Source organism: Bradyrhizobium sp. TM239 (genome assembly GCF_036247985.1).
In the GTDB taxonomy this organism is placed as follows: domain Bacteria; phylum Pseudomonadota; class Alphaproteobacteria; order Rhizobiales; family Xanthobacteraceae; genus Bradyrhizobium; species Bradyrhizobium ottawaense.
The window spans coordinates 1-111588 of sequence record NZ_BTIR01000008.1 but is presented as its reverse complement, the minus strand read 5'-3'; the positions used below and the strand labels follow the sequence as shown (position 1 = coordinate 111588).

Below are 111588 nucleotides of genomic sequence, written 5' to 3'. Positions count from 1 at the left end.
CTTGTGAGGATACCAATGCAACAAGCCCGCCCTCCACTTGTCAACTGTTTGGTTGGAAATGCCCGCAAAACGATCTGGCGACACCGTGCCGCAGCGCCGCGACCCCGTCGCCACCCGCAACAAGCTGCTGACCGCGGCGCGGCTGGAATTCGCCCGGCACGGCTTTGCGGGCGCCCGCGTCGACGAGATCGCGATGCGCGCCGGCGTCAACAAGCAGCTCGTCTACCATTATTTCGGCGACAAGGACGCGCTGTACCTCGCCGTGCTCGAATGGGTCTATGAGGATATCCGCGAGCAGGAGCGGAAGCTCAATCTCGAGGGCCTGCCGCCGGAGAAGGCGATCCGCAAGCTGATCGAGGCTTCGTTCGACCACCTGGCGGCACACCCTGATTTCATCGTGCTTTTGAACGACGAGAACCGCGGCGGCGCCCGCCATGTCCGCGGCTCGACGCGGCTGGAGGCGATGCACTCCCCGCTGGTGAAGAGCGTCTCCCACATTCTCAACGAGGGGGTGCGCGCGGGTGTGTTCCGCAAGGGCGTCGATCCGGTCCAGCTCTATATCTCCATTGCGGGCCTCAGCTATTTCTTCTTCTCCAACACGCCGACGCTGTCGGCGATCTTCGGCAAGGACCTGTCGAGCCGCACGGCGCGGCGCGCCCGCCGCCGCCATGTTGCAGATCTGGTGCTGCAGTCGCTCCGGCCCTAATCAACCAACTGGTTGAAACTTTCCCGGAAGGCGGCTAGGCTTGCGACCAGCGGCATCTTCGCCGTTCCAACAGGGAGCAACCGGTGACAGGAGACAGCGCACGCGCCTCGCGCAGCTTTGCGATCATCCTGATCGTGCACCTCGCCGTGCTCGTGCTCTGGCAGGTCGCCGTCGACGCGTTTCACGTGCCGAAATTCATCCTGCCCTCGCCGCTCGCGACGATCCAGACGCTGGGGACCGCGAACTACGCCTGGGGCGCCAACACGCTGGTGACGGCGATCGAGATCCTCGGCGGCTTCGCGCTCGGCGCCTTCGTCGGCGTCGCGCTGGCCGTGATCTTCAGTTGGGCGCCGCTGCTCAGCCTGGTGCTGCTGCCGCTGTTCGTGACGCTGAACATGATCCCGAAGGTCGCGCTCGGCCCGCTCTTCATCGTCTGGTTCTCCTACGGCATCATCCCGAACATCCTGATCGCCTTCAGCATCTGCTTCTTTCCGATCTTGCTCACCACCGCACGTGGCCTGCGCGAGGTCGAGCCGGACCTGCTCGATCTCGTCAAATCCCTGCGCGGCTCGCGCTGGACGCTGTTCCGCAAGATCCAGCTGCCGGGATCGCTGCCTTACGTGTTCTCCGGCATGAAGGTCGGCGCCATCCTCGCGGTCGCCGGCGCCATCGTCGGCGAGTTCATCGCCTCCGAGCGCGGGCTCGGCTACCTCATGATCCAGGTGCAGTCATCGCTCGACACGCCCGCGATGGTGATGGCCGTCGTGCTGCTGACGCTGCTCGGGGTCGCTCTCTACGGCCTCGTTCTGATCCTCGAACGCATGTTCGTGGTCGGCGACGCGAGACAAACCTGACAACGGCAGAACCAAGGGACAAATCCATGCTGCTCACCCGCCAGACGCTGCCGAAGACCATCCCTGATATCGCAGCGCTCGACGAGCTGCTGTGCCGGCCGACGCAGGCCCTGATCGACGACTTCGCCGAGGTCGAGGGCGACATCATGATCCTCGGCGTCGGGGGCAAGATGGGCCCGACGCTCGCCGGTCTCGCCAAGGCCGCCGCGCCCGATCGCCGGATCATCGGCGTGGCCCGCTTCAGCGACGCCGGCGTGAAGGACTGGCTGCACGCGCGCGGCGTTGAAACGATCAATTGCGACCTGATGGACGAGAATGCCATCCGGGCGCTGCCGAAGGCGCCCAACATCATCTTCATGGCCGGCCGCAAGTTCGGCGCCGAGGGCGATCTGTCGCTGACCTGGGCGATGAACGCGCATGTGCCGGCGCTGGTGGCGCAGGCTTTCCCGTCCTCGCGCATCGTGGCGTTCTCGACCGGCTGCATCTATCCCTTCGTGCCCGTCGACGGCAAAGGCTCGACCGAGGACATGGCGCCGAATCCGCCCGGCGAGTACGCCCAGTCCTGCGTCGGCCGCGAGCGCATGTTCGAGTATTTCTCGCACAAATACGGCACACCGGGCCGGCTGTTCCGTCTCAACTACGCGATCGACATGCGCTATGGCGTGCTGCACGACATAGCGACGAAGGTGCTTAGCGGTTCGCCGATCGACGTCAGCCTCGGCCATGTCAATTTCATCTGGCAGGGCGACGCCTCCGCGCAGGCGCTGCGCTGCCTCGCGCACTGCACCGCGCCGACCTCGCCGATCAATGTCAGCGGCCACGAGATCCTGGCCGTGCGCGATCTCGCTGCTAAATTCGGGGCAAGGTTCGGCCGCGCGCCGGTGCTGACAGGCAAGGAAGAGCCGACGGCGTGGCTGACCGACACGTCAAAGGCGGTCGAGCTGTTCGGCCTTCCCGTCGTCGACACCGAGCAGCTGATCGCCTGGACCGCCGATTGGGTCTCGCGCGCCATGCCGAGCCTCGGCAAGCCCACCAAATATGAGGTGCGCGATGGCCGTTACTGACGCCCCGCCCATCGTCCAGCTCGGCGTCGACGACGCGATCGCGGGGCTGGCGTTGTCGACGGAAGCGCACTGGAATCAGACCGACGAGGACTGGCGCATCTTCCTGCGCGACGGCGTCGTGTTCGGCATTCGCGACAGCATGCGGCTGGTCGCAACCGCAGCACTGCTGCCCTATTCCGGCAACAACGCCTGGATCAGCATGGTGCTGGTATCAGGCACGCATCGCCGCCGTGGCTTTGCCACCCGCCTCGTCGATGCCTGCCTGGAGACGGCGCGTCAGAACCGCCTGACCTGCTGGCTCGACGCCACGCCAGACGGCGCCGCCGTCTACGAACCACTGGGGTTCACGCCGACCCTGCAATTGCGTCGCCTGAAGCTGTTGAAGCCTGCGCGGACCGAAGCGCCGCCATCGTCATCTGCGACCATCAAAGCGCTTTGTGTGCGGGACCTGCGGGCCACCGGTTTCGACCGGACCGCCCTCCTCTCCGCCTTCGCCCAGCGTTCCGGCTCGCGCATCGTCGGCGCGAACGGCGCCATTGCGCTGGTGCGCGACGGCCGGACCGCCCGCCATATCGGCCCGTTGTTGGCCAACAATGCCGCGGCGGCGCTGACTTTGGTTGATGCGATCGTGCGCTCCGAGACCAACCCGCTCCTGCTCGACGCCGTCGCCTCGCAAGACGCGTTCCTGGAAGGATTGACCGCAGGGGGCTGGACCATCGAACGGCCGTTCCAGCGCATGCGGTTCGGCCCCGCCACCGTCACGGGCGAGGAAACGCCATTCGCCGTCGCCGGCCCTGAATTCGGATAGGACATCATGCATCACAGCCAGATCAACAGCGACATCCGCAACCTGATCACCGAGGGCACCGTGCTGCCGGCGCATCCGCTCGCGCTCACCGCGGAGCGCCAACTCGACAAGACGCATCAGCGTGCGCTCACGCGCTATTACATCGACGCCGGCTCCGGCGGCCTTGCCGTCGGCGTGCACACGACGCAGTTCGCGATCCGCGACGTCGGCCTCTACCGTCCGGTGCTCGAGCTCGCCGCCGAGACGGCTGCAAGCTGGACCAAGCGTCCGCTGGCGATGGTCGCGGGCCTTGCCGGCCCGACCGCGCAGGCGGTTGCCGAGGCGCGCACCGCGCGCGACATCGGCTATCACGCCGGCCTGCTCAGCCTAGCCGCGATGAAGAGCGCCTCCGAGGATGAGATCATCGCGCACTGCACGGCAATTGCCGCCGAGATCCCGCTGGTCGGCTTTTATCTTCAGCCGGCCGTCGGCGGTGTCATCCTCTCCGCCCGGTTCTGGCAGCGCTTCGCCTCGATCGACAATGTCATCGCGATCAAGATCGCGCCGTTCAACCGCTATCGGACGCTCGACGTGCTGCGCGGTGTCGCAGCGGCAGGCGCGCTCGACCGCGTCGCGCTTTACACCGGCAATGACGATCACATCCTGCTCGATCTCACCCTGCCCTTCGACCTCCGCGACAATGGGGTCACGACGCGCACCTATTTCAGGGGCGGCCTGCTCGGCCATTGGTCGGTCTGGACCGCGAGCGCCATCAAGCAGTTCGAACGCTGCAAGGCGGCGCGGCACAAGGACAGCGTGCCGGCCGACCTGCTGGCGCTCGATGCCCGCGTCACCGACTGCAACAGCGCCTTCTTCGACGTCGCCAACAATTTCCACGGCTGTATCGCCGGCTGCCATGAAGTGCTGCGGCGCCAGGGCCTGATGCAAGGCCTGTGGTGCCTCGATCCGAACGAGGGCCTCAGCCCCGGCCAGAACGAGGAGATTGACCGCGTCACTCGCGAGCATGCCGACCTCAGCGACGATGCCTTCGTCGCAGCCAACTTGAACAAATGGCTGGCATGAGCTCCGAGCCCTTCATCAGCCTGCAAGGCGTGCGAAAAGTCTATCGCAGCGGCGGCGCCGAATTCCTGGCGGTGTCGGACGTCACCATGGACGTGCAGGAAGGTGAGCTGGTCTCGCTGGTCGGCCCGTCCGGCTGCGGCAAGACCACGGTGATGAAGATCCTGGCTGGCCTGCATGGCGCCGACGGCGGCACGGCGAAGATCGGGAACGCCAGGAGCCCGTTCGATCCGAGCCGCGACATCGGCATGGTGTTCCAGCAGGCCTTGCTGCTGAAATGGCGGACCATCCTGGACAACGTGCTGCTGCCGGCCGAGATCGTCGGCCTGCCGATGAAGGCGGCGCGCGAGCGGGCGCGCGACCTGCTCAACCTGGTCGGGCTCGCCGGCTTTGAGCAGAAATATCCGCAGCAGCTGTCCGGCGGCATGCAGCAGCGCACCGCGATCGCGCGCGCCTTCATTCACGACCCAAAGCTGATCCTGATGGACGAGCCGTTCGGCGCGCTGGACGCGCTGACGCGCGAGCAGATGAACCTGGAGATGCTGCGGATCTGGCGGGAGAGCGGCAAGACCATCGTCTTCGTCACGCATTCGATCCAGGAAGCGGTGTTCCTGTCCTCGCATTGCGCCGTGCTGACGGCGGGCCCGGCGAAGATGGCCGACTATTTCCCGATCGACCTGCCCTTCCCGCGCGACCTGCCGCTCAAGACGACCGACGCGTTCGGCGCCTATGCAAGGCGGATCTATGCGAAGCTGGGTCTGGGCGCGGCGTAAGCACCGCGCCCCTCGCGATCAGCTCTTGTTGCGCATCTTGCTGAGCAGATAGTTGTCGTAGAAGTTCTCCGCGATCTGCGTATAGAACAGCAGCTCCTTCATATACGCGTCGTGGCTGTCCTTGGTCCGCTTGAACAGGTCGCTCTTGGCGGCGAGCTCGTTCAGATGGTCCTGGGTCGCGTTGTAGCAGGCCTCCAGCACCGGTTGCGGGAACGCCTTCAGCTCCGCGCCGTTGGCGATCAGCCGCTTCAGCGCCGCCGGATTCACGCTGTCGTATTTCTCGAGCATCCAGGCGCCGGCCGCCGAGGCGGCCTGGTTGACGATGGCCTGATACTGCTTGGGCAGCGATGCCCATTTCTCATCATTGACGATCATGTGCAGCATCGCGCCGCCCTCCCACCAGCCGGGGAAGTAGTAGTACTTGGCGACCTTCTGAAAGCCGAGCTTCTCGTCGTCATAGGGGCCGACGAATTCGGCGGCGTCGATCGAGCCCTTCTCCAGTGCCGAATAGACGTCGCCGCCCGCGAGCTGCTGCGGCACGATGCCGAGCCGTGCCAGCACATGGCCGCCCATGCCGGCGATGCGGAATTTGAGGCCCTTGAGATCGTCGACGGTCTTGATCTCCTTGCGGAACCAGCCGCCCATCTGGGTGCCGGAATTGCCGCAGAGGATGGCGTGCGCCTTGAACGGTTTCAGCGCCTCGTTGGTGAGGTCGGCGCCGCCACCGAAGTGCCACCACGATTCCTGATGGCGATGGTTCATGCCGAACGGCGCGCCGGTGGCATAAGCCAGCGCCGGCTCCTTGCCGATGTAGAAATAGAGCGGCGTCTGCGCCATCTCGACGGACGCGACGCTGACGGCATCGAGCGCCTGCAGACCCGGGACGAGCTCGCCGGCGGCAAAAGTCTGGATCTGGAATTTGTTGTCGGTGGCCTCGGCGACGTATTTCGCGAAGGTCTGCGCCGTGCCGTAGATGGTGTCGAGCGACTTCGGGAAGCTCGACGTCAGGCGCCATTTGATCTCGGGCGCGCTTTGCGCGATCGCAGGTGCGGCAACCAGCGTCGTCGCGCCGGCAACCGCGCCGCCCTTGAGGAATGTACGGCGTTTCATGATGGGTCTCTCCCTGAACTAAATTTCAAACATATGGGCTTGCGGCGACGATCTTCGCGGACCGTTTGCCCGTTCCCAAAGCAGAGTTCAAGATGCGCGAGGACAAGATGCGCGAGGACATGGGTCCCGGATGACGCTGCGCTCCCTCCGGGCTACGAGACTGTGAGCTGAAAGGCCTCAGAGCAGCTTGGCGCTGACGAACAGCGCGCGCACGGCGTTGGTTGCCTGCACCGCCAGCATCGCGTTACCGGCTGCGCCTTCCAGAGCCTCGACGGCGTCCTCGTGCAGGGAGCGGAATTCCATCCATTCGACCGACTTGAAGTTGGTGAGGAATTGATAGGCCTGACCGACGGTCGCGATCGCCAACGTGTCACCGTTCAGCTTGATCTTGAACGTCGTACGCAGCGGGGTCTCGGAACTTGATGGATCACTCATGGGCTGCTTCTGGACGATGACGGCTTAACGAAGGGGAAACGGCAGCCCCGCCGCAGCAGGCGAATATCAGGAGTCGGTGCTGGCGCGCTGCGAGGCAGTCGCAGATCCGCTCAGGCTCGGCACCACGACCAGGCGGTTGAACTCGCCATTGTCGTACGCCTTGAGGAAGCGATCATAGTCCTTGATCGAGACGCAGCCGTTGGAATCGCCGCGCGGCCCGAGCATGTAATTGTGGGTGAGAAGGCCGACGCGGCCGAGCGCGCTGGTGCCCTCGGTCGGCGTCAGGCGCAGCGCGCGGACGCCGTGGAACAGCTTTTCGCGCGGCTTCAGGTCGTAGGTTGCGGGCGGGGTCGCGCCGACCATGCGCTGGTCGACATGCTCGGGGTCGTCCATCAGTGCGCCCATGCCGGAATGGGCTTCCAGCGCGACGCCGCTCGGCAGGTAAAGCGCCTTGGCCTTGATGTCATAGACCGCCGTCCGCGAATCGTAGCCGAGGGCGGCCAGATCCGGCGCCTTGCCGAACAGGCCGTCGCCGGGCGTCAGCGAGGCCAGCCTGATCTTGTCGGTGAATTTTTCGAAGAAGTTGCGGTTGTCGACCCTGGGGTTGGTCTCGGCATAGGCCTGGCTGGAGGCGATCTGGGCGGAGATGTCCGCCTGGGTCGGGCGCGAGCGCGGCATCGGGATGGCGTCGGCACGCTGCGAGGGCCTCGTCTCTTCAATCACGTGCCGGTCGTCATCAGTCAGGGTCGAGCGCCAATCGTCGCCCTGGAGCTTCTGAGCGAGCATCGCCTTGGCGTCGCGAAGCTTGAGCTGGACCGCACTCAGGGCGGAACGCTCCAGCGTCCGCAGGCCGAGGTCGCGGGCCGGCGGATTGCCCGACGCCGACGCGAAGCGGTCCTCGAAAGAAGGGGCATTGGCCGGCGGCAACGCCGCGGAGACCAGCGGGGTCGAATTGCCAAGATTCGAATTCCCGATGTCCGTGACCCAGGCGGCGGCGCCAAGCGCCAGCGCGACGGCGGCCAGAGACAGCAAAACGCGCTCGGCTCGCCCGACACGGCGGCGCGACAACAGCCTCTCGGCATGTGCTGCGTCGGAAACCATCAGATCCCCAAATCGACCCCCGGGGGGCCCAACCCCCGCCCGGAGACTCTATACCAGCTACCACATTGGGAGCCAAAAGTTAGGCATAATCGCGGCCAGCAAGCCATCCTAAGGTATCCAATGACCGATCCTTTCGATCTAGAGCGCTTCGTAACGGCCCAGAACCCGGTTTTTAGCGCCGTTCAGGCGGAGCTGGCCCGGGGCCGGAAGCAGACTCACTGGATGTGGTTCGTCTTCCCCCAGATCGCCGGCCTCGGCTTCAGTGCCATGTCGCAGCGCTACGCCATCGGCTCGCGGGCGGAGGCGAAGGCCTATCTCGTGCATCCCGTCCTCGGTCCGCGCCTGGTCGAATGCACCCGCCTCGTGCTCGCCGTCGAGGGGCGAACCATCAACGCCATCCTCGGTGCACCTGACGATGCCAAATTCCGCTCGTCGATGACGCTGTTCGGCGCGGTGTCTGATGAGCCCGTGTTCGGCGAGGCGCTCGCCCGCTATTTCGCCGGCGAGCGGGATGACGCGACGCTGGAGATGCTGTCGAAGCTGGATCGGCAAGCTCAGCGTTGATCAACGTCCCTGGAAGACGGCGGCACGACGCTCGATGAAAGACTGAATGCCTTCCTTCGCGTCCGCGCTGCCGAGCACGCGGGCACGGATCTCCGGAATGTAGGCGATCGCCGCCGCCTCGCCGCCTTCGACGTACTTGGCCGCCGCTTCCTTGGTGACCTGGATGCCGAGCGGCGCATTGCGCGCGATGATGGCGGCAAGCGCCATCGCACGCTCGACCTGCTCGCCTGCCGGCACGACCTCCTGGACGAGACCGATCGCGTGGGCCCGCTCGGCCGAAAATTCGTCGCACAGGAACAGATGGTACATCGCATCGCCCCAGCCGGCGCGCGACAGGAAGCGGAAATGCGCTCCGCCAAGCGGCGCGATGCCGCGCTTGGATTCCATCTGGCAGAAGCGCGCATCCGCGGCGGTCACCACGATGTCGCCTGCGAGCATCAGCTCGATGCCGACGGTGAACACGATGCCCTGCACGGCGGTGATAACAGGCTTGCGGCAGCGCTTGGCAAGGCCAAACGGATCGACATTGCCTTCCCGGATGTTGCGCTTCTCCGCGGTGGGCCCGAAGAATTTCGGCATGTCGAGACCTGCGGTGAAGTCCCTGCCCTCGGCGCAGATCACGCCGACGCGGTAGGCGTCGTTATTGTGCAACTCGGTCAGCGCATCGGACAATTGCTCCATCATCACCGGCGTGAACGCGTTCTTCTTCGCGGCATTGTCGATGAGGATCTTGAGAGCATGGCCGTGCACCTCGGTGCGGATTTGTCCCTCGCTCATGTGTGTCTCTCCATGATTGTCGTTCGGTGTCGGGGGCGTCAGGCCGACGGCTGAATCGCCCCGCGGATCGCCTTGATCCGCTCCGGCGTGAACACGCCGGATTCGAGCAGTTGAAGGATCGAGAGCACGCCACCCCGCGATCCCCAGCTTCCCTCGTCGATGACCTCGAAATTGACCCACCAGGTGGGCGCCGGCGTCTGCATGCCGCAGGCCTCCGCGAGCCGCGCGAGCACGTTGCGGATCACCTCGGCGCGCACCTCCGCCGGCCATGCCGCGTTCATCACCGCAATCCTGACGGTGATGATGTCGCGCGGGCTGTGCTGATCGGACAGGAGCTGGCCGCCGATCGCCATGCAGTCAGCCGCCAAGTCGTGGAAATGGACCTGAAAGCCCATTCGCGCGGCCGCCACGTGCTGGCCGATCTCAGGCTCGAGCACGGCATCGGTCAGGCTTTCCGCGAGGCGGCGGCGCTGGATCAGGCTGAGCCGGCCCGCAGACGCGGTCACGGTAATGATGGTCAAACGGCGCCCTCCAAGAGAACTATGACAGTCGTCATATTTCAGCCCTGCTTGCATATGTCAAGCGTCATAGTCTAGATCAGAACGCCGACCAGGGGATTTCTCATGACCTCCACTACGCGCGACAAGATGATCGCCGGCGCCGCCGATTTGATGAGCCGCCGCGGCGTCAACGCCACCAGCATGCGCGACGTCGTCCGCCATACGGCGACGCCGCGCGGCTCTATCAGTCACCACTTTCCAGACGGCAAGCGGCAGTTGATCGCCGAGGCCGTGACCTTCGCCGGCAGGGAGGTCGCTACTCCTCTGGCGAAAGCCATGCGCGATCGCGGCGTGATCGACGGCCTGCGGGCCTTCGTCGCGTCCTGGCGCCGCCGGCTCGAGGCGACCGGCTTCAAGGCCGGATGTCCGGTGCTCGCGGTCGCCGTCGATGGCTATGTCGGGGAGGCCTCCGACAAGGACGATGAGGCGGCGCAGCAGCATCTGCTCGACCTCGCCGACGGGGTGTTCGCCGAGTGGCGGCAAATCATGCGCGCAGCCTTGCTGCGCGAAGGGCTGGCCGCAGAGCGCGCCGAGCGGCTAGCGACACTCGTCGTCGCCGCGATCGAAGGCACGGTCGCTATGTGCCGCGCCAACCGCAGTGCCGATGCGCTCGATCAGGTTCAAGAGGAACTGGAGACGGTGCTGCACGCCGCCCTCGCCCGCACCAACGGATAGATTGGAGACGCACCGTGGACCTTTCCCGACAGCGCGAACTCGCCCGTCATCTCGCCAAATTGCGCCGCGAGGGCCGGCAACAAAGCGGCCTCGAAGAACGGCTGGTCCCGCCGGATGCAGACACGGCGTACCACGTTGCGCGGATGGTGGAAGAGGAATTGGGCTGGGATGTCGTCGGCTGGAAAATCGCCGGCATGAAGCCCGGACTCCAGCGCCAGCTCCGCATCTCTTCGCCGATCTATGGGCGAGTGTTCGCGCCTCTGATCAAGAGCTCGCCCGCCAGCGTCGAGCACGCCAGGCAATGCAGCCCGATACCGGAAGTCGAGTATCAGGCACGTCTCGGCGCCGACCTGCCGCCGCGCGCGAAGCCCTATGCGGTGGGTGAGGTCGGCGACGCCGTCGCCTCGTTGCATCCCGGCATCGAGCTAGCGGAGTGCCGCTTCGTTCACGATGCGGCATTTCCAGCAATGCCGGCGATCGTGGCGGACGGCTCTGGATCGGGAACGATCGTGCTCGGCGAGCCCATCACCGACTGGCGCAACCGCGACATCGCCAATCAGGACGTCATCCTCAATTGCAATGGCGCCGAGAGGCGCCGAGGCTCCGCTGCAGAGGCGATTGACCATCCGCTGGTGCCGCTGACCTGGCTTGCCAACGAGCTGTCGCGGACAGGCATCGGTCTCAAGACCGGCCAGACGATCAGCACGGGCACGCTGACTGGCATGCTGCGGCCGAAGGCTGGCGAAACCTACATTGCCGATTTTGGTCCGCTGGGATCGGTAAGCGCGACCTACAGTTGAGAGGGCGCCATCGGCCTGAGCGTAAACCCGAGATTAACACGGGCATCCTAACTTCCGGAGAATATCTTTCTCCCCCCGCGCCAATTGCCGGACAGATCATGAAAATCGGTACACTCCTGACCACCGCCATCGTCTCGCTCTCGACCGTGGGCGGCGGCCTCGCCGTCTACGTCGCCGTGACGAAGTACCAGACCATGGACAGGATCGGTGAGGCCCAGGGCCGGCTCGCGATCGTCCGCGCCGCCAGCGACATTCCGCGCTATCTCAATCCCGAACGGGGCTTTTCGACCAACATCCTCTACGGGCCTGCGACGGTGGATCCGGCGCAGATGGCCGAGCAGGACAAGCTGCGCAAGCAGACCGATGGCGCGCGCGACAGGATGAACGCCCTGCGCAAGGAACTGCCCGGCTCGTTCGACGACGGCACCACCATCGGGAGCGAGATCGACGCCATCAATGCGAAATTCACCGCGCTCCGCGAAGCCATCGACAAGGCGATCGCAGGACCCGCGGAGGCGCGCAAGGACGCGGCCCGCAAGGTCGTCGCCGACAACGCCGTTCTCAACGCGGGCGTCACCGCACTGCTTAACGAGCAGGTTCGCCGCATGGCGATTCTGAACGGCGATGCCTACCGGCAGGCGAACTACGCGAACATCGCCATGACGCTCCGCGACATCGGCGGCCTCAATGCCAGCGTGCACAAGAACCTCGTCGGCGGCAAGAAGGTCGCGACTGACGCAGAGAAGGCCGACGTCGCCCGCATGCAGGGGCGCAACGACCAGATCGTGATGTCGCTGATGGAGTTGCGCGGCCATCCCGCAACTCCCGGCAATGTCAGCACTGCGCTGGAGACGATGAACTCGCGCTATGTCGAGGAGTTCGGCCGCGAGCTCAAGCTGGTCAAGGACGGTGCCGTCAGCGGCAAGTATGAGCACGATGTCGATACCTATTACGCGGCGTCACAAAAGGGCCTCGGCTCCATTATCGGAGTTCGCGACGCGCTCTACGACAATGCCGAGCAGATCCTCGCGGGCGCTTCCTCCGCCGCGCGCACCAGCTTCACCATCGCGCTTGCAGGCCTTGCCGCCGTGCTCGTCGCGAGTGCCGGCCTGATCGTGATGGTTCGCCGCCGCGTTTGCGCGCCGATCGTCAGCCTGACGAGCCGGATGTCGCGGCTTGCCGAGGGCGAGGTTGCGGAAAGCATCCCCGGCGCCGCGCGCTCCGACGAGATCGGGGCGATGGCTGCAGCCGTTCAGGTCTTCAAGGACAACATGATCCGGGCCGACCGGCTCGCGGCCGAGAAGCAGGCCGAGAACGACGGCAAGATGCGCCGTGCGCAGGCGCTCGACGAGCTCACCCGCGCGTTCGAGGCCAAGGTCACCGAGCTCGTCGGCGGCCTGTCCCGGGCCTCCTCGACCATGGAAAGCACCGCGCAGTCGATGACCTCGACGGCGGCCCAGACCAACAGCCAGGCCGCGGTCGTCGCCACAGCCTCGGAGCAGACCTCGACCAACGTGCAGACCGTCGCCAGCGCCACCGAAGAGCTGACCTCCTCGATCTCCGAGATCGGCCGTCAGGTCGCACAATCCACCGAGATCGCGGCCCGCGCCGTCGAGAACGCCCGCCGCACCGGCGACACCGCACGCACCCTCGCCGAGGGCGCGCAGAAGATCGGCGACGTCGTCACGCTGATCCAGAGCATTGCCGAGCAGACCAATCTTCTGGCGCTGAACGCGACCATCGAGGCCGCCCGCGCCGGCGAGGCCGGCCGCGGCTTTGCCGTGGTCGCCTCCGAAGTGAAATCGCTGGCGGGCCAGACTGCCAAGGCCACCACCGAAATCTCCGAGCAGATCACGGCGATCCAGAGCGCGAGCGACGAGACCGTGGCCGCGATCCGCAACGTCGCCGACGTCATCGGCGAGATCGACCAGATCGGCACCGCGATCGCCGCGGCGATCGAGGAACAGGGCTCGGCGACCAAGGAGATCGCCCGCAGCGTCCAGGAGGCCGCCCGCGGCACCCAGGAGGTCAACACCAATATCGCAGGCGTGCAGCGCGCCGCCGACGACACGGGCGCGGCCGCAAGGGAAGTGCTCGGCGCCGCCGAACAGCTTTCGACCCAGTCGCGCGATCTCGCCGGCCAGTTCGACCGCTTCCTCGGTGAGGTCAGAGCGGCGTAATCAAGCTCAATACGGCGGCGCTTTCCGCGCCCGCTGCGCTTTCGCTGCCTCGATCCACCACGAGAGATCATCCGCAAAGCGCGGGAACGAGCGCTCCAGGGCCTTGCCGCCCTCGCCGATCGGCTCGGCGTCCGCCGACAATGTCTGCGCGATCGGGCCGACGCCGATGGTGCTCGACACCACCACCATGCCCATCTCGGAGAGCGTGCCGTGCCAGGCCGTCGCGGCGCGCGCGCCGGACAGCCGGCCGGCCGAATAGCTCACGATCGCGGCCGGGCGCCAGAACCACTCTTCGAGGAAGTGATCGGTGAGATTCTTCAGGCCGGGCTGGATGCCCCAATTGTATTCGCCGGTGACGAAGACGAACCCGTCGGCGCCGCGGATCTGTCCGGCCAGAATCTCCAGCGCTTCAGGCGCCGATCCCGTCGGATACTCCTTGTACATGCGGTCGAGCATCGGCAGGCCGATCGCCTTGGCGTCGATGAAGGTGACATCGTCGCCGCGCGCGCGCAGCCGATTGATGACGAAATTCGCAAGGCGGATGCCCATGCGGTCGGAACGGTAGGAACCGTAGAGGACGAGAATGCGATTGCTCATGATGGCCGCATGTTACCACGAAACCGGGACATAGAACGGTTTCCTTCGTCGCGGCGCCTGGTATGTGGCGCGTCGGAGCGTGACGCGGGTTCAGTGCGTGGCGCGATGGCTGGCGCGGTGCGGGATGGACCGGCAGGCCAGCCCATCGGCCAGCAGCTTCATGTCCTCATGCCGGCCGCTGCGAATCAGCCGGCCGAACTCTTCGGGCGTGAAAGGAAGACTTGGATCAGCATCGATGGGGCGCCGCAGCCGCGGGCCGAAGAACCATCGAACCAAGCTAGCCAGCCGCCGCATGTCAATTCCCTCGCGCCAGCAACAAACCTCTCACGAGGCATATTGTTCCTGCTAGCGGGACGAGATTGCAAGAGCCAACTGAGTGGTCGTCACCGAATTTTGCGCCGAGGTAGATCCTGCGTCCTAGCCGATCCGCTTCAACGTCTCGATGTCGTTCATCGCGCTCGTCAATGCCCCGTTGCGGTCGCGCACGAAGCTTTCGAGGTCCGACAGCACCGTATTGATCATCTGAAGATTCTTGAACATGTCCTCGATCTGGGTCACGATGCTGTTGTAGCCTTCCTGGGTCTGGATCAGCTGGCCCCGGGTGTCGTTGATATTGGCTCCAAGCGACTCGAGCGAGGTTTCCATGCCTCCGATCGAGGCGTGGGTGCGCGTGAGGCTGCTCCTGGTGTCCTGCGCGAGCTTCTTCACTTCGGTCGCCACCACCGAGAAGCCTCGTCCCGCCTCGCCGGCACGGGCCGACTCGATCGTCGCGTTGAGCGCGAGCAGGTTGGTCTGGCCCGCGATCGTGTCGATGATCTTGAGGATGTCGCGCAGCCCGTTCATGGCCTGAGTGAGGCCGGCGAACTCCTGCGACAATGCCGTGGTGTCGGTCGCCTTCGCCGCCGATTGCGCGCTCGCCATGATGACCGAGCGTATCTCCTCCACGATCGCGTTGATCGACGCCGTCTGCTGCAGGGCGCCCTCGACCTTGCCGCTCAGCGTGGCGCTGGCGCTCAGATATTCCGTCAGGCGATGGACGATACCGTCCTTGATCCGGTTCAGCAGGACCATGCGGTTGAGATTGGTGCGCGTGAAATACTCGACGAAATGCGCGTAGTGGATCGGGAACAGCTCGATGAAGGGATCGTTCAGCGGCTTCTCCCTGACATCGAAGAACACGATCGCAGTCAGGGTCTGGTTGATGTTGATTCCGAACAGCTCGCCGAAGGTCGAAAATCCCGCGACCGGCATCGGCCACATTCCGCTCATGTTGCGGAGCTGGCCCTCGTTGTTGAGGCGGCGCAGGATGCAGTCGTTCAGGATCGCGCCGATCGCCGGCGGCTTGCCGCGCAGGAAGGATTCGAGGTCGCGCCGCGTCTGGTCGACGAAATCGGTGGCTTCCAGCAATTCGAGCCTGTCGCCCGAATTGACGTCGCAGAAGAAGGAGACGACGCCGCTGTCGGCATCGATGCCGGCGACCGAGCGCACGAACAGGTCGCCGCCGACCTCGATGCCGAAGGAGTGCTTCGTCATCATCGACATCAGGTTCGCCGGCGTCGTGTTCATGGCCTTCGCCACCGCAGAAGCGAAGGGCTTGATCTCGCTCCCCTCCAGGACGCCCGACGCGGTGCGCCGATCCGGATCGGCCCCCATGACGACGAAGGATTTTCCGGTCCTCTTGAAGTTCTGGGTCTTGAAGATGCTGTAGGCCCGGCCCGGCGCCAGCTTCATGAAGACGATGAGGGCATGGTTTTCGACGATCTGCCTGCCGTCGTAGAGATAGGTGTTCTTGAAGTCGAGCTTGCCGCCGGCGGAGCCTCCGACGAAGGCGCACGGAAACTTGCCGCTCCGGTACACGGCCTCCATGAAATAGTTCTCCGACGCGGAGACGCCGTCCACGAGCGCGAAGGCGATGGTGTCGCGTACGTCTATCACGAAGGGCGTCCGGATCGTTCCGAGCTCCCGGGCGATCGCCTCGATGCGCGCATCATGCGCCTTGGACGGCTCGCCCTTGCGGATGTCCTCGTTGTGGAGGCGAACGCTATGAATGCTGATCGATTGAAACAGATCCGCTGGGAAGACCTGCACGACGACCGACGACCAGCTCGCGCCCGTCGCCTTGTAAAGGGAGTTGCCCGCCGAGCACAATTCGCCGGCGGTCGACATCGCGATCACCGGCGTCGATCCCGCCAGCCTCTGCAGCGACGACACCACGCGCGCGAAGTCGCAATGCGGTGAGATGAACGCGAGAGCGAGCGGCGCGCGCGTGCCCGCGACGACGAAGTCGCCCTCGGAAATGTTCTGCAGGCGGTCGTCGCTCTCCAGCACCCGAATCGCGCAAGGCTCGCGGGACGCCGGCGTCTCATCATGAATGTCCGGAACGATCGATGGCGATGCTTTCTTATGACTTGCCTGGGAAAAGAACGAGAGCATGGCAATATCCTTGTTCGACGCGAGCAGCGTCTCAAAGGAGTGAACTACGGATTCGAAATTGCCATCCGGTTATGAAACGCGCCGCGCGACTGCGTTTGTGCAGCAGATTGGCACCGTAGGACTACGGCATCGCACGCGCGTGCGGGCTCATGATACCGATCGCATCGGCGCGTTTGATCTGGATCAAATCCTCGCGCGGCCTCAATCGGCGAAGCCGACGAAGCGCACGAAGTCGTCATTCGCCTCGCGATCCGAGCGCACCGCGTTCGCGGCAAAGTCGTCGTCGGGATAACCCATCGCGACGCAGGTCATGATCACCTCGTCCTCCGGAATCTTCGCGACCTCGCGCACGATGTCGGAGCGCATGATGCCTTGCCCGTTGATGACAGAGCCGAGACCGCGGTCCCACGCTGCGAGCACGATGCCGTAGCAGAGCGCACCGAGATCGAAATGGCAGACCGCGCCGGGATCCAGCACGCGGTCGTAGGTCAGGACCAGCGAGACCGGCGCATCGAATTGGCGGAAGCCGCGCAGCACCCAGTCCTGCCGCATCGGCCTGTCGTCGCGCGCAATTCCCATCGCGCCGAACAGCTTCTTGGCGATATCGACCTGCCGCGTCCGGTGCACGCCCTGGTACTCGCCGTGGCTGATGATGTCGCGCTTGACCGTGGCCCCGCCGATCATCTCGTCCATGTTGCGGCGGCGGACCTCCTCGAGCGGGCTGCCGGTGAGCACATGGACATGCCAGGGCTGGGTGTTCATCGACGACGGCGCACGCTTGGCGCTCTCGATGATCGCCTCGATCACCGTGCGCGGCACCGGCTCGTTCCTGAAGCCGCGCACGCTGCGGCGCGACTGGACCAGCGTTTCGAATTCCACCTCGTGAACCTCCCCTGCCCGTTCGTCCGGCCTTGACCACCGGTTGCCGATGCGGCGCGCAAAATCTATGCTGACCCGCAAGCAAGACTAAGAACCCTGTGAGGAACAATGCCCGCCCCGCTCGATCCCGTCATCGCCCAGATCATTCCGCTGCTGCCGCTGCGCGATCCCGCCGCGATGACGCCACAGAGCGCGCGCGATTCCTTGCGCGCACTGGCTGCCTCCCGCGCCGCCATTCCGCCGCCGCCGGTCGAGACCGTGCAGGATATCAAAGTGAAAGGCGGCGCCGGCCCGCTTCCTGCCCGCCTCTATCGGGTCGGCGCCACGCCCGCGCCGACCGTGGTGTTCTTCCACGGCGGCGGCTGGGTTGCCGGCGATATCGAGACCCACGACCGGCAGGCGCGCAACCTCGCGATCGAGACCGGCGCCGTCGTCATCTCGGTCGATTATCGCCGTCCGCCCGAGACGCGTTTTCCCGGCGCCTTCGAGGACGCCTTCGCGGCCGTAACTGACATCTTCAACCGCGTCGCGGAATTTGGCGGCGATGCCGGGCGTTTTGGCGTTGCCGGCGATAGCGCCGGCGGCAATCTCGCCGCCGCCACCGCGATTGCCTGCCGCGATGCCGGCATCAAGCTTGCCGGGCAATTGCTGGTCTATCCCGTGACCGACGTCCTTGGCGCCTACGCCGATGCGGGCGAGAACGCGCGCTATCCCTCACGCGCCGAGAATGCCGATGGCTACTTCCTGACGCGTGCCACCATGGAATGGTTTTGCAGCCATTATCTCGCCGATGCCAACCACGCCCTTGACTGGCGCGTCTCGCCGCTGCGGGCCGCTTCTCTGGCCGGCCTCGCGCCTGCGATCGTGACCACCGCCTGGTTCGATCCCTTGCGCGACGAAGGCGCTGCCTATGCGCGGGCGCTGGAGGCTGCCGGCGTGCGCGTCAAGCACCATGAGGGCCCCGGCCTGATCCATGGCTATTTTGGTCTCGGCGATGCCTCCGAGGTCGCGCGCGCCGAAGCGCAGCGCGCCCGCGCGGACTTCAAGGCCCTGCTCGCGCGGGGCGCGTGAGGAGGTGCTAAAGCATGATCCGGAAAAGTGCGCAGCGGTTTTCCGAAAAGATCATGCTTAAACAACAACCTAAAGCGCGATGACGATTCATCCTGGTCGCATCGCGCTTTAGGCGCGCGGCATCCGCTGCGCCGCGGTGTGCCCCCAGGTTTCGTCCCAGTCCTGACCGGCGGCGTCGACCACGCGGCCGTCGGCTTCGAAGAACTTGTTCGGCACCTGGAAGATCGCCAGGATCAGGGCGCCGTCCGGACACCAGGCGGCATGCCGGCTGCCCGCCTCGCGCCAGATGAATTCGCCGGCCTTGCAGGCGATGCCCCTGGCCGGCCCTTCCTTGTCGACGAGCGCGCCTTCGATCACCCAGCTCTGCTCGATGCCGACATGCTCGTGATCGGGCAACACCGATCCCGGCGCAAATCGCATCAAGGCGGTCATCAGGCCGGTGCGGCGATCGAACAGCAGCGTCTTGGCCTCGCAGCCGGGAAAGCGCGTCGTCTGCCAATCCATGTCGTGAGGCCGAACCAGATGCGAATGCTGATCGGCGGCTTCCTGGCGTTTCGGGATCACGGCGTCCATCACGATGCTCCGTCCGGCTAAGCTGGCCAAGCCTAGCAGCATTGGCCGGCGCGGTCAGCGAGCAGTGCAACAGAAAGCGAGCCCGGCCAACGTCCCGCTCGAAAAAATCGCCAGCCGGGCCGGACGGCAGGCCTTCAATCAGCTTGATTGCGCCACGATTCCCGGCTCCAATCTCTCTGCCATTTCTGGTTTACGGAGACACCCATGATGAAGCGGATCTTCCTGGCTGCGATCGTTGCCACCTTTGCGGCAGGCTCGGCGTTCGCGGACGACACCTGTGAGAGCAAGGCGGTCGGCAAGGACGGCAAGGCGCTCGCCGGCGCCGCCAAGACCTCGTTCCTGAAGAAGTGCAAGGCCGACGCCTGCACGCCCAAGGCCGTCAGCGCCGACGGCAAGCCGCTCGCTGGCGCCGCCAAGAACAGCTTTATGAAGAAGTGCGAAGTCGGCGCGTAAGGCGCCTGCCGCTCCGCAAACTCTCGTGCCCCGGACGCAGCGCAGCGCTCTTCAGCGATGCGCTGCAGAGCCGGGGCCCACGCCTCCACGCATCGTCGGAAAGATGGATCCCGGCTCAGCAGCGCGTCACTGCGTGCCGCACTGCGTCCGGGACACGAGCCTCGGTACTAGTTCGCCGCCCTTAGTCCCGCTTGAACTTATAGTCAAACGCCCCGTCCAGCGGCTTGATCAACCCCACCGTCGGCGCCGGAAAGTGGATCGGCAGGATCAGCGTGTCCGTGTCTGCCACAGACGCAAAGAATTTTCGCCGCGAGAGCGCCGACTGCTTCGGGTCCCAATCCGGCTTGGCCGACCAGTCAGGCTCGCGGCACTGGATCTGGTGATGCATGAGGTCGCCCGCGACCACCGCGCGCTGGCCCTTCGAAAGAATGTTCACGCAGCAATGGCAGGGCGAATGCCCCGGCGTCGGCGTCAAGGTGACGGTGTCGTCGAGCGCGTAGTCGTCGTCGACCAATAGCGCCTGCCCGGCCTCGACGATCGGCAGGCAATTGTCGCGAAACACCGTGCCGGGCGGATTGCTGCCCTTGGCGTGCTCGGCCTCCCAGGCCGCATACTCACCCTTGTGAAAGACGTATTTCGCATTCGGGAACGTCGGAACCCAGCGGCCGTCGCGCAAGGTCGTGTTCCAGCCGGTATGGTCGATATGCAGATGCGTGCAGAACACGTAGTCGATCTGCTCAAAACCGATGCCGAGCGCGAACAGCTCGTTGCGCCAGCGCTCCTTGCCGGGAAAATCGAACGGCGGCGGATGACCCTTGTCCTCGCCGGTGCAGGTGTCCACGAGGATCGTATAACGCGGCGTGCGCACCACAAAAGTCTGGTAGGTGATCACCATCATGCCGCGTGGGGCGTCAAAGACCTCCGGCTCCATCGTCGGCAGATGACGGGCGAACACGCCCTCGTCATAGCCCGGGAAGAAATCCTGCGGCCGCCGCCACGGCCCTTCCCGCTCGATCACGGCGTCGATGGTGATGTCTCCGATCCGGAGTTGCTGCATCGCCGTTTCACTCCCTTTTTTGCAGGAGCGTAATGAGAGCGGCCATCGCGCGCAAGCAAGCGAGCTTCTTGCCAGTCTCGCGATTTGGTTGTAGCCCGGATGGAGCGAAGCGTAATCCGGGACAGGCCTCGCATGGTTCGCTATCGTCGCAATCTTATTCCTGGCGGCACTTTCTTTTTCACGGCGACGCTGAACGATCGGAGATCATCCGCGCTGGCCGATCACGTAGACAAACTTCGTGCGGCATTTTGGGCAGCTCGCAACGAAAGGCCATTCACGATCGATGCGATCGTGGTCCTCCCCGATCATCTGCACGTCATCATGACGCTACCGGATAATGACGCTGATTTTTCCGGTCGATGGCGGCGGATCAAGAGCTCGTTCACGCATCAGCTGGCTGTTTCAGGTGCCGCCATCACCCGCAACCGTCGCGGCGAATTCGCATTGTGGCAAAGACGATTTTGGGAGCACACCATCCGCGACGACGCGGATTTCGAACGCTGCGCCAATTATATCCATTTCAATCCCGTCAAGCACGGCCTTGTCGCATCGCCGATTGACTGGCCGCATTCGTCGCTCCATCGCTACGTCCGCGCCGGTCTGCTACCCGCCGATTGGGGCGGCGTCGGCGAGATCAACGGCAACTTCGGAGAACGCGGAGATTGAATCCCGAATTACGATTGCGCTCCATCCCGGCTACGAATTCCGCTGACGAGCCTTGTAGCCCGGATGGAGCGGAGCGCAATCCGGGACGGACCGATCGCATCGCGCGACTGCCCCGTGCGGAGCAAAACCCGGATTACGCTCCGCTCCATCCGGGCTACCAACCCAAACTACGACCGCAACCCCGGCGCCTCCTGACCAGTGCGCGCGACATATTCGGTGTAGCCGCCGCCGAACTGATGGATGCCTTCCGGCGTCAGCTCCAGCACCCGGTTCGACAGCGTCGCCAGAAAATGCCGGTCATGCGAGACGAACAGCATGGTGCCCTCGAAATCCGCCAGCGCCGTGATCAGCATTTCCTTGGTGGCGAGGTCGAGATGGTTGGTCGGCTCGTCCAGCACGAGGAAGTTCGGCGGGTCGAACAGCATCTTGGCCATCACCAGCCGCGCCTTCTCGCCGCCTGACAGCACGCGGCAGCGCTTCTCGACGTCGTCGCCGGAGAAGCCGAAGCAGCCGGCGAGCGCGCGCAAGCTTCCCTGCCCCGCGGTCGGAAACGCGTATTCGAGCGACTGAAACACCGTCTGCTCGCCGTCGAGCAGGTCCATGGCGTGCTGGGCGAAATAGCCCATCTTGACGCTGCCGCCGACCGCCACCGTGCCCTGGTCCGGCTCGCTCGCGCCCGCAACCAGCTTGAGCAGCGTCGACTTGCCGGCACCGTTGACGCCCATCACGCACCAGCGCTCCCTGCGCCGGATCATGAAATCGAGCCCGTCATAGATCCGCTTGGCACCGTAGCCCTTGTGCACGTTCTTGAGCGCCACGACGTCCTCGCCCGAGCGCGGCGCCGGCGGAAAATCGAACGCCACGCTCTGGCGGCGGCGCGGCGGCTCGACCCGCTCGATCTTGTCGAGCTTCTTCACCCGGCTCTGCACCTGGGCGGCATGAGAGGCGCGCGCCTTGAAACGCTCGATGAACTTGATCTCCTTGGCGAGCATGGCCTGCTGGCGCTCGAACTGCGCCTGCTGCTGCTTCTCGTTCTGCGCCCGCTGCTGCTCGTAGAATTCGTAATCGCCGGTATAGGTGGTGAGCGAGCCGCTATCGATCTCGATCACCTTGGAGATCACGCGATTGATGAACTCGCGGTCATGCGAGGTCATCAGCAGCGTGCCTTCGTAGTCGTGCAGGAATTTTTCCAGCCAGATCAGGCTTTCGAGGTCGAGATGGTTGCTCGGCTCGTCGAGCAGCATGACGTCGGGCCGCATCAAGAGAATACGTGCCAGCGCCACGCGCATCTTCCAGCCGCCGGAGAGTTTTCCGACGTCGCCCTCCATCATCTCCTGGCTGAAGCCGAGACCGGACAGCGCTTCGCGCGCGCGGCCGTCGAGCGCGTAGCCGTCGAGCTCCTCGAAACGGTGCTGCACCTCGCCATAGCGGGTGATGATCTCGTCCATCTGGTCGGCCTTGTCAGGGTCGGCCATGGCGGCCTCGAGCTCGCGCAGCTCGGCCGCGACCTCGCTGACGGGACCCGCGCCGTCCATCACCTCGGCCACGGCGCTGCGGCCAGACATCTCGCCGACGTCCTGGTTGAAATAGCCGATGGTGATGCCGCGATCGGTCGAAACCTGCCCCTCGTCGGGCAGTTCCTCGCCGGCGATCATCCGGAAGAGCGTGGTCTTGCCGGCGCCGTTCGGCCCGACCAGGCCGATCTTTTCGCCCTTGTTGAGGGCGGCGGAGGCTTCAATGAACAGGATCTGGTGGCCGGCTTGCTTGCTGACGTTGTCGAGGCGGATCATGGGGCTTTTTTTGGGGGGATTTTGCGTTGCAGCGTCATTAGGGCATGCGGGGCGCGAGGGGAAGCCCGGCGGGGTACGGATTCCTGCCCGCGCGGGCGCCAATTCGGTCGTTTCACCCCGCAGCTTGGGGCAAACTAACCCCGACCGTCCGCGTCATTGCCATCTCGCTTGAGTTTGGAGGCGACATGATCGGTTCGCCGCAACGAATTGGCTGAGGGCAGATGCGACCTCGAACGTCACTCGGCCGATTTGTCTTGCTTGCTCCGGAAGGGATCGGCCCTGTCATCGTGGCCGCTGCGGCTGCTGAAGAACATCAGCACCATCAGTCCGCATCCGATCAGCAACGAGAAAAATGTGCCAAGGCCTAGCGCGATCCAGCCGTGCCTGCCGATCTCGACCCCGCTGCTGGCATTCCATACCGACACGGCCCAGACGCCAGTCAAGATCAGGATCATCGCCAAGACGGCAAGCAGGAGGATCTGGCCCTTGCTGATGCGTTCCATGGTCACGCCTCCTGGCTGCTCCCGGAACAACAAGCTGCGCCAGAGGCCGTTCCTCAACGCGTCGATATCGCTTCAGGCAGTTTTTTCACGCATTAACGGCGCGACCATGTCGGCATGGGCTGGCCTCGATCGTCCTCCGGTGGACGCTTCTCGGAAGGGCCGCGTATGGACCCGCGCACGTGAAGTGATGCCGTCACCTCGAGCCGTCAAAATGAACCTGGAGCAATGCCCATGAGAATTACCGTCGAGACCAACGTAGCAGCCCCTGTCGATCAGGTGTGGCGTGCCTATACGACGCCTGCCGACCTCGTGAAGTGGAACGCCGCGTCCGACGACTGGCATACGACCAGGGCTACGGTCGACCTGCGTGACGGCGGCGCGTTCTCGTCGCGCATGGAGGCCAAGGACGGCAGCATGGGCTTCGACTTCGCCGGCACCTATACGAAGATCGTTGAACACAAGCGGATCGAATACGCGTTCGGCGATCGAAAGGCGGAAGTCGAATTCGTGCCTGGCCCAAAGGGCGTTGTCGTCCGCGTCGTCTTCGACAGCGAACCGACCCACTCGGTCGAGCAGCAGCAAGGCGGTTGGCAGGCGATCCTCGACAGCTTCGCGCGATATGTGGAGGCAAAACAGAACAAGTCGTGACGTCATGTGTGGGCAGGAGATGGCGGTCCCGACGGGTAAACCGTTACGCAGTAGAGCGCCAATGTCTCACTTTGGGTCACTTACTTGTTGACATCGCCGGGCCGACGCGTGGGGCTGCTTCAGCTCAGCAACGGACATCTGCCCTCGCGAGCACACGTCCTAAGCCCTTCGCATCAACCTGAGCGAAGCCGCCAGCCGCAGGCTGCGCTTGCCCGCCAGCGCGATGCCCTCCAGCTCGCCGCTGTCGGCCGTGCAGGTCCCGGAAAAACCGATCCCGACCTCATAGCCGCCGAACACGGGGTTCTCGCCTTTGGCCGGCGTGTGCTCCTGGTTCAGCATCTCGCCCTTCCAGCGGCCGTCCGCCGAGGAGTAGGAGCCGAGATAGTAGAAGAACGCATCGCCGCCGAGGATACGGCCGTCGATCAGCAGCATCACGCCGGAGAGCCCTGCATCGACACCGTCGAGCGCGCGCATAGCCATCCCGTAAAGCCCGTTGGCAATGCCGCCCTGCCCGATCGTGCCGCGTGGTGGCAGCGCTCCATCGTCGAGCCTAGTCAGATTGGCCCAGAAACCGGCGCCCGGCATGGTATCCGCGCCGCCCTGAAGACGAATCTGATTGCCGGTCAACCGCCCGCGTGCGCCAATTCTGGCGACGTCGGCGCCCATCAGCGGCTTGTAATGGGGATCCTCGTTATGCCGCTCGGTGATGACCTCGGCGATGATCTCGCCGTCGCGCTCTACATAGCTGCCAAGATGCGCGAAGGCCGAATTGCCGCCCAGCATCTTGCCGTCATGCAGGCACATGATGCTGCGCCCGAACGCATCGTTGACGCCGTATTCAACCTTGTAGAGCCCGTCCAACAACGCAATGAACCCGCAAAATCGGAAAAGAATCGTTGGCTACCTAGCACCGCTGCTGCACCGATTCCATCCGGCTTTTTCGCGCAGGGCCCTGCCCGAAACCCTCGGTTGCCATGATGTCACCATACCCCTGTTCTGCCCGACGGGTCAAATCGAATTTCGCAAAATCAGCAGGCCGGGATTTCGCAGTAATTTCAGTGCCCGCCTACTGTGCATGGGGTTGTTTTCGACATTTTTGCTCCGGCGGACGGCATCCCGCTTCAGTGACGCTTGAAATACTGCACCTCGCGCTCGTGCTTCTCGGCCGCCGCACGGCTCTTGAAGGTGCCAAGGTTGCGACGCTTGCCAGTCTTGGGATTTACCTTGCGTGAATAGAGGCGGTATTCGCCCGACGCCAGTTTACGGATCATGATCGCGCTCCGTTGTGACTGGGCATCAACGGCGCATGCGCGAGCCAGGTTCCGTCATGTCCCAGCTCTGTTCAGAAGCACAGCGTGGTGACGAGCTTGCCCTGCTTGTCCTTGATCGCATAGGGACAGCGCAGCCGCTCCAGCGCCTTCTTGGCGTCCTCGTCGCCGAGTGCGGCCGCCCGCTCGTAATAGGTCTTCGCGGCGTCCTTGTCCTTTGCGCCGCCGCGGCCTTCCTGTGCGAAGGCCCCCATCCGCTCCAGCGCGCCGGGATGATTTTGCGCCGCCGCTTTCTCGAACAGCGCACGCGCCGCGACGTCGTCCTTCGCACCGCCCGTGCCTTCGGAAAGCATCAGGCCGAGCTGGTACTGCGCCTCCGCATTGGTCTCGGCAGCCTTGCCGAGCAGCGCGCGCGCCTGCGCGGGATCGGCCGGCGCAGCGCCACCTGCGCCGCCGAGCGCAGCGAGGTTGCTGACGCCGCGGGGGTTGCCTGATTGCGCCGCCTTCTCGAACAGTCTTCGCGCCTGCGCCTCGTCCTTGGCGATGCCGGAGCCGGTGCCATAGGCAACACCGAGCTCGACCATCGCCGCGCTCGATCCCTTGTCGGCGGCCTTGCGCCAGGCGGCGATCGCCTCCGCCGTCTGCCGATTGGCCGCGTAGGCGCGGCCAAGCGCGAACATCGCACGGCGCGAGGACGGCGCGGCCTGCTTGCAGAACCTGATCGCCGTCGCGACGTCGGAGGTCGCGATCTCGGCGACGCCCCTCACGTCGGCCGGCTTGTCGGGATCGCTGGGATCGGCCGCCACCCGGTCGCACAGAACGAGATCGGCCGATTGCGCATGCGCGGCCACGGGCGCCGCGAGCGCGAGCAGGATGGCAAGGAGAGAAATCCGCATGGTCGTCACGTTGCGTCCCTGCCCCGGCAAATTCAAGGCTCGAGTCCCGATTGGCGCAGGACAGGGATGACCTCGGGCGATGCCAGATAACGCAGCAGCCGGTCCGCGGCGGCGGCATGCTTCGCCCCTGCCATGCGGCCGGCGGAGAACACCGCCGGTGTCTGCAGCTCGTGCGGGATCGGTCCGACGACCTCGATGCCGCCAACCTGCTTCAGCTCGCTGATCTGCTGCACGGCGAGGTCGGCCTCGCCGCTGACGAGCCGCTCGGCCGTAAAGCCCTGCTCGACGATCGTGGCCTTGGCGTTGATCTCGGCCGCGATCCCCATCCGCACGATCAGCTGCGCGAAGTAGACGCCACTCGCGCCCAGCCGCGAATACGCGATGGACCGCGCTGCGAGCAGCGTCCTGCGCAGTGCGGCTTCGTTTCCGATAGCGGGATGCGCCTGCCCGGCTCGCACGGCCATGCCGACATAGGAGCGCGCCAGATCGGCGGCGCTCTCTGAGAGCACGCGCCCCTCCGCGATCATCTCGTCCAGCCCCTCGCGCGTGAGGATCACGAGATCGGCGGCCTCGCCGTCGCGTAAGCGCTTCAGCAAAGCGAGGGTCGGCGCGAACTCGGCGTCGATGCCGACACCGGTTGCGGCTTCGTACGTGGACGACAGGCTGCGCATCGCGCCCATCAGGCCGAGCGTGGAGAGCATGCGAATTCTGTCCATATGCAATTCCCGTCGCGATCAGGCGCGATGCATCAGCTTGAGCGCGGCGGTCAGGCGCAGGCTGCGCTTGCCGGCAAGCGCGGTCGCCTCCAGCACCGCCTGCTCGGCATCGTAGCTGCCGGAGAAGCCGATGCCGACCTCGTGGCCGCCGAAGATCGGGTCGTCCTTGGCCGGCGTGTGCTCCTGGTTGAGGATCTGGCCCTTCCAGCGGCCGTTCGCGGCGGTGTAGCTGCCGAGATAGTAGAACGACGCATCGCCGCCGAGGATGCGGCCCCTGTTGAGCAGCATCACGCCGGTGAGGCCGCCGTCGAGACCGTCGAGCATGCGCAGATGGATTGAGTAGAGGCCGTCCGCGATGCCGGCTTCGCCGACGCCACCGGCGATCGGCACCTCGTCTTCCGTGATCGGCGTCATCACCGACTGGAAGGGAATGCCGGGCAGCTCCTTCAGCTCGCCCTTGAAGCGATAGAGGTCGCCATCCGCCCAGCCCTTGGCGAGCAAGGTCGCATCATCGGTGCCCGCCATGGCGCGGTAGTTCGGATCGGGGTTGTGGCGGACGGTGCTGATCACGACGTCGACGCCGCTGTCGGTCTTCTCGTAGGAGCCGATATGGGCGAAGGCCGAATTGCCGCCGAGCATCTTGCCGTTGCCGGCATGCATCACGCTCCGGCCGACGGCGTCGCCGAGCTGAAATTTCACCTTGTAGAAGCCTTCAAACACCAGCCGTCCCCGGCCCTGCGCGCATCCTGCGGGCACTCTATCCCGCTTTGGGCGGAGATGGACAGGTTTAGCGCGACGTAGCCCTGCTGCGTCACGGGAATGGCTGTCATCAAGATGCTAAAAATCCGCCGGAGCCTTGCAGCTCCGGCGGATTGAGAGCCAACCCGGGCCAGCCCCCCAGCCCGGGCCGGGAGGATCTTAGGCTGCGGCCTTCTTGTCGGCCGGCACGGAGGCGATCGTCTTCAGGATCTGCGAAGCGATCTGGTATGGGTCGCCTTGCGAGTTCGGACGGCGGTCTTCCAGATAGCCCTTGTAGCCGTTGTTGACGAAGGAGTGCGGCACGCGGATCGAAGCGCCGCGGTCGGCAACGCCGTAGCTGAACTTGTTCCACGGCGCGGTCTCGTGCTTGCCGGTCAGACGCTTGTCGTTGTCCGGGCCGTAGACGGCGATGTGGTCCATCAGGTTCTTGTCGAAGGCGGCCATCAGCGCCTCGAAATACTCCTTGCCGCCGACCGTGCGCATATACTCGGTCGAGAAGTTGGCGTGCATGCCGGAGCCGTTCCAGTCGGTGTCGCCGAGCGGCTTGCAGTGGAATTCGATGTCGATGCCGTACTTCTCGGTGAGGCGCAGCATCAGATAGCGGGCCATCCACATCTGGTCAGCGGCGGTCTTGGAGCCCTTGCCGAAGATCTGGAATTCCCACTGGCCCTTGGCGACTTCCGCATTGATGCCTTCATGGTTGATGCCGGCAGCCAGGCAGAGGTCGAGATGCTCTTCGACGATCTTGCGGGCGACGTCGCCGACGTTCGAGTAGCCGACGCCGGTGTAGTACGGACCCTGCGGCGCCGGATAACCAGCGGTCGGGAAGCCGAGCGGACGGCCGTCCTTGTAGAAGAAGTACTCCTGCTCGAAGCCGAACCAGGCGCCGGCGTCGTCGAGAATGGTGGCGCGCTTGTTGGAGGCGTGCGGGGTCTTGCCATCGGGCATCATGACTTCGCACATCACGAGCACGCCGTTGGTGCGCGCGGCGTCCGGGAAGACGGCGACCGGCTTCAGCACGCAATCGGAGCTGTGGCCTTCGGCCTGCTGGGTGGAGGAGCCATCGAAGCCCCAGAGCGGAAGCTGCTCGAGCGTCGGGAACGACGCGAATTCCTTGATCTGAGTTTTGCCGCGCAGGTTCGGAGTCGGCGTATATCCGTCGAGCCAGATGTACTCGAGCTTATACTTGGTCATTGAGCCTCTCTGTAGATGATGCGAAAGGTTGGGGGCCTGGCGGCCCCCGAACGTTTTGTACCCGGCCATCATCGGCCGGCCCTTTACAAGCATTTAACGTGCCAAAAGGCCGCAGCGCGGGAGGTTCTCCACCGCGGCTGTCCCCTGCCCGGTGTCGAGGTGATGTCGACCTCGTCATGCGTCATAGCCGCGCACCTTTGCGTGTAGCTGCACCGCAAAAATCCCGCGAAAAACGCCCGATTCTGAAGCAGGCCGGCCAGTGTCGGAGGTTGCCGATGAATCGCGCATCAACGTCCGGCAATTTTCGTAAAGCTTCGCACCCCTGCCTAGCAACCTTTGGAATGGCCCAGTCGTTGGTCACCGGCACCGTGCCTTAGGGGATGCAGCAGGCCACCTGCCTACAAATTGAGCGGCAACTGATTTCGTTTTCAGCACTTTGCATTTCGGGATGCGCGGCCGATATGGGGATTCCAGTAACCACAATCGAACGAGTCGGGCGCACCATGGAGGCCAAGGCGCTTCGACCAAGGAGAAATCGTAATGATGAACAATGGTCTGAGTCACGGATCGGCAACGATCTACCAATTCCCTGTCGGGGGCCGCGCGGCTCTCGCGGGACGCCGCTATGGCGAAACCCGCCTTCCTGCCGATCATGCTTCGCTTCCTGCGAATGTCTCGATCTGCAGCGACAGCTGGTACCACCAGGAGGCGGTCGACGATGCCAAGCCGAAATGGGATCGCTGATGCCTAAGTCTGGTTTGAAACCGCCGCGCTCTCGCAGGCGCCTGGCGGCAGTTCGAAGAGGGTCGAAACAGCGATGTTTCGGCCCTTTTTGATTCTCGCGTGAACCATGCCGTTCAGATCGCCGCGCAGGCCGTCACCGGCCGCTTCAGATGCTTGACCGTGGTGCCCCCGGTCTTGCCGATGGTCAGCGTGATACCCGCCCCGGAATAGCGTTTCCCGGCGACCGTCAGCCGCCTCGCCAGCGTGACCGGCTCGCCGTCGATCTGGAGAAAGGCGCGCTTGTCGTCGTCATAGAACCCAGCAATGAACTGCGTACCATCGGCGCAGCGATAGCTCTGGAACGTCTGCGCTTCAGTCTGCCGTGCACTGGTCATTCCAGCCGCCAGCATGGCGGTCGTCAAAAGAATGGCCTTGTGCCGGCCCATGATCGCCCCCTGTAATAGCTTTCAAGGACGCCCCCTCGTGCGCCCAATGGAACCATAACCCAAGCTGATCCCATGTCAGATTCCCCTGCCCGTCACCTCGCCCTGCAAGGCGCCAGCAATTTCCGCGATCTCGGCGGCTACCCGACCACCGACGGCCGCACCACGCGCTGGCGGCACATCTTCCGCTCCAACCATCTCGGCCAGCTCACCGCTGCCGATATCGAGATCGTCAGGGCGCTGGGGGTGCGGAGCGCTTTCGATTTCCGAGGAGTTGAGGAGCGCGCGGCCGGCGTCTGCGTTGTCAGCGAGATCACGGTGCATTCGCTGCCGATCGAGCCGAGCGTCGTCGCTGCGCTGCGGACCGAACTCGCAAGCGGTACGCTGACTGCACCGGTCGCCCTGGAGCTCATGCGCGAATCCTATCGCAACTACGTTCGCCACCACACGAACAGCTTTCGCAACCTGTTCGGCCATCTCCTCGAAGATCGCGCGCCGCTGGTGATCCATTGCACTGCGGGCAAGGACCGCACCGGCTTCGCCAGCGCGCTGATCCTGCATGCGCTCGGCGTCCCCGATGACGTCATTGCCGAGGACTACCTGCTCACCAACCGGCATTACAAGCGCGATGCGACGGCCGCCTTCGACCTGCCGGAGGACGTACGCGATGCCATCGGCAGCGTCGAAGCCTCGTACCTTGCCGCTGCATTCGAAACCATCGGCAGTGAATATGGCGATCTCGAAACCTATTTGCGCGACGCCCTCAAGCTCGGCACGACTGAGCGAGCCGCGCTGCGGGCGCGCTATCTGCAATCATAGGCAGCCGTGCCAGGAGAACGATGATGCAAGACAAGGTCCTGATCGTGACAGGCGCACACGGCGCGCTCGGCAAGGTGGTTGCGGAGATCGCACGGTCGCGCGGCGCGCGCGTGGCGAGCATCGACCACGCGCCGTCGCAGGGTTCAACAACGCCCGAAAGCATCGAGATCGGCGGCGTCGATCTGTCCGACGCGGCCCAGGCGAAGGCGGCGGTTGATGCGGCGGCCAATCACTTCGGCCGGCTTGATGCATTGATCAACATCGCCGGCGGCTTCGCCTTCGAAACCGTGGGCGATGGCGACATCAAGACCTGGCAGCGCATGTATGCGCTGAACGTCCTGACCGCGCTCAACGCCTCGCGCGCAGCACTGCCGCATCTCGCAGCGTCCAGGGCCGGCCGCATCGTCAATATCGGCGCCATGGGCGCGCTCCAGGCGGGCTCCGGCATGGGGCCCTATGCGGCGTCGAAAGCGGGCGTGCATCGCCTCACCGAGGCGCTGGCCAGCGAGTGGAAGGGCAAGGTCACCGTGAACGCGGTGCTGCCGTCGATCATCGACACCGCCGCCAACCGCGCCGACATGCCGAAGGCGGACTTCTCCAAATGGGTAACGCCGCAGGAACTCGCCGAGGTCATCCTGTTCCTCGCCAGCGACGCGGCCAGCGGCATCACCGGCGCGCTGATCCCGGTCGGTGGACGGGTTTAAACGCGTTGTGTTCGGATGGTCCTGCTCGGCAGCTCTGATTCAATCGGAGCACAGAAGGCTCTAGACTGCCCGCAACTGATTCTCCGATCGAAACGCAAGCTTCGGACACGTTCTTTGGAAACCGCGCTTTACCTCCCCGTCAAACGCTTCCTCGAAGAGCTCGGCTTCACCGTGAAGGGCGAGATCGGCGGCTGCGATCTCGTGGGCCTCAGCGCCGGCGATCCGCCCGTGGTGGTGATTGGCGAGCTCAAGCTCGCCTTCAATCTCGAGCTGATCCTCCAGGCGGTCGACCGCGCGCCGGCCGGCGACGAGGTCTGGATTGCGGCCAAGATGTCGATCCGGGGCAAGGGACGCGAGAGCGATGCGCGCTATCGCAATCTCTGCCGCCGCCTGGGCTTCGGCATGCTCGGCGTGACCGATCGCGGCCAGGTCGAGGTGCTGGTGAAGCCGCCGACGGCGGCGCCGCGCCGCGAGCCGAAGGTGCGGTCGCGCCTCGTCGCCGAACACCAGCGCCGCCAGGGCGATCCCGTGCTCGGCGGCAGCACCCGCGCGCCGATCATGACGGCCTATCGGCAGCAGGCTCTGGCCTGCGCCTCGGCGCTCACCGACGGGCCGCGGCCCGTGCGCGAATTGCGCGAGCGCTGCCCTGACGCCGGCAAGATCTTGCTTCACAATGTGTATGGCTGGTTCGAACGGGCAGACCGGGGAATCTACGGGCTCACCGAGGCCGGACATGCCGCCCTGAAGCGCTGGCCACAACAACGGGTTGAGCTCGAGGCCGGTGTCGCGTCACCGCCATGACATCCGACCGGTGCATAGCTGAGATGCCACACCAATTTCATATTGCAATGCAACATTTGGGGCACTAGGTATCCCGGCATCAATACGAGGCCGTTATGAGCGCAGACTGGAATACCAAATATGGCACGCGGCGGGTCCGCCATGATCCGCCCACCCTGGACGAGGCGATCTTCGCCGCCGTCGGCATCACCGATGATCACGAGCAGCAGGCCGAGATCGCCGCAGCCTTGATGGGGATGCCGCTCGATGTCGTGCAGGCCGAGGTAAAGAAGCAGGCCCGCACCAACAGCCGCATTACCGCGACCCGCGTGATCGCCGGCGAACAGGGCGCACAGCGCTCCGTCGTGGTCGAACGCCGGGTCGTCCGCCGTTTCGGCAACGACAAGCGCACCGGCACCTGAGCGTTCATTTCGCGCGATCCAGAATAACGAAGGCGGACCGGCCATGCCGGTCCGCTTTTTGATTCAGTTCGCTATTTGAGGTCAGGCGGCCCGACCGTCGTACATGCTGGAGATGATCTTCCAGCAGGTCGAATTGAGGCTGAGCAGCGCGCGCCCGGCCGTGAAGGGCGAAGCCGCAAGATCGGCGAGTTCCGCCTCGGGCGTCCTGGCGAGATCGATCGTGCCGGTCGATTCGCCATGACGGAAGGCCAGATGCGCCCCGAACTTCCTGGCGAGGGCCCGCATCGCGTGATTCTCGGCGCCCGTTGTGATGCGCAGGCGCTTGTAGCCTTTCCAGCGCGCCTCCGCGATCAGGCGGCGGAACAGCACGGTGCCGACACCCTGACGCCGCGCGGAGGCTTCCACGCTGAAGGCGACTTCAGGCAAGGCCTCACCTTCCGGCGGATGCAGCTCTGCTGCACCACGGACCACGCCGTCGACGATATAGGCGACGATCACGGTGCCGTCCTCGGCGCAGCGGGCGGCGTAACGCTCGATGAATGAGTCGTCTAGAAAGCCGTTGAAACGGTCGTGCCGGCTTCCGGCATCGAGCCTCAGCAGATGATCGCGCAGGAGCGGCAATTCCTCCTGCTGGATCAAGGTCCGCACATAGCCTGGAGCGGTGCGGACGGTCTCTTCAAGTACCACGTCAAAACTCCTCTTGGTGTCCCTCGAGGAGGCGTTCGAATCCCTAGACCCCCTATATTGTGCATCGCAGCATCTTTTGCAAGACGAGGACCTGCCCAACTTAGAGGCACGGGAGACGACCAATTCGTTAATAAAATCAACGCCCCGTAGTCTTACAGGATAAGCTGGGTCTGGGTGACGACGGCGACCAGCTTGCCGTCCTCGGTCTCCAGCCGGGTGGTCCAGACCTGGGTCCGCCGGCCCCGATGGACCGGGGTCGCGGTGGCGATGACCGTGGTTCCCTCCCTCGCCCCGCCGATGAAATTGGTCTTGCTCTCCAGCGTGGTCGTGCCCTTGGCATCCTCAGGAAGGTTGATCACGGTCGCGGCCGCGCCGACGGAATCCGCCAGCGCCATCACCGCGCCGCCATGGATGGTGTGGTGAAGCGTGCAGAGATCGGGACGGACCGTCATGCGCGCGACCACGCGGTCCTTCCCGGCCTCGACGAACTCGACGCCCTTGAGCTCGGCGAACGGCATCTTCATCGCTTTAAGTTTCTCGAGCGGCGTCATCAAAAGTCCTCCCAATCGATTGTTGTCCCAGCGTGAATTGCTTCGGGCGGCAAAGCAATGACGTCAGAGGTCATGGCCGCCGTGACATCGCCGCGGCATTTGCGCATATGGAACGCCATGCGCCACTTCCCGCCCCGCCGCATCGTCTGCCTGACCGAAGAGACCGTCGAAACGCTGTACATGCTCGGCGAGCAGGACCGCATCGTCGGCGTGTCCGGCTACGCCGTCCGCCCGCCCCAGGTGCGGCGGGAGAAGCCGCGGGTCTCGGCGTTCGTCTCCGCGGACATTCCAAAGATCCTGGCGCTGGAACCGGACCTTGTGCTGGCCTTCTCCGATCTCCAGGCTGGCATCGTCGCCGACCTCGTGCGTGCCGGCGTCAATGTCCACGTCTTCAACCAGCGCGACGTCGCCGGGATTTTGGCGATGATCCGCACGCTCGGTGCGCTGGTCGGGGCGCCCCAACGCGCGGAGGAACTCGCGCAAGGTATGGAACTGCGCCTGGCGGGGATCGCCGCATCACCCCGCCCCTCGCCGCGGCCGAGAGTTTACTTCGAGGAATGGGACGATCCGTTGATCTCGGGCATCGGCTGGGTGTCGGAGTTGATCGAGATCGCCGGCGGAACGGACATCTTTCCGGAGCTGCGACATCAGCAAGCGGCGAAGGATCGCATCGTTGCGGCGGAGGCCGTGCGTGAGGCGGCGCCCGATGTCATTCTCGCATCATGGTGCGGCAAGAAGGTCGTCCCTGGCCGCATCTGCGCGCGCGATGGCTGGAGCGACATCCCGGCCGTCCGCGACAACCGCATCATCGAGATCAAATCGCCGATCATTCTGCAACCGGGACCGGCGGCGCTGACGGACGGGCTGGATACGATCGTGACGGCGCTGTGGGGATGAGCACAAATAGCGCGGCCACCGACACTCTCGTGTCCCGGACGCGCTGCAACGCCCCTGCGTTGCTGCGCAGAGCCGGGACCCGTCTCGCGACGGAGCACGGTGCGGAACGGACCCCGGCTCTGCAGCGCATCACGCCGCAAGTGCGGCGCGCCGCGCTGCGTCCGGGGCACGGCTTCCCTCACGTCACCGCATTCACCACCTGATATTCCGGCCGCCGCCAGACCTCGCCCGCGATCACCTCCTCGATGATCTCCGCCGCCTGCACGATCTCGCTCTCGCCAATGTACAACGGCGTCATCCCGAACCGCATGATGTCAGGCGCGCGGAAATCGCCGATGACGCCGCGCGCGATCAGGGCCTGCATCGCGGCGTAGCCGCCGTCGAAGGCGAAGGAGACCTGTGAGCCGCGGCGGTCATGCGCGCGCGGGGTCACCAGCTTCAGAGTCGGACAGCGGCGTTCGACTTCGGCGATCAGCAAGTCGCCGAGCGCCAACGAACGCGTACGGACCTCTGCCATATCGACGCGGTCCCAGATGTCGAGCGAGGCCTCCAGCGCCGCCATTGCCAGCACCGGCGGTGTGCCGACGCGCATGCGTTCGACACCGCCGGCGGCCGCATAACCAAGCTCGAACGCAAATGGCTTTGCATGCCCCATCCACCCCGACAGCGCAGCGCGCGCGCTGTCGGCGTGGCGCGGCGCGACGTAGAGGAAGGCCGGTGCCCCGGGGCCGGCGTTGAGATATTTGTAGGTGCACCCCGCCGCGAAATCGGCGCCGCTCCCGGCGAGATCGACCGGCATCGCGCCGGCGGAATGCGCGAGATCCCAGACCGTGACGATGCCGAGCGCATGTGCCATCGCGGTGAGCTTCGCCATGTCGTGGCGGCGACCGGTGCGATAGTCGATCTCGGTGATGTAGAGGACGGCGATCTTTTCCGACAATGCGGCCTCGATCTCTTCCGGCGCCACCAGACGCAATTGATGGCCGCGTCCGAGCGTCGCGATCAGGCCTTCGGCCATGTAGAGGTCGGTTGGGAAATTGCCGGTGTCCGACAGGACGACCTTGCGGGGCGCGTTCATGTCGAGCGCGGCGGCAAGGGCCTGATAGACCTTGAGCGACAGCGTATCACCCACCATCACCGAGCCGGCTTCCGCGCCGATCAGCCGGGCGATGCGATCGCCGACATGGCGCGGCTGCGCGTACCAGCCCGCGCTGTTCCAGGCGCGGATCAGCTCATTGCCCCACTCGGTCGTGATGACGCGGTTGACGCGCTCGGCCACGCCCAGCGGCAGCGCGCCGAGCGAATTGCCGTCGAGATAGATCACGCCTTCAGGCAGATGGAACAGGGCTTTGGTGTCGTCATAGACGCGATATCTTGTCATGGATATTTCTTGGGCATTTCTACAGAATTGTTCGCACACGCCAGAGTTCGGGAAACAGCTCGACCTCCAGCATGCGTTTGAGGTAGCTGACGCCGCCGGTGCCGCCGGTGCCGCGCTTGAAGCCGATGACGCGCTCGACCGTCGTGACATGGTTGAAGCGCCAGCGGCGAAAATAGTCCTCGAAGTCGACCAGTTTTTCGGCGAGCTCGTAGAGCATCCAATGCGTCTCCGGTGCCTCGTAGACGACGCGCCAGGCCTGCAGCACGCCTTCGTTGAAGCTGTGGGTCTCGCGAACGTCGCGCGCCAGCACCGCCGGCGGCATCTTGAGCCCGTTGCGGTCGGCGAGCCTGAGCACCTCGTCATAGAGGCTGGGCGTCGCCAGTTCGGCTTCGAGCAGCTTCGTCGTCTCCACATCGTGCGCGTGCGGCTTGAGCATGGCGTGGTTGCGGTTGCCGAGCAGGAATTCGATCAGCCGGTACTGGCGCGACTGGAAACCGGAGGACTGTCCGAGCTGCGAACGGAAACGGGTGTATTCGCTCGGCGTCATCGTGCGCAGCACGTCCCAGGCGTTGTTGAGCTGCTCGAAGATCCGCGACATCCGCGCCAGCATCTTCATGGCGGGCTGCACCTCGTCCCCCGCGATGGCACGGCGTGCGGCACTCAGTTCGTGGATGGCGAGGCGCATCCACAGCTCCGTGGTCTGATGCTGGATGATGAACAGCATCTCGTCATGCGCTTCCGACAGCGGATGCTGCGCACCCAGGATCGCGTCCAGCGCGAGGTAGTCGCCATAGGACATCCGCCGGGCGAAATCGGTCTCGGCCCCTTCGCTGGTGGGATCGTAATCGCTGGACGTCATGGACAGGCCCTTTCGATCGATCTTCCCCGGCTTTGCTCAGTCGAGGCCGATCAGGCGCGCGGTGATCGGCGATGACGGATCCTTCAGTCCGTCGATCACGGTGAAATGGTTGAGCCCGGGATCGACGACGAGGCGCGTCGGCACGTCGAAGCCGGTCCAGACATTGGCCATCAGGTCGGACTGACGGATGAATTCCGGCCGCTCGCTGCCGCCGACCCAGGCGGTGACGGGTGAATGCCCACGCGGCAAATGCAGCGCCGCGCTTTCGAGCGTCGCCTCCTCCATGGTCATGCGCAGCGTCTCGTTCATCTTCGTCTTCAGCAGCGGACGCAGATCATGCAGGCCACTGATCGAGAGCGTTCCGGCGATGCGGTTGTAGACGGCGGGCTCCAGCGGGCTGTCGTCGCACAGCATGCGCGTGACGAGATGGCCGCCGGCGGAGTGGCCGGCGAGCCGGATCGGCCCGGAGACGAGCGAGGCCGCCTTGGCGATCGCCGCAGCGATCTCGGCGGTGATGTCGCAGATGCGTGCGGTCGGCGTCAGCGTGTAGCTCGGCAGCGCCACCGTCCAGCCATGATGGCGCGCGCCTTCGGCGAGATCAGTCCAGGTCGATTTGTCGAAGCGCATCCAGTAGCCGCCATGGACGAAGACGACGAGGCCCTTGCCGTCGCCGTCGGGCAGGATCAGGTCGAGGCGCTGACGCTCGCCGGCGCCATAGGCGATGTCGGCGCGAAAATCCTTCAGCCCGGCGCGGTAGGCGGCCGCCCGCTCAGCCCATTGTCCAGGCATCTTGTCCGAGCCGGGGATGTGGGCCGAGTTGGCGTAAGCATCATCCCAATCGCGCATCGTAACTCCCAGAGGACTCGTCCAGCGAACCGGGCGCCAGTCTGCCACCGGTCAGGCCAGCATCCTAGTCTTTCTTTTAAGCTTAAAGCATCTAGCAGTTCGTGCCTTGGCCGAGCGACGATTGGTTGGGCACATTCCCCGGGCGCAGCGCAGCGTGCAACGATGCGCTGCTGAACCGGGGTCCAGCGCCTCTGCCGCAACATGGGTCCCGGCTCGGCGGCGCACCGCTTCGCGCTGCACCGCGTCCGGGACACCAGACCTTACGCCTTCTCCACCCCGCACCATTCCGCGATGAACAGCGCCATCGCCTTGGTCGTCTTCTTGAGCGAGGCCAGGTCGACGAACTCGTTGAAACCGTGCATCTCGCCGCCGCTGGCGCCGAAGCAGAGGCTCGGGATGCCGTGGTTGAGGCCGTAGAAGCGCGTGTCGGTCAGCGCGGTGAAGACGAGATCCTCTGGCACGCCGCCATAGACCTTGTCGAACGCCTTGCTGAACGCGGCCTCCGGCGCGGCGGCATCGGTCAGCTCATAGCCTTCCGACAGGAAGCCCGACCATTCGATCTCCGGCGGATTGTTGGCGAGGAAGCGGTGGTTGCGCGCCGCAGCGGCGACGCAGGCCGCAATCTCCTTCTGGTGATCGGCGATCGACCAGCCCGGCAGCACCGCGATCCGGCAGTCGACGTCGCACCAGGCCGGCACGCTGGAGGCCCAATCGCCGCCCTTGATGATGCCCGGGTTGAAGTTGATGGGATGGTTCAGCGTCTTGAAGTGCCTGTCAGCCTTGGCGCGCTCGTTCCATTCGATCTCGAGCTTTTGCAGCGCCTGGATCAGATGATAGGCGGCCATGATCGCGTTCGCGCCGGAGCCGGCAAACGCGACATGGGTCGGATGCCCCTTCACGCGCAGGCGAAACCAGATCACGCCGACCTGCGAGCGCACCATCTTGCCGCCGGTCGGCTCCGGAATGAAGCAGGCGTCCGCGCGGTAGCCGCGCTGCAGCGTTGAGAGCGCGCCGACGCCCGTGCTCTCCTCCTCGATCACCGACTGGAAGTGAATCCGCGCCGTCGGCTTGAGACCCGCGGCCTTGATCGCATCGAGCGCATAGAGCGCGCCGATGGTGCCCGACTTCATGTCGCAGGCGCCGCGGCCGAACATCTTGCCGTCCTTGATGACGGGCGAGAACGGCGGCGTGTCCCACAATTCCAGGGGGCCTGCGGGCACGACGTCGCAGTGGCCCTGCAGGATCAGCGATTTGCCGCCGTTGGTTTGCGGACGGTAGGTGCCCACCACCGAACGCGCCTTGGAGAAATCATGCTCGATCGGACCGAAGCCGCGCAGATCCTTGAGGTCGTCGACATCGATGTGCCAGTCGTCGACCTCGTAGCCGCGTTGGCGCAGGAGGTCGCCGATCATGTCCTGGCACGGCCCCTCCGCCCCACGGGTCGAGGGGATTGCAACGAAATCGCGGGTGGTGGCGAGCTGGGCCTCGAAGCCGGCGTCGACGGCGTCAAGAATCCTCTGCTGCGTTTCGGCATTCATCAGGCAACTCCAGGCATTCCAATGGTCCCAAGGAGTGCGCAAGCTAGCCGATTTCAGCCGTTCGGGTACTCCACAAAATATGCATCCCGCAATGCATCTTCGAGCAGGCGGCCTTCCGAATAGCCATTCAGCGTCGCAGGCCGCGTCACGCCGTCGAGCAGGCGCGGGCACGGCTCCGGCGCGCCGAGCACCGTACGCACCGGGATGCGCTCGGCATAGATCGGCAACGCATAGTCCTCGTCGTCGTCAGCAACACCCTTGGCCCGTATCTTGGCCGAGGCTTCCTCGATCTCCATCGCAATGAAGGATGTCGCCTTGATCTCCTGCGTGTTGCTGGCCCGCAGGCTCGCGGTGCGATCCGGGAAGAAGCGGTCGACCATAGCGATCACCGCGCGCTCCTTCTCCTCGGGGTCGGTGACGAGATAGGCGGTGCCGAACGCCATCACCGCGCGGTAGTCGGCGGAGTGATTGAAGCCGCAGCGCGCCAGCACGAGGCTGTCGAGATGAGCCACCGTCAGACACACGCGCTCGCCTTTGGTCTGGTTACGCAACATCCGGCTTGCGCTCGAGCCGTGCCAGTAGAGCTTGGTGCCCTCGCGCCAGAAGAAGGTCGGCGTGCAATAGGGCTGGCCGTCGATCGCATAGGAGACATGGCACAGCATCGAGGAATCCAGGATGCGATGGACGGTTTCGTGATCGTAGAAGCCGCGGTCGTGCCGACGCTTCACCTGGTTGCGCGCCGATGTCGGATAGGAATTGCTGGTCTCAGTCTGGCTCACGGCCGCTCCTGATCGGATTGGAATGATCCGAAGCAGTTGTAGCGGCGCATTTGGTCTGCGATAGTTCCAATTCCATGCGAAATATTCCGACCAATTCCCCCTCCTCGCCGGCCAAGTCTTCCTTGCCGACAAAGTCTTCCTTGCCGACAAAGACCGAGCTGCCGCTCGACCTTACCGGCCCGCACGTCACGCCAGGCGCCTCGTCCGCGCACCGGCTCTATCAGGCGCTGTGCGAGATGATCGTCTCCGGCCTCGTCAAGCCCGGCGAGCCGCTGCCGCCGTCGCGCACGCTGGCCGGGCAGACCGGCTTTCGCCGCAACGCCGTCGTCATCGCCTATGAGCGCTTGATCGCCGACGGCTTCGCCGAGGCGACCGTCGGCTCGGGAACGTTCGTCGCCGCGCGCATTCCAGCGCGCACGGCCGAGCCGAGCAAGCCGAAGGCCGTCGTCGAAACGCCGGGGCAAGGCGCGTTCGCGCTCGGCTGCACCCATATCGACGAACGCGCGGTGCAGCGCTTCCGCGCTTTCGTCGGCCGGCGCATGCGCGCATTCGGGTCGGAGCACCTTCACTATGGCGATCCCCGCGGCAGCCGCGAGCTGCGCGCGGCGATCGCCGATCATCTGTTGTCGGCGCGCGGGCTGCGCTGCGACCCCGACCAGATCATGCTGACATCGGGGACCCTGCACGCACTGCGGATCGTGCTGAGCGCGATCCTGAAGGCTGGCGACCAGGTCTGGTGCGAAGATCCGGGTTACCCCGCCGCGCGAAAAACCATCGCGCATTGCGGCTATCGCACCGTGTCCGTTCCGGTCGACGAGCACGGCTTGCGTGTCGCCAAGGGACGCACGGACGGCCCCAACGCGCGCGCGGCCTATGTCACGCCATCGCATCAATTTCCGCTGGGCGTGCAGATGTCGATGCCGCGGCGGCTCGAGCTTCTGGACTGGGCCAGGCAGGCGGGCGCTTTCGTGCTGGAGGACGATTACGACAGCGAGTTTCGTTATGACGGCGCACCACTGATGTCGCTCGCCGGCATCGACCGCCTCCAGCGCGTGATCTACCTCGGCACGTTCGCCAAGACGCTGTTTCCGGGCCTGCGCATCGGATATTGCGCCCTGCCCGAACGCCTGATCGCTGATGTGACGGCTGCGCGCGCGGCGCTCGACCGCTTCCCCGCCACGCTGATGGAAGGCGCGGTCGCCGACATGCTCAATTCCGGCGCGTTCGCCGCCAACCTCAAGCGCGTGCGAAAACTCTATCGCGACGCCCGCGATGTGCTGGCCGAAACGCTGGAAGCCGCATCCGATGGCGCGCTATCGGTGCCGGTGCCATCCCAAGGCCTGCATCTCGTCGCCCGATTCGATCGCTCGGTCGACCTTTCGGTGGCAGCGCGGGCCAAGCAGGCGGCCGGCGCGGAAGGCTGGCTCTTGGCCGACACCTATTCGCGCGCGCGCCCTCTGCCCGGCTTCGTGCTGGGATTTTCCGGCCACGCGGTTCCACAGCTGATCGCCGCCGCCGAACGGCTCGCAAGGGAATCGCGCGCCGCCCTGCGCACGAGGAACAAGACGGCCCGGCGGCCCTGACAAAGGTTCACTATCAGAATCGCGAGCCTGTCCTTACATTGCGGTATCAATGCCGGGATCTTTCGCCATGCTTTTCCGCCGTGCAGCTTGCCTCTCAGTCCTGATCTCCGCCGCGCTCGTGACGACGGCGCATGCCGTCACGGTCGGACGCGAGCAGGACATCGTCGATCTCAAGCTTGGTCAGCGCGTGCAAGTGGATGACGGAACCTGTCCCGCCGGACAGGTCAAGGAAGTGCGCGGAACGAAGATGACCGACAAGGGCGTCGCGCGCACCAGCGCCTGCGTGCCGCGGTACGGTCCGAAGACGAAATAGTTACTGCTTCGCTGGATCGAACATGCACTGCAAGGTCGGCTTGGCGATCTTGGTGAAGGTCGGACCGATCTCGCCCTGCTTGGACGCCGGCACCCAGTCGGTCTCGATGGTGGGCACGCCAGTCTCGCTGATGCCGCGCAACAGCGCTTCGCGCAGATCGCGGTCCTCGACGGCCGCTGCGGCGTGATCGTGCAGGCAGCCGCAGACTTCCTCGGGATGTTCCCAACGCCCGAGCATCCGCGGCGCGCACTGGCGCACGAACTCAGTGCGGGGATCCGGTAACCTCGAGGGCGCGCGCACCTGCGCCTGGGCGGCACTGATCGTCAGAACGGACACGAACGCAGCGGCGCAAAATCGAACGATCATGACGGCCTTTATCGGCTGATTTTCTTGTTGTTGATCAGAAGCGCGCGGCAACCACGATCGACTGCGACGCCGTGGGGGTGATCGGCGAGCCGCTGTACTGGAAGGTGCCGACACCGGGGAGACCGCCGTCCGGCGCACCCGCGAACGAAGAGCCTGCGATCACCAAACCGAAGGCAAGGATGAAGCTGAGCGCGCGCATGGTCTTGTCTCCGAATTCCGTGGCCGGCGATGCGCCGTCGTTCGTTGTGAAGCTGATAACCATGGGCGGTTTCGCGCGTGATGCGCCAAAAGCGCAAAATGGTTTCATCTTGCGTGAGAATTGTTTCATCCCGCCCGAGACGACGACACAATTCTCCGAAAACACCAATCTTTTCAGATGGGTCTCGCCGCAGCTCAAAGTAGCCTGCCAAGTTCCGGCTGCGGTGCGCGACCACACCAGACGCAGCCGCCGTCATGCTCCCGCCTTACCCGCTTCACACGCATTTTACGTTTTTCTGCTGAATGGAGCGGCAAACGAAGGCTGGGTCGAACCGAGGGCACGTCGGCCGCGACCCAAGCCATCGAAGCCAGGACGCCCGGATCACCGGGCGCGTTCACTTGAGGGATGGCCATGATGGTGGCGCAAGATCGCGCAATGTCGCGCGAGGCGAACCAACGGACGGACCGCGGAGATCAACGGTCGAATCGCGTCGCTTCAGCCGGCGCAATGGCGTTGCAGTCTAGCCGCGGCTTTGAAGCCGCGCCACAAGCGTTCGTGCGGCTGACCGGCTCGCACCTTGTCAAACCGCAGGCCAGCCGCGCTGAGTGAAACGCTAGCGCGTCACTCCGTGAAGAACTCGCCGCACTTCTGGACGTTTGCGTCCGCCGGTCCCCACGGCATGATCGGCACGGTCGAGGTCGAGTTCTTCGGCGAGCCCTCGATCAGCCTGTCCGAATAGACCATGTAGACCAGCACGTTGCGCTTGGTGTCACAGCCGCGCACGATCTGCATCTTCTTGAAGAACAGCGAGCGGCGCCTGCGGAACATGTCGTCGCCCTGCTCCATCTTGGTCTTGAACTTGATCGGGCCGACCTGGCGACAGGCCAGCGAGATGTCCGAGACCTCCTCGGCAAGGCCCAGCCAGCCCTTGAAGCCGCCCTTCTCCGGTACGGTGAAATGACAAGCGACTCCCTCGACTTCGGGATCGTCGAGACCATAGGTCGCGAGCTTGTCGTTCGGACTCATCCATTTGAACACGGTGGAGCGGCGGAAGATCAGATCGGGCTCGTCGGCAGCCGAAGCGGACGCCGCCGGCACGACCAGGGCAAGGAGGAAGAAAGCTAAGCCTTTCAAGCGGATGCCGGAAAGACCGAGGAAACGAGATGACATGAAGTTCTCCGGTAACAAGTCGCCACAATGTAGGTATGAGGCAGCCGCTCAGGAAGACAACGGACAGACGAGCGCGGCCGCCGTTTACCGCTCCGTGAGGCTTTTTTGCTACGACTTGGACAAATGTAGCTGATGGCAGAACCGCCCTGCTGGTGAACGCGTATTCCCTCTGCGAGACTAACTTCTGATTTGGATTATGGATTCGAGGATGAACAGCGTGAACGGGTCGGGTTTTTCTGCCAAGCCGGCGCGGCTGTGGCAGGTCGCCATTTTGACGGCGGCGGGTGCGATCGGCACGACCAGCCAGGCTGACGCAGCATTTTATTATTGGACGGATTATTCCGACGGGTCCTATTACGCCCGGCAGGACCGGCATCCCGAGATACCGCGCCAGAAGCCGCAGAAGCGCGGCGCTGCCGTGAAGAAAGAGGCTGTCGCCGAGAAGGAAGCCGGCACCAAGCCACAAGGGCCGCTCGTCATCGTCGTCTCGATCGACCGGCAAAAGGTCACGGTCTACGACACCAAGGGTGTGTTCGCGGAATCTCCGGTGTCGACAGGCATGAAGGGCCATTCGACGCCGATGGGTGTGTTCAGCGTCATCCAGAAGCACAAATTCCACCACTCCAACATCTATAGCGGCGCGCCGATGCCGTACATGCAGCGGATCACCTGGTCTGGTGTCGCCATGCATGCCGGCGTGCTGCCGGGCTATCCGGCCTCGCATGGCTGCATCCGCATGCCGATGGCGTTCGCGGTGAAGATGTGGAACTGGACCAGGATGGGCGCGCGCGTCATCGTCGCGCCCGGCGAGATGACGCCGCACAGCTTCTCCCATCCCCTGCTCGCCTCCGTGCGCGTGCCGCCGCAGCCTGCCGCCAACCTGGAGCCGCAGACCAATGTCGGCGACAAGGCCGACAAGGGCGCCGCGGTAACCAAAGCCGCCGACACCAAGCCCATCGAGACCAAAACTGCCAGCGCCGACAGCGTGCTCGAGCTGCGCACCTCCGTCGGACACGCCGTGACGTCGGATGTGACCACGGGCAATGCCTCAGCCCGCGAGGAAGCCGCCGCACCGGCCGACAAGGCCAAGACGGCCGAGGCATCTGACACAGCCAAGCCGCAGTCGGAGGAAGCCGCCAAGCCGGCTGGCGACGACAAGCCCGCCACCGACAAGGTCGAAGCCGTCAAGGCCGAGCCGGCCAAGACCGAAGCCGCGGACTCCGCGAAGACGCCCGATGCGCCGGCTGCGCTCGCCGCCTCGCCCGACGCGAAGAAGGACGAGAGTCGTGTTGCCGAACCGGCGGCCGCAAAACCAGAAGCGCCCAAGCGGGCCGGCCAGATCGCCGTCTTCATCAGCCGCAAGGATTCCAAGCTCTACGTGCGGCAGAATTTTGCACCGCTGTTCGAGGTGCCGGTGACGATCGCCACCAGCGAGCGGCCGCTCGGCACGCATATCTTCACCGCCGAGCTCGACAAGTCCGATTCCAATGCGCTGCGTTGGTCGGTGGTGTCGCTGCCGGTCTCCGCCCGTTCGGCGGCCCGCGAGGACGACGGCCGGCTCACGCGCCGCCAGCGTGGCGCTGCCGTGATCCCCGTTGCCGCCAAGCCTGTGACCGCCAAGCCGGTAGTCACCCCCGATAGCCCTGCCGAGGCACTCGACCGCATTGCGATCCCTGCGGACACCATGGTGAAGATCAACGAGATGCTGACGTCGGGCGGCTCCATCATCATCTCCGACCAGGGCATCAACCAGGGCGAGACCGGCGAAGGCACCGACTTCATCGTCCGCCTGTACTGACCTGTTTCACGGCGCCCCGATAACGCGGTGTTGACGAGGCAGGTCGCACCGGGGGAGTAACATGCGGCCCGGATCATTTCGGGGGACGCCGTCATGATGAATCGCAGAACCATGCTCACCACGGCGCTTGCAGGCATGCTCGCGCCGGCAACGCGCGCGTTCGCCGATGGCGGCATGAGCCGCATCTCGGCCTATGCCTTCTCCTTCCCCGCTCTGTCCGGCGACGACATCCGGCTTGCCGCCTTCACCGGCAAACCGCTGCTGGTGGTCAACACGGCCTCGCTCTGTGGCTACACGCCGCAATATGCCGGCCTGCAAGAGATCTGGAACGAGTTTCGCGTCCGTGGACTCACCGTGATCGGCGTGCCCTCCAACGATTTCGGTGGCCAGGAGCCCGGCGGCAGCAGCGAGATCACCGAGACCGCGCACCACCAATATGGTGTTACCTTTCCGATCGCAGCCAAGGCGAACGTCGTCGGCGCGAAGGCGCATCCATTCTACAAATGGGCCGCCGAGGCGCGCCCGCGCGAAGTTCCGCGCTGGAACTTCCATAAATATCTGATCGGCCGCGACGGCTACATCGCCGAGGTCTTTCCGTCCGCGGTCGAACCGGCCGACACGCGGATCAAGACGGCCATTGCCAGGGCGCTGGCCGACAGTTGACGCGCGGCGCCCCAATCCGGCTGGGCACAATTGTGGCGGGATGCCAAACAGCCGTTGCAATGGCGAAGGCCCTCCATCTAGGCTAGGATCGTTTGGGGCAGGACGGTTTTGCCGAAGGCGAAAAGCAGCGGCGGAACAACGGGATCAATCTCGAGGACAACACCATGCGTGTGGCGGCAGGACTGATTTTGGCAAGCGCGATGTCGGTTGCGATGACCGGCGCAGCATGGTCGCAGACCCCGGCCGCAAAGCCCGCAGCGGCGACGCAAGCCGCACCCGCGGCGACGCCTGCTGCAGCAGCGCCTGCGGCCGCTCCGCCAGCCGCTCCCCCGGCCGCCGCCGCGCCGGCAGGCTTCGTCAATCCGCCCCCGCCCAAGCAGGCGCCGCAACCGGCTCGCGCGGCCTGCAACACGCCGGGCGCGCTCGGGGTTGCCCGCACCGTCGAGATCGACACCACGGGCGGTCCCGGCTTCGGCTTCGAGCACTTCAAGGAGCTCGACTTCCTGCGCGACAAGGAGGTGGTGCTGACCTTCGACGACGGACCCTGGCCCAAGAACACGCCCGCCGTGCTGAAGGCGCTCGCCGACGAATGCACCACCGGCATCTTCTTCTCGATCGGCAAGCACGCGACCTACGAGCCGGAGATCCTGAAGCAGGTCTATGCGGCCGGCCACACCGTGGGCACCCACACCTGGTCGCACGCCAATCTCAACAACAAGAAGCTCAACGAAGCGCAGCGCAAGGAAGAGATCGAGAAGGGTCTTTCCGCGGTGAAATGGGCGCTCGGCGGCATCTCGCCCTCGCCGTTCTTCCGCTTCCCGGCGCTGCAGCATCCGCCGGAGATGGTCACCTATCTCGGCAACCGCAACACCGCGATCTTCTCCTGCGATATCGACTCCTTCGACTTCAAGGCCTCCAAGCCCGAGAAGGTGGTGGAGACCGTGATGAAGAAGCTCGACACCAAGGGCAAGGGCATCATCCTGATGCACGACTTCCAGAAGCACACCGCGGAGGCCCTGCCCGAGCTGCTCAAGCGCCTGAAGGCCGGCGGCTACAAGGTGGTGGCGATGCGCGCCAAATTCCCGGCCTCGTCGCTGCCGGAGTACGACCAGGACCTGCTCAAGGACGCCAAGCTGCCGACGGTGAGCCAGCGCCCGGTCAATTCCGTGGTGACGACCGTTTCCGAATAGACGGCAATTGTCTTTCCGTATCGAAGGCTACGTCATCGTCTCGGCGGACGGCATGCTCGCCGACGCGAGCCACGTCATGCCCGACAGCCTGAAGTTCGACGGCGACAAGTTGTTCTTCGAGCAGGCGCTCGATCGCGCCGCGCTGATCGTGCACGGCCGCAACTCGCATGAGCAGCAGCCGAACTCGCCGAAGCGCAAGCGGCTGATCCTGACCCGCAAGATCAAGGCGCTCACCGTCGATCCGGAGATGCCGAACGCGACGCTGTGGAATCCGGAACAGGCGAGCTTCGAGGAGGCCTGCGCCTTTGCCGATGTCACCACCGGCATGGTCGCCGTCATCGGCGGCCCCGCCGTGTTCGAGATGTTCATGGGCCGCTACGATACCTTCTGGCTGTCGGAAGCCCCGCATGTGCGCCTGCCCGGCGGCGAAGGCTGCTTCGTCGGCGTGCCGGCGCGGACGCCGCGGGAGGTGCTGACGTCCCACGGGATGCAGCCTGATGCGCCGTATCTGCTCGACGCGGCGCATGAGGTGACCGTAACTCCGTGGCGCCGAACGTAGGCCCTCAGACGTCCCCGTAGGCCGCCTCGGCCGGACGCGTGGTGCGGCCGTATCCCATGATCATGAACAAGGCGCCGATGATCGACAGGTTCTTCAGCGCGTCGACCACCATCTTGGCATTGTCGGGCGGCGCCTGGTTCCAGAAATCGTCGAACAGCACGGTCGCAATCGCGACGTAGACGATCATCAGCATCGCGAAGAACCGCGCGCCGAAATTCAGCGCGATCATCAGCCCCGCGATGATCTCGAGCGCGCCGACCGCGATCGCCAGCAGCTGCGGCGTGGTCATGGCGGTGGCCGTCTCCACCTGCTTGGCATAGGGCGCGACGATGTCGGGCACCACGACCTTGGTGGCGATGAAGTCGGCGGTCGCCTGGATGGCAAAGAGCTTGGTCGCGCCCGTGTAGATGAACAGCACGGCGAACAGGATTCGCCCGAAAGTCACGAACGCTGGCATGATCGGCCTCTTGGCAAAGCGCTAAGCACGGAACGCGCAAGGATTATGAAGAGTTGCGCGCCGCTTTACAAACGGGGAAATGGAGAACTGTTTTGAAAAGATTGAGCCTGCAAGGCTCGGGCGGTGCGCTCCCTCGCCCCGTTCTTACGGGGAGAGGGTTGGGGTGAGGCGCCGCTTCCGCAATCACGGTGAGAACTGGATTCGCGGAGAGCCCCCTCACCCGGAATTTGCTATCGCAAATCCCGGCCTCTCTCCGCACGCGGGGAGAGGCGAAGACGACGCGGCAGTCCGCCCTTACGTGAACAGCGTCGGCTGCCGTGCGGCGCGCTCCTGCGCTTCGACCACGGCGACGGCTGTCATGTTGAGGATGCCGCGCGCCGTCACCGACGGCGTCAGGATATGCGCCGGGCGCGCCGGGCCGATCAGGATCGGGCCGACGGGCAGCGCGTCCGCCAGCGACTTGATCATCTGATAGGCGACGTTGGCGGTGTCGAGCGTCGGCATGATCAGGATGTTGGCCTCGCCTTCGAGATTGGAATGCGGCAGCACCATTTTCCGCGCAGCCGCCGAAAGTGCCGTGTCGCCCTGCATCTCGCCGTCGGCCTCGATCTCCGGATGCTTTTCCTTGAGCAGCTGGGTCGCGCGGCGCATCTTGCGCGAGGAATCGGTGTCGTAGCTTCCGAAATCCGAGTGCGAGACGAAGGCGATCTTCGGCTTGATGTTGAAACGCTGGACGTGGACCGCGGCGAGCGATGCGATTTCGGCTAGCTCCTCCGCGCTCGGATTGGGGCGAACTTGCGTGTCGGCGATAAAGAAGGCGCCCTTGCTGGTGATCAGCAGCGCCAGTGCGGCGTAGTCGCTGATGCCAGGGCAAAAACCGACGATCTCGCGGACATGGCGCAGATGGCTCATGTAGCGGCCCTCGACGCCGCAGAGCATCGCATCCGCCTCCCCGCGCGTCACCGCGAGCGCAGCGATGACCGTGTTGTTGGTACGCACCACCGTGCGCGCCGCATCCGGCGTCACGCCGCGGCGGCCGGCGACCTCGACATAGGACTGCACGTAGGAACGGTAGCGCGGATCGTCCTCGGGATTGACGAGGTCGAAATCCTTGCCGGCGCGGATGGAGAGGCCGAAGCGCTTGATGCGCGCCTCTACGACCGAAGGACGGCCGACCAGGATCGGCCGCGCCAGGTTCTCCTCAAGCACCACCTGCGTGGCCCGCAGCACGCGCTCGTCCTCGCCTTCGGCGTAGATCACGCGGACCGGCTGGGTCTTGGCCTTGGCGAACATCGGCTTCATGACGAGGCCGGAGCGGAAGGCGAAGCGCTCGAGCAGCGCGGTGTATTCGTCGAAATTGGTGATGGGGCGCGTCGCGACGCCGGACTCCATCGCCGCCTTCGCCACCGCCGGCGAGATGCGCAGGATCAATCTGGGATCAAAGGGGCTGGGGATCAGCGAACCCGGCCCAAAACCTTGCGTCTCGCCGGTGTCAAAACCCTGCGCGACCGCGTCCGACGGCGCCTCGCGCGCCAGCTGCGCAATGGCCTCGACGGCGGCGTGCTTCATCTCCTCGTTGATGGCGCTGGCACCGACGTCGAGCGCACCGCGGAAGATGAAGGGGAAGCACAGAACGTTGTTGACCTGATTCGGATAATCCGAGCGGCCGGTGCAGATCATGGCGTCAGGGCGCACCTTTCGCGCCTCCTCCGGCATGATCTCCGGGGTCGGGTTCGCGAGCGCCATGATGAGCGGCTTGTCGCCCATCGCCTTGGCCATCTCCGGCTTGAGCACGCCCGGCGCCGAGAGACCGATGAAGATGTCGGCACCGCCGATGACGTCGCCGAGCGTGCGCTTGTCGGTCTTCTGCGCATAGACCGCCTTCCAGCGGTCCATCGTGGTGTTGCGGCCCTCGTGCACGAGGCCGTCGATGTCGCACACCCAGATGTTCTTGCGCTGCGCGCCCATCGACACGAGCAGATTGAGTGTCGCGATCGCGGCAGCCCCTGCTCCCGACGCCACGATCTTGACGTCGGAGAGCTTCTTTCCGTTGAGTCGCAGGGCGTTGGTGACGGCGGCGGCGACGATGATGGCGGTGCCGTGCTGATCGTCATGGAAGACCGGGATCTTCATGCGCTCTTTGAGCTGCGCCTCGATCTCGAAGCATTCCGGCCCGCGGATGTCTTCCAGATTGATGCCGCCGAAGGTCGGCTCGAGCGCCGCCACGGTTTCGACCACGCGCTCGATGGTGTCGGCGGCGATCTCGATATCGAACACGTCGATGCCGGCGAACTTCTTGAACAGGACCGCCTTGCCTTCCATCACCGGCTTGGAGGCCAGCGGTCCGATATTGCCGAGGCCGAGCACGGCGGTACCGTTGGAGACCACGGCAACCAGATTGGCGCGGGTCGTCAGCGTGGCGGCTTCCGCCGGGTTCTTGGCGATCTCGGTGCAGGCCGCGGCAACGCCCGGCGAATAGGCCAGCGCGAGGTCGCGCTGGTTGGCAAGCGGCTTGCTTGCCTGGATCTCGAGCTTTCCGGGGCGCGGCAGACGGTGGTAGGCGAGCGCCGCCTGGTGGAGATCATCGGAATAGGACGACATGCGGTGTTTCGCCTCGCGTTACCGGCCTCAAAATGCACGATCCGAAAGCGGCTGTCCAAGCGGACCGTATTTCCGGGTCATGGAAACGGGATGAAGCACGCCGGGCGCCCCGGTGGCAACATCCGATTGCGCGCCCATCAACAGGGCGCGCGGTCAAATATTTGAAAACCATAGCTTTCCCTGGACCACGCGGCGTTTCGCGAATATGGCAGGTTGCGCGGTGCAAAATGAGCAACTGGAGCTGGGAATGAAGCGAATCCTGATCGGCCTGATCGCACTTGCCGTGCTCGGCGCGGGCGGATGGCTTGGCTTCAACCTCTATGTCCAGCACCGGGCGACGAGCGAGGTCGAGACGGCCTTCGAGCAGATCCGCGCAGGCGGCGGCAAGGCGAGCCACGGCAAGATCGGGTTCGAGCTCGGGACCCGGACGCTGACGATCGAGGACATCAGTGTCGAGCCCGCCCAGCCACAGCTCGCCAACGTCAAGGTCGCAAAGGTCACGGCCGTCGGCGTACGCCAGCCGGATGAGGCCCGTTTCACGGCCGACAGCATTGAGGTGTCCGGGGTCGAGATCGCCTTCACGGCTACCGAGCGGGCGAAGCTGAAAGCAAACTACAAGATCCCGCAGATCAGCGCGCGCGATTTTTCCGGTCCGACCCGTGCAGCCGCCGCGCCGCTGTCCGGCTCGATCATCGACATGTACCGCTTCATGCTCGCGCAATACGCGACAGTTTCGGCATCCTCGATCGCGGTGCCGACCGTCGCGGTCAACGTCGATGCGGGCACCGGCAACGCCGGCGGCGGCGATTATGTCTATTCCGGTCTGTCGGTCCAGAACGTCAACCGCGGCAAGATCGAAACGGCGAAGACGGACCGCATCACCTATTCGCTCGACCTCACCCAGCCAGGCAAACCCGCGAAGATGACCGGCGAGCTGTCCGGCCTGGCCGCTTACGATTTCGACGCAACCGCCATAAGGGCCGCGCTCGATCAGCAAGGGTCGAGCGACGACAGTTTTCACAAGGTCTATCGACGCATCTCGGTCAATTCGTATGTGGTGACGACGGCTCCGGGCGTGCGCGTGCAGGTCGACGGCATCAGCTGCGACGACATCGCGATCCGGCCCTCGAAATTCCGCCCGGCAGGGATCATCGCCCTGGTGCCGGCTGACGGCACGATCCTGACGCCGGCGCAGTCGCGCGACATGATTGAGAAGGTGGCCGACTTCTTCGAGGGCTTCCAGATCGGCAAGGTCGAAATCGGCAAGCAAACAGTCGAGACGCCGCAAGGAACGGGGCGGCTCAGCGCGATCAAATACGATCAGGACACCATCGCGCTGGAAGGCCTCGACATGCCGCTGCCGCAGGGCCAGCTCAAGATGGAGCGCTTCGCGCTGAAATCCTTCAGCGCGGCAAATCTGATGCGCTGGGCGGCAAGCCTTAGAACGCCCGGGCAACCGCCCTCGCCCGATCAGATGCTCGGCCTGTTCCGGGTGCTGGAAGGTGCCGAGATCAAGGGCGTGGTCTCGCCCTACAAGAATACGCGGCAGCTCGTCACCATCGACACGATCAGCCTGAGCTGGGGGCAATTGGTCGGGTCGATTCCAAGCAAGGCCAATCTGGTCGTGAAGATGGTCGCTCCCACCGATCCCTCCAATCCGGCGCAACTGCCGCTGACCATGGCCGGCATCGACAAGCTCGCGATCAACCTCGATCTCGGCGCGGCCTGGACGGAATCGTCGGGCGCCTTTGCGTTTGCGCCTGCCACGATCGATCTCGGCAACCTCGCCAAGGCGCAAGGCCGCCTCGCGCTCGCCAACGTGCCGCGCGGCCTGTTCACGACGGATCCGGCGCAGGCCATGAGCCAGGCCGGGCAAATCGAGACCGGCCCGATCGAGCTCTCCTTGCACGACAGCGGCGTGGTCGATCTCGTCGTGGCCCAGTTCGCGCGCATGCAGAATGTCAGCCGCGACACCGCACGCAGCGCCATCGTCGAGATGATCCGGGCGCAAGGCGAGAAGATCGCGGCCTCCAATCTCGATGCCAAGGCCGCGGTCGATGCGTTCGCCGGCTTCGTCGAGACGTCAGGCCAGACGCTCACCATCAAGCTGACCCCGCTCGGCAAGCTGCCGGTGCTTCAGCTCATGGATGCCCTGAACAGCGAGCCGGCGATCGCACTCGCGCGGTTCAGGATCGAGGCGTCGACGGGGTTGTAGGCAGAGCCGGGACCCAGAATGCTTGTCGTTCGCCGAGACATGGGCCCCGGCTCTGCAGCGCACCGCTGAACTGGACGATGCTTCGCATCGCCAAGGAAGCGCTGCGCTGCGTCCGGGGCACGCCCCCCTCACTTCTGCGGCAGGTTCACCCGCACATGCAGCTCGCGGAGCTGCTTCGTCGTGGCTTCCGACGGTGCGCCCATCAGGAGGTCCATGGCCTGCTGGTTCATCGGGAACAGCGAGATCTCGCGCAAATTCGTGGTGCCGCACAGCAGCATCACGATGCGGTCGACGCCCGCGGCCATGCCACCATGCGGCGGGGCGCCGTACTGGAAGGCGCGGTACATGCCGCCGAAGCGGTCGACCACTTCCTGCTCGCCGTAGCCCGCGATCTCGAACGCCTTCACCATCGCTTCCGGCACGTGGTTGCGGATGCCGCCCGATGCGATCTCGTAGCCGTTGCAGGTGATGTCGTACTGGAACGCCTTGATGGTGAGCGGATCCTGGCCCTTCAGGGCATCAAGACCGCCCTGCGGCATCGAGAACGGGTTGTGCGAGAAGTCGACCTTCTTGTCGTCCTCGTTGTACTCGTACATCGGGAAGTCGACGATCCAGGCGAGCTCGAACCGCTCCTTGTCGGTGAGGTTCAATTCCTCGCCGACCTTGTTGCGGGCCAATCCTGAGAACTTCCAGAACTTGTCGGGATCGCCGGCGACGAAGAAGGCTGCATCGCCTTCCTTCACGCCGATCTGCGCGCGGATCGCAGCGGTGCGTTCAGGCCCGATGTTGTTCGCGAGAGGACCGGCGCCCCCGCCGCCCTCGCGCCACATGATGTAGCCGAGGCCGGGCTGGCCCTCGCCCTGCGCCCACGAGTTCATGCGGTCGCAGAAGGCGCGGCTGCCGCCGCCCGGCGCGGGGATCGCCCAGACCTGGTTCTTGGGGTCTTCGAGCATGCGCGCAAAGACCTTGAAGCCGGAGCCGCGGAAATGCTCGGAGACGTCCTGCATCTCGATGGGGTTGCGCAAATCCGGCTTGTCGCTGCCGTACTTGCGCAAGGCATCGGCGAACGGAATCCGGCGCCAGTTCTTGCTCACCGGCTTGCCCTTGGCGAACTCCTCGAACACGCCGGTGATGACCGGCTCCATCGCCGCGAACACGTCTTCCTGCGTGACAAAGCTCATCTCGACGTCGAGCTGGTAGAACTCACCCGGCAGACGGTCGGCACGCGGGTCCTCGTCGCGGAAGCAGGGCGCGATCTGGAAATAGCGGTCGAAGCCCGACATCATCAGCAGCTGCTTGTACTGCTGCGGCGCCTGCGGCAGCGCGTAGAACTTGCCGGGATGGATGCGCGACGGGACGAGGAAGTCGCGTGCGCCTTCCGGCGAGGACGCCGTCAGGATCGGGGTGTTGAACTCGAAGAAGCCCTGCCCCTCCATGCGCCGGCGCATCGACTTGATGATCTCGACGCGCGTCATGATGTTCTGGTGCAGCTTCTCCCGGCGCAAATCGAGGAAGCGGTACTTGAGGCGGATGTCTTCAGGATATTCCTGGTCGCCGAACACCGGCAGCGGCAAATCGCCGGCTGGGCCCAGCACCTCGATCTCGCTGACATAGATCTCGATCTTGCCGGTCGGCAGATCGTCGTTGTCGGTGCCCTCGGGGCGGCGGCGGGCCTTGCCGTCCATCCGCACCACGAATTCCGAGCGCAATTTTTCGGCCAGCGAGAACGCCGGCGAGTCCGGATCGACCACGCACTGGGTCAGGCCGTAATGGTCGCGCAGGTCGATGAACAGCACGCCGCCATGGTCGCGAACGCGATGGACCCAGCCTGACAGGCGGACCGTCTCGCCGATGTTGCTCTCGCGGAGCGCGCCGCATGTATGTGACCGGTAGCGATGCATGGTCGTCCCAAAAATGATGTCGGAGGAAGCGAATCGAACGGCCTGTCATGACCGGTCCGAGATTGCGGCAGGGTTTACCCGACGAGACCCGAGGCGGCAACCAAGGGAACGGGCTGTTTTGGGCTCGGAAGGCCCATTTTTGGCCGATCTGACCTCAAGCCTTTGCCATCAGGCGTTCCCCGCCTATCTTTACCTCCATGACCGTTCATTTCCCCTTCCAGAACTCCTATTCGGCGCTGCCGGACAGCTTCTTTGCCCGCGTCGCGCCGACCCCTGTCGCCGCCCCCCGGCTGATCAAGCTGAACCGGCCGCTGGCGGTCCAGCTCGGGCTCGATCCTGACCTGCTGGAGACCCCGGAGGGCGCGGCGATCCTGGCCGGCAAAACGGTTCCAGCCGGCGCCGATCCCATCGCCATGGCCTATGCCGGACATCAGTTCGGGCAGTTCGTGCCGCAGCTCGGCGACGGCCGCGCCATCCTGCTCGGCGAGGTCATCGACAGGGACGGCGTCCGCCGCGACATCCAGCTCAAGGGCTCGGGCCCCACCCCGTTCTCCCGCCGCGGCGACGGCCGCGCCGCGCTAGGGCCGGTCTTACGCGAATACATCGTCAGCGAAGCCATGTATGCGCTGGGCATTCCGACCACGCGCTCGCTTGCCGCCGTCGTCACCGGCGAGCACGTCATTCGCGAGACCGCGCTACCGGGCGCCGTTCTGACGCGTATCGCCTCCAGCCATATCCGGGTCGGCACCTTCCAGTTCTTCGCCGTCCGCCGCGACACCGACGCGATCCGCCGGCTCGCCGACCACGTCATCATCAGGCACTATCCGGAGCTGCGCGACGTGCAGCGGCCCTATCAAGCGCTGCTCGCCGGCGTCGTCGCGCGCCAGGCCGATCTCGTCGCGCGCTGGCTGCTGGTCGGCTTCATCCACGGCGTGATGAACACCGACAACAGCTCCATCTCCGGCGAGACCATCGACTACGGCCCCTGCGCCTTCATGGACGCCTACAACCCTTCGCAGGTGTTCTCCTCGATCGACGAGATGGGCCGCTACGCCTATGCCAACCAGCCGCGCATCGCGCTGTGGAATCTGACGCGCCTCGCCGAATGCCTGCTGCCGCTGTTCTCCGACGAGCAGGAGAAGGCGGTTGCCGAAGCCCAGGACATTCTCGGCGCGTTCTCAGACCAGTTCAGCGCCGCCTATCAGGCGGGCCTGCGCAAAAAGGTCGGCCTGTTCACTGAGCGCGACGGCGACGAGGCGCTGATCCAGGACCTGCTCGACGCCATGGCGAAGAACCAGGCCGACTTCACCCTCACCTTCCGCAAGCTGGGCGACGCCGCCGTTGATGACAGTGCGGATGCGCGCGCGCAGTTCATGGAGCCCGCAGCCTTCGACGAATGGGCCGGCCGCTGGCGCGCCCGCATCACGCTGGAGCCGCAGACCGCAGCCGAGCGGCAGGCGGCAATGCACGCCGTCAATCCCATGTTCATCCCCCGCAACCACCGCGTCGAGGCCGTGATCCAGGCCGCGGTCAACGACGACAATTACGCGCCATTCGAGGAGCTGGTTAAGGTGCTGGCGAAACCGTTCGACGACCAGCCGGACTATGCGGCCTACGCCGATCCGCCGCTGCCGGACCAGCGGGTGCTGCGGACGTTCTGCGGGACGTAGCCACAAACCCGGTGCGTAGGGTGGATTAGCCGAAGGCGTAATCCACCACTTCTCTCGAAGCCGGAAAGTAAAGAGGTGGATTACGCTTCGCTAATCCACCCTACAGATTGGCGCGGCTATTACGTCCGCTCTCCGAACTCGCCGATGAACTGAGTGTCTCCGCCCCAATCCGCCGGAAGCAGTCCTGCACGAACATCGCGGTGAAATGACGAATACGGCCAGTCGCAGACTCGCGACACATGCCCGTGCTTGACGGGATTGTAATAACAATACTCGACGTGGCGGGCGTAGTCGGCCTCGTCCCGGATCAAGTGCTCCCAGAACCGTCGCTGCCATATGCCGCGTTCATTCCGTGAGAAACGGACAGCGCTCAGCCGCTCGGTCACCGGGAGTGCTTTGGCGAAACGAGACTTGATCAAGCGCCAGCGCACCGAAAAATCGGCGTCGCCCGACGGCAGCTTCCAGATTGCGTGGAGATGGTCCGGCAGAACCACGAAAGCATCGATTGCGAAGGGGTGGCTCTGTCGCGTTGCGGCGACCGCGTCTCGTAGGCTCTCAATCTGGTCGGTCAAAAGAGCTTTCCGCCGATCGAGCAGGTTCACGGTAAAGAACCAGCATCGTCCCGGGACGAATGCGCGGCGATAGTCGGACATCGCCCATCGATAGCACAACTTGAAGTTGGCTCACAGTGGTGGATTACGCCTTCGGCTAATCCACCCTACGAAGCGAGCACTGTGGACACAGGAACCGCTGTCATCAAACTGAAACACACCCGCTCTAACCGCCTGTCAGGGTCGCCTTGCCGGAAGCGCCCATCCTCCAACCGTCCTGACAAAGCGCGCCATGCCCTTCAAATTCATCCACATCACCGACACGCATCTGGCGAACCCCGGGCTGAAGCTCTATGGCCTCGACCCGCGCGCGCGGCTGGACGCGGCGATTGCCGACATCAACAAGCATCAGTCCGACGCTGCGTTCGCGGTCGTGACCGGCGACCTCACCCATTGGGGCGAGGCTAACTCCTACGCCAATTTCGCCGACGCGATGTCGGCGCTGAAAATCCCTTACATCGCCATGGTCGGCAATCACGACCGCCGCGTGACTTGCCTCGATAGCCTGAAGGCCGCGCCGCGCGATTCAAACGGATTCGTGCAGGGCACGCGCACCACCGAGCACGGCCTGTTCGTCTTCCTCGACACGCTTGACGAGACCAGCCACGCCGGCGAGATGTGCGCCAAGCGCTTCGACTGGCTCGCGAAGACGCTCGCGGCCGCGCCCGACGACCAGCAATTCGTCGTATTCATGCATCACCCGCCCTTCCCGATCGGCGTGCATGCGATGGACGAGATCGGACTGAAGCAGAGCGCCGAATTTGCCGAGGTGATTGCGCCCTATCGCGCGCGCATCCGCCATCTCTTCTTCGGCCATGTGCACCGGCCGATCTTCGGCAGTTTTGGCAAGATCCCGTTCTCGACGCTGCGCGGCACCAACCATCAGGTCTGGTTCGAGCTCGACGCGAACGCGCCTCACCTCGCAAGCCACGAGCCGCCGGCCTATGGCGTCGTGCTGATCGACGACGAGAATCTCGTCGTGCACAGCCACGACTTCCTCGACGAAAGTCTGCGCTTCCCGTTCGAACCACCCGTGGGAACGGACGGCCGCGACTATGCACTCAATTTCCCCGGCGCGGTGAGATGAGCCTCGCCGAACCCGCGGCTCTTCCGGTCGCGACCTCGGCGGCGCCGCGCCTGGACGTCCTGAAGCGCCTCGGCACGCGCTTCAAAGCTTCGCTGCCCGCCTATCTGCTGTTGCTGCCCTCGCTGGTCTTCCTCGCGCTGTTCACCTACGGCGCGATGGGCCGCGTGCTCGTCGATGCGCTCTACCAGCGCGCCACGCCGAAGGCGCCGGTCCGCTTCGTCGGTCTCGACAACGTCGCAGCGGTGCTGGCCGATCCCGCCTTTACCGGCGCGGTCGTCAACAACCTGATCTATGCAGTCGGCACCGCGGTTCCGAGCATCGGCCTCGCACTTCTGTTCGCCCTGGCGCTGTCGCGCACCAACGCCGTGAGCAGCGCGCTGCGCGCGGCGCTGTTCCTGCCGGTGCTGATCCCGATGGTCGCAGCCTCCGCGCTGTTCATGTTCATCTTCCTGCCCAATGTCGGCCTGCTCGACTACTACATCGGCCGCTTGCTTCCGGTGCTGCCGAACTGGCTCGGCGACCCCGATATCGCGCTTTACGCGATCATGGTCATCACGATCTGGAAGAACGCCGGCTACTACATGCTGTTCTTCCTCGCCGGCCTCCAGGCCGTGCCCGAGGACGTGATGGAGGCCGCACATCTCGACGGCGCCGGGCCTTACATGCGCCTGCGCCACATCATCCTGCCGGAGCTCAAGCCCACTTTCCTGTTCGTCACCGTCATCGCGATCCTCAACGCGGTGACGCAGGTCGACCACGTCTTCGTCATGACCCAGGGCGGACCGTCGAACTCGACCAACCTCGTGCTGTTCTACATCTACCAGCAGGCGGTCGAGCATTACGACGTCGGCAAGGCCTCGGCCGCGACATTGCTGACGCTCGCCGCGCTGATGGGCCTCACCGCGCTCTCCTTCCGCACCATGGCAAACCGCGAGGGCGGGCCATGAAGCTGATCGACCGCCTGTTCAGGGACGCCCCGCTCGCCACGAGAGGCGAGATCACGCCAAAGCTCGGCTTCCTGCTGACCGTGCTGCTCGCGATCGTCTGGCTCATTCCGTTCCTCTGGATGGTCGTAGCGACACTGCGCCCGGCCTCCGACGGCATCAACGCCATGGCCGAGCTGATGCCGAGCCTGAAGCCGACGCTCGACAACGTCAGAGATGCCTGGGAGATCGGCGATTTCCCGCGCTACACGCTCAACACCGCGATCATCTGCGCCGGCATTTTGCTGGTGCAGTTCGTCACGATCACGCTGGCGGGCTTTGCCTTCGCGCGCCTTGCCTTCGTCGGCAAGACGCTGATCTTCTATCTGTTCCTGATGCAGCTGATGCTGGTGCCGGTGCTGCTGATCGTGCCGAACCTCAGCCTCGTGGCGCAGCTCGGCCTCTACGACACGCTCGCTGGCGTGATGATGCCGTTCTTCGCCTCCGCCTTCGGCACGTTCCTGATGCGGCAGGCGTTCGAGGCGATTCCGACCGAGCTCGAAGACGCCGCCCTGATCGACGGCGCCAGCCTGCTCCAGCGCATCCGCCACATCTACGTGCCGCTGTCGATGCCGAGCTTCTCGGCCTTCGCCATCATCTCCGTGACCAGCCATTGGAACGACTTCCTGTGGCCGCTGATGGTGATCAATTCGCCGGACAAGCGACCGCTCACGGTCGGCCTCTCGGTCTTCACCAAGACCGCCGAAGGCACGCAGGCCTGGGGCACCATCGCGGCCGGCACGCTGATGGTGATCGCGCCGCTGCTCATCACCTTCCTGATCTTCCAGAAGCGCTTCATCAGCTCTTTCGTCACCTCAGGCATCAAATAGGAGATTCTTCGATGCTGTTTTCCCGCAGGCTCATGCTGGGCCTCGCCATCGCAGGTACCATGGCAGGCGCCCTCGCCTTTCCGGCCCTCGCCGGCGAAGGCCCGACCGAGATCGATTTGTTCTTCCCCGTCCCCGTCGACGGCAAGCTCGCCCGCGACATGGGCACCTTGATCAAGGAGTTCAACGAGACCCATCCGGACGTCAAGGCGACCGCGGTCTACACCGGCTCCTATGACGACACGCTGATCAAGACGCGCGCCGCGATCAAGGCCGGCAAGCCGCCGTCCGCCGTGATCATGTCGGCCAACTTCCTGCTCGACATGCAGATCGAGAACGAGCTCACCAATCTCGATGCCCTGATCAAGGCCGACGGCACCACCAAGGAGCAGTTCCTCGGCCAGTTCTTCCCCGCGCTGCAGGGCAACGCGGTGATCGACCGCTCGGTCTACGGCGTGCCGTTCCACAATTCGACGCCGCTGCTCTATATCAACGCCGACAAGGCCAAGGAAGCCGGCCTCGATCCGAGCAAGCCGCCGCAGACCTGGGCCGAGCTCACCGATTGGGCCAAGAAGCTCACCAAGCGCGAGGGCGACAAGGTGACCCAATGGGGCATCGCGATTCCCTGCGCGTATGACTATTGCGGCTGGATGATGGAAACGCTCACCATGAGCAATGGCGGGCGCTACTACAACGAGGAGTTCGGCGGCGAGGTCTATTACGACACGCCCTCGATGCTCGGCGCGCTCACCTGGTGGAACGACCTCGTCACCAAGCACAAGGTCCACGCGCCCGGCGCCACGCCCGGCCCTGCCGTCAGCACCTCCTTCATCTCCGGCAACGCCGCGATGATGATGCTGTCCACGGGCTCGCTCACCTACGTGCGCGACAACGCCAAGTTCGCCTACAAGGTCGCCTTCATCCCGCGCAACGTCCGCAACGCCGTGCCGATCGGCGGCGCCTCGCTGATCGTTCCGGCCGGGCTCGAGGCCGACAAGCAGAAGGCTGCCTGGACGCTGATCAAGTGGATGACCTCGCCCGAGAAGAGCGGCTGGTGGAGCCGCGCCACCGGCTATTTCGCGCCCAACATGGCCGCCTACAAGACGCCTGACATGGTCGACTTCCTGAGCAAGAACCCGGACGCCAAGACCGCCGTCGAGCAGCTCGACGTCGCAAAGCCCTGGTTTGCGACCTACAAGACCGTCCCGGTGCGTAAGACGCTGGAGGACGAGGTGATGCTGGTCCTCAACGGCAAGAAGCAGCCGAAAGAGGCGCTGGTCGCCGCCCAGAAGGCCGCGGACGAGACGCTGAAGCCGTACAACGCGGAGACATCGCTGAAGCTGCCGTAAGGATCGCTGCATCGGCCAACGACCATCGGCGCTCCGTCATGCGGGGCGCCGATTTCGTTCTAGGCGGCCGCCCGTATTAACCCCCCGTCCACCATCCGGCGGCCCGCACCGCCGGTAACCATTGGAATTAACAGACCCTCAACGTACCCCCGACAAATCTATCAATGTTTCTGGAGATTTCGCCGTGGATCTGTTGGTTTTCGAGTTCCTGGGATTGGCTTTGGTCGCCATGTGCGTGGTCGTGGTGGCGTTGCCCTGTGCCCGCAAATCCTCGCACCGGGTCCGCTACGAATAGGATTTTCGTCGGAAAAAGCGATTCCGGCCCAAATGCAAGGCTCGAATTCGCATCGAGCCCCTTGACATCACAGCACTTTCGGCAGAACGGCTGATATCACGTGTCATGGGTCGTTCATGGATTTGATTACCACCACCGCTGACCTCGCGGCTGCCTGCAGCCGGCTGGCCAAGCACCCCGTCATTACCGTCGATACCGAGTTCCTGCGCGAGACCACCTACTACCCGCTGCTATGCGTGGTGCAGATGGCCAGCGCCGAGGAAGCGATTGTCATCGACACCTTGGCTCAGGGCATCGACCTCAAGCCGTTCTTCGAGCTGATGGCCAACGAGGCCGTGCTGAAGGTCTTCCACGCCGCCCGCCAGGACATCGAGATCATCTGGCACCAGGCCAACATCATCCCGCACCCGGTGTTCGACACCCAAGTTGCCGCGATGGTGCTCGGTTACGGCGACAGCATCGCCTACGACGCGCTGGTCGAGAAGGTCACCGGCCACCGCCCCGACAAGACCCACCGCTTCACCGACTGGTCGCGCCGGCCGCTGACCAAGGAGCAGATGCACTACGCCGTGTCCGACGTCACGCATTTGCGTGACGTGTTCGCGGCGCTCGATGCCGATTTGAAGAAGCGCCGCCGCAGCGAATGGGTCTCCATCGAGATGGAGGTCCTGACCTCGCCCAAGACCTACGACTTCCACCCCGAGCGCGCCTGGGAGCGGCTGAAGACGCGCGTGCGCAAGCCGAAGGATCTCGCGGTCCTGATGGAGGTCGCGGCCTGGCGCGAGCAGGAGGCGCAGAGCCGCGACGTGCCGCGCGGCCGCGTGCTGCGCGACGAGGCCGTCAGCGATATCGCCACCCATGCGCCGAACACGCTGGAGAAGCTCGCAAACTTGCGCTCGGTGCCGAAGGGCTTTGAGAAATCCAAATGGGGCGCGGACATCGTCGCCGCGGTCACCCGCGGACTGGCGCGCGATCCTGCCACGCTGCCGAAGCTGGAGAAGCCGCGCAACAACAACAACGGCGCCGCCATCGTCGAGCTGTTGAAGGTGCTGCTGCGCATGACCGCCGAGCGGCATGCTGTGGCCAGCAAAGTGATCGCGACCGTCGACGATCTCGAAGAGATCGCAGCCGACGACGAGGCCGACGTCCCCGCTCTGCGCGGCTGGCGCCGCGAGCTGTTCGGCGAAGCCGCCCTGAAGCTCAAGCGCGGCGAGCTGGCGCTGGCGGTCGAGAAAGGCCGCGTGATCGGGGTGCAGCGGGCGGAGACGGTTAGCTCCCGAACCGCCGACGCGAAATAGCCGTTAGCCCGTCATCCTGAGGTGCGAGGCGTGCGGTGCAACGCACCGCGCGCGGAGCCTCGAAGGATGAGCGGCCCCACTGCCGCCGCTCCGAGAGAGCCGGGCCGTCGCCCTTCGAGGGCCGCTGAAGAAGCGGCCACCTCAGGGTGACGGTGTTAGATTGAGCGCCCAGACAAGACCCTACGCCGGCGTCAGCTTGGCCACTTCCGCCTTCATGTCATTCAGCACGCCAGAGATCGCGGCGACGAGGTCGTCGATCTGCGCCTTGGTGACGATCAGCGGCGGGCAGATGGCGATGGCGTCCAGCATGTTGCGCGAGATCACGCCGCGCTCCTGGAGCATGCGGCTGGCGATGCCGCCGACGGCGCCCGGCGTCGCGGCTGCGGTCTTGCGTCCCTTGTCGAGCACGAGCTCGATCGCAGCGATCATGCCGACGCCGCGGACCTCGCCGACCAGCGGATGGCTGGCAAGCTCGCGTAAGCGGCCCTGCATGTAAGCGCCGAGCTCGGCGGCATGCGCGACCAGGCCGCGCTCCTCGATGATCTTGAGGTTTTCCAGCGCAACCGCCGAACCGACGGGATGACCGCCTGCGGTGAAGCCGTGGCCGAGCACGCCGATCTTGTTGCTCTCGTCCGCGATCGGCTCGAACATGCGGTCGTTCATGATGATCGCCGAGAACGGGAAATAGCTCGAGGTGATCTGCTTGGAGACCACGAGCACGTCAGGCTTGATGCCGTAGGTCTCGCAGCCGAACATCTTGCCGGTGCGGCCGAAGCCGCAGATCACCTCGTCGGCGACCAGCAGGATGTCATATTTCTTCAAGACCGCCTGGATCTTGTCCCAATAGGTCGCCGGGGGCACGATAACGCCGCCCGCGCCCATCACCGGCTCGCCGAAGAACGCCGCGATCGTATCGGGCCCCTCCTTCTGGATCAGCGCGTCGAGCTCCTCGGCCCGGCGCGTCGCAAAGGCTTCCTCGGTCTCGCCGGGCGCGCCGTCCTTGTAGAAATGCGGCGAACCCGTGTGCAGGATGTTCGGCAGCGGCAGATCGAACGAGCGGTGGTTGTTCGGCAGGCCGGTGAGGCTCGCCGAAGCAATGGTGACGCCGTGATAGGCGCGCATCCGGCTGATCACCTTCTTGCGCTGGGGCTGGCCGAGCGCGTTGGAGCGATAGGCGATCAGCTTCAGCACGGTGTCATTGGCTTCCGAGCCGGAATTGGTGAAGAACACCTTGCTCATCGGCACAGGCGCGAGCGCGACCAGCTTCTCGGCGAGGTCGATCGAGGGCCCGTGCGATTTGGCGGAGAACGTGTGATAGAACGGCAGCGCCAGCATCTGCTTGTGCGCGGCCTCGACCAGCCGCTTCTCGTTGAAGCCGAGCCCGACGCTCCACAGGCCGGCCATCGCCTCGAAATAGCGCTTGCCCGACGCATCGAAGACGTAGGGACCCTCGCCGCGCTCGATCACCAGGGGACCGGCCTGCTGATGGGTGCGCGCATTGGTGTAGGGATGGAGCTGATAGGCCACATCCCGGGCCTCTTGCGAATTGGGCAGCATGGACATTTGCGAAGATCCTTGAAAGCGTCACGTCGCAGGCACAGCCAGCGTCATCACTCGATGATCAAGTTACTTGGCTATTGCGACAGCGCAAGACTTGCAACGCCAATTCGTCGGCAGCAAGCGCTCAGCAGCGATGCACAAAGCTGCACGCGACAAAGCTGCACATGACAAATCCGCTCGTGGCAAATCCACTCTTGGCAAATCCGCTCATGACGAAGCAGCACGTGGAGCAGCTCTCACGCTGCGTCGTCGTCATGCCCGTCGTCAGTGCCGGCAGCGGCTTCCCTCACCTCCACCAGCGCCATCGAGAGCAGATAGACCGTCGTCGGCAAACCAAGCCTGCGCGCCCTCTCGGCCGCACGCGACAGATCGCTCGCCAGCTCCTTGAGCTCGTCTCCCCGTGACAATCTCTCACCCCATCCGCCGGTCGCGGCCGCCTACACCGCAACGGCGCCGCTGGTTCTGATCAGTTCGGCGCTGGACTGGATTGTAGCAAAATTCCCGATGACATTCACTACCGCATGCTTATAGGCGGCGGCATCGCCCGTACCCGGCTGCCGGCAAGCCACGGCGTCAGCGACGACCTGGTAGCGATGGCTGCGGTGAAACCCATCAACGGCGGTGGCCAGGATCGTCTCGTCCAAGGAAAAACCGATCAAAATGCAACGCACAGTGCGGATATTGGACATGTAGTCCACAAAACGCGACGAGCTGTAGGCAGACGGCAACGGATGCTCGAACGTCATCTCTCCGGGCCGCGGCTTCGTCTCAGCGATCCAATCGGTCAGCCTCGATGCCGGATTGAACCAGGCCGCCTGCGCGATGCGCTTCAGATGCATCACCGGCCAGAGATTGCCGCGCCACAACGTCAGGAGTTCCAGGCAGCGCGTCGTCACGGCGTCGCCGTCGAGGATGACGTGGCGGCGCCCGGGGGTCAGATACTCGACCTGCAGATCCGCGCAGACCAGGATCGGCGGATCATCGTGGATGGAAGCCAGCATTGTCTTGCGCGGAGCTGCACCAATTTCAACGGTCGGCGAGCGCGAGATCCCGCAGCGGTGAGGTCACCGCCCGCCCCGCCGAGGCGTCGAGCACGCCCGGCCGGTCCCAATCGCCTTCGGGGCGGATGATCACGTAAGGATCGCTGTCCAGCGTGATCGCGTCCGGGCCCGGCTCGATCTCCAGCAGCATTTCCGTGTAGGAAAAATCCGAGAAGGTGACCTTGCGATTATGGCCGAGCGGCTTGGCGCCGAAATGGGCCCAGAAGTCGACCAGCCTGTCCTGCGCCTGGCCGTAGATCTTGCGGAAGCCCTTGCGCTTCACATAGTCGACGCTGGCCTGCACCAACTTGAACGAGACGCGCGAGCGCCGGTATTGGTGACGCACCGCAAGCCGCTCCACCTTGGCGAAATCGCCGAAGAAGCGCACCCGCAGGCAGCCTGCGGGCTCGTTGCCGACGAAGCCGATGAAATGGGCGGCGACCATGTCGTTGCCGTCGAACTCCTCCTCGAACGGACAATCCTGCTCGGCGAGATAGACCGCCGAGCGAATGGCGGTGACCAGCATGAGATCGCTTGGATCGCGCGCAAGGCGGATGGTGATGGCGCGGGAACAGGGCTTGGCGACAGGAATCCTAGTACCGTGCATCTGCAAAACTCCTTGCTTGGATGATCGCGCCCGGCATGCGCAGCGGCTGGCGATGCCAGGGCCGCTCGTAGCACCAGAGGTCGGGCTGGAAGCTCGGGACCGGCGCAAAGCCGGTCGCCTTCATGATGTCGCGTCCGGCCACCGTTGACGGCTGCGCATAGCAATCGGCGCTGCGGAACCTTAGCTGTCGCAGATGCGCTGCAGCCTTGCCGAGACCGGCGATACCGCGCCCCGTCGCCGCGATCGCCCAGATGTAGATGGCAGCGACCTCTTCCTTCGCGGAAGCGAGATAGCGCGTCTCGGGCGCGGTGAGGCAGATCTCGTCGAGCAGCAGCGCATCGTGCCCGCGGTCATTGAGGAACAGGAAAGCTATACCGCCGACGAGATGGCCCTTCCGGCTGAACGTCAGGATGCTCTGAGGATCGAACGTGAAATAATGCGCAAGCTCGGCTGTCCCGATTTGCACGCCCGGCACCAGCCGGTGCGCCATCTGCGAAAGCGCGGCAATTTCGGAAAATTGCGCGCAGCGGACATCCACATCCGGGCTCAGCGGCAAGGCATCGAAATCATGCCTTGCGGCAAACGAGCCCCTTTCCATAGCCATATCGCGCCTCTATCGTCCGGGGCTTTCGTGCCCCGCTATGCCGATGAGCTTAGCGGCTGGGGATCAGGAGTATGCAGCAGTTATTGCACCGGGGTGCTGCGATGATGCAGCACCGTGAAGAAGCCCTGGATGCGTCCTGGGACGATTTGAAACTGTTTTTAGCGTGCGCAAAATATAAAAGTTTTCGCAATGCCGCCGAGGAGCTCGGGCTCACCTCCACGACGCTGATGCGCCGGATCGACCGGCTCGAAGAGGGCATCGGCTGCAAGCTGTTCCTGCGCGACCAGAGCGGGCTCACGCTCAGCGATGAAGGCACCGCGATGATCGCCGACGTTGCGCATATGGAGCGTCATGCCTTCAACGTCTTCCGGCGCGCCTCGCGGTCGTCGAACGACACATCTGGCACCGTGCGCGTCGCGGTGACCGAAGGCCCGGGCAATTTCTGGATCCTGCCGCGACTGATCGACTTCCAGAAGACGTACCGCAAGATCACCGTCGATTTGCGCTGCGCGATGGAGCAGGCCGACGTCGCGCGGCTTGAATCGGACGTCGCGATCCAGCTCGAGCCTCCGACCAATCCCGACCTGATCGTCGCCAAGCTCGGCCGTCTGCACATCTATCCCTTTGTCTCCAAGGAATACGAAGATCTCTATGGCGTGCCGGCTACCCTGGCCGACCTGAAGAACCACCGCATCATCAAGCAGAGCGCGCCACAGGTCGACGACGGCGCCTACGCGCGCGTGCTCGGGCTGAAGTCGCTCGAGGGCATCGTCGGGATCAAGACCAATTCCTCGGTCGGCGTGCTCTATGCCGTCGAGCGCGGCGCCGGCATCGGCTTCCTGCCGACGGTCTCGATCGCGCTCGGCGCGCCGCTGATCGCCGTCGATCTCGGCGTCAGCCACCACGCTGACCTCTGGCTCACCTATCACAAGGAGTTCCGAACCTCCGAGCGCCACAAGATCGTGGTCGACTGGCTGAAGAAGATCTTTGATCCCAAGACCTATCCCTGCTTCCGTGACGAGTTCATCCATCCGAACGCGCTGGTGCCGATGATGACGGCTGCACGCGAGGGCTTTGGGCTGACGGGATATGTCGCGGCGACGCCGACCTAGGCGCGGGCGAGCTTCAGCTCACCATCTATATTCGAAGCCGACAGTGCCCTGGTGCGAGGTCAGCTCATTACGGAACTTGCCGTCGTAATTGACGTAAAGCCGCGCCACGCTGGTCAGGCTGAGCGAAGCCGAAGCACCGGCATCCATGCCGTAACGGCTCTCGCCGATGCCGGGAACGACGATGTTCTGGGCGCCGAGGCTGACCTGGACCGATCCCAGATCCTGATGGAAATTGTCGACGAACTTGCCGTACGCGGACAGGTCCAGGATCTTCTGGTCGATGATGAAGTAGCGGCCGATCTCGGCCCCGATCATGATGCGTGCGCGGGAGAGCGCCGTCGAACCGACGTTGAGCGGGTCGAGGCCGCCGGCCTCCTGGAACGCCGCGCTGGTGGCGCGCACATATTCCAGCGCGCCCTTGGGCACGATGCGCATCTGGTCCTTGGTCCAGTAATAGCTGATCTCGGTCAACGCGCCGTCGACCGCGGCGCGATAGCTCGCGGTTGCAAGGCCAAGGCCAGTGTCGCGGCTGGAACGGACCTTGCCGAAGCCGTGCACCACGGCAAAGGCCCAGGTCCACGGCCCCTTGTCGACTGAGCCGTTGAAGCCGATCTGCGTCAGGTCGAGCGTCGCCGACTGCAGCGCCAGCGGCACGTCGACATCGGTGTGGCTCTGGTCGACGGAGAAGCCGAGATTGACGCCGGGGGCCACGCGCGCGCCAAAGCCGGCGACGCCGCCAACCGTCTTGCGCCTGTCGCCGACAAAGTCGCCTTGCGGATCGGTCCGGACCGAGATGCCGTAGCCCTCGAACCAAGTGCGGTAGCGCGGATCCTCGGTGCTGGCCGCCGCACCCCCGCCGCCGGGATTGGTCCGGAACGCCCGGTTGAAACCGTTCGATGCCTGGTTGCCGAGCCGCTCCAGGAAATTCGAGCCGAGATCGAGCGCGCTGTTGCCGGCCGAGCGATCATAGGCGATCGACGTCGACACCGGGGTCGGCGACGGTGTGGGCGTCGGAGACGCAGCCGGTGTCGGGGTCTGCGCGAACCCGGGCGTCGCCGCCGAGATCGTCACAGCCAGCACCAGCGCAAGCGCCATCGTGACCGATGCCGCGATCCTGCGAACGCGGCCCTGCCCGATCATCTGCCGTGTCCCGGAGAGCTGCGCGGTGCAGCACATGACGACTCATCCCAAAGCAAAGCGCGACGCGCAAAAATACAACACGACGCGCGGCCGCATGGGGCGATTTGTGCTGAACTGCCACGGAGCGTCAACCGGTTGGAGCGCTGAGACAGGGGCGATTGCCCTCGATTGTGGTTCCACGGCCACAGGTCGCAAATAGCAGACCGCCATGCCCGCCTCGGTCTTGAAATTTAGGCGCAGCTTGCTAACGGGCGATTTTCATGTTGCAATGTTGGACACAATCGGAATTGGCCGCTCGGCTGTGCGTTTCGCGACATTGAGACTCAAGACTCGAACAGACTCCCGGAAGCCCGTTTGTGGCGTGGCACGCGAAAAGCGGCCGCGTCTTTTTTATATCTAGTGGAGGAGACTAGCGATGCCGCAAAAGGGCACCGTCAAATGGTTCAACCCGACCAAGGGCTATGGGTTCATCAAGCCGAACGGCAGCGACAAGGACGTGTTCGTCCACATCTCCGCCGTCGAGCGTGCCGGACTCTCGACCCTCAACGAAAACCAGGTGGTTGAATACGACCTCGTGGAGAACCGCGGCAAAGCATCCGCGGAGAACCTCAAGGTCTCCTGATATCTCTCAAGCCAAAGCGCGAGAGATCATGACGTTGCCCCCGGCTCTGCCGGGGGATTTTGTTTGTGACGGCCGCAGCGAGGACGGCGCTTCAGCTCACCACCGGCGCCACCAGGAAATTCTCCGACGGCCCGCTTCCCGCCGTCCTGCAGACATCACCCTCGATCCGGACCTTGCCGGTGGCCAGCAGCCGCAACGCTTCCGGATAGATGCGGTGCTCGACTTCGAGGATGCGCTCCGACAGCGTATCGCCCGTGTCGTGATCGCTGACGGGAACCGCGCCCTGCATCACGATCGGGCCGGCATCGGTCTCGGGGATGACGAAGTGCACCGTCGCGCCGGACAGCTTGACCCCGGCGCGCAAGGCCTGGCCGTGCGGATCGAGGCCGGGGAAGGACGGCAGCAGCGAGGGATGGATGTTGAGCATCCGCCCGTACCACGCCCTGGTGAACTCGGCCGTGAACAGGCGCATGAAGCCGCCCAGACAAATCAGCTCGATGCCGTGCTGGTCGAGCGCCGCCTGCAGCACCTTCTCGAAACGGGCGCGGTCCTTGCCGAACGGCTTGCTCTCGATCACCAGCGTGTTCACGCCGCTTGCCTTGGCCCGTTCAAGGCCGAGCGCATCGGCCTTGTTCGAGATGACGAGCGAGATCTCGGCGGGGAAATCCGCAGCGGCCGCGGCCCTGATCAGCGCGGACATGTTGGAGCCGCGGCCGGAGATCAGGATGGCGACACGGCGCTTCATCACAGCGCCAGTCATTACAGTGCCATGTCGAGATGGCCGTTGTAGACGACGCGGTGCTCGCCCTCGGCCGGGATCACGGTGCCGAGCTGCGCCACGGTCTCGCCGGCGTCGGTGAAGACCTGCACGACCTGATCGACCTTGTCAGGCTCGACGATCGCGATCATGCCGATGCCGCAATTGAACGTGCGCAGCATCTCCAGCTCGGCGATGCCGGCTTGCGCCGCCAACCATTTGAACACCGGCAGCACCGGCAGGCGGGCCAGATCGATACCGACGCCGAGGTTGTTCGGCAGCACGCGCGGAATGTTGTCGGTGAAGCCGCCGCCGGTGATGTGGGCGAGCCCCTTCACCGCGCCGGTCTCGCGGATCGCGCGCAGGCAGGATTTGACGTAGAGCTTCGTCGGCGTCAGCAGCGCGCCGCCAAGGGTCATCACGGGAGAAAAAGGCGCCGGCGCCTCGAAGCCGAGGCCTGATTGTTCCACGATCTTGCGCACCAGCGAGAAGCCATTGGAGTGCACCCCCGACGAGGCGAGGCCGATCACGGCATCGCCGGCCGCGATGTCCTTGCGCGGCAGCAGCGTGCCCCGCTCCGCAGCACCGACCGCAAAGCCGCCGAGGTCGTAATCGCCATCCCTGTACAGGCCGGGCATCTCGGCGGTCTCGCCGCCGATCAGGGCGCAGCCGGATTCGCGGCAGCCCTCGGCGACGCCCGCGACGATCGAGGCCGTCGCCTCCGGGTCGAGCTTGCCGCAGGCGAAATAATCCAGGAAGAACAGCGGCTCGGCGCCCTGCACCACGAGGTCGTTGACACTCATGGCGACGAGGTCGATGCCGATCCCGCCGTGCAGCCTGGTCTCGATCGCGATCTTGACCTTGGTGCCGACGCCGTCGGTCGCGGCCACGAGGACAGGGTCCTTGAAACCGGCCGCCTTGAGGTCGAACAGGCCGCCGAAGCCGCCGATCTCGGCGTCGGCGCCGGGCCGTGCGGTGGCGCGCACCATCGGCTTGATCAGGTCGACCAGGCGGTTGCCCGCATCGATATCGACGCCTGAATCGGCGTAAGTGAGGCCGTTTTTGCGGTCGGTCATGCCCGATTTCCAGTGGGTTTGCGGCTGGTTACGTCGAATTCCGGGGACGCGCAATGGCTCGCATGGCGCCCCGCCTTATACTATGTAGAGATATCAACCGGTTCAGCCTCCCGAGAGGCCGGATTCGAGGTCAGACCGGGTGCCGGGAAGCGCTTTCGTGAGTATTCCGAACATCATTACCCTGGGCCGCATCATGCTGGTCCCGATCATCGTCTGGGCCATCGTGTCGAGCCAAATGGAGGTGGCGTTCGCCGTCTTCCTGATCGCCGGTATCAGCGATGCCGTCGACGGCTTCCTGGCCAAGCGCTTCAACATGACGAGCGAGCTCGGCGCCCTGCTCGACCCGCTCGCGGACAAGGCGCTGCTGGTCTCGATCTACATGGCGCTCGGGATCTGGGGCGCAATTCCGCGCTGGATCGTGATCCTGGTGGTCTCGCGCGACATCATGATCGTCGCCGCGGTGATCGTGTCCTGGCTGTTCGACCGGCCCGTCGAGATGAAGCCGTCGAAGGTGTCCAAGCTCAACACCGTGGCACAGGTGGCGTTCGCGGCCCTGGTGCTGGCGGCGCTTGCCTTCGGCTTCAAGCCGGCCCCTTATGATATCATCCTGATGGGCCTCGTCACGGTCTTCACGCTCTCCTCGGTGTCGCTCTATCTGGTCGAGTGGCTGCGGCACATGAGCACGATCGAGGCCAAGTAGCACGATCGAGGCCAAATGAGAGGCGATGCGGCCCCGCAAAAGGCCAACTCCCGCTCGATATGTCTGATCTCTTCAAATGACGCCGGCCCGCCGGCATGGAGCAAAGCAAGCGTGCCAGGCCGCGTTCACCCCCGACAATTGGCGTTTTCGCTTCCGCATGCGGAGAGCCTCAGCCGGGACAATTTCCTCGAAGGCCCTGCCAACGCGGCCGGGCTCGGCCTGATCGACAGCTGGCCGGAATGGCCGAACCGGATCATGTGGCTGGCCGGCCCGGAAGGAAGCGGCAAGAGCCATCTCGCCGCGATCTGGGCCGAGGAAGCCGGCGCCCGCTCCACCACCGCCAATGCGCTGACCGCCGCGGGCGTTCCGGGCGCGCTCGCCACCGGCGCGCTGGTGGTCGAGGATCTCAAGGCCAGGGAATTTGACGAACGCGCCCTCTTCCATCTGATGAACCTCGCCCGCGAGGATGGCGCCTACGTCCTGTTCACGGGACGCGAGGTGCCGGCCTCGCTGGAGATCGAGCTTCGCGACCTGCGCTCGCGTCTGCGCGCCGTTCCGGTCGTCGCGCTGCTGCCGCCCGACGACCAGCTCTTCCGCGGGCTGATCGTCAAATTCTGCGCCGACCGCCAGCTCACCGTGGATGAGAGCGTGGTCGGCTACCTCGCCACCCGCCTGGAGCGGTCCTCGGCCGCCGCCCGCCAGGCCGTGGAACTGCTCGACAGCGAAGCCCTCAGGCTCGGCCGTCCGGTCACCCGGGCGCTGGCCGCCGAGCTGCTCCGCGACGCCTGATCGGCCTCCGCGGCCGCCTCCAGACCCACGCCAAGCCCGCTTGACGCGGCGAAGTGGCGGAACATCAATGTCATCGAAACGTCATCGCTCTAACACATGCTCCGGCCGGTTTTGCGCATAAGTCGCAAATTGGGGCGAACTGGATGGACCGACTTCTGATGGACTCTGCGCAAGCCGTTGAAACTAAAGAAAAAGCCCCAGAGACCGAGAGTCTGCCGGCGATCGCATCGAGTCCCGAGCGATTCATCAACCGCGAGCTCTCCTGGCTGCATTTCAACCGCCGCGTTCTGGAGGAATCGGTCAATCCCAGCCACCCCATGCTGGAGCGGGTGCGATTCCTGTCGATTTCGGCGAATAACCTTGACGAGTTCTTCATGGTCCGCGTCGCCGGCATCAAGGCCCAGGTGCGCGAGGGCATTGCCGAACGCAGCCCCGACGGCCTGACGCCATCCGAACAGCTCGCGCTGATCAACCGCACCGTCTCCGAGCTCGCCTCCGACCAGCAGGCGATCTGGCGCGACCTGCGCGGCACGCTGGCCGATGTCGGCATCGTGCTCGTCGAGGGCAAGGAGGTCACCAAGGCGGAACGGACCTGGATCGAGGACTATTTCCTCAGCAACGTATTCCCGCTGCTGACCCCGCTGGCGATCGACCCGGCCCACCCCTTCCCGTTCATTCCGAGCCTCGGCTTCACCATCGCGCTCCAGCTCACGCGCGCCGCCGACGGCAAGCAGATGAACGCGCTGATCCGCATGCCCGGCAAGATCGACCGCTTCATCCGCCTGCCGACCGAGGGCAAGGCCGTCCGGCTGATCTCGCTGGAGCAGGCGACTGCCTTGTTCATCAACCGCCTGTTCCCCGGCTACAATCTGCACGGCCAGGGCGCTTTCCGCATCATCCGCGACTCCGAGCTCGAAATCGAGGAAGAGGCGGAAGACTTGGTCCGCCTGTTCGAGACGGCGCTCAAGCGCCGCCGCCGCGGGTCGGTGATCCGGCTCGAGATCGACGCCAAGATGCCGGAGGAGCTGCGCAGCTTCGTTCAACACGCGCTCTCGGCCGCCGACGACGAGGTGTTCCTGGTCGACGGCGTGCTCGCCATGAACGAGCTGTCTCAGCTCACCCGCCTCGACCGGCCCGATCTCGAATTCACCCCCTACGTACCGCGCCACCCTGAGCGCGTGCGCGAGCATGGCGGCGACATCTTTGCCGCGATCCGACAGAAGGACCTCGTGGTCCATCATCCCTACGAATCCTTCGACGTGGTGGTGCAGTTCCTGCAGCAGGCCACGCGCGACCCCGACGTCGTCGCGATCAAGCAGACGCTCTACCGCACCTCCAACAACTCGCCGATCGTGCGCGCGCTGGCGGAAGCCGCCGAGGCCGGCAAATCAGTCACGGCGTTGATCGAGCTGAAGGCGCGCTTCGACGAGGAAGCCAACATCCGCTGGGCCCGCGATCTCGAACGCGCCGGCGTGCAGGTCGTCTACGGCTTCCTCGAACTGAAGACGCACGCAAAGCTCTCGATGGTGGTGCGCCGCGAGGGCGGCAGCCTCACGACTTACGTGCATACCGGCACCGGCAACTATCACCCGGTCACAGCACGCATCTACACCGACCTCTCCTACTTCACCTCGGATCCGACCATCGGCCGCGACGCCGCGCGCGTGTTCAATTTCATCACCGGCTATGCCGCGCCGAGCGACCTGGAGAAGATGGCGGTGTCGCCGTTGACCTTGCGCAAGCGCATCATCGAGCACATCCAGGGCGAGACGGCGCATGCGCGCCACGGTCGCCACGGCGCGGTCTGGATGAAGATGAATGCGCTGGTCGACCCCGACATCATCGACGCGCTCTACGAGGCTTCCCAGGCCGGTGTGCAGGTCGAGCTCGTGGTGCGCGGTATCTGCTGCCTGCGCCCCGGCATTCCCGGCCTGTCCGAGAACATCCGCGTCAAGTCGATCATCGGACGCTTCCTGGAACACGGCCGAATCTACTGCTTCGGCATGGGCCAGGGCCTGCCGAGCGCCAAAGCGGCTGTGTATATCTCCTCCGCCGACATGATGCCGCGCAACCTCGACCGCCGCGTCGAGGTGCTGTGTCCGCTGCAAAATCCAACGGTGCATCAGCAGGTTCTCGAACAGATCATGGTCGCGAATCTCAAGGACAATGAGCAGAGCTGGCAATTGTTGCCGGACGGGTCCTCAACGCGTATGAAGACCGCGAAGGGCGAGGAGCCTTTCAACGTCCACAACTACTTCATGACAAATCCGAGTCTGTCTGGCCGTGGAAAGTCGCTCAAGGAATCCTCGCCGCGTCGTCTCACGCGCCGGAACGAACGCCATCAATCCTGATCGGGGATGTTCGACGTGAAGCGGCCGCGCAAGCGCGGCTCGAGCGTCGCGGTCATCGATATCGGTTCCAACTCGGTCCGTCTCGTCGTCTACGAGGGGCTGACGCGGAGCCTCATTCCGATCTTCAACGAGAAGACGCTGTGCGGCCTCGGACGCGAGGTGCAGAGCACCGGCCTGCTCGCGCCCGACGCCGTCGACAAGGCGCTGACCTCGCTGAGGCGCTTCCGGGCGTTGTGCCGTGTGATGCAGGTCGGACGCGTGTTCGCGATCGCGACCGCGGCCTGCCGCGACGCCTCCAACGGCCCCGATTTCATCGCGAAGGCCGAGCGCATCTGCGCCGTGACGATCGAGATCCTGTCGGGCCCGCGCGAGGCGCGGCTGTCGGCCCTCGGCGTGATCTCCGGCATCCATCATCCCGACGGCATCGTCGGCGACCTCGGCGGCGGCTCGCTCGAATTGATCGACGTGCGCAAGAACAGCGTGCGCAGCGGCGTGACGCTGCCGCTGGGCGGGCTCGCGCTGCAGGACCTCGCGCATAAATCGCTCAAGCGCGCCGACCGCATCGTGCGCGAGGAGCTCGACGAGGTGCCGCAGCTCACCGCCGGCAGCGGCCGCACCTTCTACGCCGTTGGCGGCACCTGGCGCGCACTCGCGCGCATTCACATCATCCAGAGCGGCTATCCACTCCAGGTGATGCACGGTTATTCGCTGTCGGCGGCTGAAGCGCTCGACTTCTCGCGTCGTCTCCGTCGCCTGGCGGCCGCGGACATGCTCGCCGACATCGAGAGCGTTGCGGATGCGCGCCGCCCCCTCCTCACCTACGCAGCGTTGGTGCTCGAGCACATCATCCGGGTGGCGAAGCCGAAGACCATCGTGTTCTCGACCTTCGGCGTGCGCGAGGGCCTGCTGCACGAGAAGCTGTCGGAGGCGGAACGCAACAAGGACGGCCTGATCTGCGCCGCGGAAGAGCTGAACCAGCTGCTGTCGCGCTCGGCCAAGCACGCCCACGAGTTGATCGCCTGGACCGACCGCCTCGCGCGTGTGGTGAAGCTGCGCGAGACCGAGGAGGACCGCCGCTTGCGCCACACTGCGTGCCTGCTGTCCGATATCGGCTGGCGCGTGCATCCCGATCACCGCGGCGAGCAGACGCTGAGCCTCGTCGTCAACGGCAATTTCGGCGCGATCACCCACACCGAGCGCGCCTTCGTCGGCCTGTCGGTGTTCTATCGCTATGCGGGCCTGAGCGAGGAAAACCAGCCGCCGGTCACCATGCAGGAGCTGCTGACGCCGGCGCAGCTCGAACGCGCGCGCCTCCTGGGCGCTGCGTTCCGCGTCGCGCATCTGATCTCGGCGGCGCGTCCGGGCGTGCTGCCGGCCACCCATTTCCGCAGCCAGGGCCGCAAGCTGATGCTGGTGTTCGAGCATCGCCTCGGCGACCTCGTCGCCGACCGCGTCGGCAGCCGCTTCCGCGCGCTCGCGCGCCTGGTCGCCCGCGCCGGCTCGATCGTGCGGCGCTGACACACAAGGACAGTGCGTCCAGCGAGCGGCTAAAGCATGATCCGGAAAAGGGCGCAGCGGTTTTCCGAAAAGATCATGCTCAAACAACAACCTGAAGGGCGATGACGTTTCATCCTAATCGCATCGCGCTTTAGGGTCTTCAACCAGCAGCGGCCGTTCGATCGCGGCTGCCTCTGGCGCGATGACGGCTTTCAGTCCGCCGAGCTCGGAATCGGTGAGGACAAGCTGCCATCCATAGGCACTGAGCACGTCCTGAACGATCGCGAGGCCGAGGCCGGCGCCCTCGCCGCGCTCATCCAGTCTCGCACCGCGTTCGAGCACGCGCGAACGTTCGGCGGCCGCGATGCCCGGACCGTCGTCCTCGACCGTGATCGCCGGGCCCGCAATGGCATCCGCGCCAATGCGCACCTGGCTCTTGGCGTGACGGGCGGCATTTTCCAGGAGGTTGCCCAGCACTTCGGCCAGATCGGTGCGATCGAGCGGCACGCTCGGTTCGCCCGTGATGCAGGCCTTGAATTCAAGCCTCTGCGCAGCAGGCGTGCGCGCCAGCGTCAGTATCAGGGAGTCGACAAGCGGTCTGAGCGGCGTGGAGATACCGCCACGCTGTCGTGCCGTGCCTCGCGCCCGGGCGCGTGCCAGTTCCCGATCGACATGACGGCTCATCGCATCGGCGACAGCTTCGATGGCCTTGGCAACGTCCTGCTCACCTCGCTGACGCAACAGCGCGACGTCGGCCGCGAGCGCGGCGAGCGGCGTCTTCAGCCCATGCGCCAAGTCGGCGGCGCGGCTGCGCGAACGCTCGATCTCGCCTTCCTGGGCGTCGATCAGATTGTTCACCTCTTCCACCAGCGGCTTCACCTCGGCAGGGACGTCGACGGGGAGATGCTTGCGTTGGCCTGAGCGGACGTCGGCGACGCCGCGGCGAAGTGCATCGAGCGGACGTAAGCCCAGTCCGACCTGGATCGAGGTGGCCGCCGCCAGCACCAGCCCCAGCAGGCCGAGCGCCAGCGCCAGATCCCTGGCGAATTGCGAGGCGGCGACCGACACGCGGGCAAGATCGGCCGCCACCGCGACGCGCACCGGAACGCGGCGGTCGCCCACGGTGAGCAGCACGCGGCGTTCACTGACCAGGAGCCGCGCGTTCGCCGGCCCAGGGATGACGTGACGGTGCAATTCGCGAGGCGACGGCTCATCCAGCGGCAGGTCCAACGCCGTGTCCCACAGCGAACGCGAACGCAGCACCTGACCGCCGTCGTCCGATACCTGCCAGTACAGGCCCGAAAGGGGATCGGCAAAACGCGGATCCGCCGGCGGCCGGCCCACCACCAGCTTGCCTTGGGCATCGACGTCGATACCCGCGAGGAGCTGCTTCAAATAGATGTCGAGGTCGTTGCCGATCGTGCGCGTGACGTGGCGTTCGAACAGCAGCGTCAGCCCGGCGCCGGCAATGGTCAGCGCAACCAGGATGGCCACGACGCCGCCGGCCACCAGTCGCAGCCGCAACGAGCCCCAGCTCACGGCGTCGTCTCCGGTATCAGATAGCCGAAGCCGCGCCTGGTCTCGATCAGATCGGCGCCGAGCTTCTTGCGCACCCGGCCGACCAGCACCTCGAGCGCGTTCGACTCGTGGTCCTCGCCGTGGCCATAGACGTTTTCGTCGAGCTCGTGCTGCGACACCACACGGCCACGGTGGTGCAGGAGAAAGGCGATCAGGCGATATTCCAGCGGCGACAACGCGACGGGTGCGCCGCGCAACGTCACCTTCATCTGACGCTCGTCGAGTTCGACGTCGCCGGCGACGATCCGTGAGGAGGCATGGCCCGCCGAGCGGCGCACGATCGAGCGCAGCCGCGCCAGCAGCTCCTCCATGCGGAACGGCTTGGGCAGATAATCGTCGGCGCCCGCGTCGATACCATCGACGCGCTCGGCCCAGCTGCCGCGCGCCGTCAGGATCAGCACCGGCATGGACCGTCCGTTCGCGCGCCAGCGCTTGAGCACCGCCAGGCCGTCCATGCCGGGCAAGCCGAGATCCAGGATGACGGCGCCGTAATCCTCGGTATCACCGCGGAACCAGGCCTCCTCGCCGTTGCGGACGGTCTCGACCACATAGCCGGCCGCCTGTAACGCCCTCTCCACATCGGCCGCGATCCGTCGGTCGTCCTCCACGAGCAGCAGGCGCATCACTTCTCCTTGACGCGTTCGATCTCGCCGCTGCGCGCATCGACGTACACCTCGTAGAGGCGGCCCTTGTCGTCGACGACGCGAAACTCGTAGATCCAGCGGCCACGTTCGCGCTCTATCTCCACGCCCGCAACCTCACCCGGCAGCTTGCCGCGAATGGATGCGAGAATGTCGGCGAGTGGCTTGATCTCGCCCGCCTCGACTGCGCGCCGAACCGCGTCGGGCGCGCCTTTATCGTGGCCGCCTGCCGCGGCAGGCACCGGCGCGAGCAGGACGCCTGCCAGCAATGGCACGGCGAGGAATCCCAGGAAGCTGGCGGGTTGCATTCGCAAAGAATGCCCTAATCGACCTGACAGAACGCTGACGTGGATCAACAGGTGGCCGTCAGCGCTCGTCTGCCAGTGTCCGACCATCGCCTCGCCGCATGACGCGGCCGGGCGCTACAAGCCGGAGAGAACCATGCGCAACATCATCATCTTCACCGCGACCGCCGCCTTGCTCGCAGCCGCCGCGACCGCTCATGCCGGCAGCCTCGGGCGCCCCTGCACCGCAGCGCCGCAGACGAGCTGGCTGCCGCTCGAGCAACTGCAGGCCAAGGTCGAAGCCCAGGGCTACAAAGTCCAGAAGGCCAAGCTCAAGAATGCCTGTGGCGAACTCTACACCATCGACAAGTCCGGCAGCCGGGTCGAATTGTTCGTCGATCCGACCAGCGGCCAGATCGTCGGTCAGCTGTAAGAGGCCGCCATGAGCACCATTCACGATGCGATCGTGGCCGGCGGCGAGAAGCCGCCGGCCACCGTCAAGGTCTGGGACCCCTTTGTGCGCGTGTTCCATTGGTCGCTGGCCGGGCTGTTCCTGCTCGCTTATGCGACCGGTGACGAGATCGAGAATGTCCATATCGCCGCCGGCTACACGATTGCGGGGTTGCTCGGCTTACGGATCGTGTGGGGCTTCGTGGGGCCGCGCCATGCGCGCTTCAGCGACTTCGTGCGCTCGCCGCGCACGGTGCTCGCCTACATGCGCGACGTGGCGCTGCTGAGGGCGCCACGCTATCTCGGCCACAATCCTGCCGGCGGCACGATGGTCGTGGCGCTGATCGTCATGCTGCTCGGCACCTGCGCCACCGGTTACATGATGACGACCGGCAGCTTCTGGGGAGCAAAATGGGTGGAAGAGGTCCATGAGGCGTTCGCCAACCTCACGATCGGTCTCGTCGTCGTCCATGTGCTTGGCGTCCTCGTGGCGAGCTTCGAGCACCGCGAGAGCCTGGTGAAGGCGATGATCACCGGGAGGAAGCGTCCATCATGAGCGTGGCCAGGCCTGATACGACAGGTTCTCTTGATGCAAATGCGAAGCAAGTCCGGTTGGTTTCGACGGCAATCCGCCTTCCGAAGCGGCTCGCCCGCTCGAGCCGATTGAGGCAAATCAACTCACCAACGCGCGGGTGGGTTAAGCGAAATCTGCAATCGATCAGCGCTTCGCTTACCGGTGAGTGGGGGACATTCCTCATGCGAGTCCGTCACGGAACCCTCCTTCCCATCACTTCCGGGGGCGCGCTCGCGCGTACGCTCTTTGCGATGGCATTGAGCTTGTTGCCTTCCGTATCCATGGCACAGGACGAGGTGAAGCTGAGCGATGCGCAGGCGCGCAATCTCGGGGTGCGCGTGACCCATCCAGTCGCGAGCCGGACCGATCTGACGCTGCCCTATCCCGTCCAGATCATGATCCCCACGCAGCAATTGTGGGTCGTCAGCGCGCCGGTGGCCGGCATGGTCGCCAATCTCCTGGTCGGGCGCGGTGACCGCGTCACGGCCGGCCAGCCGTTGGTCACGCTGGAGAGTCCAAGCTTCGTCTCCCAGCAACGCGACTATCTGCACGCGATCGCGCAGGAGCACCTCGCCAGCCAGCAGCTCAATCGGAACGCGGATCTGTTCGAGGGCAAGGCCGTGCCGCAACGCGTGCTCGAGGCCAGCCAGGCCGAAGCGCGCCAGGCCGCTCTCGTCGTCGCCGAACGGCGCCAGATGCTGCATCTGAGCGGAATGTCCGACGATGCAATCTCCCGCCTGGCGCAGCAAGCGGCAATCAGCGGAACGCTCACGGTCAATGCGCCGCAAGCCGCATCCGCGGTCGAGGTCGCGGTATCGCCAGGGCAGCGGCTCGAACAATCCGCCCCGCTCGTCAAGTTGGCGCGGCTCTCACCGCTATGGGCCGAAATCGCGGTTCCTGCCGCCAATATTCGCGCGATCCGCACCGGCGCGAAGGTCGAGATCGAGGGCTATTCCACCCCCGGCAAGGTCGTGCTGGTCTCAGAGACCATCGATCCTGCCACCCAGACCATTCTGGTTCGCGCGGAAGTCCCCAATGACGGCGAGCTGCATCCCGGCCAGACCACCGCGGCCCGCATCGGATTTCTCTCGGCCGGTGAAAGCGCCTGGGAGATCCCTTACAGCGGGCTGGTCCGGCGGGGCGAGCAAACGTCGGTCTTCGTCGCCTTCGACGGCGGTTTCCGGCTGGTCCCGGTCAAGCTGCTTGCGGAAGATCAGGACCATGTCGTCGTGGCGGGCGCCGTCACGGATCGGGATGCGATCGCGATCGGCGGCATCTCGGCGCTTCGCGGCATCCTCTCCGGACTGGGGCAGTAAATGCTCCGGCGCCTGGTTGCGTTCGCACTGTCGCAGCGGCTGTTCGTCCTGCTGAGTGTGCTGCTGGTGATCGGCGCCGGCGCCGTGCTCCTGCCCAGCCTGCCGATCGACGCCTTCCCCGACGTCTCGCCGGTTCAGGTGAAGGTCATCATGAAGGCGGCGGGCCTTACCCCCGAAGAGGTCGAGCAGCGCATCACCGTTCCCGTCGAGCTCGAATTGCTCGGATTGCCGAACAAGAAGGTGCTTCGTTCGACCACGAAATATGCGCTGGCCGACATCACCGTCGATTTCGAGGACGGCACCGACATCTACTGGGCGCGCAACCAGGTCTCGGAGCGACTGTCGAACATCTCGCGCGATTTCCCGGAGGGGGTGACCGGCGGGCTTGCGCCGATCACGAGCCCGCTCGGCGAGATGTTCATGTTCACGATCGACAGTCCCGAGCTTTCGCTCGCCGAGCGCCGGACCCTGCTCGACTGGGTGATCCGCCCCGCCCTGCGGACGGTCCCCGGCGTTGCGGACGTCAATGCGCTCGGCGGCTATGTCCGCGCCTTCGAGATCGTGCCGCGCAACGACGCGCTGGCCGCGCGCGGCATTTCCTACGATCTGTTTCGCCGGGCCATCGAAGCCAACAGCCGCAACGACGGCGCCGGACGGGTGAATCAGGGCGAGGACAGCGCCCTGGTCCGGATCGAAGGCAGCATCCGGTCGATCGAGGACATCAAGGCCATCGTCGTCGACACCCGCGACGGCGTGCCGATCCTGGTCAACGACGTCGCGAGCGTCAAAGTCGGCACGCTGACGCGCTATGGCGCCGTCACGGCGGACGGCCGCGGCGAAACCGTCGAGGGACTGGTCCTCGGCTTGCGCGGCGCCAACGCGGGTCAGCTCATCCGCGACGTGCGTGCACGGCTCGCGGAGCTGCAACCCTCGCTGCCGAAGAGCGTGTCGATCAACGTGTTCTATGACCGCAGCCGCCTGGTCAACCGCGCCGTCGGCACCGTGGTGCGGGCCCTCGGCGAGGCCACCGCCCTCGTCATCGTCCTTCTGCTGCTCTTCCTCGGCAACTGGCGGGCCTCGCTGGTGATCGCGCTCAGCCTGCCGCTCGCCATCGTCATCGCCTTGATCATCATGCGCGTGGTGGGAATGTCGGCCAACCTGATGAGCCTCGGCGGACTTGCGATTGCGATCGGCATGCTGATCGACGCGCTGGTCGTCGTGGTCGAGAACATCGTCGGCAACCTCGGCAAGCACGAGCCGGGCAAAACCGCGCCGCTGATCCACCTGATCTACCGTTCGGTCTGCGAAGTCCTGGAACCGGTCGCCTCGGGTGTGCTCATCATCATTATCGTGTTCGTCCCGCTGCTGACGCTGCAGGGGTTGGAGGGCAAGCTGTTCATCCCGGTCGCGCTGGCCATCATCTTCGCGCTGGCCGGCTCGCTGCTGTTGGCGCTCACCGTGATCCCGGTCGCAACCTCCTTCGTGCTCAAGTCGGCGTCACACCGCGATCCCCTGCTGGTGCGTGCGGCCCAACGGGGCTACGCGCCGGCGCTGGACTGGGCCCTCAACAACGAGCGCAAGGTCATGGCTGCGGCGCTGATCGGACTTGTCGCTGCAGGCTTCGCCTATACCCAGCTCGGCAAGACCTTCATGCCGACGATGGACGAAGGCGACGTCATCGTCAGCGTGGAGACGCTTCCGTCCGTCAATCTCGACGAGTCGCTTGCGATGAATGCAAGGCTGCAGACCGCGCTTCTGGCCGTACCCGATATTGCCGGCATCGTCGCGCGAACCGGGTCGGACGAGCTCGGCCTCGATCCCATGGGCCCCAACCAGACCGACACGTTCCTGGTGCTCAAGCCGGCCGCCGAGCGCGCGACCGACAATCGCGAGGCCCTGCTGCAGAAGCTGCGCGAGGTTTTGGCCGGCTTTCCCGGCATCTCGCTCAGCTTCACCCAGCCCATCGACATGCGCGTGCAGGAGATGATCAGCGGCGTGCGCGGCGACGTCGCCGTCAAGATCTTCGGCCCCGACATCGCCAGGCTGAACGAAACCGCGGCCAAGTTGTCGGCGATCCTATCCAGCATCGACGGTGCCGAGGACGTCTACACCACGCTGAACGAAGGCGCTCAATATTACACGGTCGCGGTCAATCGCATGGAGGCCGGCCGCCTCGGCCTGACCGTGGATTCCATCGTCAACTCGCTGCGGACCCAGATCGAGGGCCGAACCATCGGCACCGCGCTCGAGGAAGGACGCCGCACGCCGATCCTCGTCCGGGGCAGCGAGACGACCCGGGAAGCGCCGACGCTGCTGGCGAGCCTGCCGCTGACGCTGGCGTCCGGCCGGCATGTCGCGCTGTCGCAGGTCGCCCGTATCCAGCGCGTCGACGGTCCGGTGAAGATCGACCGCGAGGACGGCGCTCGCATGAGCGTGGTGCGCGCCAACGTCCGCGGTCGCGACATGGTCGGCTTCGTCGAAGCGGCCCGCCAGAAAGTGGCGACCGAACTCCCGCTGCCGAACGGTTACCGGCTGACCTGGGGCGGACAGTTCGAGAACCAGCAACGCGCCGCCGCGCGCCTGTCCGTCGTGGTCCCCGTCGCGATCGGCCTGATCTTCGTGCTGCTCTTCACCACCTTCGGCGCCATCCGCCAGGCGCTGCTGGTGCTCGTCAACATTCCCTTCGCCCTGATCGGGGGCGTGTTCGCGCTGGTCGTGACGGGTGAGTATCTGTCGGTGCCGGCCTCGGTCGGCTTCATCGCGCTGCTCGGCATCGCCGTGCTCAACGGCGTCGTGCTGGTCTCCTACTTCAATCAGCTCCGCGCCCACGGCCTTCCCGAGGATCGCATCGTCGTCGAAGGCGCGATGCGCAGGCTTCGGCCCGTGCTGATGACCGCGAGCATCACGGCGCTGGGCTTGATCCCGCTGCTGTTCGCCACCGGCCCGGGATCCGAGGTGCAGCGACCGCTCGCCGTCGTCGTGATCGGAGGACTGCTGTCCTCCACCCTGCTCACCCTGATTCTCCTGCCGATCCTGTATCGCCGCTATGGCGGATCGTCGAAGGTGGCCAAATGATCGAGCAGCCGGTGTGTCTCACGCTGATCGTGCCGCATCAGCTCCGCGACGAGGTGTTCGACTTTCTCGCCGAACAGACTGATCTGGTTTCGGGATTCACGGCCTCGCAGGGCGCCGGTCACGGCACAGAGGTCCGCTTGCATACGGCCGCCGAGCGCGTGAAGGGCCACGCCGATCAGGCCGTCGTGCAGGTGGTGCTCGCAGGGACAGATGCCGGCCGCTTGCTCGACCGTCTGCGGGTTGCGTTCGCCGGAACCAAGCTGGTCTACTGGACGATACCCGTGACGGAGCTCGGCACGATCGACTGAGCGGGCCTACTCCGCCGATGCCCTGGCGTGCCGTTCGGACGATTCCAGTGCGGCAGAGGTCAGTTTGCGCCGGCGCCAGATGGTGCCGACCACCAGCACGACGACGACGCCGAGCGCTGCGCAGAAATATTCGCCGCCCGCCCCGCCATGGCCGAATTGCGGCGGGATGCGCAAGGCGCCGAGCATGGTGTCGAGCGAGGCGCCGAACGGACCTTCGAACAGCGTGTGCAGCTTGGGCGCGACGCCCGGATCGGTCGCGATCACCTCGCCCGCGATCCAGCCGAGCAGCGCAGCACCGGCCCAGACCAGCACCGGGAGCTTTTCCAGCAACGCCATGATCAGCGCCGCACCGGCGACGATCAGCGGCACGCTGATGGCAAGGCCGAGGATCAGAAGCGGCACGCTGCCATTGGCGGCGGCTGCGACCGCAATGACGTTGTCGAGACTCATGACGATGTCGGCGACCACGACGATCTGCACGGCCTGCCACAGATGCGAGGCAGCGTCGACGTCGTCATCGTCGTCGTGTTCCGGCACCAGGAGCTTGGCCGCGATCACGATCAGCGCGAGGCCGCCGATCAGCTTGAGGTACGGCAGCTCCATCAGGGTTGCGACGATGCCGGTGAAGATGATGCGCAGCAGCACAGCTGCGCCGGCACCGAAGATCATGCCCCACAGGCGGTGTCGCGGCGAGAGGCCGCGGCAGGCGAGCGCGATCACCAGCGCGTTGTCACCGGACAAGAGGATGTTGATCCAGATGATCTTGCCGACCGCGATCCAGAAGGTCGGTTCGGCCATCTCGTTGCGAAACTGGGTGAAGAATGCCCCGATCGTCGCGGGATCGAAGATCTGCCAGAGCCAGTTCACAGTAAGTCCTTTCGCCCCGTCGGTCTTAACTTATCGGCTGATGGATCAGCCGACGATCTCGTTGCCCGAGAAGAACTGCGCGATCTCGATCGCGGCGGTCTCTGGCGCATCCGAGCCGTGCGCGGAATTCTCGCCGATCGACTTGGCGTAGAGCTTGCGGATGGTGCCGTCGGCGGCCTTGGACGGGTCGGTCGCGCCCATCGCGTCGCGGTACTTGGCGATGGCGTTCTCGGCTTCCAGCACCTGGACGACGACCGGGCCCGAGGTCATGAACTCGACGAGCTCGCCGAAGAACGGCCGCGCCTTGTGGACGGCATAGAAGGTCTCGGCCTGTTCCTTGGTCATGCGGATGCGCTTCTGCGCGACGATGCGCAGGCCCGCCTTTTCGATCACGGCGTTGACGGCGCCGGTCAGGTTACGCGCGGTCGCGTCGGGCTTGATGATCGAGAAGGTGCGTTCGATGGCCATAATCTTGTCCTTGGGAAGAAAAGCGGTGGTTCGGAGTTGCCGGGCTTATATCGGCGCCTTTGCGATCCGGCAAGCGACCGCCGGTATGACGTCACAGGCGCTTCGCCGCAGGACCGGAGGGTGCGGTTTCAACATGGATTACGACAATTTCACCCAGATGAACCCAATCTGAAGCCCCTGTCAGGGTTGGGTTCAGCCTCGCCGGCGTAGGGTTGGCCCCATCGAAACCGAAGCCCGATCGCTGGGCGGACCGTTTCGGCGGCCTTTCCATCGGACGCGATCGCCCCGCGCCGGCAGTTTTGAGGAGATCACCATGTTGAGGAAACTTTCGCTTGCCGCTGTCGCTGCGGTTGCGCTGGGTGCCGCGCTGGCGCCGACCTCGGCTTCCGCCCACTGGCACGGTGGCGGCTGGGGCTGGCACGGCGGCGGCGGTGGCTGGCACCACGGCCACGGCTGGGGCGGTCCGCGCTTCTATGCCCCCGTCTCCTACGGTTATGGCGGCTGCTATGTGCGCCGGCTGGTCCCGACCCCCTGGGGCCCCCGCTGGCGGATGGTCAACCGCTGCTACTGAGCCCGACAGCACCTTGATTTAGAGGCTACCGCCCCCCACGGTTGCCTTCCAAGAGAAGCCCCGGCGATCCCCCCGCCGGGGCTTCGCATTTTGGGCGGATGTGGCGGGGCTCTTACAATTTTGACGAGAATGCCGGCATTGTCCCCAAAAGCGGCGAAACCATTTTGGGGGCCAATGACTTGGTACCGTGTCGATACTCTGAGAACACGGAACCCGCGATGGCTGGCCTTCTTGCCAATGACAGCGAACAGATCGACCGGCGGACCAGCCGCTCGATTTGCGATGCCGTGGGCGAACGGCTCCAGCAGAGCCTGCGTCCCGACCCCCAGCTGCCGACCCATCTCGAGCAGCTCATGAACGAGCTGAGGCAGCGCGACCGCGACCCGCACTGAACAGCGGGCCCGGAAAAACGGGTTGCGTTCGACGCGCCTTGCGGTGACAAGGCCGCATGCTTGGGATCACCGACCTCTCCATCCGCCTCGCCGGACGCCTTCTGATTGACCAGAGTTCCGTGCAGATCACGCCGGGATCGCGAGTCGGCCTGGTCGGACGCAACGGCACCGGCAAGTCGACGCTGTTCAAGGTGATCCGCGGTGAGCTCGCGGCCGAGCACGGCTCGGTGAGCTTGCCGCCGCGCTGGAGCGTCGGCAGCCTCGCCCAGGAAGCCCCGAACGGACCCGAAAGCCTGATCTCCGTCGTGCTCAAGGCCGACCTCGAACGCGACGCGCTGCTTCACGAAGCCGAAAGCGCGACCGATCCGCACCGGATCGCCGAGATCCAGACCCGGCTGGTCGACATCGACGCACATTCGGCGCCGAGCCGTGCCGCCGCGATCCTCTCCGGCCTCGGCTTCTCCGCCGCCGATCAGCTCCGCCCCTGCGCCGAATTCTCCGGCGGCTGGCGCATGCGCGTCGCGCTCGCCGCCACCCTGTTCGCCGCGCCCGATTTGTTGCTGCTCGACGAGCCCACCAACTATCTCGACCTCGAGGGCACGTTGTGGCTGGAGGATCACCTCGCGCATTATCCGCGCACGGTGATCGTGATCAGCCATGACCGCGACCTCCTCGAAAGCTCGGTCGACCAGATCCTGCATCTGGAGCGCGGCAAGCTCACGCTCTACAAAGGCACCTATTCCTCGTTCGAGGAGCAGCGCGCCGCGCGTGAGCTGCTCGATGCCAAGGCCGTCAAGCGCCAGGAGGCCGAACGCGCCCGCCTGCAGGCCTTCGTCGACCGCTTCAAGGCCAAGGCCTCGAAGGCCCGGCAGGCACAGTCTCGCGTGAAAATGCTGGAGCGGCTGAAGCCGATCACGGCGCTGGTCACCGAGGACGTCCGCGAGATCAGCTTCCCTGCCCCGGAGAAAATCCTGTCGCCGCCGATCATCGCGGTCGACAACGCCTCGGTCGGCTACGATCCGGCGAGCCCCGTGCTCAATCGCGTCACCTTGCGCATCGACAATGACGACCGCATCGCGCTGCTCGGCGCCAACGGCAACGGCAAGTCGACACTTGTAAAGCTGCTCGCCGGACGACTCGCACCGTTCTCCGGCAAGGTGACGCGCGCCGACAAGCTGTCGATCGCCTATTTCGCGCAGCACCAGCTCGACGAGCTGAACGAGGACGCCTCCACCTACGACCACGTCCGCAAGCTGATGGGCGAAGCGCCCGAAGCAAAGGTGCGGGCGCGCGCCGGCGCGATCGGCTTCTCCGGCAAGGCGGCCGACACCAAGGTCGCCAAACTGTCGGGCGGCGAGAAGGCGCGGCTGCTGCTGGGCCTTGCGACTTTCTTCGGCCCCAACATGATCATCCTGGACGAGCCGACCAACCATCTCGACATCGACAGCCGCGCCGCGCTTGCCGAAGCCATCAACGAATTCCCCGGCGCGGTCATCATGGTCTCGCACGATCGCTACCTGATCGAAGCCTGTGCCGACCAACTTTGGATCGTCGCCGACCGCACCGTCACCAATTACGACGGCGACCTCGACGAATATCGCCGCCTGGTGCTGTCCACACGCAACGGCGAACCCGCCCCGCGCGAGCGCAGCACGGCCAGCGAAAAGCCGCAGCGTGCAAGATCAGACAATCGCGGCTCGCTGAAGAAGCGCATCACCGAAGCCGAAGCCGAGATCGCCCGCGTCAGCGACATCATCACCAAGATCGACACGGCCCTCGCTTTGCCCGACATTTTTACGCGCGATCCCAAGCAGGCCGCACAGCTGTCAAAGGCACGCGCCAATGCCGCCGATGCGCTGGCGCGCGCGGAGGAGCAGTGGCTCGAGGCGAGCACGCAGTTCGACGAGGCTGCGGGCTGACTCCAAATCTGGAAAACAACCCCATGCACGGTAGCGGTAATTAAATACCCTGCATGAAGTAGCTGAGCGAGCTACTCTTCATGGGACCACCTGCTTAGTCCGCGAACTGCCCGGCCGCCTTGATGATGGGGGCCCAGCGGTCGACTTCGCTGGTCAGCATCGCGCCCAGCGCCTCCGGCGTCGCCTTGTCCTGCGGGACCGGCTCGGTGTTGATGTCGTTGAACCGGGCGATCAGCGCCGGATCCTTCAGCGCGGTCTGCAGCGCGGCCGTGAGCTTCTGAACGACCGCCGGTGGCGTGCCCTTGGGGGCATAGAGGCCGTGCCAGACGCCGAGCTCAAACCCCTTGAGGCCGGCCTCGTCGGCCGTCGGCAGATCGGGCAGGCTCTTCAGCCGCTCCTTGGTGGTGATCGCGTAGGCCTTGACCTGCTTGGCCGTGATCGGCCCGGTGGTGTTGGTCGCCTGGTCGCAGGTGAGATCGATCTGCTTGCCGAGCAGATCGTTCATGATCGGGCCGTTGCCCTTGTACGGCACCGTGGTGAGTTGCTTCTGGATCGCGGTCATGAACAGCATGCCGCAGAGATGCGAGGCCGCACCTAGCCCGGCATTGGCGTAAGTCAATTTGTCGCCCTGCTGCTGGGCGTAGGCGACCAGCTCCTTGAGCGTGTCAGCCGGAAAATCCGGACGCGCGATGATGGTCATCGGCGCATTGGTCACGAGGCCGATCGGCGCGAAGGCCGTCTTGGTGTCATAGCTGAGATTACGGTACAGCGTCGCGGCGGTCGAGATGCCGACATGATGGATCAGCAGCGTGTAGCCGTCGGGCTGGGCGCGCGCGGCGCGGGTCGTCCCGATGGTGCCGCCGGCGCCGGTCGCGTTCTCGACGACGATCTGCTGTCCCAGCGCTTTCCCCATGCCTGCGGCCGTCAGGCGCGCGATGGTGTCGGTCGGCCCGCCCGCGGCGAACGGCACCAGCATGGTGATGGGCCGGGTTGGATAGTCCTGGGCGAGCGCCGCGCCGAGCGGCAGAAGCAGAGCCGATACGAGGGCAATCGAGAACCGCATAGTCTCCTCCGGATTGTTGTTGATGCCATCAAAGCGCATTCCGGAGCGCACGGCCATGGCGAAAGCGACGCATCAGGAGTGTCACGATCACGTCATGCTCGCGATGCCGTTGCTCGGGTGCCGGCAGGAAGCCGGGTAGCCGCCGCGATGAACTCGTGCGGCCGGTGATTTCCATCGCACGGCGTCCGGCCACGGAGGCGTTCCGATAACACGTCGCGGAGAGCTGTCGTGAACTCTCGCTCGCTCGCCGTGCGTTAGGTCTCGGCCTCTGTCTGGCTCTCAAGCTTCGTCCGCAGGTCCGCGACGATGCGATGCACGGTTTGCAGGTCCTTGACCAAAAGCCCCTCCGAAAGACCGTTGACCCAGGGCGCCTGCAAAGCCATGGCGGCATCGAATGCGCGCCGCCCCTTGTCAGTCAAGACGACAAGCTGCGCTCGGCGGTGATGCGGGTTGGCCTCGAAGGCAACGAGGCCTTCCGCGTGCAGGTCATTGACGATCCGCTGCACGTTTTGGCGATTGGCACCCAGATCGCGGGCAAGCCAGGCCACCGGCTGCGGGCGCTCCGCGTGCACGATCGCCCCGAGAATCTGCCAGCGGGCGCTCGTGAGCCCGAGCCCAGCCACCAAACGGTCTCCTGCGGTCAAGAGCAGGCTGTTCAGCCGGAACAAGTCGAGCACGAGGTTCGACAGCGCATCGCCGGCTGGCGTTCGTTGGGATTTCCGCATTCGTCACCATAGACCGTTATTGACATCATGATGTCAAATAGCTACTTTGCTCATAGCACCACATTGACATCATAATACCACATCGAACGGAGCCCGCCATGGCGCATCTTCGCCCTCTGGACCCCAACTTTCCCATCGAACGTCAGCTTGGCATCGACACCAGCCCAGTGGTGCTGGTGAATGTGTTCACGCTCGACAAGACCGACGAGCAGAGCTTCCTCCAGGTCTGGCGAGACGATGCGGCCTTCATGAAACGGCAGCCGGGCTTCATCGCCACCCAGCTTCACCGCGCGATCGGCGATAGCCCGACATATCTGAACTATGCCGTCTGGGAATCGACGGCCCACTTCCGGCTGCATTCACGCACCCTGAGTTCAGATCGAAGATCTCGGCCTACCCCTCCTCCGCCGTCGCCTCTCCGCACCTGTTCGAGAAGGTCGCCGTGCCGGGCATCTGCGTCGCGTAGCTCGCCTTAAAGAACAGCAGGACCCGATGACCAAGATGATTCACCCCGTCGCGGGCGTCGTCGCGCTGACGACCATTGCGACCTTCTGGCTTTCCACGGCTCTCTCCGAGCTATTCGCGTCACACGCGAGCGTAACCCTGGTGAAGACAGCCATCCCCTGGGGCTTCCTGTTGCTGGTTCCGGCGCTGGCGGTGACGGGAGGTTCGGGTTTCTTTCTGGCAAAGGGACGGCGCGCTGGCCTGATCGGCGCGAAGATCAAGCGCATGCCGTTCATCGCGGGTAACGGCATCCTCGTTCTCATTCCCGCCGCCTTGTTTCTTGCCTCCAAGGCAAACGCCGCGGAGTTCGACACCACGTTCTATGCAGTGCAGACTCTCGAATTGTTTGCCGGCGCGGCGAACATCGCTCTTCTCGGCCTCAATATGCGTGACGGCTTCAAGATGAAGGGCGGCTTGCGCACTCGCCAACGCGATCGCTTCGACACCAAGCCGATGCTCTGAGGGGCGCGCGCAAAGCGGGCTTCCGATCGAATCCGCCCAGGCTCGCCCGCGTCCTTCAGAACCACGGCATCGAGGGCGTTATTTGAGCGGACGGCGATCCATGGAGCAGTACGATAACTTCTCCGATGCACGCAGCCGATCCGCCGCGGTGCAGGCGATCCTCGCCTACGCGTGCTTCTTCGGCTTCGGCTTGGTCGCCCTCGGCACCGGCTGCGGATCGGGATTGCCCTCGATCGAGGACAGCCGTCCAGCCGTGAAGGTGTAGATTCCCGCGCGCGGCCCCGTGGCCCAGGTGACGACGGCAACGCGGCGGCCGGCGCCGTCGTTGGAGAGATTGACGTTCGAGGGCGCGCCGATGCCGCGCACCACGTCGCATTCGGTATGGCCGAGCGCGACCGTGCCGCCCATCGGAGCCGGCGCCGTCGTCGATGCATTGGCATCGGCCGGCCCGGGAGGCGGTGCCATGCCGGGACAGCCGCCGTCGGCGCTGACGAGATCCTCAGCTCCGACCGGCTTGTCGGGGGTCAGCGGCGGGGATTCGATCGAGATGTTCTTGATGAACAGCCGGCTGGGCGTGTTGAACCATTGTGCGTCCTTGGACAGCAGATCGGTCCCCGAACAGCCCGCGACCAGCGGTGCTACGGCAGCCAACGCAACTATGAGCGACTTGGGAAGCTTTTGATGTCGCACGATAAACCAAATTCCCCGCGTGAAGGACCAGCCCTAAGCGATTGTCCCAACATCACTTTGCGGCACGAAGGTGACAAAAGCCAGCATCGCCCGAAAAGTGCAAATTATCATTAATTGCGAAGGGCCGCTAATTCCGACGCTGCCACCGGCCCCGCTCGTCGGCCTGCCAATAGGTGACATCAAATCCCCGCTCCTTGCAATCCGTCCAGGCGCTGCGGGCGAGCGCGAGCGCATCCGGATCGTCGCCGTTGAACAGCAGCACCATGCGCGCATAGCCCTGCGAATCCTGCGGCAGGGCGGCATTGTCGACCAGGAATCGGACATGGGCGCCGTTGGGATTGCCCTCCTCGATCGCCAGCACGATCGGCTGATCGGCGGCATCGTTCACACGCCATGTCGCGTGCGGCAGGAAGGAATCGTCGCGATAGGTCCATAAATGCGCGTCGAGCGCATCGGCGCGCTCTTCCGAGGTCGACTGCACCACGACGCGCCAGCCGCGCTCGAGCGATTTCTCGAGAAGCGGCGGCAACACGTTCTCCACCGTCATGTTTTGCAGATGATAGAACAGGACTTCGGTCATCTCAGGTCATTTGCGCTCGTAATGGTCGGCGACCAGGCGGTCGAGCAGGCGGACACCATAGCCGCTTGCCCAGCTCTGGTTGATGTCGGTCTTCGGCGCGCCCATGGCGGTGCCGGCGATGTCGAGATGGGCCCAGGGCGTGCCGTCGACGAATCGCTGCAGGAACTGCGCGGCGGTGATCGAGCCGCCATGGCGGCCGCCGGTGTTCTTCATGTCGGCGAACTGGGAATCGATCAGCTTGTCGTATTCGGGACCAAGCGGCATGCGCCAGACCTTGTCGCCGCTCTCGATGCCGGCCGCCAGCAGGCGTTCGGCGAGCTCGTCATTGTTGGAGAACATGCCAGCATGCTCGGTGCCGAGCGCAACCACGATCGCGCCGGTCAGCGTCGCCAGATCCACCATGAATTTCGGCTTCACCTTCTTGGCGACGTACCAGAGCACGTCGGCCAGCACGAGGCGGCCTTCGGCGTCGGTGTTGATGATCTCGATGGTCTGGCCCGACATCGAGGTGACGATGTCGCCCGGCCGCTGCGCATTGCCGTCGGGCATGTTCTCGACGAGACCGATGGCGCCGACCACGTTGGCCTTGGCTTTGCGCGCGGCAAGCGCGTGCATCAGGCCGACGACGCAGGCCGCTCCCCCCATGTCGCCCTTCATGTCCTCCATGCTGCCGGCCGGCTTGATCGAAATGCCGCCGGTGTCGAAGCAGACGCCCTTGCCGACGAAGCTCACGGGCGCCTCGCCTTTCTTGCCGCCGTCCCAGCGCATGATCACGGTGCGGCTCGGCCGTGCCGAGCCCTGGCCGACGCCGAGCAGCGCGCCCATGCCGAGCTTCTGCATCGCCTTGACGTCGAGCACCTCGACCTTGACGCCGAGCTTGCGGAGCTGACTGGCGCGGCGCGCGAATTCCTCGGGGAAGAGCACGTTCGGCGGCTCGTTGACGAGGTCGCGCGCGATGATCACGCCGTCGACGACGTGGCCGGCCGAGGCAAACGCCTTCTTCGCTGCGGTGGCATCGCCGACCGCCAGCGAGATGTCGGCGCGCGAGCCGCCCTCCTCGCCGTCTTTCTTCTTCGTCTTGTAGCGGTCGAATTTGTAGGCGCGCAGGCGCAGGCCCGAGGCGATCGCAACCGCCTGCTCACTCGTCATCGCGCCACCGGGCAGTTCCGCCATGATGGTCATGGCGGCCGCCCCCGCGGCAAGCTTGCCCGCCGCTACACCGCCGAATTTGAGAAAATCGTTCGCCTTCAGGCCGGCCGCCTTGCCGGCGCCGATCACGAGCAGACGGGTGGCCTTCACCCCTTCCGGCGCCAGGATGTCGAGCGCTGCCCCGCTCTTGCCCTTGAAGGCGGCGGCGGCCGCCGCGCGCTTCACGAGTTCGATAGCGCCGCCCAGCGCCTTGGCCGTCGCCGGACCGACCTTCAGACTGTCGTCGCAGAACACGACCAGGATGCCACGGGCGGCGGCGGACAATGGGACAAAGCCGACCTTGATGGCATCGGACATGAGTAACTCCTTCAAAAATCTTGGTCTTTTTGCTGTTCACGGTTCCTGGCCAGGGCCAGACCTGAACGGCGATTCACTGGGTCTTCCGCACTATGGGCCAGCGCCCCGCCAGATGCCAAGCACCCCCCGTGGCCTCAAGGCCACAACGAGGGAAATATTAACCATATAATGAGGGTGCCACGGGGCAGCCATTTTGTTGACGGATCAAAGGGATGGTAGTGAGAGAGTGAGCTGGCGGAAGAGGCGCTGGCCAACCTTGGGGATCCCCTGATCGGGGATTGGTTGGACAGCGGAATTTCGGCCGACATTGGGGACTTGGTGGGATTCGTGCGGTAGCGCATGGGGTCGATCGATAGGTATATCTTCCGCACGACGCTGGCGTCGTTTGCGCTGATCCTGGTCAGCCTCACCGGCGTGATCTGGATTACGCAGGCGTTGCGCGGCATCGACCTGATGACGAGCCAGGGTCAGACCATCCTCACCTTCCTCGGCATCACCAGCCTCGTCGTGCCCGCCCTGGTCCTGATCATCTCGCCGATCGCGCTGATGATCGCGATCTCGCACACGCTGAACAAGCTCGCGACCGATTCCGAGATCATCGTGATGAATGCCGCCGGCCTGTCGCCGTTCCGGCTGTTCTATCCGTTCTTCTACGCCACCTGCGTGGTGGCGCTGCTGGTGGCCTTCATCGCGGCCTATCTCGCCCCCGACGGCATGCGGCGGATCAAGCAGTGGGATGCCGAGATCACCGCGGACGTCCTCACCAACATCCTGCAGCCCGGCCGCTTCGCCCAGCTCGACCAGAATCTCACGATCCGGATTCGCGAGCGCCAGCCCGGCGGCATCCTTGCCGGCATCTTCATCGACGACCGCCGCGATCCGAATGAGCGCGTCTCGATCGTCGCCGAGCACGGCGAGGTCGTGAAGAACGAGACCGGCTCGTTCCTGGTGCTGGAGACCGGCAATCTCCAGCGCTTCGAGGCGGGCAAGCGCGATCCCGCGCTGGTGGCCTTCGGCCGCTACGGCTTCGACATGTCGAAATTCTCAAACCAGGGCCGCGACGTCACCCTGGGCATCCGCGAGCGCTATCTCTGGGAGCTGCTCTCGCCGTCCGACAACGACCCCGTCTACAAGCAGATCCCCGGCCAGTTCCGCTCGGCGCTGCATGACAGCCTGCTCGCGCCGATCTATTGCTTCGCCTTCGCCGTGCTGACCTTCGCCTTCCTCGGAGCGCCCCGCACCACCCGCCAGAGCCGCAATTTCTCGATCGGCGGCTCGGTCGTTGCGGTGTTCGGCCTGCGCATGGCCGGCTTTGCCTGCTCGGTGATGGCGGTGAAGTCGCCGGGGCCGGTGCTGGTTCAATACGCGATGGTCTTTGGCGCCATCGGCGTCGGGCTGTGGATGATCATCGGCGGCGTCGTGGTCGAGCCGCCGCCCGGCCTCATGGAGGCCATCAACAGGTCGAATGCGCGCATCGCGCGGCTGTTCGGACGGCCGGCCACCGCATGAGCATGCTCACCAACACACTCGGACGCTATTTCGCCGGCCGCTTCGTGGTCGCGGCGCTCGGCGTGTTCGCGGGCATTTTCCTGCTGCTGGTGCTGGTCGACTACATCGAGATGGTGCGCAAGACCTCGGGGCTGGCATCCGCCTCGGCACTCATGGTGGCCGAGACCTCGCTGTTCCGGGTGCCGCAGCTCCTCGAGAAGCTGACGCCGTTCTGCATGCTGATCGGAGCGATGACCTGCTATCTCGCCCTCTCTCGCCGGCTCGAGCTCGTGGTTGCGCGCGCCGCCGGCATCTCCGCATGGCAGTTCATCTCGCCGGCGCTCGGCAGCGCGCTGCTGATCGGGGTGATCGCCACCATCGGCTACAATCCGATGTCGGCGAACTTACGCGAGCTCTCCAAGCGCATGGAGGCCGAGCTGTTCGGCTCGGCGCCCGGCGGCGGCATCCAGGACGCTTCCGGCTTCTGGCTCAATCAGGTGACCAGCGACGGCCAGACCATCATCAACGCCGCGCGCAGCGAGCAGCAGGGCGTCCGACTCACCGGCCTGACGCTGTTCCGCTTTGACACGGACAGTCACTTCAAGGAGCGGATCGAGGCGCGCGAGGCGACACTGGAAGCTGGCCATTGGCTGTTCAAATCCGTTCGCCGCTTCTCGCTGGACTCCCCCCCGATCGACCAGGCCACCCTGGTGATTCCGACGACGCTGACCGAGGCGCAGGTCCGCAACAGCTTTTCCACCCCCGAGACTGTGTCCTTTTGGCAACTACCGAGCTACATCCGCTCGTCCGAAAGCTCGGGCTTCGCGACAGCAGGATACCGACTCCAGTATCAGAAGCTTCTGGCACAGCCGTTTTTGCTTGCCGCCATGGTGATGCTCGCGGCCTCGGTGTCGTTGCGCTTCTTCCGGATGGGCGGCGTGCAGAAGATGGTTTTGAGTGGCGTGGGCGCAGGCTTTCTGCTCTACGTTCTGTCGAAAGTGACTGAAGACTTGAGCAAGGCTGAGTTGATGCATCCGATCGCTGCGGCGTGGTTGCCCGTGGTGGTGGGCGGCCTCACCGGCTTTTTGGCCTTGTTGTACCAGGAGGACGGTTAGTGACTGCCGTCCATCGAGGACCCGTGTCTCGTTTGACGCGCCGCATCGTGATGCGCGCGAACGGGTGCGGCTTGTCTCTTCGCAGGCTCATGATGGCTGTCGCTGCCGTGGCATCGCTCGGCGCGCTGATCGATGTTGCCGCCGTGGCCCCCGCCTCGGCCCAGAGCTTCACCTACAATCCGCTGCCGCCGCGCCCGAAGCCGCCGAAGGCCGCCAACGACAACCAGATGCTGGTTCAGGCGACCGAGGTCGACTACGACTACAACAATTCGCGCGTCTCCGCGGTCGGTAACGTCCAGCTGTTCTACAACGGCACCAGCGTCGAGGCCGACAAGGTCATCTACGACCAGAAGACCAAGCGGCTGCATGCCGAAGGCAACATCCGCATGACGGATGCCGACGGCAAGATCACCTATGCCGAGATCATGGATCTCTCCGACGATTACCGCGACGGTTTCGTCGATTCGCTGCGTGTGGACACGGCCGACCAGACCCGCATGGCCGCAAGCCGCGCCGACCGCTCCAGCGGCAATTACACGGTGTTCGAGAACGGCGTCTACACGGCCTGCGCGCCGTGTAAGGACGATCCGAAGAAGCCGCCGCTGTGGCAGGTCAAGGGTGCGCGCATCATCCACGACCAGCAGGAGAAAATGCTGTATTTCGAGACGGCGCAGATCGAATTCTTCGGTGTGCCGCTCGCCTACATGCCCTATTTCTCGACGCCCGACCCGACCGTGAAGCGCAAGAGCGGCTTCCTGATGCCGGGCTATTTCCCGGGCACGACGAACACGGGCTTCGGCGCCGAGGTTCCGTATTACTGGGCGATCGCGCCCGACATGGACGCAACCATCACCCCCCGCTTCATGTCGCGGCAGGGCGTGCTGCTGCAGGGCGAATTCCGTCAGCGCCTGATCGACGGCGCCTACCAGATCCGCGCCTACGGCATCGACCAGCTCGATCCCGGCGCGTTCTCCGGGCAGCCCGGCGACAAGCAGTTCCGCGGCGCCGTCGACACCAAGGGTCAGTTCGCGCTGAACGACAAATGGGTCTGGGGTTGGGACGGCGTCCTGATGTCCGACTACTATTTCTTCTCGGACTACCGGCTCTACCAGTACCGCGATCCGCTCGGCTCGTTCCTGCTGCTGCCGACGGAAGCGCTGTCGCAGCTCTATCTGACCGGCGTCGGCAACCGCAGCTTCTTCGACGCGCGCACGATGTACTGGCTGAGCTATTCGGGTAACCAGAGCCAGGTGCCGATCGTCTATCCGGTGATCGACTACTCCAACGTGCTCAACTATCCGGTCTTCGGCGGCGAGTTCAGCTACAAGACCAATTTCGTCAACCTGTCGCGCGACCAGGCGGTGTTCGATCCGATCACCACGATCGCCAACACCAACAGCCTGTGCACGACGGCGTCGGCCGATCCGCTGGCCCGCACGCCGTCGCAGTGCCTGCTGCGCGGCTTCCCCGGCAGCTATACCCGCCTCACGGCCGAGGCGCAGTGGCGCAAATCCTTCACCGATCCGCTCGGCCAGATCTGGACGCCGTTCGCCAGCCTGCGCGCCGACGCGATCAACTCCTCGGTCTCCAACCAGCCGGGCGTGTCGAACTATCTTCCCGTCGGCGACACCCAGGCGTTCCGCCTGATGCCGACCGTGGGCCTGGAATACCGCTACCCCTTCATCAACGTTCAGCCCTGGGGCTCGACCACCGTCGAGCCGATCGCGCAGATCATCATCCGGCCGAACGAGACCTATGCCGGCAAGCTCCCGAACGAGGACGCCCAGAGCATGGTGTTCGACGCCTCGAACCTGTTCAGCGTCGACAAGTTCTCCGGCTATGACCGCGTCGAGGGTGGCGGCCGCGCCAATGTCGGCGTGCAGTCCACCACGCAGTTCGACAAGGGCGGCGCCGTTAAGGCCCTGTTCGGCCAGTCCTACCAGCTGTTCGGCATGAACTCCTTCGCGGTCCAGGACCCCATCAATACCGGCCTCAATTCCGGCCTGGACAAGCCGCGTTCCGATTACGTCGCGAGCGCCAGCTACTCGCCCAACAGCACCTACACGTTCAGCGTCCGCTCCCGCATGGACGAGCAGACCTGGAACGTGCAGCGCTTCGAGGCGGAAGGCCGCGCCAACTTCAATCGCTGGGCAGTCAGCGTGCTGTACGGCAATTACGCGGCGCAGCCGGAGCTCGGCTATCTGACCCGCCGCGAGGGCATCCTGACCTCGGGCTCGCTGAAGATCGCGACCAATTGGGTGGTGTCGGGCTCGGCGCGGTGGGACCTCGAGGCCAACAAGATCAACCAGTATGTGCTCGGCGCCGGCTATGTCGACGATTGCTTCGTGCTGGCGGCGAACTACGTAACTTCGTATAGCTATTCGGCGGGCACCGCGCCGCCCGTGCTGAGCCATGCGTTCATGTTCCAGATCGGCCTGCGCACGCTGGCGACCTCGTCGACGACCAGCAGTTCCGCCGGCCTCCAGTGAACGGTTTGAAGTGCCGGCCGCGCTTGCCCCCATCACAGGCTCGACGCGGCTGACATGCGAGCGACAATCATGACGACCCCATTGCCCGTCTTCCGCCTCCTCCTCGCCATCGCTGCCGGACTGATCCTGACCGGACTGCCCTCGCCGTCGCGCGCGCAGAACATCGTCGTCATGGTCAACGGCGACCCGATCACCGATTTCGACATCGAGCAGCGCTCCAAGCTCGACCAGCTGACGACGCAGAAGACACCGAGCCGGCAGGAGGTCATCAACGAGCTGATCGACGACAAGGTGAAGACGAAGGAAGGCAAGAAGTACGGGGTCGATCCTGGTATCTCCGACATCAACCAGTCCTACGAAGGCATGGCGCAGCGCATGCGCATCACGCCGGACCAGCTCACCAAGTCGCTCGAATCCAAGGGCGTCCGCCCCGAAACGCTGAAGGGCCGCATGAAGGCCGAGATGGTCTGGACCAGCCTCGTGCGCGGCCGCTTCAAGGAGAAGCTGCTCGTCGGCGAGCGCGACGTCGCGCAGGCCGTGCAGGCCCAGACCGGCGACAAACTCCAGATCGAGGGCACCGAATACAAGATGCAGCCGATCGTGCTGATCGTGCCGCGCGGCTCGTCCGCGGCGTTCCTGGAGACACGGAAGAAGGAAGCCGAGAGCTATCGCGCGCGCGTCGGAAGCTGCGAGGAAGCCAACTCGCTGTTCCGCTCGACGCCGAACGCCACCATCCGCGACAGCGTCACCAAGACCACCGCGGAATTGCCCGAGGCGCTGCGCAAGGTGCTCGACGACACCCCGATCGGCCACCTGACCGCGCCCGAGATGACCAAGAACGGCATCGAGATGGTGGTGCTGTGCGCGCGCAAGCCGACCATGATCGACACGCCGAAGAAGCGCGAGGTCCGCGAGAAGATGTATCAGGAGAAGTACGAGAAGACCCAGAAGGCCTATCTCGACGAGCTCCGCAAGGCGGCGATGATCGAATATCGCAACCGCTGATGGCCAATCGCGCAGCCAAACCGCATGCCCTTCCCCTTGCCCTGACGCTGGGAGAGCCCGCCGGCATCGGCCCCGACATCACGATCGCAGCCTGGCTCCGGCGCCGTGAGCTGAACCTGCCCGCCTTCTATCTGCTCGGCGACGAAGCGCTGATTGCCCGGCGCGCCAGGGCGCTCGCCGCCTCGCTGGGTGCCGACGTCAGGACCGCGGCGGTGAGCCCCGGCGAGGCCGAGGCCGCCTTCACCGAGGCCCTCCCCGTGGTCGCCACCGGCGAGCGCGCGACCGCCGAGCCCGGCAAGCCCGACGCATCGAGCGCACCGGCTGCGCTCGCCTCGATCCGGCAGGCGGTCACCGATGTCCGCGAGGGCCGCGCCGGCGCCGTCGTCACCAATCCGATCGCCAAGAGCGTGCTCTACCGCTCAGGCTTCCGTCATCCCGGCCACACCGAATTCCTCGCCGAGCTTGCCGCGGATGGCGGCCGCGTGCCGCAGCCGGTGATGATGCTGTGGTCGCCGCGGCTCGCGGTCGTGCCCGTGACCATCCACGTCTCGATCCGCGATGCGCTGGGAGAGCTCACCAGCGAGCTGATCGTCTCGACCGTTCGTATCGTTGCAGCCGAGTTGAAATCCCGCTTCGGCATCGCGCAGCCGCGCATCGCGGTCTCCGGCCTCAATCCACATGCCGGCGAGGACGGCTCGCTCGGCCACGAGGAGCAGACCATCATCGCCCCGGCGCTCAGGACGTTGCGCGGCGACGGCATCGAGACCAGGGGCCCGCTGCCCGCCGACACCATGTTCCACGAGGCCGCGCGCAGCACCTATGACTGCGCGATCTGCATGTATCACGACCAGGCGCTGATCCCGATCAAGACCGTCGCCTTCGACGACGCCGTCAACGTCACGCTCGGGCTGCCCTTCATCCGCACCTCGCCCGATCATGGCACCGCCTTCGACATCGCCGGCACCGGCAAGGCCAATCCGGCCAGCCTGATCGCGGCGCTCAAGCTTGCAAGCCGCATGGCGGCTACGCAAAGCTGATGAGCGCGATCGACGACCTCCCGCCGCTCCGCGAGGTCATTCGCCAGCACGCGCTGTCGGCGCGCAAATCGCTCGGCCAGAATTTCCTGCTCGACCTCAATCTCACCGCCCGCATCGCGCGCGCAGCAGTGCCGCTCGAAGATTCCACGATCGTGGAGATCGGCCCGGGCCCGGGCGGGCTGACGCGCGCACTGCTCGCGCTCGGCGCGCGGCGCGTCATCGCCATCGAGCATGACGAGCGGGCGATCCCGGCCCTGCAGGATATTTCCGCGCGCTACCCTGACAGGCTCGAGATCGTGCATGGCGATGCCATGACCTTCGATCCCCGCCCGCTGCTCAATGGCGAACGCGCGAAGATCGTCGCCAACCTGCCCTACAACATCGCGACCCAGCTCCTGATCGGCTGGCTCACCGCCGAGCCATGGCCGCCCTGGTACGACATGATGGTGCTGATGTTTCAGCGCGAGGTCGGCGAGCGTATCGTCGCGCGCGAGGACGAGGAGGCCTACGGCCGGCTCGGCGTGCTCGCCAATTGGCGCTGCGAGACCAAGATCCTGTTCGACATTGCGCCGTCCGCCTTCGTGCCGCCGCCCAAGGTCACCTCCTCGGTCGTCCGCCTCACGCCGCGCGCAGAACCGCTTGCCTGCGATCGCAAGCTGCTCGAACAGGTCGCGGCCGCCGCCTTCGGTCAGCGCCGGAAAATGTTGCGGCAGAGTCTGAAGTCGCTGGGCGTCGATCCGGCGCGGCTTGCGGAAGCCGCCGGCGTCGATGCGACGCGGCGCGCCGAGACCATTCCGATCTCAGGCTTTGTTGCCATGGCCTGTGAATTGGCCAATATACGAACCGAAACAGAGCGATAATTTCGGAGGAAGAAATATGGCGTTGATGCGTCGGCAGTCCCTGGTCAAGTTCGATGCGCCGCTGTGCGAGACCATCGTCGATACGCCGAAGCCGAAAGGCGCCGAAGTGCTGGTGCGCATCGAGCGCTGCGGCCTCTGCCATTCCGACCTGCACATCCAGGACGGCTATGCCGATCTCGGCGGCGGCAAGAAGCTCGACACCACGCGCGGCATGACGCTGCCCTTCACGCTCGGTCACGAGATTGCCGGCGTCGTCGACGAAGTCGGCCCGGACGTCGCCGCCGGCCTCGTCGGCGCGAAGAAAGCCGTCTTCCCCTGGATCGGCTGCGGCCAGTGCCGCGACTGCGCCAATGGCGACGAGAACCTCTGCGTCAAGCAGCGCTTCCTCGGCGTCTCCATCGACGGCGGCTTCGCCACCCACGTGCTGGTGCCCGACGCGAAATATTTGCTCGACTACGATCCCCTGCCCGTCAACCAGGCCGCGACGCTGATGTGCTCCGGCGTCACCGCCTATGGCGCGCTCAAGCGCCTGGTCGACCGTCCGCGCCAGCGCAATTTGCTGCTGATCGGTCTCGGCGGCGTCGGCATGATGGGCCTGTCGTTCGCGCAGGCGATGTTCAAGCAGCCGATCACGGTCGCCGACCTCTCGCCGGCCGCGCGCGACACCGCGCTCAAGAATGGCGCCGCCAATGCCTACGACCCGTCCGAGCCCGACGTGATCAAGCGCATCCTGAAGGAGACCGAAGGCGGTTTTGACGAGATCGTCGATTTCGCCGGCAACGAGAAGTCGATGGCCTTTGCGGTCGCGGTCGCCGCGCGCGGCGGCAAGATCGTGGTCTCCGGCCTGATGGGCGGCCAGTTCACATTGCCGATGGTGCAATGGGTCTACAAGCGCATGACCATCGAAGGTTTCATGGTCGGCACGCTCGCCGAGGCCCAGGAGCTGATGGCGCTGGCGCGCGCCGGCAAGATCAAGCCGACGCCGATGCGCGAGGAGCCGATGGGCGACGTCCAGAAATGGATCGACGAGCTTCGTGCCGGCAAGGTCGTCGGCCGCATCGTGTTGAAGAACTGACTCATCGCTGCGGCGGGCCCAACGCAAGTTGGGCCCGCGTGACGGAACGCCTGCTGCCCCGCCGCGTTGGCAGCCCATGTCCATTCGTTGCACAGTCGAAAGCGCATTCTTCATCGCCTGGAGCTGCCTGGAGCAGAGCGGCGAACTCGGCCCGCCGGACGAGAGCGCCAACGTCATTCTCGACGCCATCGAAGGTCAGCTCAAAACCGGCGAACGCCGGCAGCTGATGCTCGCCAACAGGGCGATCGACGCCTACCGCGCGCACGCGGCGCTGCACCGATCCTCGTGGGATCGCCAAGCACGATTCGGGTGATGATCACCGCCCTCGGCCGCCGGCCCGGCGGCGTGTTGACGGATTGAGGCCGGCGGTCCTCGGGCAAAGCGCACGGGGTACGGCGCCAGACGCTACGCCAAGCCGCGCGCCAACATCTCGACCATCGACGGCCGCTTGTGTGCACTTTGGAACCGTCGGTTCCGCCACGGAAACGTAGGGTTCTGGCTGGAGCCGATTCCCGGCCAGCCAAGAGAAGAAACTGTGACCGGTCGGCCCTCGAACGATCTGCTCCGGCAGCTCACCCACCAGGATTTCGAACTGCTCGCGCCTCACCTCCAGCCGGTCGAACTCGCAGCGAGCCACGTCCTGCATCATGCCGGCGACGACGTGGCGGCGGTGCACTTTCCCTGCGGTCCCGCACTCGTGTCGTTCGCCGTGCCCGTCGAGGACGATCGCGAGGTCGAGAGCCTGCTGGTGGGCCGCGAGGGTGCGGTGGGCATTGCCGCAGGCCGCAGCCCTTCGCTCGCTTACTCGCGCATCGTCGTGAAGCTGGGCGGCAGCCTGGTCCGGCTGCCGCTGCGCGCGCTCGAGCAGGCGCAGCAGAGATCGGCGACTCTTCAAGAGGCCTTCTCGCGCTATGCCGACTGCCAATTCGCGCAGCTGCTGCAGACGGCGGCCTGCAACGCCGCCCATTCGATCGAGCAGCGCGCCGCCAAGTGGATCCTCTCCGCGAAAGCGAGCATCGGCGGGGCCGAGATCCCCCTCACCCACGAGCAGCTCGCCGGTATGCTCGGCGTCTCCCGCAGCTATGCCAGCCGTGTGATCCAGATGTTCAAGGCAAGGCGCATCCTCGCCACCCGCCGCGGCGCCATCCTGATCCTCGACGGGGCAGCGCTCGAAGCCAGAGCCTGCTGCTGCAACGATTGGGTGAGGAAGCATTTCGACGAGGTGCTGGGCGGAGCGGCCCCAGCCGACGGCTAGCCCCTCACGCCTCCGGCGGCGACTGACGCTTCAAATGCAAATAGGCCGGGTTGAAATCGCCGAGCCGCTGCAGCACGCGCCATTTCAGGACGATGAGCTCCCCGTCGCGCAGATCCATCGCGCCGCCCCGTCTGAGGTCAGCGAGCGTCCGGTTCACCGTCGCGATCGCCATGCCTAGCGTCTCGCCGAGCTGCACCAGGCTGATCGGCAGGCAGAAGCGATTGCCGCGGATGAGCTGCGCGGCGCGGGCGCGGTAGAACAGCTCGCAGAACAGGTGCGCCATGCGCGCCTGCATCGGCCGGGCGCTGTTGTTGGTGATGGCCTCGCGGAAGATCGAGGCATCGAGCAGCGTCTCGCGCCAGACCGAGAGCGCGAAAGTGGGCCGGCGCCGGAAGGCCGTGAACAATTCGCGATGCGGGATGAAGGCAACCGAGGCGTGCCCGAGCGCGGAGAGCCCATGGTCCATCTGGTCGATGAACAGGCCCTGGGAATCCGGCAGGTCACCGGAGATATGGAACGCGAGATATTGCCGCCCCCCGCTGCCGAGCAGATGGTAACGCGCCACCATGCCGGAGACGACCAGCGCCGAATGTTCGGGCTCGTCACCCTGGCGGATGAAATCCTCGTTGGGCGCGACATCACGCTGCGTAAAGGTGAGCGCGCGGATCTCGTCGAGATCCTCCCCGGTGAGCGCGGTGTGCTCGCTCAGGTTCCGGATCAGCACGTCGTGGGCTTTTTCCATGAGACCGCCAAAAATCGCGCGGGATCTATCAAATGATACTTCTGGCCCCGGGTCAGCGGACTAGAACGCGAGACGAAGGCACAGGTTGCTAACCCGTTTGCGGATCGTACGGGTCGCACCCACGCCATCACCTCGATCATCAACCGAGCCGGCCCTTCTCATGAGCCCTGCGACGATCCTGGAGCGCATCCGCGGCCTGTTCGCATCCGATACGAGCGAACACCTCGACCGCATCAGCGACGCCTTCAAGACCGGCACGCTGCGCGAGCCGGCGCGTCCGATGTCGGATCAGGAACTGGCCTGCGCCATCCGCGAGTTCCGCAGCGCTGAGGTCTCCGACTGGACCATCGCAAAGCTCTCGCGGCGCTTCATCGAAGTGCCGCGAGACGGCCGAAACACGTCGCGAGGCTGATGCCGCATCCGAAGTTCATCGCGCGTCTCCAGGCCATCGAAGGCCTGTCGGAGGACGAACGCCGGCAGATCGCGGGCCTGCCGTCCACGCTGCGCCAGGTCGCGGACGGCGAGATCGTGCTGCGCCAGGGCGAGACCGCCTCGCGCTGCGTCTACGTCGTCAGCGGCTTCCTCTACCAGGCCCGCATCGTCGGCGACCGCAGCCAGATCCTCGCGTTCCACGTTCCCGGCGACATGCCATGCCTGCACACGCTGCTGGTCTCGCCGATGGATGCGGACCTCGTCGGCCTCGGCCCGACCATCGTCGGCTATGTCGGGCACAGCCAGCTCCGCCAGCTGCTCGACGGCTCGAACCATCTGACCCGCGCGTTCTGGCGCGAGACGTTGATCGATGCGGCGATCTCGCGGCAATGGATCGCCCGCCTCGGCGCGCAGGCAGCCCTGCCGAAGGTCGCGCACCTCATCTGCGAGCTCGCGGCAAGGCTGGAGGTCGTCGGCCTTCTCAAGGACGGCTGCTTCCAGATGCCGATGACGCAGCGGCATGTTGCCGATGCCTGCGGTCTGTCGATCGTCCACGTCAATCGCACTATTCAGGAACTGCGGCATCGTGGATTGATCGCCTGGGAGGGCAGTGAGATCGAGCTGCTGCAGCCTGAAGAGTTGCGCAGGTTTGCCGATTTCACGCCCGACTATCTGACCTGAGCGCAATGCGTCGCGATCGCGGCCGCACTATCCGCCACCTCCGCCGTCGTTGAAGCCGAAGACGGATCCGGTCCTGGGCTACGGCGTGATGATATCCAGCCTGTCCCGCGACGGCAGCGTTGCCTTGAACGCCCGAAGCGCTGCATCAATCGCCGCCGCATCGGCCAGCGGCGTGCGGTAGAAATCGACATTCTGCCGCGACAAGGTCACGCTTCTCGTTTCGAGCACGGCGACCTTCGTCCAGCTCGACGACACGCCTTTCTCGAACCAGCCCTCGTAAATCATGATGAGACCGACGTGGTGATCGTCGGCAAGGGCGGCCATCTCGGCCGGCCCATAAGTTTCCGCCATTCTCGCCTTGCGCACCTGCTCCGAACCAAGGCCCCAGAGATCGAGCGTGTAATTGGTATTGCCATAAGCAACCAAGCCGAGATCGTTGACGCCAACCGCATCTCTGTAAAACGATTTGGCGAAACGAGCCATCTGGTATTGCTGCTCGTAGATATCGCTTGCACCCAGCGGCGAGATCAGTGCCGCTGTCATGTAGGGAATCGCGGCGGTGCCGAGCCCGAACACCACGCCGATCTTCACACGAGACCATTGCAGCGCGGAGAGCCGTGGCTTGAGTTGTGCGACGCCCCACAGCAATGCGGTCGCCGCGAGAGCCATGATGTATACCTCGTACCGATTGAACCAACCGTATTGACCGCACGCCAGATGGGCTCCGACGGCAACGATGACGGTCAGAAGCACGATCAGGACCTTGCGATCGGCGCGTAGCAGACTGGCGCACCAGGCAACGGCGAGACCGAGTGCGATGAGCCGCAATCCATACGACGTCGACACGCTCCGCAGCATGTTCCTGACGATGGCAGGCAGCTCGCTCGCGGGCTGATCAAGGGTCGTCAGATAGCCCTTCAACAAGACGGAGCTCGGCAGCAACGGCAGGCATCGCGAGGCCATGAGAACGACATAGCCCGACAGAGTGACGGCAATGACGAGCGCAGCGCCGGCCGCGAAGCGGCGCTGGTCCAGCAGCGCGAACGCCGCGATCGCGGCACCGGCGAATGCGATCCCTTCGAAGCGGATGAGCGGAAGCAGCACCAGGGCGAGGAAATGGAGCGATGTCGGCGCGAACCCGCGCGCCGCCGCCACGAGACCCGCAAAGGTCACGATTGAGGCCCAGACGTGAACACTGTGCTCCATGCCGGTCATGGGCAGCGCGACCGCGCTGGCACCGAAGATGAGGAGCAGCGCGATCACGCAGGCGAACGGAAGCTCGCCCACGCCATCGAACAGGCCGCTCGTCTCCACGAGGCGTATGATCGCCAAGATCGTCGCGCCTGCGGCTGCAACGTTGATCAACAACGGACCAAATGCACCGAGATGAAGCGCTTCGGTCAGAGCCAGAAAATATGGCCAGATGATCGATGAACTAGGTGATGAATACTCCCCGGCGTTGACCCCATATCCGCCGGACAGGATCTGGTCGGCGACCGCAAGATGGATATACGCATCGTCCAGCGTGAAGAAGAGCCTGAAGTCGCACAGCGCCAGGACCGCGATGATCTCCATCGCAAGCAATCCCAGCCAAACGAGCATGGCCACCGTTGTGGGTTGAATCCGGGCAGCGGCCCCCAAATGTCCCGACGACGCCCTGCCTGTCTTGTCGGGGCAGTCGTATTGATCGACGACAGCCATCGCGCTCCCCTGTCAGTCGCTCGATCACGATTGACGCCTTGCCGGGGTCCATCTCCCGCAGCCTGCGGTTTACCGTAGCCTCCCTAACAATCGATGACTGCAAGGCCTGGAATATTACGGTTTCGCTGGGTCGTTTTCCGAGGTCCGGTCATTTGCAGGAAGCGCAGCCGCGAGCACCGAGCCCGTCTCCCGGGCAGGCGCAGAGGCGAAGGATTGGAACGAGGGAACGGCAGTCTCAACACCAGCTGAGACCAACCGGCCGGCTCTCTATCTCACTGCGAACGGCGCCTGATAGGGGCGGCCGAACGGCACACCGTTGATCACGGTCTGGATCGGCTTGAGATAGGCCTTCCCCTCCCTCTTGTTGTTGCGGGTGTCGAGAAAGCTGACCGGCCCCTCCACCAGCTCCATGATGGCGACGTCGCCGGGCGCACCGACTTGCAGCGTGCCGATCTTCGGCGCGCGGTCGATGATTTTCGCCGGCGCCGTGGTGGCCATCGCGACCACCTGCTCCAGCGTGAAGCCCAGCGTCATGAACTTGCTCATCACGTTGGGCAGGAACGGGATGCCCGGCGAGTTGCCGGAGAAGACATGGATATCGGAGGAGATCGTGTCCGGCGTACATCCGCCGGGGATCGCCACTTCCGCCACGGTGAAATCGAAGCTGCCGCCGCCATGACCGACGTCGAACATGACGCCACGCTGCTTCGCCGCCAGGGCCGCAGGCAGCAGCTTGCCCTCTTGCACGATATTGGTGAAGACGTTGGACATGTTGGGGGCGCCCGAATAGGCATGCGTCAGCACGTCGCCCGGGCGGAGCAAATCGAGGATCTGCGACATCAGCTCCTTGGACTCGACGCCGCCGATATGCACCATCATCTTCGCCGGCCAGCCGCACATCTCGCAAGCCTGGATGCCGCGCTTCAGCGGCTCGAGCCCGTGCTTATAGATCACGTTCTCCGACATCCGCACTTTGACCCCGAGCAGGAAATCGGCGTTCTCGGCGAGCGCCATCGCGCAGGCTTCGGTCTGGGCGACGTCGATATTGTACAGCTCGGCGGCCGGGAACGCCGACAGGCCGTTATTGGCGATATGGACGAAGGCATACATCCGCGCCCGCGTCTGGGCCACGATGAAGCGGCGCAACGCCGCCAGATTGTTGACCCCGGCGTCGCCCGCGGACACGACGGTCGTCGTGGCCTGGAATTGCACCAGCTCGTCGGCGGGAATACCGATTGCCGAGCCGTAGGGGTAGACGTGACTATGCAGATCGATGAGACCGGGCATCACGAGCTTGCCTGACGCGTCGATGCTCTTCAGCGCGCGCTCGGCGGGGATCGCCTCCTGTACCGTTTCGATCACGCCCCAGCGGATGCCGATATCGCGTCGGGCGCGCAGCGACTGGCTGGGGTCGAGCACCTCGCCGCCTCGGATCACCAGATCGTACTTGTCGTTCGGCCCCATCGCGGCGCCGGCGGGCGCGGCGAGGCCGACAACTGCGGCTGACGTCGACAATGCCAGGAAATCGCGGCGTGACAACACAGACATAATGGTCCCCCCTCGCGCTTTTATTCGTGGCTACGTCCCCGCCTTGACGAGCAGATGCGCTTCTGCCGCCAACGTACGAGACCGGAATGAACGGGATTGGAATTGCAGCATCTTCGCGCCGATGATCCGATCCTATGACTGCACACGAGCCCTGAGGAGCCGCGAAATTTTCTGAAATCGCGTGAACCTTCCTGGACGAGCGCCGACTAAGCGAGCACGTCCGCAGGTCCGCTTGGGTCATTCGCGGCGATGGGCCGTTTGCGCCATGCAGAACGGCAAGCAGAACTGACGGCGGCTCCCGGAGAGGCGTCGGGCAAAACACCCGGTCAAGCCCTTGGCGCAAAAATATTCTACTTTCCAGAATTTCGGATTTGTGGCATACCCTCGCCCATCCCGGCCTCTGCCAAAGGGGCGCTTCGCGATCGTCACGAGATGCGGGCCGGGTGGCGGTGGACGCGGTAGCGCCGGCGCGGCTCGGCATGATGACAGGGCGGGCAACCGTGAGTCCTCAGGCGACGCGATACGACACGGCGCGGTCACAGCGGTTTCGTCGATGCCAGAGGGCGGGCACACGCAAGCCTTCGGGTATTCCGGCGGGATCGTCCGCGGACGGAGAAGTCGTGTGGTCCTGACGCCCGGGGTCTGTGCGTCAAGGCTTGCGGTGATGCGGCGGCCCGACCGGGCACGCGCATCGACCATCCCGCAAGGCGACGGGGGCAATAGTACATCGCTCCCCGGGGAGAGCACGAAGTACGCCGTAAACCATCGCGCAGGGAAGGCCGGGCGTTCGGCTCACCTG

114 protein-coding genes and 1 pseudogene are annotated in these 111588 nt (G+C 65.0%); 60 read left to right on the top strand and 55 right to left on the bottom strand.

The window, feature by feature from the left end; all coding sequences use genetic code 11:
* Nucleotides 1–58 precede the first annotated feature (58 nt).
* The 6 genes from AABA84_RS14230 (at nucleotide 59) to AABA84_RS14205 (ending at nucleotide 5264) form a co-directional block, all read left to right on the top strand.
* A complete protein-coding gene (locus AABA84_RS14230; RefSeq protein WP_212244541.1) occupies nucleotides 59–706 on the top strand; it encodes a TetR/AcrR family transcriptional regulator in 648 nt (215 codons plus the stop codon).
* Between the two features lie 83 nt (nucleotides 707–789).
* Complete coding sequence (locus tag AABA84_RS14225; protein ID WP_212244543.1) at nucleotides 790–1560, top strand: ABC transporter permease; 771 nt, start codon at nucleotides 790–792, stop codon at nucleotides 1558–1560.
* A 26-nt stretch (nucleotides 1561–1586) separates the two neighbouring features.
* On the top strand, nucleotides 1587–2624 hold the full coding sequence (locus tag AABA84_RS14220; protein ID WP_338312340.1) for an NAD-dependent epimerase/dehydratase family protein: 1038 nt from the start codon (nucleotides 1587–1589) through the stop codon (nucleotides 2622–2624).
* The gene (locus AABA84_RS14215; protein WP_338312339.1) at nucleotides 2611–3432 is read left to right on the top strand and encodes a GNAT family N-acetyltransferase; all 822 of its coding nucleotides are present in this window, start codon (nucleotides 2611–2613) and stop codon (nucleotides 3430–3432) included. Before AABA84_RS14220 ends, AABA84_RS14215 begins: the two co-directional genes overlap by 14 nt.
* Before the next feature lie 6 nt (nucleotides 3433–3438).
* Complete coding sequence (locus AABA84_RS14210; RefSeq protein WP_338306818.1) at nucleotides 3439–4494, top strand: dihydrodipicolinate synthase family protein; 1056 nt, start codon at nucleotides 3439–3441, stop codon at nucleotides 4492–4494.
* The gene (locus AABA84_RS14205) at nucleotides 4482–5264 is read left to right on the top strand and encodes an ABC transporter ATP-binding protein (RefSeq protein WP_338312338.1); all 783 of its coding nucleotides are present in this window, start codon (nucleotides 4482–4484) and stop codon (nucleotides 5262–5264) included. Before AABA84_RS14210 ends, AABA84_RS14205 begins: the two co-directional genes overlap by 13 nt.
* A gap of 18 nt (nucleotides 5265–5282) precedes the next feature.
* On the opposite strand, the gene AABA84_RS14200 is transcribed toward AABA84_RS14205, so the two are convergent.
* The 3 genes from AABA84_RS14200 to AABA84_RS14190 all read right to left on the bottom strand — a co-directional run bounded on the left by AABA84_RS14200 (nucleotide 5283) and on the right by AABA84_RS14190 (nucleotide 7841).
* Nucleotides 5283–6374: a TRAP transporter substrate-binding protein gene (locus tag AABA84_RS14200; protein ID WP_338312337.1), complete on the bottom strand. Its 1092-nt coding sequence runs from the start codon at nucleotides 6372–6374 to the stop codon at nucleotides 5283–5285.
* A 177-nt stretch (nucleotides 6375–6551) separates the two neighbouring features.
* Nucleotides 6552–6809, bottom strand: coding sequence for a hypothetical protein (locus tag AABA84_RS14195; protein WP_018322933.1), 258 nt, complete (start codon nucleotides 6807–6809; stop codon nucleotides 6552–6554).
* A 66-nt stretch (nucleotides 6810–6875) separates the two neighbouring features.
* Nucleotides 6876–7841: a DUF2778 domain-containing protein gene (locus AABA84_RS14190; RefSeq protein ID WP_338312542.1), complete on the bottom strand. Its 966-nt coding sequence runs from the start codon at nucleotides 7839–7841 to the stop codon at nucleotides 6876–6878.
* A gap of 189 nt (nucleotides 7842–8030) precedes the next feature.
* Between AABA84_RS14190 and AABA84_RS14185 the strand changes: the two genes are divergently transcribed.
* The gene (locus AABA84_RS14185; RefSeq protein WP_338312336.1) at nucleotides 8031–8474 is read left to right on the top strand and encodes a DUF1810 domain-containing protein; all 444 of its coding nucleotides are present in this window, start codon (nucleotides 8031–8033) and stop codon (nucleotides 8472–8474) included.
* Here AABA84_RS14185 and AABA84_RS14180 read toward each other — a convergent pair whose 3' ends face one another.
* Together AABA84_RS14180 and AABA84_RS14175 are read right to left on the bottom strand one after the other, a co-directional pair.
* Entirely contained in the window at nucleotides 8475–9251 is a 777-nt protein-coding gene (locus AABA84_RS14180) for a crotonase/enoyl-CoA hydratase family protein (protein ID WP_338312335.1), read from the bottom strand.
* Between the two features lie 38 nt (nucleotides 9252–9289).
* The gene (locus AABA84_RS14175; RefSeq protein ID WP_338312334.1) at nucleotides 9290–9772 is read right to left on the bottom strand and encodes a tautomerase family protein; all 483 of its coding nucleotides are present in this window, start codon (nucleotides 9770–9772) and stop codon (nucleotides 9290–9292) included.
* 102 nt (nucleotides 9773–9874) lie between these two features.
* On the opposite strand from AABA84_RS14175, the gene AABA84_RS14170 reads away from it, so the two are divergent.
* The 3 genes from AABA84_RS14170 to AABA84_RS14160 all read left to right on the top strand — a co-directional run bounded on the left by AABA84_RS14170 (nucleotide 9875) and on the right by AABA84_RS14160 (nucleotide 13466).
* A complete protein-coding gene (locus tag AABA84_RS14170; protein WP_338312333.1) occupies nucleotides 9875–10486 on the top strand; it encodes a TetR/AcrR family transcriptional regulator in 612 nt (203 codons plus the stop codon).
* A 59-nt stretch (nucleotides 10487–10545) separates the two neighbouring features.
* Entirely contained in the window at nucleotides 10546–11286 is a 741-nt protein-coding gene (locus tag AABA84_RS14165) for a 2-keto-4-pentenoate hydratase (RefSeq protein ID WP_338312332.1), read from the top strand.
* A 98-nt stretch (nucleotides 11287–11384) separates the two neighbouring features.
* A complete protein-coding gene (locus AABA84_RS14160) occupies nucleotides 11385–13466 on the top strand; it encodes a methyl-accepting chemotaxis protein (protein ID WP_212244557.1) in 2082 nt (693 codons plus the stop codon).
* Nucleotides 13467–13472: 6 nt separating this feature from the next.
* Here the strand turns inward: AABA84_RS14160 and AABA84_RS14155 are convergent, their stop codons facing one another.
* The 4 genes from AABA84_RS14155 to AABA84_RS14140 form a co-directional block, all read right to left on the bottom strand.
* Nucleotides 13473–14063: an NADPH-dependent FMN reductase gene (locus AABA84_RS14155; protein ID WP_212244559.1), complete on the bottom strand. Its 591-nt coding sequence runs from the start codon at nucleotides 14061–14063 to the stop codon at nucleotides 13473–13475.
* Between the two features lie 90 nt (nucleotides 14064–14153).
* Nucleotides 14154–14357: a hypothetical protein gene (locus AABA84_RS14150; RefSeq protein ID WP_018322924.1), complete on the bottom strand. Its 204-nt coding sequence runs from the start codon at nucleotides 14355–14357 to the stop codon at nucleotides 14154–14156.
* A gap of 123 nt (nucleotides 14358–14480) precedes the next feature.
* Nucleotides 14481–16496 (bottom strand): FIST N-terminal domain-containing protein, encoded by a 2016-nt coding sequence (locus AABA84_RS14145; protein ID WP_212244561.1) that lies wholly within the window; start codon nucleotides 16494–16496, stop codon nucleotides 14481–14483.
* 201 nt (nucleotides 16497–16697) lie between these two features.
* Nucleotides 16698–17375 carry a nitroreductase gene (locus AABA84_RS14140; RefSeq protein WP_212244563.1) on the bottom strand — a complete coding sequence of 226 codons (678 nt, stop codon included), beginning with the start codon at nucleotides 17373–17375 and terminating at the stop codon, nucleotides 16698–16700.
* 108 nt (nucleotides 17376–17483) lie between these two features.
* On the opposite strand from AABA84_RS14140, the gene AABA84_RS14135 reads away from it, so the two are divergent.
* A complete protein-coding gene (locus tag AABA84_RS14135) occupies nucleotides 17484–18446 on the top strand; it encodes an alpha/beta hydrolase (protein ID WP_338312331.1) in 963 nt (320 codons plus the stop codon).
* Nucleotides 18447–18554: 108 nt separating this feature from the next.
* On the opposite strand, the gene AABA84_RS14130 is transcribed toward AABA84_RS14135, so the two are convergent.
* Nucleotides 18555–19019, bottom strand: a complete 465-nt coding sequence (locus AABA84_RS14130; protein ID WP_338312330.1) for a cupin domain-containing protein — start codon at nucleotides 19017–19019, stop codon at nucleotides 18555–18557.
* A gap of 204 nt (nucleotides 19020–19223) precedes the next feature.
* Between AABA84_RS14130 and AABA84_RS14125 the strand changes: the two genes are divergently transcribed.
* Nucleotides 19224–19472 (top strand): hypothetical protein, encoded by a 249-nt coding sequence (locus AABA84_RS14125; protein ID WP_212244568.1) that lies wholly within the window; start codon nucleotides 19224–19226, stop codon nucleotides 19470–19472.
* A 181-nt stretch (nucleotides 19473–19653) separates the two neighbouring features.
* Here AABA84_RS14125 and AABA84_RS14120 read toward each other — a convergent pair whose 3' ends face one another.
* Nucleotides 19654–20529 carry an MBL fold metallo-hydrolase gene (locus AABA84_RS14120; RefSeq protein WP_338312329.1) on the bottom strand — a complete coding sequence of 292 codons (876 nt, stop codon included), beginning with the start codon at nucleotides 20527–20529 and terminating at the stop codon, nucleotides 19654–19656.
* A 132-nt stretch (nucleotides 20530–20661) separates the two neighbouring features.
* On the opposite strand from AABA84_RS14120, the gene AABA84_RS14115 reads away from it, so the two are divergent.
* Entirely contained in the window at nucleotides 20662–21195 is a 534-nt protein-coding gene (locus AABA84_RS14115; RefSeq protein ID WP_212244572.1) for an REP-associated tyrosine transposase, read from the top strand.
* Nucleotides 21196–21362: 167 nt separating this feature from the next.
* Here the strand turns inward: AABA84_RS14115 and AABA84_RS14110 are convergent, their stop codons facing one another.
* Together AABA84_RS14110 and AABA84_RS14105 are read right to left on the bottom strand one after the other, a co-directional pair.
* On the bottom strand, nucleotides 21363–22985 hold the full coding sequence (locus AABA84_RS14110; RefSeq protein WP_212244574.1) for an ABC-F family ATP-binding cassette domain-containing protein: 1623 nt from the start codon (nucleotides 22983–22985) through the stop codon (nucleotides 21363–21365).
* Between the two features lie 236 nt (nucleotides 22986–23221).
* Nucleotides 23222–23488 carry a hypothetical protein gene (locus AABA84_RS14105; RefSeq protein ID WP_212244576.1) on the bottom strand — a complete coding sequence of 89 codons (267 nt, stop codon included), beginning with the start codon at nucleotides 23486–23488 and terminating at the stop codon, nucleotides 23222–23224.
* Between the two features lie 231 nt (nucleotides 23489–23719).
* Here AABA84_RS14105 and AABA84_RS14100 point away from each other — a divergent pair, with 231 nt between their 5' ends.
* Complete coding sequence (locus AABA84_RS14100) at nucleotides 23720–24136, top strand: SRPBCC family protein (RefSeq protein ID WP_338312328.1); 417 nt, start codon at nucleotides 23720–23722, stop codon at nucleotides 24134–24136.
* Between the two features lie 159 nt (nucleotides 24137–24295).
* On the opposite strand, the gene AABA84_RS14095 is transcribed toward AABA84_RS14100, so the two are convergent.
* The 6 genes from AABA84_RS14095 to AABA84_RS14070 all read right to left on the bottom strand — a co-directional run bounded on the left by AABA84_RS14095 (nucleotide 24296) and on the right by AABA84_RS14070 (nucleotide 28969).
* A complete protein-coding gene (locus tag AABA84_RS14095; protein ID WP_338312327.1) occupies nucleotides 24296–25000 on the bottom strand; it encodes a GrlR family regulatory protein in 705 nt (234 codons plus the stop codon).
* Between the two features lie 257 nt (nucleotides 25001–25257).
* Nucleotides 25258–25407, bottom strand: a complete 150-nt coding sequence (locus AABA84_RS14090) for a hypothetical protein (protein ID WP_007609497.1) — start codon at nucleotides 25405–25407, stop codon at nucleotides 25258–25260.
* A 71-nt stretch (nucleotides 25408–25478) separates the two neighbouring features.
* Nucleotides 25479–26300 (bottom strand): tetratricopeptide repeat protein, encoded by an 822-nt coding sequence (locus AABA84_RS14085; RefSeq protein ID WP_338306838.1) that lies wholly within the window; start codon nucleotides 26298–26300, stop codon nucleotides 25479–25481.
* A gap of 32 nt (nucleotides 26301–26332) precedes the next feature.
* The gene (locus AABA84_RS14080; protein WP_338312326.1) at nucleotides 26333–27016 is read right to left on the bottom strand and encodes a substrate-binding domain-containing protein; all 684 of its coding nucleotides are present in this window, start codon (nucleotides 27014–27016) and stop codon (nucleotides 26333–26335) included.
* A gap of 18 nt (nucleotides 27017–27034) precedes the next feature.
* Nucleotides 27035–27736 carry a GrlR family regulatory protein gene (locus AABA84_RS14075; RefSeq protein WP_338312325.1) on the bottom strand — a complete coding sequence of 234 codons (702 nt, stop codon included), beginning with the start codon at nucleotides 27734–27736 and terminating at the stop codon, nucleotides 27035–27037.
* A gap of 198 nt (nucleotides 27737–27934) precedes the next feature.
* Nucleotides 27935–28969, bottom strand: a complete 1035-nt coding sequence (locus AABA84_RS14070; protein WP_095424277.1) for a glutamine synthetase beta-grasp domain-containing protein — start codon at nucleotides 28967–28969, stop codon at nucleotides 27935–27937.
* 540 nt (nucleotides 28970–29509) lie between these two features.
* Here AABA84_RS14070 and AABA84_RS14065 point away from each other — a divergent pair.
* Entirely contained in the window at nucleotides 29510–29713 is a 204-nt protein-coding gene (locus tag AABA84_RS14065) for a DUF2735 domain-containing protein (protein WP_018317483.1), read from the top strand.
* Nucleotides 29714–29826: 113 nt separating this feature from the next.
* On the opposite strand, the gene AABA84_RS14060 is transcribed toward AABA84_RS14065, so the two are convergent.
* The gene (locus AABA84_RS14060) at nucleotides 29827–30138 is read right to left on the bottom strand and encodes an MliC family protein (protein ID WP_338312324.1); all 312 of its coding nucleotides are present in this window, start codon (nucleotides 30136–30138) and stop codon (nucleotides 29827–29829) included.
* A gap of 72 nt (nucleotides 30139–30210) precedes the next feature.
* Here AABA84_RS14060 and AABA84_RS14055 point away from each other — a divergent pair, with 72 nt between their 5' ends.
* The 4 genes from AABA84_RS14055 to AABA84_RS14040 all read left to right on the top strand — a co-directional run bounded on the left by AABA84_RS14055 (nucleotide 30211) and on the right by AABA84_RS14040 (nucleotide 32860).
* A complete protein-coding gene (locus tag AABA84_RS14055) occupies nucleotides 30211–30954 on the top strand; it encodes a tyrosine-protein phosphatase (protein ID WP_338312323.1) in 744 nt (247 codons plus the stop codon).
* 23 nt (nucleotides 30955–30977) lie between these two features.
* Nucleotides 30978–31658 carry an SDR family oxidoreductase gene (locus AABA84_RS14050; protein WP_338312322.1) on the top strand — a complete coding sequence of 227 codons (681 nt, stop codon included), beginning with the start codon at nucleotides 30978–30980 and terminating at the stop codon, nucleotides 31656–31658.
* Nucleotides 31659–31772: 114 nt separating this feature from the next.
* Complete coding sequence (locus AABA84_RS14045; RefSeq protein WP_338312321.1) at nucleotides 31773–32459, top strand: DUF2161 domain-containing phosphodiesterase; 687 nt, start codon at nucleotides 31773–31775, stop codon at nucleotides 32457–32459.
* Nucleotides 32460–32554: 95 nt separating this feature from the next.
* Nucleotides 32555–32860: a hypothetical protein gene (locus AABA84_RS14040; protein ID WP_212244604.1), complete on the top strand. Its 306-nt coding sequence runs from the start codon at nucleotides 32555–32557 to the stop codon at nucleotides 32858–32860.
* Between the two features lie 81 nt (nucleotides 32861–32941).
* On the opposite strand, the gene AABA84_RS14035 is transcribed toward AABA84_RS14040, so the two are convergent.
* A complete protein-coding gene (locus tag AABA84_RS14035) occupies nucleotides 32942–33547 on the bottom strand; it encodes a GNAT family N-acetyltransferase (RefSeq protein WP_338312320.1) in 606 nt (201 codons plus the stop codon).
* Between the two features lie 152 nt (nucleotides 33548–33699).
* A complete protein-coding gene (locus AABA84_RS14030; protein WP_338312319.1) occupies nucleotides 33700–34098 on the bottom strand; it encodes a PaaI family thioesterase in 399 nt (132 codons plus the stop codon).
* Between the two features lie 117 nt (nucleotides 34099–34215).
* Here AABA84_RS14030 and AABA84_RS14025 point away from each other — a divergent pair, with 117 nt between their 5' ends.
* Nucleotides 34216–34995, top strand: a complete 780-nt coding sequence (locus tag AABA84_RS14025; RefSeq protein WP_212245250.1) for a cobalamin-binding protein — start codon at nucleotides 34216–34218, stop codon at nucleotides 34993–34995.
* 178 nt (nucleotides 34996–35173) lie between these two features.
* Here AABA84_RS14025 and kynU read toward each other — a convergent pair whose 3' ends face one another.
* The 5 genes from kynU to AABA84_RS14000 all read right to left on the bottom strand — a co-directional run bounded on the left by kynU (nucleotide 35174) and on the right by AABA84_RS14000 (nucleotide 40398).
* Complete coding sequence (gene kynU, locus AABA84_RS14020) at nucleotides 35174–36376, bottom strand: kynureninase (RefSeq protein ID WP_338312318.1); 1203 nt, start codon at nucleotides 36374–36376, stop codon at nucleotides 35174–35176.
* A gap of 19 nt (nucleotides 36377–36395) precedes the next feature.
* Entirely contained in the window at nucleotides 36396–37235 is an 840-nt protein-coding gene (gene kynA / locus AABA84_RS14015; protein WP_338312317.1) for a tryptophan 2,3-dioxygenase, read from the bottom strand.
* Nucleotides 37236–37271: 36 nt separating this feature from the next.
* The gene (locus AABA84_RS14010; protein WP_338312316.1) at nucleotides 37272–38081 is read right to left on the bottom strand and encodes an alpha/beta hydrolase; all 810 of its coding nucleotides are present in this window, start codon (nucleotides 38079–38081) and stop codon (nucleotides 37272–37274) included.
* Nucleotides 38082–38341: 260 nt separating this feature from the next.
* Entirely contained in the window at nucleotides 38342–39619 is a 1278-nt protein-coding gene (locus AABA84_RS14005; RefSeq protein WP_338306856.1) for an ArgE/DapE family deacylase, read from the bottom strand.
* A gap of 53 nt (nucleotides 39620–39672) precedes the next feature.
* Entirely contained in the window at nucleotides 39673–40398 is a 726-nt protein-coding gene (locus tag AABA84_RS14000; RefSeq protein ID WP_338312315.1) for a pyridoxamine 5'-phosphate oxidase family protein, read from the bottom strand.
* Between the two features lie 74 nt (nucleotides 40399–40472).
* On the opposite strand from AABA84_RS14000, the gene pdxR reads away from it, so the two are divergent.
* Both pdxR and AABA84_RS13990 read left to right on the top strand, forming a co-directional pair.
* Complete coding sequence (gene pdxR, locus AABA84_RS13995; protein WP_338312314.1) at nucleotides 40473–41981, top strand: MocR-like pyridoxine biosynthesis transcription factor PdxR; 1509 nt, start codon at nucleotides 40473–40475, stop codon at nucleotides 41979–41981.
* A 67-nt stretch (nucleotides 41982–42048) separates the two neighbouring features.
* Nucleotides 42049–42294 carry a DUF6719 family protein gene (locus AABA84_RS13990; RefSeq protein ID WP_212244637.1) on the top strand — a complete coding sequence of 82 codons (246 nt, stop codon included), beginning with the start codon at nucleotides 42049–42051 and terminating at the stop codon, nucleotides 42292–42294.
* Here AABA84_RS13990 and AABA84_RS13985 read toward each other — a convergent pair whose 3' ends face one another.
* The 3 genes from AABA84_RS13985 to AABA84_RS13975 form a co-directional block, all read right to left on the bottom strand.
* Entirely contained in the window at nucleotides 42295–42660 is a 366-nt protein-coding gene (locus AABA84_RS13985; RefSeq protein WP_212244645.1) for a hypothetical protein, read from the bottom strand.
* A 34-nt stretch (nucleotides 42661–42694) separates the two neighbouring features.
* Nucleotides 42695–43096, bottom strand: coding sequence for a hypothetical protein (locus AABA84_RS13980; RefSeq protein ID WP_338312313.1), 402 nt, complete (start codon nucleotides 43094–43096; stop codon nucleotides 42695–42697).
* A gap of 384 nt (nucleotides 43097–43480) precedes the next feature.
* Nucleotides 43481–44029, bottom strand: a complete 549-nt coding sequence (locus tag AABA84_RS13975) for a CreA family protein (RefSeq protein ID WP_212244647.1) — start codon at nucleotides 44027–44029, stop codon at nucleotides 43481–43483.
* Nucleotides 44030–44237: 208 nt separating this feature from the next.
* Here AABA84_RS13975 and AABA84_RS13970 point away from each other — a divergent pair, with 208 nt between their 5' ends.
* The 4 genes from AABA84_RS13970 (at nucleotide 44238) to AABA84_RS13955 (ending at nucleotide 48239) form a co-directional block, all read left to right on the top strand.
* Nucleotides 44238–45827, top strand: a complete 1590-nt coding sequence (locus AABA84_RS13970; protein ID WP_338312312.1) for a L,D-transpeptidase — start codon at nucleotides 44238–44240, stop codon at nucleotides 45825–45827.
* 93 nt (nucleotides 45828–45920) lie between these two features.
* Nucleotides 45921–46490, top strand: coding sequence for a glutathione peroxidase (locus AABA84_RS13965; protein WP_338306863.1), 570 nt, complete (start codon nucleotides 45921–45923; stop codon nucleotides 46488–46490).
* Nucleotides 46491–46654: 164 nt separating this feature from the next.
* A complete protein-coding gene (locus tag AABA84_RS13960; RefSeq protein WP_338312311.1) occupies nucleotides 46655–47680 on the top strand; it encodes a polysaccharide deacetylase family protein in 1026 nt (341 codons plus the stop codon).
* A gap of 7 nt (nucleotides 47681–47687) precedes the next feature.
* A complete protein-coding gene (locus tag AABA84_RS13955) occupies nucleotides 47688–48239 on the top strand; it encodes a dihydrofolate reductase (RefSeq protein WP_338312310.1) in 552 nt (183 codons plus the stop codon).
* A gap of 4 nt (nucleotides 48240–48243) precedes the next feature.
* On the opposite strand, the gene AABA84_RS13950 is transcribed toward AABA84_RS13955, so the two are convergent.
* Entirely contained in the window at nucleotides 48244–48696 is a 453-nt protein-coding gene (locus AABA84_RS13950; RefSeq protein ID WP_338312309.1) for a DoxX family protein, read from the bottom strand.
* A 294-nt stretch (nucleotides 48697–48990) separates the two neighbouring features.
* Nucleotides 48991–51297: an NADP-dependent malic enzyme gene (locus tag AABA84_RS13945; RefSeq protein WP_212244659.1), complete on the bottom strand. Its 2307-nt coding sequence runs from the start codon at nucleotides 51295–51297 to the stop codon at nucleotides 48991–48993.
* Nucleotides 51298–51544: 247 nt separating this feature from the next.
* On the opposite strand from AABA84_RS13945, the gene AABA84_RS13940 reads away from it, so the two are divergent.
* Nucleotides 51545–53512 (top strand): hypothetical protein, encoded by a 1968-nt coding sequence (locus tag AABA84_RS13940; protein WP_338312308.1) that lies wholly within the window; start codon nucleotides 51545–51547, stop codon nucleotides 53510–53512.
* A 128-nt stretch (nucleotides 53513–53640) separates the two neighbouring features.
* On the opposite strand, the gene aspS is transcribed toward AABA84_RS13940, so the two are convergent.
* Nucleotides 53641–55413: an aspartate--tRNA ligase gene (gene aspS / locus AABA84_RS13935; RefSeq protein WP_338312307.1), complete on the bottom strand. Its 1773-nt coding sequence runs from the start codon at nucleotides 55411–55413 to the stop codon at nucleotides 53641–53643.
* A gap of 197 nt (nucleotides 55414–55610) precedes the next feature.
* Here aspS and AABA84_RS13930 point away from each other — a divergent pair, with 197 nt between their 5' ends.
* On the top strand, nucleotides 55611–57083 hold the full coding sequence (locus AABA84_RS13930) for a protein adenylyltransferase SelO (RefSeq protein ID WP_338312306.1): 1473 nt from the start codon (nucleotides 55611–55613) through the stop codon (nucleotides 57081–57083).
* 119 nt (nucleotides 57084–57202) lie between these two features.
* On the opposite strand, the gene AABA84_RS13925 is transcribed toward AABA84_RS13930, so the two are convergent.
* On the bottom strand, nucleotides 57203–57736 hold the full coding sequence (locus AABA84_RS13925; protein ID WP_338312305.1) for an REP-associated tyrosine transposase: 534 nt from the start codon (nucleotides 57734–57736) through the stop codon (nucleotides 57203–57205).
* Between the two features lie 190 nt (nucleotides 57737–57926).
* On the opposite strand from AABA84_RS13925, the gene AABA84_RS13920 reads away from it, so the two are divergent.
* The 5 genes from AABA84_RS13920 (at nucleotide 57927) to rnd (ending at nucleotide 63533) form a co-directional block, all read left to right on the top strand.
* Nucleotides 57927–58781: a phosphodiesterase gene (locus AABA84_RS13920; protein WP_338312304.1), complete on the top strand. Its 855-nt coding sequence runs from the start codon at nucleotides 57927–57929 to the stop codon at nucleotides 58779–58781.
* The gene (locus AABA84_RS13915) at nucleotides 58778–59728 is read left to right on the top strand and encodes a carbohydrate ABC transporter permease (RefSeq protein WP_338312303.1); all 951 of its coding nucleotides are present in this window, start codon (nucleotides 58778–58780) and stop codon (nucleotides 59726–59728) included. Before AABA84_RS13920 ends, AABA84_RS13915 begins: the two co-directional genes overlap by 4 nt.
* Complete coding sequence (locus AABA84_RS13910; RefSeq protein WP_338312302.1) at nucleotides 59725–60594, top strand: carbohydrate ABC transporter permease; 870 nt, start codon at nucleotides 59725–59727, stop codon at nucleotides 60592–60594. The genes AABA84_RS13915 and AABA84_RS13910 overlap by 4 nt, the downstream gene beginning before the upstream one ends.
* An 11-nt stretch (nucleotides 60595–60605) precedes the next feature.
* The gene (locus tag AABA84_RS13905; RefSeq protein ID WP_338312301.1) at nucleotides 60606–61940 is read left to right on the top strand and encodes an ABC transporter substrate-binding protein; all 1335 of its coding nucleotides are present in this window, start codon (nucleotides 60606–60608) and stop codon (nucleotides 61938–61940) included.
* Nucleotides 61941–62351: 411 nt separating this feature from the next.
* Complete coding sequence (gene rnd / locus AABA84_RS13900; RefSeq protein WP_212244682.1) at nucleotides 62352–63533, top strand: ribonuclease D; 1182 nt, start codon at nucleotides 62352–62354, stop codon at nucleotides 63531–63533.
* Nucleotides 63534–63713: 180 nt separating this feature from the next.
* On the opposite strand, the gene AABA84_RS13895 is transcribed toward rnd, so the two are convergent.
* The 5 genes from AABA84_RS13895 to AABA84_RS13875 all read right to left on the bottom strand — a co-directional run bounded on the left by AABA84_RS13895 (nucleotide 63714) and on the right by AABA84_RS13875 (nucleotide 67344).
* On the bottom strand, nucleotides 63714–65096 hold the full coding sequence (locus AABA84_RS13895) for an aspartate aminotransferase family protein (protein ID WP_338306877.1): 1383 nt from the start codon (nucleotides 65094–65096) through the stop codon (nucleotides 63714–63716).
* A 233-nt stretch (nucleotides 65097–65329) separates the two neighbouring features.
* Nucleotides 65330–65500: a hypothetical protein gene (locus AABA84_RS13890; protein ID WP_212244686.1), complete on the bottom strand. Its 171-nt coding sequence runs from the start codon at nucleotides 65498–65500 to the stop codon at nucleotides 65330–65332.
* Between the two features lie 30 nt (nucleotides 65501–65530).
* Complete coding sequence (locus tag AABA84_RS13885; protein WP_338312300.1) at nucleotides 65531–66094, bottom strand: isochorismatase family protein; 564 nt, start codon at nucleotides 66092–66094, stop codon at nucleotides 65531–65533.
* Nucleotides 66095–66119: 25 nt separating this feature from the next.
* Complete coding sequence (locus tag AABA84_RS13880) at nucleotides 66120–66740, bottom strand: GNAT family N-acetyltransferase (protein WP_028144981.1); 621 nt, start codon at nucleotides 66738–66740, stop codon at nucleotides 66120–66122.
* Nucleotides 66727–67344, bottom strand: a complete 618-nt coding sequence (locus AABA84_RS13875; protein WP_338312299.1) for a hypothetical protein — start codon at nucleotides 67342–67344, stop codon at nucleotides 66727–66729. Before AABA84_RS13875 ends, AABA84_RS13880 begins: the two co-directional genes overlap by 14 nt.
* 71 nt (nucleotides 67345–67415) lie before the next feature.
* Here AABA84_RS13875 and AABA84_RS13870 point away from each other — a divergent pair, with 71 nt between their 5' ends.
* Nucleotides 67416–68456 carry a LysR family transcriptional regulator gene (locus AABA84_RS13870; protein ID WP_212244692.1) on the top strand — a complete coding sequence of 347 codons (1041 nt, stop codon included), beginning with the start codon at nucleotides 67416–67418 and terminating at the stop codon, nucleotides 68454–68456.
* An 18-nt stretch (nucleotides 68457–68474) separates the two neighbouring features.
* On the opposite strand, the gene AABA84_RS13865 is transcribed toward AABA84_RS13870, so the two are convergent.
* A complete protein-coding gene (locus AABA84_RS13865; protein ID WP_338312298.1) occupies nucleotides 68475–69632 on the bottom strand; it encodes an autotransporter outer membrane beta-barrel domain-containing protein in 1158 nt (385 codons plus the stop codon).
* 379 nt (nucleotides 69633–70011) lie between these two features.
* Between AABA84_RS13865 and AABA84_RS13860 the strand changes: the two genes are divergently transcribed.
* On the top strand, nucleotides 70012–70218 hold the full coding sequence (locus AABA84_RS13860; RefSeq protein WP_007591938.1) for a cold-shock protein: 207 nt from the start codon (nucleotides 70012–70014) through the stop codon (nucleotides 70216–70218).
* Nucleotides 70219–70309: 91 nt separating this feature from the next.
* On the opposite strand, the gene purN is transcribed toward AABA84_RS13860, so the two are convergent.
* A complete protein-coding gene (gene purN, locus AABA84_RS13855; RefSeq protein ID WP_338312297.1) occupies nucleotides 70310–70963 on the bottom strand; it encodes a phosphoribosylglycinamide formyltransferase in 654 nt (217 codons plus the stop codon).
* A 14-nt stretch (nucleotides 70964–70977) separates the two neighbouring features.
* Complete coding sequence (gene purM, locus AABA84_RS13850; RefSeq protein ID WP_338306882.1) at nucleotides 70978–72051, bottom strand: phosphoribosylformylglycinamidine cyclo-ligase; 1074 nt, start codon at nucleotides 72049–72051, stop codon at nucleotides 70978–70980.
* Nucleotides 72052–72208: 157 nt separating this feature from the next.
* Between purM and AABA84_RS13845 the strand changes: the two genes are divergently transcribed.
* The 4 genes from AABA84_RS13845 (at nucleotide 72209) to ppx (ending at nucleotide 77409) form a co-directional block, all read left to right on the top strand.
* Complete coding sequence (locus tag AABA84_RS13845; protein WP_025035876.1) at nucleotides 72209–72751, top strand: CDP-alcohol phosphatidyltransferase family protein; 543 nt, start codon at nucleotides 72209–72211, stop codon at nucleotides 72749–72751.
* 111 nt (nucleotides 72752–72862) lie between these two features.
* The gene (locus AABA84_RS13840) at nucleotides 72863–73540 is read left to right on the top strand and encodes a DnaA ATPase domain-containing protein (protein ID WP_338306884.1); all 678 of its coding nucleotides are present in this window, start codon (nucleotides 72863–72865) and stop codon (nucleotides 73538–73540) included.
* 158 nt (nucleotides 73541–73698) lie between these two features.
* Nucleotides 73699–75891, top strand: coding sequence for an RNA degradosome polyphosphate kinase (locus tag AABA84_RS13835; protein WP_212245252.1), 2193 nt, complete (start codon nucleotides 73699–73701; stop codon nucleotides 75889–75891).
* 15 nt (nucleotides 75892–75906) lie between these two features.
* Nucleotides 75907–77409 (top strand): exopolyphosphatase, encoded by a 1503-nt coding sequence (gene ppx / locus AABA84_RS13830; RefSeq protein ID WP_212244715.1) that lies wholly within the window; start codon nucleotides 75907–75909, stop codon nucleotides 77407–77409.
* Nucleotides 77410–77523: 114 nt separating this feature from the next.
* Here the strand turns inward: ppx and AABA84_RS13825 are convergent, their stop codons facing one another.
* From AABA84_RS13825 to AABA84_RS13815, 3 genes are read right to left on the bottom strand one after another with little or no spacing between them, the layout of a single operon-like run.
* On the bottom strand, nucleotides 77524–78927 hold the full coding sequence (locus AABA84_RS13825; RefSeq protein ID WP_338312296.1) for a sensor histidine kinase: 1404 nt from the start codon (nucleotides 78925–78927) through the stop codon (nucleotides 77524–77526).
* Nucleotides 78924–79589, bottom strand: coding sequence for a response regulator transcription factor (locus AABA84_RS13820; RefSeq protein WP_338306888.1), 666 nt, complete (start codon nucleotides 79587–79589; stop codon nucleotides 78924–78926). Before AABA84_RS13820 ends, AABA84_RS13825 begins: the two co-directional genes overlap by 4 nt.
* Nucleotides 79589–79915, bottom strand: a complete 327-nt coding sequence (locus tag AABA84_RS13815; RefSeq protein WP_212245260.1) for a PepSY domain-containing protein — start codon at nucleotides 79913–79915, stop codon at nucleotides 79589–79591. The genes AABA84_RS13820 and AABA84_RS13815 overlap by 1 nt, the downstream gene beginning before the upstream one ends.
* 133 nt (nucleotides 79916–80048) lie before the next feature.
* On the opposite strand from AABA84_RS13815, the gene AABA84_RS13810 reads away from it, so the two are divergent.
* The 5 genes from AABA84_RS13810 to AABA84_RS13790 all read left to right on the top strand — a co-directional run bounded on the left by AABA84_RS13810 (nucleotide 80049) and on the right by AABA84_RS13790 (nucleotide 85614).
* A complete protein-coding gene (locus tag AABA84_RS13810; RefSeq protein WP_338312295.1) occupies nucleotides 80049–80324 on the top strand; it encodes a PepSY domain-containing protein in 276 nt (91 codons plus the stop codon).
* Nucleotides 80325–80333: 9 nt separating this feature from the next.
* Nucleotides 80334–80897: a cytochrome b/b6 domain-containing protein gene (locus AABA84_RS13805; protein ID WP_338312294.1), complete on the top strand. Its 564-nt coding sequence runs from the start codon at nucleotides 80334–80336 to the stop codon at nucleotides 80895–80897.
* Nucleotides 80898–81166: 269 nt separating this feature from the next.
* Nucleotides 81167–82231, top strand: coding sequence for an efflux RND transporter periplasmic adaptor subunit (locus tag AABA84_RS13800; protein WP_338312541.1), 1065 nt, complete (start codon nucleotides 81167–81169; stop codon nucleotides 82229–82231).
* On the top strand, nucleotides 82232–85306 hold the full coding sequence (locus tag AABA84_RS13795) for an efflux RND transporter permease subunit (RefSeq protein WP_338312293.1): 3075 nt from the start codon (nucleotides 82232–82234) through the stop codon (nucleotides 85304–85306).
* Nucleotides 85303–85614, top strand: coding sequence for a DUF3240 family protein (locus AABA84_RS13790; RefSeq protein ID WP_338312292.1), 312 nt, complete (start codon nucleotides 85303–85305; stop codon nucleotides 85612–85614). The genes AABA84_RS13795 and AABA84_RS13790 overlap by 4 nt, the downstream gene beginning before the upstream one ends.
* A gap of 6 nt (nucleotides 85615–85620) precedes the next feature.
* On the opposite strand, the gene AABA84_RS13785 is transcribed toward AABA84_RS13790, so the two are convergent.
* Entirely contained in the window at nucleotides 85621–86481 is an 861-nt protein-coding gene (locus tag AABA84_RS13785) for a TerC family protein (RefSeq protein WP_338306894.1), read from the bottom strand.
* A gap of 45 nt (nucleotides 86482–86526) precedes the next feature.
* Entirely contained in the window at nucleotides 86527–86949 is a 423-nt protein-coding gene (ndk, locus tag AABA84_RS13780) for a nucleoside-diphosphate kinase (RefSeq protein ID WP_018317541.1), read from the bottom strand.
* A 313-nt stretch (nucleotides 86950–87262) separates the two neighbouring features.
* On the opposite strand from ndk, the gene AABA84_RS13775 reads away from it, so the two are divergent.
* From AABA84_RS13775 to AABA84_RS13765, 3 genes are all read left to right on the top strand, one after another.
* Complete coding sequence (locus tag AABA84_RS13775; RefSeq protein WP_212244737.1) at nucleotides 87263–87520, top strand: sulfur globule protein precursor; 258 nt, start codon at nucleotides 87263–87265, stop codon at nucleotides 87518–87520.
* Nucleotides 87521–87738: 218 nt separating this feature from the next.
* The gene (locus tag AABA84_RS13770; RefSeq protein ID WP_212244739.1) at nucleotides 87739–87912 is read left to right on the top strand and encodes a hypothetical protein; all 174 of its coding nucleotides are present in this window, start codon (nucleotides 87739–87741) and stop codon (nucleotides 87910–87912) included.
* Between the two features lie 56 nt (nucleotides 87913–87968).
* Nucleotides 87969–89831 carry an ABC-F family ATP-binding cassette domain-containing protein gene (locus AABA84_RS13765; protein ID WP_212244741.1) on the top strand — a complete coding sequence of 621 codons (1863 nt, stop codon included), beginning with the start codon at nucleotides 87969–87971 and terminating at the stop codon, nucleotides 89829–89831.
* A gap of 94 nt (nucleotides 89832–89925) precedes the next feature.
* Here AABA84_RS13765 and AABA84_RS13760 read toward each other — a convergent pair whose 3' ends face one another.
* Both AABA84_RS13760 and AABA84_RS13755 read right to left on the bottom strand, forming a co-directional pair.
* Nucleotides 89926–90894: a tripartite tricarboxylate transporter substrate-binding protein gene (locus tag AABA84_RS13760; protein WP_212245265.1), complete on the bottom strand. Its 969-nt coding sequence runs from the start codon at nucleotides 90892–90894 to the stop codon at nucleotides 89926–89928.
* 254 nt (nucleotides 90895–91148) lie between these two features.
* Complete coding sequence (locus tag AABA84_RS13755; protein ID WP_338312291.1) at nucleotides 91149–91619, bottom strand: MarR family winged helix-turn-helix transcriptional regulator; 471 nt, start codon at nucleotides 91617–91619, stop codon at nucleotides 91149–91151.
* Between the two features lie 98 nt (nucleotides 91620–91717).
* Between AABA84_RS13755 and AABA84_RS13750 the strand changes: the two are divergent.
* Together AABA84_RS13750 and AABA84_RS13745 are read left to right on the top strand one after the other, a co-directional pair.
* Nucleotides 91718–92085 (top strand): annotated as a pseudogene (locus AABA84_RS13750) (antibiotic biosynthesis monooxygenase family protein).
* A gap of 26 nt (nucleotides 92086–92111) precedes the next feature.
* Nucleotides 92112–92585, top strand: a complete 474-nt coding sequence (locus AABA84_RS13745) for a hypothetical protein (RefSeq protein ID WP_338312290.1) — start codon at nucleotides 92112–92114, stop codon at nucleotides 92583–92585.
* A 165-nt stretch (nucleotides 92586–92750) separates the two neighbouring features.
* On the opposite strand, the gene AABA84_RS13740 is transcribed toward AABA84_RS13745, so the two are convergent.
* From AABA84_RS13740 to AABA84_RS13730, 3 genes are all read right to left on the bottom strand, one after another.
* Nucleotides 92751–93236, bottom strand: coding sequence for a hypothetical protein (locus AABA84_RS13740; protein WP_212244749.1), 486 nt, complete (start codon nucleotides 93234–93236; stop codon nucleotides 92751–92753).
* A 166-nt stretch (nucleotides 93237–93402) separates the two neighbouring features.
* Nucleotides 93403–93855: a DNA polymerase III subunit chi gene (locus tag AABA84_RS13735; RefSeq protein ID WP_212244757.1), complete on the bottom strand. Its 453-nt coding sequence runs from the start codon at nucleotides 93853–93855 to the stop codon at nucleotides 93403–93405.
* A gap of 6 nt (nucleotides 93856–93861) precedes the next feature.
* On the bottom strand, nucleotides 93862–95361 hold the full coding sequence (locus tag AABA84_RS13730) for a leucyl aminopeptidase (RefSeq protein WP_338312289.1): 1500 nt from the start codon (nucleotides 95359–95361) through the stop codon (nucleotides 93862–93864).
* Nucleotides 95362–95700: 339 nt separating this feature from the next.
* On the opposite strand from AABA84_RS13730, the gene lptF reads away from it, so the two are divergent.
* The 9 genes from lptF to AABA84_RS13685 all read left to right on the top strand — a co-directional run bounded on the left by lptF (nucleotide 95701) and on the right by AABA84_RS13685 (nucleotide 105685).
* On the top strand, nucleotides 95701–96870 hold the full coding sequence (gene lptF, locus AABA84_RS13725) for an LPS export ABC transporter permease LptF (RefSeq protein WP_212244761.1): 1170 nt from the start codon (nucleotides 95701–95703) through the stop codon (nucleotides 96868–96870).
* The gene (gene lptG, locus AABA84_RS13720; protein ID WP_212244763.1) at nucleotides 96867–97964 is read left to right on the top strand and encodes an LPS export ABC transporter permease LptG; all 1098 of its coding nucleotides are present in this window, start codon (nucleotides 96867–96869) and stop codon (nucleotides 97962–97964) included. The genes lptF and lptG overlap by 4 nt, the downstream gene beginning before the upstream one ends.
* Entirely contained in the window at nucleotides 97964–100453 is a 2490-nt protein-coding gene (locus tag AABA84_RS13715; RefSeq protein WP_212244765.1) for an LPS-assembly protein LptD, read from the top strand. The genes lptG and AABA84_RS13715 overlap by 1 nt, the downstream gene beginning before the upstream one ends.
* A gap of 69 nt (nucleotides 100454–100522) precedes the next feature.
* Nucleotides 100523–101458, top strand: a complete 936-nt coding sequence (locus tag AABA84_RS13710) for a SurA N-terminal domain-containing protein (protein ID WP_338306908.1) — start codon at nucleotides 100523–100525, stop codon at nucleotides 101456–101458.
* The gene (gene pdxA, locus AABA84_RS13705) at nucleotides 101458–102495 is read left to right on the top strand and encodes a 4-hydroxythreonine-4-phosphate dehydrogenase PdxA (protein WP_338312288.1); all 1038 of its coding nucleotides are present in this window, start codon (nucleotides 101458–101460) and stop codon (nucleotides 102493–102495) included. Before AABA84_RS13710 ends, pdxA begins: the two co-directional genes overlap by 1 nt.
* Nucleotides 102495–103355, top strand: coding sequence for a 16S rRNA (adenine(1518)-N(6)/adenine(1519)-N(6))-dimethyltransferase RsmA (rsmA, locus tag AABA84_RS13700; RefSeq protein WP_212244777.1), 861 nt, complete (start codon nucleotides 102495–102497; stop codon nucleotides 103353–103355). Before pdxA ends, rsmA begins: the two co-directional genes overlap by 1 nt.
* Before the next feature lie 16 nt (nucleotides 103356–103371).
* Nucleotides 103372–104430, top strand: a complete 1059-nt coding sequence (locus tag AABA84_RS13695) for an alcohol dehydrogenase (protein WP_212244779.1) — start codon at nucleotides 103372–103374, stop codon at nucleotides 104428–104430.
* Nucleotides 104431–104506: 76 nt separating this feature from the next.
* Nucleotides 104507–104743: a hypothetical protein gene (locus AABA84_RS13690; RefSeq protein ID WP_212244787.1), complete on the top strand. Its 237-nt coding sequence runs from the start codon at nucleotides 104507–104509 to the stop codon at nucleotides 104741–104743.
* Between the two features lie 222 nt (nucleotides 104744–104965).
* Nucleotides 104966–105685, top strand: a complete 720-nt coding sequence (locus AABA84_RS13685) for a Crp/Fnr family transcriptional regulator (protein ID WP_212244789.1) — start codon at nucleotides 104966–104968, stop codon at nucleotides 105683–105685.
* Between the two features lie 4 nt (nucleotides 105686–105689).
* Here the strand turns inward: AABA84_RS13685 and AABA84_RS13680 are convergent, their stop codons facing one another.
* Nucleotides 105690–106427, bottom strand: coding sequence for a Crp/Fnr family transcriptional regulator (locus AABA84_RS13680; protein ID WP_338312287.1), 738 nt, complete (start codon nucleotides 106425–106427; stop codon nucleotides 105690–105692).
* A gap of 160 nt (nucleotides 106428–106587) precedes the next feature.
* Between AABA84_RS13680 and AABA84_RS13675 the strand changes: the two genes are divergently transcribed.
* Together AABA84_RS13675 and AABA84_RS13670 are read left to right on the top strand one after the other, a co-directional pair.
* Nucleotides 106588–106839 carry a hypothetical protein gene (locus AABA84_RS13675; RefSeq protein ID WP_212244793.1) on the top strand — a complete coding sequence of 84 codons (252 nt, stop codon included), beginning with the start codon at nucleotides 106588–106590 and terminating at the stop codon, nucleotides 106837–106839.
* Nucleotides 106839–107540, top strand: a complete 702-nt coding sequence (locus AABA84_RS13670) for a Crp/Fnr family transcriptional regulator (RefSeq protein ID WP_212244794.1) — start codon at nucleotides 106839–106841, stop codon at nucleotides 107538–107540. The genes AABA84_RS13675 and AABA84_RS13670 overlap by 1 nt, the downstream gene beginning before the upstream one ends.
* Before the next feature lie 78 nt (nucleotides 107541–107618).
* On the opposite strand, the gene AABA84_RS13665 is transcribed toward AABA84_RS13670, so the two are convergent.
* Together AABA84_RS13665 and AABA84_RS13660 are read right to left on the bottom strand one after the other, a co-directional pair.
* Nucleotides 107619–109241: a hypothetical protein gene (locus tag AABA84_RS13665; RefSeq protein WP_338312286.1), complete on the bottom strand. Its 1623-nt coding sequence runs from the start codon at nucleotides 109239–109241 to the stop codon at nucleotides 107619–107621.
* Nucleotides 109242–109508: 267 nt separating this feature from the next.
* Complete coding sequence (locus AABA84_RS13660) at nucleotides 109509–110789, bottom strand: amidohydrolase family protein (protein WP_212244796.1); 1281 nt, start codon at nucleotides 110787–110789, stop codon at nucleotides 109509–109511.
* Nucleotides 110790–111588: the final 799 nt, after the last annotated feature.

Coding starts and splice junctions, on each gene's coding strand:
- pdxR (WP_338312314.1), top strand. CDS start 40,473: ATGCGAAATATTCCGACCAATTCCCCCTCCTCGCCGGCCAAGTCTTCC.
- pdxA (WP_338312288.1), top strand. CDS start 101,458: ATGGCCAATCGCGCAGCCAAACCGCATGCCCTTCCCCTTGCCCTGACG.
- AABA84_RS13940 (WP_338312308.1), top strand. CDS start 51,545: ATGAAGCGAATCCTGATCGGCCTGATCGCACTTGCCGTGCTCGGCGCG.
- AABA84_RS13800 (WP_338312541.1), top strand. CDS start 81,167: ATGGCATTGAGCTTGTTGCCTTCCGTATCCATGGCACAGGACGAGGTG.
- AABA84_RS14055 (WP_338312323.1), top strand. CDS start 30,211: ATGTCAGATTCCCCTGCCCGTCACCTCGCCCTGCAAGGCGCCAGCAAT.
- AABA84_RS14005 (WP_338306856.1), bottom strand. CDS start 39,619: ATGAATGCCGAAACGCAGCAGAGGATTCTTGACGCCGTCGACGCCGGC.
- kynU (WP_338312318.1), bottom strand. CDS start 36,376: ATGACAAGATATCGCGTCTATGACGACACCAAAGCCCTGTTCCATCTG.
- AABA84_RS13985 (WP_212244645.1), bottom strand. CDS start 42,660: ATGATCGTTCGATTTTGCGCCGCTGCGTTCGTGTCCGTTCTGACGATC.
- AABA84_RS13670 (WP_212244794.1), top strand. CDS start 106,839: ATGCCGCATCCGAAGTTCATCGCGCGTCTCCAGGCCATCGAAGGCCTG.
- AABA84_RS13795 (WP_338312293.1), top strand. CDS start 82,232: ATGCTCCGGCGCCTGGTTGCGTTCGCACTGTCGCAGCGGCTGTTCGTC.
- lptF (WP_212244761.1), top strand. CDS start 95,701: ATGGGGTCGATCGATAGGTATATCTTCCGCACGACGCTGGCGTCGTTT.
- AABA84_RS14110 (WP_212244574.1), bottom strand. CDS start 22,985: ATGATCCGCCTCGACAACGTCAGCAAGCAAGCCGGCCACCAGATCCTG.
- AABA84_RS14025 (WP_212245250.1), top strand. CDS start 34,216: ATGCGCCACTTCCCGCCCCGCCGCATCGTCTGCCTGACCGAAGAGACC.
- AABA84_RS14130 (WP_338312330.1), bottom strand. CDS start 19,019: ATGGACGCCGTGATCCCGAAACGCCAGGAAGCCGCCGATCAGCATTCG.
- AABA84_RS14210 (WP_338306818.1), top strand. CDS start 3,439: ATGCATCACAGCCAGATCAACAGCGACATCCGCAACCTGATCACCGAG.
- AABA84_RS14105 (WP_212244576.1), bottom strand. CDS start 23,488: ATGGAACGCATCAGCAAGGGCCAGATCCTCCTGCTTGCCGTCTTGGCG.
- AABA84_RS13665 (WP_338312286.1), bottom strand. CDS start 109,241: ATGGCTGTCGTCGATCAATACGACTGCCCCGACAAGACAGGCAGGGCG.
- AABA84_RS14170 (WP_338312333.1), top strand. CDS start 9,875: ATGACCTCCACTACGCGCGACAAGATGATCGCCGGCGCCGCCGATTTG.
- AABA84_RS13815 (WP_212245260.1), bottom strand. CDS start 79,915: ATGCAACCCGCCAGCTTCCTGGGATTCCTCGCCGTGCCATTGCTGGCA.
- AABA84_RS14205 (WP_338312338.1), top strand. CDS start 4,482: ATGGCTGGCATGAGCTCCGAGCCCTTCATCAGCCTGCAAGGCGTGCGA.
- AABA84_RS14145 (WP_212244561.1), bottom strand. CDS start 16,496: ATGCTCTCGTTCTTTTCCCAGGCAAGTCATAAGAAAGCATCGCCATCG.
- AABA84_RS13760 (WP_212245265.1), bottom strand. CDS start 90,894: ATGCGGTTCTCGATTGCCCTCGTATCGGCTCTGCTTCTGCCGCTCGGC.
- aspS (WP_338312307.1), bottom strand. CDS start 55,413: ATGCATCGCTACCGGTCACATACATGCGGCGCGCTCCGCGAGAGCAAC.
- AABA84_RS14220 (WP_338312340.1), top strand. CDS start 1,587: ATGCTGCTCACCCGCCAGACGCTGCCGAAGACCATCCCTGATATCGCA.
- AABA84_RS13870 (WP_212244692.1), top strand. CDS start 67,416: ATGCAGCAGTTATTGCACCGGGGTGCTGCGATGATGCAGCACCGTGAA.
- AABA84_RS13880 (WP_028144981.1), bottom strand. CDS start 66,740: ATGCACGGTACTAGGATTCCTGTCGCCAAGCCCTGTTCCCGCGCCATC.
- AABA84_RS13675 (WP_212244793.1), top strand. CDS start 106,588: ATGAGCCCTGCGACGATCCTGGAGCGCATCCGCGGCCTGTTCGCATCC.
- AABA84_RS13865 (WP_338312298.1), bottom strand. CDS start 69,632: ATGTGCTGCACCGCGCAGCTCTCCGGGACACGGCAGATGATCGGGCAG.
- AABA84_RS13770 (WP_212244739.1), top strand. CDS start 87,739: ATGGCTGGCCTTCTTGCCAATGACAGCGAACAGATCGACCGGCGGACC.
- AABA84_RS14070 (WP_095424277.1), bottom strand. CDS start 28,969: ATGACCAAGTATAAGCTCGAGTACATCTGGCTCGACGGATATACGCCG.
- AABA84_RS13910 (WP_338312302.1), top strand. CDS start 59,725: ATGAAGCTGATCGACCGCCTGTTCAGGGACGCCCCGCTCGCCACGAGA.
- AABA84_RS13765 (WP_212244741.1), top strand. CDS start 87,969: ATGCTTGGGATCACCGACCTCTCCATCCGCCTCGCCGGACGCCTTCTG.
- AABA84_RS14185 (WP_338312336.1), top strand. CDS start 8,031: ATGACCGATCCTTTCGATCTAGAGCGCTTCGTAACGGCCCAGAACCCG.
- AABA84_RS14125 (WP_212244568.1), top strand. CDS start 19,224: ATGATGAAGCGGATCTTCCTGGCTGCGATCGTTGCCACCTTTGCGGCA.
- AABA84_RS13960 (WP_338312311.1), top strand. CDS start 46,655: ATGCGTGTGGCGGCAGGACTGATTTTGGCAAGCGCGATGTCGGTTGCG.
- AABA84_RS13775 (WP_212244737.1), top strand. CDS start 87,263: ATGTTGAGGAAACTTTCGCTTGCCGCTGTCGCTGCGGTTGCGCTGGGT.
- AABA84_RS13990 (WP_212244637.1), top strand. CDS start 42,049: ATGCTTTTCCGCCGTGCAGCTTGCCTCTCAGTCCTGATCTCCGCCGCG.
- rsmA (WP_212244777.1), top strand. CDS start 102,495: ATGAGCGCGATCGACGACCTCCCGCCGCTCCGCGAGGTCATTCGCCAG.
- AABA84_RS13790 (WP_338312292.1), top strand. CDS start 85,303: ATGATCGAGCAGCCGGTGTGTCTCACGCTGATCGTGCCGCATCAGCTC.
- AABA84_RS14080 (WP_338312326.1), bottom strand. CDS start 27,016: ATGGACAGAATTCGCATGCTCTCCACGCTCGGCCTGATGGGCGCGATG.
- purN (WP_338312297.1), bottom strand. CDS start 70,963: ATGAAGCGCCGTGTCGCCATCCTGATCTCCGGCCGCGGCTCCAACATG.
- AABA84_RS13835 (WP_212245252.1), top strand. CDS start 73,699: ATGGACTCTGCGCAAGCCGTTGAAACTAAAGAAAAAGCCCCAGAGACC.
- AABA84_RS14050 (WP_338312322.1), top strand. CDS start 30,978: ATGCAAGACAAGGTCCTGATCGTGACAGGCGCACACGGCGCGCTCGGC.
- AABA84_RS14090 (WP_007609497.1), bottom strand. CDS start 25,407: ATGATCCGTAAACTGGCGTCGGGCGAATACCGCCTCTATTCACGCAAG.
- AABA84_RS13680 (WP_338312287.1), bottom strand. CDS start 106,427: ATGGAAAAAGCCCACGACGTGCTGATCCGGAACCTGAGCGAGCACACC.
- ndk (WP_018317541.1), bottom strand. CDS start 86,949: ATGGCCATCGAACGCACCTTCTCGATCATCAAGCCCGACGCGACCGCG.
- AABA84_RS14115 (WP_212244572.1), top strand. CDS start 20,662: ATGGTTCGCTATCGTCGCAATCTTATTCCTGGCGGCACTTTCTTTTTC.
- AABA84_RS13950 (WP_338312309.1), bottom strand. CDS start 48,696: ATGCCAGCGTTCGTGACTTTCGGGCGAATCCTGTTCGCCGTGCTGTTC.
- AABA84_RS14085 (WP_338306838.1), bottom strand. CDS start 26,300: ATGCGGATTTCTCTCCTTGCCATCCTGCTCGCGCTCGCGGCGCCCGTG.
- AABA84_RS14065 (WP_018317483.1), top strand. CDS start 29,510: ATGATGAACAATGGTCTGAGTCACGGATCGGCAACGATCTACCAATTC.
- AABA84_RS13920 (WP_338312304.1), top strand. CDS start 57,927: ATGCCCTTCAAATTCATCCACATCACCGACACGCATCTGGCGAACCCC.
- AABA84_RS13710 (WP_338306908.1), top strand. CDS start 100,523: ATGACGACCCCATTGCCCGTCTTCCGCCTCCTCCTCGCCATCGCTGCC.
- kynA (WP_338312317.1), bottom strand. CDS start 37,235: ATGACGTCCAGCGATTACGATCCCACCAGCGAAGGGGCCGAGACCGAT.
- purM (WP_338306882.1), bottom strand. CDS start 72,051: ATGACCGACCGCAAAAACGGCCTCACTTACGCCGATTCAGGCGTCGAT.
- AABA84_RS13885 (WP_338312300.1), bottom strand. CDS start 66,094: ATGCTGGCTTCCATCCACGATGATCCGCCGATCCTGGTCTGCGCGGAT.
- AABA84_RS13695 (WP_212244779.1), top strand. CDS start 103,372: ATGGCGTTGATGCGTCGGCAGTCCCTGGTCAAGTTCGATGCGCCGCTG.
- AABA84_RS13915 (WP_338312303.1), top strand. CDS start 58,778: ATGAGCCTCGCCGAACCCGCGGCTCTTCCGGTCGCGACCTCGGCGGCG.
- AABA84_RS14160 (WP_212244557.1), top strand. CDS start 11,385: ATGAAAATCGGTACACTCCTGACCACCGCCATCGTCTCGCTCTCGACC.
- AABA84_RS14135 (WP_338312331.1), top strand. CDS start 17,484: ATGCCCGCCCCGCTCGATCCCGTCATCGCCCAGATCATTCCGCTGCTG.
- AABA84_RS13895 (WP_338306877.1), bottom strand. CDS start 65,096: ATGTCCATGCTGCCCAATTCGCAAGAGGCCCGGGATGTGGCCTATCAG.
- AABA84_RS14060 (WP_338312324.1), bottom strand. CDS start 30,138: ATGGGCCGGCACAAGGCCATTCTTTTGACGACCGCCATGCTGGCGGCT.
- AABA84_RS13755 (WP_338312291.1), bottom strand. CDS start 91,619: ATGCGGAAATCCCAACGAACGCCAGCCGGCGATGCGCTGTCGAACCTC.
- AABA84_RS13735 (WP_212244757.1), bottom strand. CDS start 93,855: ATGACCGAAGTCCTGTTCTATCATCTGCAAAACATGACGGTGGAGAAC.
- AABA84_RS14215 (WP_338312339.1), top strand. CDS start 2,611: ATGGCCGTTACTGACGCCCCGCCCATCGTCCAGCTCGGCGTCGACGAC.
- AABA84_RS13860 (WP_007591938.1), top strand. CDS start 70,012: ATGCCGCAAAAGGGCACCGTCAAATGGTTCAACCCGACCAAGGGCTAT.
- AABA84_RS13820 (WP_338306888.1), bottom strand. CDS start 79,589: ATGCGCCTGCTGCTCGTGGAGGACGACCGACGGATCGCGGCCGATGTG.
- AABA84_RS13810 (WP_338312295.1), top strand. CDS start 80,049: ATGCGCAACATCATCATCTTCACCGCGACCGCCGCCTTGCTCGCAGCC.
- AABA84_RS14155 (WP_212244559.1), bottom strand. CDS start 14,063: ATGAGCAATCGCATTCTCGTCCTCTACGGTTCCTACCGTTCCGACCGC.
- AABA84_RS14195 (WP_018322933.1), bottom strand. CDS start 6,809: ATGAGTGATCCATCAAGTTCCGAGACCCCGCTGCGTACGACGTTCAAG.
- AABA84_RS13690 (WP_212244787.1), top strand. CDS start 104,507: ATGTCCATTCGTTGCACAGTCGAAAGCGCATTCTTCATCGCCTGGAGC.
- AABA84_RS14200 (WP_338312337.1), bottom strand. CDS start 6,374: ATGAAACGCCGTACATTCCTCAAGGGCGGCGCGGTTGCCGGCGCGACG.
- AABA84_RS13905 (WP_338312301.1), top strand. CDS start 60,606: ATGCTGTTTTCCCGCAGGCTCATGCTGGGCCTCGCCATCGCAGGTACC.
- AABA84_RS13965 (WP_338306863.1), top strand. CDS start 45,921: ATGATGAATCGCAGAACCATGCTCACCACGGCGCTTGCAGGCATGCTC.
- AABA84_RS13875 (WP_338312299.1), bottom strand. CDS start 67,344: ATGGCTATGGAAAGGGGCTCGTTTGCCGCAAGGCATGATTTCGATGCC.
- rnd (WP_212244682.1), top strand. CDS start 62,352: ATGGATTTGATTACCACCACCGCTGACCTCGCGGCTGCCTGCAGCCGG.
- AABA84_RS13970 (WP_338312312.1), top strand. CDS start 44,238: ATGAACAGCGTGAACGGGTCGGGTTTTTCTGCCAAGCCGGCGCGGCTG.
- AABA84_RS13945 (WP_212244659.1), bottom strand. CDS start 51,297: ATGTCGTCCTATTCCGATGATCTCCACCAGGCGGCGCTCGCCTACCAC.
- AABA84_RS13925 (WP_338312305.1), bottom strand. CDS start 57,736: ATGTCCGACTATCGCCGCGCATTCGTCCCGGGACGATGCTGGTTCTTT.
- AABA84_RS14180 (WP_338312335.1), bottom strand. CDS start 9,251: ATGAGCGAGGGACAAATCCGCACCGAGGTGCACGGCCATGCTCTCAAG.
- AABA84_RS13805 (WP_338312294.1), top strand. CDS start 80,334: ATGAGCACCATTCACGATGCGATCGTGGCCGGCGGCGAGAAGCCGCCG.
- lptG (WP_212244763.1), top strand. CDS start 96,867: ATGAGCATGCTCACCAACACACTCGGACGCTATTTCGCCGGCCGCTTC.
- AABA84_RS14040 (WP_212244604.1), top strand. CDS start 32,555: ATGAGCGCAGACTGGAATACCAAATATGGCACGCGGCGGGTCCGCCAT.
- AABA84_RS13745 (WP_338312290.1), top strand. CDS start 92,112: ATGACCAAGATGATTCACCCCGTCGCGGGCGTCGTCGCGCTGACGACC.
- AABA84_RS13660 (WP_212244796.1), bottom strand. CDS start 110,789: ATGTCTGTGTTGTCACGCCGCGATTTCCTGGCATTGTCGACGTCAGCC.
- AABA84_RS14100 (WP_338312328.1), top strand. CDS start 23,720: ATGAGAATTACCGTCGAGACCAACGTAGCAGCCCCTGTCGATCAGGTG.
- AABA84_RS14150 (WP_018322924.1), bottom strand. CDS start 14,357: ATGCGGCGGCTGGCTAGCTTGGTTCGATGGTTCTTCGGCCCGCGGCTG.
- AABA84_RS13975 (WP_212244647.1), bottom strand. CDS start 44,029: ATGTCATCTCGTTTCCTCGGTCTTTCCGGCATCCGCTTGAAAGGCTTA.
- AABA84_RS14030 (WP_338312319.1), bottom strand. CDS start 34,098: ATGACGCCGCTCGAGAAACTTAAAGCGATGAAGATGCCGTTCGCCGAG.
- AABA84_RS14120 (WP_338312329.1), bottom strand. CDS start 20,529: ATGCAGCAACTCCGGATCGGAGACATCACCATCGACGCCGTGATCGAG.
- AABA84_RS14010 (WP_338312316.1), bottom strand. CDS start 38,081: ATGCGCGATTGGGATGATGCTTACGCCAACTCGGCCCACATCCCCGGC.
- AABA84_RS14230 (WP_212244541.1), top strand. CDS start 59: ATGCCCGCAAAACGATCTGGCGACACCGTGCCGCAGCGCCGCGACCCC.
- AABA84_RS13730 (WP_338312289.1), bottom strand. CDS start 95,361: ATGTCCGATGCCATCAAGGTCGGCTTTGTCCCATTGTCCGCCGCCGCC.
- AABA84_RS13930 (WP_338312306.1), top strand. CDS start 55,611: ATGACCGTTCATTTCCCCTTCCAGAACTCCTATTCGGCGCTGCCGGAC.